This is a genomic window from Flavobacterium sp. WG21, from assembly GCF_000335775.1.
Taxonomy (GTDB): Bacteria; Bacteroidota; Bacteroidia; order Flavobacteriales; family Flavobacteriaceae; genus Flavobacterium; species Flavobacterium tructae.
In genome coordinates, this window is sequence record NZ_AMYW01000014.1 from 315 (window position 1) to 111,414 (window position 111,100).

Here is a 111,100-nt window from a genome sequence, read left to right on the forward strand (position 1 = left end):
TTTTTATGGTACTTGAATATATCTGGTGGAACTATTCTTTATCTAAATCAAAATCAAAGTTAAATAAGTCCTTTGGCGATACTTTTAAACCTTTAGATAATTGAACAATTGAAGACAACTGGATATTTACTTCACCCTTCTCAATTTTACTTATTGTGCTATGATCAAGATCACACCGTTGGGCCAATTGTCTATAGCTCAAATTTTGCCTTAATCGCAACTTTTCTATTTGTTTTCCAAATGATTTCTGAAATTCTGCTTTTATTATACTGTTACTCATTATAAATATTTAATACAGCAATTTCTGATGATTTATAAAAAATAATGTAGGCGAAGTCACCCACGAAACATATTTTTACTATATTTGTTTTATCATTACAATTTGTAATGTATTTTTGCGATTCTTCATATAAAATATTTGAAGCATTCGCTTTGAATCTCGCTCTTGAAAACTGGTAATTTTTGCAACGAGATGATAAGTAAGATGCTCACGCTTTATGGCGTGGGCTCACTTATTGTTGCATGGGTATACCAGTACCTCAAGAGCAATAAGCTGAGTTCCGCGCCTATTTTTTTGCTCTATTCCTAATTTTTCTCAGTTTTTTATTCTTAGCGTACTTCATTATTCGACAGTCTCGCAATCAGATATTGTTTAACTAATAAACCTGCATGCCTATGAATTAAAAAAAAATCAAAACCCTATTATTTAGCCTGCGCTGTCTTATTTTCATTTTGAGTTAGTCATTGTTCAGCTGTAGGCTTTAAAAAAGGCAAAATCAGTTACGGTTTCCACATGCTTCCAAATGGATACCAAACAAAAAAAGGCCCTCTATCTCATGTCGTCAAACTAGCATAGAGGACCAGAATTAATAAAACTAACGCTTCATTAAACTAACCCAATATTATGAAAACTTTTTCATTAAATAAAGGGTTGGCGGCACTTTGGTATCCGTTTATTTTCGGGTTTTACCTCTTTTGCACGCCAGCCTTAGCACGGAATACTTTACAGTTTTCCGTTTCACAACAACAATCTCAAGTCACGGGTACCATTACTGATGGTACAAATCCCCTTCCCGGGGTCAGCATTACAGTCAAAGGCCAACAAAAAACGGTCTTTTCAGATTTCGATGGCAAATTTGCCATAAATGTATCTCATAATGACACCCTTATTTTTACTTACCTTGGTTTTAAGACAGTCACAATTATTGTTGGGGATCGCAAAATAATTAATGTGCAAATGTGGGAAGATGCGACCTCCTTACTGGAAGTCAAGATCAATGCAGGTTACTACTCTGTAAAGAACAATGAGCGCACCGGAAGCATTTCAAAAATCAGTTCAAAGGATATCGAAAAACAGCCTGTCACCAATGTGCTTGCAGCTATGCAGGGACGAATGGCGGGTGTTAATATTACTCAAAACACAGGTGTTGCCGGGGGCGGTTTCGATATACAAATTAGGGGACAGAACAGTTTGCGCTCTGATGGGAACAGACCGTTATATATCATTGATGGGGTTCCTTACTCCTCGGACGCTGTAGGTTCTGACCTGACAGGGATTGTACTCCCCGGACCGACAAATCCGTTAAGCAGTATCAATCCAACAGATATAGAAAGCATTGAAGTTCTTAAAGATGCCGATGCAACCGCTATTTATGGCTCAAGGGGGGCTAACGGAGTGGTACTTATAACCACCAAAAAAGGCAAAGAGGGTAAAACAAGATTTACTGCAAATATATCGGGTGGATTTGGATCAGTGACACGCCTTATGAAACTAATGAATACACACCAGTATCTGCAAATGCGCAGGGAAGCTTTTGTCAATGAAGGCATTCCTTATGGTCCAACCGATTATGATGTCAATGGAACATGGGATCAGAACCGCTATACTGATTGGCAAGAAGTACTCATAGGAGGAACTTCAGAAATTAATGACGTTCAGGCATCGGTATCAGGAGGTTCTTCCCAGACGCAATTTCTTATCAATGGCAATTTTCATAAGGAAACTACGGTTTTTCCCGGCAACTACAATTACCGCAAAGGCAACCTGCATGCAAATCTGAACCATGAATCTGAAAATAAAAAATTCCATATCAATTTTTCTATGGGCTACACGGCACAAGAAAATAACCAGCCAGGGATTGATATAACCCAACAAGTTATTCTCCTACCACCCAATGCTCCTGCATTATATGATGAAAATGGCCATTTAAACTGGGAAAACAGTACATGGAATAATCCCATGAGTAATTTCGAAGGGAAATACATTTCAAGATCCAATGACCTTTTTGCCAATAGCCTTTTATCTTATAATATCCTTCCCAATTTAATTGCTAAAGCAAGCTTTGGTTTTACCGATACGCGTTTTGATGACAGTCGAACTCAGCCCTCCACCATGTATGATCCTGCTTATGGATTAGGCAGTGAATACTCCTCCATTTATGTCAATAACACTACCAGAAAATCATGGATTATGGAACCTCAGATATCATGGTCGAAAAAATTTGGCAAAGGAAAAACCGAAATCCTTCTTGGGAGTACATTTCAGCAACAGACTGCGAACCAATTGGTACAGGAAGCGGACGGATTTAGCAGCAACAGCCTGATTTATAATCTTTCCTCAGCTTTTCATGTATTTGACTTGGTAGATAGTGAATCCGTCTATAAATATCAGGCTTTTTTCGGGAGGGTTAATCTTTCCTGGAATGAGCGGTACATCATAAATCTTACCGGACGTAGGGACGGTTCAAGCAGATTTGGTCCCGGAAGACAGTTCGCGACATTCGGGGCGATCGGAGGTGCATGGCTGTTTTCAAATGAAACATTTATAAAAGAGAATCTTGGCATCTTAAGTTTTGGAAAATTAAGAGCCAGTTATGGTACCACCGGAAATGATCAGATTGGCGACTACCAGTTTTTAGACACTTATGGCTCATCGGGAAACAACTATGGAGGTATAAATGGTCTGGAACCGACACGTTTGTTTAATCCCAATTTTGGTTGGGAAACCAATAAAAAATTCGAATTGGCATTGGAAACAGGTTTTTTAAAAGACCGTATATTTCTAACGGCGGGCTGGTACAGCAATCGCTCTTCAAACCAATTGGTGGGAATTCCTCTTCCTGCGACGACCGGATTTAATTCGATACAGGCAAATTTAGATGCTACAGTTCAAAATAGAGGGCTTGAACTTACCCTTAGAACAGTAAACTTTCAAAAAGAATCTTTTAACTGGACAAGCAGTTTTAATTTGACAATCGCCCACAATAAACTGTTGTCTTTTCCTGATCTGAAAGGATCGACTTATGAGAATCAATATGTAATTGGCCAGCCTTTAAATATTAAGAAATTATACCACTACACCGGAATAGATCCCACAACAGGAATTTACCAGTTTGAGGATTTCAATGCAGACGGTTTAATTACATCGCCACAGGATAAGCAGGCTATCCGTGATTTGAATCCAAAATATTTCGGTGGGTTTCAAAATACCATTACCTACAAAAACTGGCAATTGGATTTTCTTTTTCAGTTTGTCAATCAGCTGAACTATAACGGATCATATAGTACTGGACTACCCGGAGCCATGGCCAATCAGCCTGTGCAGGTCATGAACCACTGGCAAAACCCCGGAGATACGGCCACCTATCAGCAGTACACCACAGGGGTAAATAGTGAAGCTATGGATGCATTTTACAAGTTTTATGCCAGTGATGCCATGATAACGGATGCATCTTACATAAGACTCAAGAATTTGTCATTGTCTTATACGATCCCTGAGCAGTGGCTCAAAGGAGTAAAATGCCGATTGGTATTTCAGGGACAAAATCTTTTCACGATTACTTCCTATAAGGGTGCTGACCCCGAATCCAGATTCACGACAAGCCTTCCTCCACTAAGGGTATTTACAACCGGGCTTCAGCTTACTTTTTAACTTCTTAATTCAAACATTATGAAAAAGAAATCATTTTTACGTTTTATCCAAAACTATAAAATCAAAATAGTAAACCACAGGCTTCTAATAGGATTACTTGTGTCCTGTATGGTACTTCTGGGTGGCTGTGATAATTTTGTTGAGGTTGACCTTCCGTCCTCACAACTAACAGCAAGCGCCGTTTTTCAGGACAGGGCTACTGCCAATGCAGCGATGGTAAGCATTTATGCCAAAATGCGCGACGATGGTATTTTAAGCGGGAGTGTCGCAGGAATCTCCAATCAAATGGGAAACTATGCAGATGAGCTTGTCTATTACGGTGATATTTCGGGCACAACCCGAAACTTTTACAACAATACGCTACTTGCTTCCAATTCGGAGGTCTTTAACTGGTGGAGCAGCAGTTACAACCAAATTTATGCTGCCAATGCCATTATTGAAGGAGCGAATGCTTCTACGGCGCTCAATACTGTAGATAAAAACCAGCTTACAGGAGAGGCTTTGTTTGTACGATCACTGTTGCATTTTTATCTTCTTAATCTCTATGGAGATGTTCCTTATATCACAACAACAGACTATCAGCAAAATAAAGTGGCGCACAGAATGCCTTCTGCTGAGCTGTATTCCCATATCATAAGTGATCTGGAACTGGCCGTTTCATTATTACCGGAAGATTATATTTCCAGTGACAGGGTGCGTCCTAATAAATCCGTAGCGATGGCACTATTGGCAAGGGTTTATCTTTACAAAGGTATGTGGGCAGAAGCAGCAAATGCGGCTTCTTATACCCTAAACAACACCGGGATGTACACTTGGGAGACCAATCTGGACGCTATATTTCTCAGAGAAAGTACCACAACGATTTGGCAATTTATGCCTAGAGCGGGTGGGCAGAATACTCGCGAAGGCGAAACATTCATCTTTACGGCACCACCGCCGTCACTTGTTGCTTTAAGTGCTGAACTTATAAGCGAATTTGAATCGGGTGACCAGCGAAAGGATCATTGGACTCATGCCATTACAAACGGAACAGACACTTGGCATCATGCCAATAAGTACAAACAGAAATCAAATACTCCGAGTTCATTAGAGTATTCCATAGTGTTTCGTTTGGCAGAGCAATACCTGATTCGTTCTGAAGCCCGTGCACAACAAGGTGACCTTATAGGAGCCAAAGAAGATCTGGATAAAATCAGAAACACAGCCGGACTTGCTGGAACCACTGCCGTGAGCCAGCAAGATATACTGAGCGCCATATTACATGAGAGAAGAGTGGAATTTTTCACAGAATTGGGACACCGCTTTTTCGACCTGAAAAGAACGAATCGTTTAGATGATGTATTATCATCTGTAAAAGTAGGATGGAATACTACAGACAGATTATTGCCACTGCCTGAATCAGAACTTGCACTGAATCCGAATCTAAATCCTCAAAATCCAGGCTACTAAAATGAGACCTAATAACATAAAATACAACAGAAAAGCTGGTACTCTCAGAAAGAGAGTGCCAGTTTTTTATATAGTGCTCATCGCTTTGCTGATCTCATTTTTTGGTTTTGCGCAAAACAATCGTAAAAAACAGCTTACAACTGCCGATTACCACTTATGGAGTTATCTTAAAGCTGAGAAACTCTCTGAAAATGCAAAGTGGGTCAGCTTTTCTGTTTCGTATGAAAATGGCAGCGACACTTTATTTGTTAAAAACACTACAGGAACAAGAACCTTTAGTTTTCCCGGAGCAGGCAAAGGAGAATTTGTCGATGACAATTGGTTTTGTATGATGAGTTCAAAGGAAGAATTGAAAATTGTCAACTTGCATACTTCCAAACAAGAAACTCTACAAGAGGTAATCAAGTATGATTTAAGTACGGAGGCTCACGAAATAGTCATCTTAAAAAAAAGTGATGCTGGGAAAAAACAGTTACTAATAAAAGTTTTGGGAACTGATAATTCTATCATTTTAAATGATATTGGTAACTACTGGTACAATCAAAAGACCAGTGCAATAGTATATACTACAATGTCCGGGAATGCAACAACAATTGCCATCATGAATCTACGCGATAAGACAACACGTGTAATAGCCAGTAGTATCAATGCGGTTGAATATTCCGATATCGTTTGGCAGGAAAATGGTAATTCCGTTGCTTTTTTAGAACAGCCTCTGGACAATAAAACAGCTCGTATCTGCGTCGGTTATTACAAAATTTCGGAACATGAATTATCCATTTTCAATCCTGCTTTACAAGAAGATTTTCCAATAGACATGCAAATTATTTCCTCGTCTTTTGCCAATCTACAGATTGCTAAGGATGGACAAAGAATATTTTTCGGATTACAGAAGACTATTATACCACCCGATATTACTCAGGTTCAAATTTGGAGCACGGCAGATAAATTTATTTATCCATCAAAAGTCCAGATTGACGGCTGGGATAAAATAGCCAAAGTAGCAGTATGGTGGCCCCAGCAGAATAGGTTTAGCTGTATTACTAACAATGAACTCCCGCACCTGATGTTAAGCGGAGACCAAAAACAAGCCTTGCTTTACAATCCACAGCAATATGAACCGCAGGCAAATTATGATGGCAATTTGGATTTTTATATTTCGGAACTGGAAACGGGAAATCGGAAATTAGTGGTTCAAAATCAGTCCGGAAATTCCCAGTGGACTTCTGTGTCTCCCGGGGGAAAGTATGTGGTTTATTTTAAAAATAACCATTGGTGGGTTTATGATATACTGACGGGGCTGAACAGGAATCTCACCAAAGAACTTGAAGTGTTTTTTTCAGATAATGAGTCAGACTGTCCTGAAGAAGCAAGCCCTTTTGGTAATCCTGGATGGATAGAAGGAGATAAGACACTTTTTGTTTATGACAAGTATGATATCTGGAGCCTTGCCAGTGACGGTTCAACTGCTTTACGATTGACTAGGGGACGCGAAAATAAAACTACCTATAGGATTGTTTCCCAATCTAAGGAAGAGTCCAATAAAATGAATTATGACGGTACTTATAAAGGACTAATTGGATCTAATGACAGATTACTGATTAAAACCGAAGCACTGGAACATACAGGATATTGTTTTTGGGATAAGGAAAATGGTTTACAGCCTTTATTGGACAAGAAAATGCACACCAGCCAGTTTATAACGTCTGCAAAGAGTGAGGCTTACATTTATGTTGAGGAAAACTTTAATTTGCCACCTAGATTACTCATAAAAGAAAGCCTAAATTCAAAAGAAAAAGTACTGTTTCAAAGCAATCCCCAGCATTTTAAATACAATTGGGGAAATTCCAAACTGATAACTTATACCAACTCCAATGGCACGGTTTTAAATGGTGTTTTATTCTATCCTGCAAATTATAATGCTACTACAAAATATCCTATGGTGGTGCATGTGTACGAAAAGCAATCCAAAGAATTGTATAACTATGTGAATCCATCCAAAAACAACTCAACAGGATTTAATATTGCCAATTTTACTTCAAGAGGATATTTCGTGTTTTTACCCGATATTGTTTATGAAATTGGAAATCCGGGATCTTCGGCAGTAGAGTGTGTTGTTTCCGCTACCAGAAAAGTCATTGCCAGTGAATCATCCATTGACAGTACTCGAGTAGGTCTTACCGGTCATTCTTATGGTGGGTATGAAACGGATTACATTATTACCCAGACCAATATGTTTAAAGCCGCAGTGGCAGGCGCAGCCATTACCGATTATGTAAGCGGTTATCTGTATGTATCGGATATGCAAAAGCCTAATTTTTGGCACTATGAATTCGGTCAATTAAGAATAGGCAAATCTTTGTATGAAGACTATACAGGATACCTGCAAAATTCTCCAATATATCATGCCGGCAAAGTGAACACGCCTCTGTTGTCATGGGCTGGCGAGCAGGACTACCATGTGCATTATTATCAGAGTATTGAGTTTTATTTGGCACTGAGGCGTCTTGGCAAGATAAATACGATGCTGATTTATCCCGGAGAAGAGCATGTACTAATAGAAGAAAAACATCAGCAAGATTTAACTCAAAGAATTGAACAGTGGTTTGACTATTATTTAAAAGGAGAAAAAAAGCCACAATGGTTTTAAAAATATAAAACAGCCAATCATAAAAAAACAATGCAGTTCCCATAAGGAACTGCATTGCCATTTTTACGAGCCATGGAATCAAGGTTTGTAAACCGGAACCTTACATTCGTTAGCCGAATTTTTACCAAATAATTGCGCACCAGTTGGCAGCAAACCAACTCTACAGATGGTTCCATTATTGGTTGTTGAACACATATCATGCTCCTCACAAGAGGTTGCTTCAGCGTTCAATTTGATGTACCCACGAATTGGCGCTGCTGCTTTAGAACGCACATTCATGGCATGGGTTGTATAAGCGCCTGCTATCGCAAGAGCAAATACTGCAACAGGTAAAACCTGTTTTGCAAAATTTGTTTTCATGATTTATAATTTTAATGTTAGCGATCTACTCTTTCACAGGTTTTCGATCTTTTCCCTGACACAGCGCTGTATATTTTCATAGAGTGATTTCAGTTTTATTTTTGATACGAGTTTGTGAGTTTCCTGCTTAATTTATAATGAACCAAATACGGTCCTATAAATCCATAAAAATTGTCATTGAGAATAAAGAAATTTTTTAGCTTTTCATTTTTAATATGGTAGATGTAAAAGCTACCCTGATAAGAATTGGTATTAAGATCGTATATATCAATTACACTGGCATCCTTCCACATTTCAGCGGGTTCATACTTCCCTAACAGTGCTGAATTGACAAACAATAAATTTTTACAAACGGCGCTTGTTTTATTGACAATTAAAGGAGGTGCTGAAAATTTCATTTCCTGCTGGCTTGCCACAGTAGTTACTTTAATTTGGGCTTTACTAATGGTGTCGATGGTCTTGCCACGATAGATTAAATTAAGCGTACTGTCTACTACAATAAACTCATTACGGTAGAGATAAATGTAGACCAGCTTTTGAGTGTCTTGGTCATAATGCAAGGTTCCATCGACATCAAAAATTCCATCAATCTGTTTCTGTAACAGGCTTTTATTGAAACGTGTTTTGGGTTGGTTGCCAAAATGAAGAGACCCCAATACACTCTCCCCATTTATATTACTGTTGGAGCGGAATGCCAATGTGAGCGAATCCATGAGCTGATAATGGGAAAAAGTTGTAGACCCGTTCCATTTTACATAGCCCTTCCAGTTGTTTATATTTCCTTTAAAAATAACAGGAACATATCCGTCAATAAGATAAAAATTCGGAGGTGAAACTCGGATTTGGACAGACTGAAATAAAAAATCTGTCCTATTGGGATGAATCTTAAATTCACTTTTGTTCTGTAAGGCTGTATCGAGCATTGTCACTAATAATGGCGCAGTATGACTGCCCAGGTATATCTTGTCTTTTGAAGCTCCGGCAAAATAATAGGAACTAAACTTTAGATCGATATCATTAACTTTTACAGCATTTCCGGGAAAACGGCGAACAAAATTATTTCGATGGTGAATGATGTCTTCTGATAACATAAATAGCAAGGCAACAATACCAATACTAAAAAGAACAGTTAACGAAAAGGCACTGGCGAGTACAGCAGGCTTTGAAATTAGGTGCACTTTAGGCACCCCTACGGCCAATAGCAGGATGCCTGCTGCTGCCAGCATTATGAAAATTAAATTAAAAAAAGATGTTCTGTCCATCCTAACTTTTCAAGAATTCCTCCACAGGAACAAGGGACAAATGAACTGTAATTTAAAATAATGAAAATGTATGCGGTAAACATAATCATTAGACCCAGCGCACCAAAAAGACCAATAATCCTCCATCTTTTTGAAACGATAAGCAATGCAATGAATAATTCAAGCGCAGGTACAATCCATGCAATTACCCCTGCAAAAGCACTTAATAAAGGGGATTGCCCCAATTGTACGCGGAAGTTCTCGAAGTCAAGCAATTTACTTACCGCCGCATATACAAATAGCACTACATATAGGAAGGAGATTACTTCTATAAAAATATACTTATATCGTAGGTTAAATTTCATTATAATGTAATTGAAAATTTGTGATGTAAAATTGTATAAAATAAATAATTAACTCTTGTCAATTCGGGATAATCGTATGTCAAAAACGGACAGCAACTGCCATCTATGACTTTCGTTGAATAGCAAAATTTTCAAAATCTAATATTTTGCTTATGGATGCATATAAAATATAAAGACGTCAGATTATATTGATTATAGTGTTTTAAAAAAAACACTCCTGTTTTCATGTTTTCACTTTTAAGGTTTTAACGAATCATAGCTGACAATGAGATAAAGGCATACGAAATAAGCCTAACCCATATAGCTTAAGTGCTGCGTAACAATCACATTGTTAGTGTTTTGTTAGGGCTAAATTAGTTCAACCCTTTTGAAGTCCAGTTGCTAAAATCCCGCCAACTTATATCATTTTCAGACATTTTTTCCATTTCGCCAAAAGTGATACCTAAAAAGGCTGGAATATGTCAACATACTGAAAAAAATAACGTGTAACTTATTGGGGATAATGACATATTCGCCTATCAAAATATCCTGATTTATGTAATCTATGAATAACTAATTATCACATTGTAAATATTTTATAGCGCTAAATTAAGTCAATATCTTTGAAGGATTGTTACGAAAAACGATCCAAAATTTGTAAAAAACGATCCATTTTATGGCTTTGTTCAAAAATGTAACACATAAGAAAGCAGACGTATACCAGTCATACTGAAAAGAGTGACTACTTATCCACCTGGGGAAGCGCGAATAGCTTTGGGGAGTATCATGGTTTACAATCGAACATTTGATACTAATTTTGACGTTTTTTTGAAAATATAAAATGGAACATGTGATAACATTCCGCAGCTTGGTTAGATTGAGAACTTCTTAACCGATTCTAATAAGATAAAATTTCTCGAGAAATGCAAGAGTGAGCTTACCACTAGATTCACAATCTCTCCAAACCGCTTTTATTTGCAGTTGCAATTACGCAGATTTTAATTTTTAGTTTTCTCGGCATTATTTCTAAATTCATCGGCTTCAGTTGACATAGATACTGTCTTCGCCTTTCCTTTAACCATTGTCTCAGCTACGAAAACAATTTGCCCTTTTTTATTGGCAAAATAATCTGATTGAAGTAATCTAAAATGCCCTTTTCTAAAATGCGGTATTTTTGATAGTTGCGAATTTTCATTATCTCTGATCTTTTCAGATAACTGGAAGGTAAAGTTTTTCGCCGACTTATCTTCGCTTCTTTCAAATAGGTTGTGTGGCACTCCATCAGTAACGCAGTCGGGGAAGCAATTCATATAGGCAATTGTATTAATCGCAAGCCGAAACATTTTTAAAATGGTTAGTGAAATTTTGTCAACTTTCTTATTGGTGTCTACGTAGAATTTATCCGACATACGACCACCATTTTCGCCTAGTGAAAAGAATAGCTCCACACTACCATCATTCTCGAGGCTTAAAGAAAAGGCATATCCCTCCGATTCATAGGGCAAATGCAGTGCAAACCTATAAACAACATGCTTTCTTTGTTCTTTTGAATACAAATGTAAGACATCATTACTTTGACCATTTTCGTATAGGAATTTTTTAATACCCTCTAAATCCGATAATGGAGTGTTCTCGAGAAAGTCCCGCAATTGTTTATCTAGGAAAAAAATATGCAAAAGCTCTCCTCTATTGTCTTCTCTCCATAATTCTAAACCTGATATGACCAAACCTCTCGACTCGGGAGTTTCAAAGGCTCCTGTCGGAGTCGCTAAAATATTTTGACGAAGTACAGCGAATATCTGATCATCGGTAAAACTTGGTGTAAGTTTTTTTTGAGGCCCATAAAGATAGTGCCAAAAATATTTTAACGGTTTGCTGTAATATACTTTTCTAGCCATGTCAATTTATTTTGAATTTGTTAGGGTGTCGAGCAATTGATATTTACTTGCTACTTTATAGTGCAATTTGCCTTACTATACGTATATACCATATGTAATTAATAACGTTCTTTTACTTAGCCCTGCCAAACAAATGTCGACCTTTTTTATAGAGGATTTAGAAAGGTTATTAAACATTCCTATTGATAGAAATGCATCGTAAACCTATCACCATATGGCAAATTTAACATACTTAGACATATTTGTATCAGAAATTTTAGTTATTCAATTTCAGTTGTTGGAGGAAACTTTTGATTCGTTGTTTCTACAGCCTTCTCTTTAATTTCCTGAAAACGATCTGACTCCATCCATTTTTGCATGTTGGAATGCAACCTTATCTTTTCATCGATTGTAGTGAGATCGATCCGGTGATTCGGAAGTGTTTTAACCTTCCTTAGACTGGGAACCACAGATTGATAAAGTCCATAGTCTTTAATATCATTTTCGAGTTTAAACCTAACTTCTTCAATGGACAAGAATATGTTATGTTCAAATTCCATTCGCTTAATAGGCGGGGGCATACCACCCAGATTATTTTTTTTCATTGTGCTCTTCGTATTTCATGTTTTCAAAGTTTGCTGCTGAGTTTGCACTTAGTCTGGCCATTTCATTGACAGTATGAAAATCAATACGTCCATTTGATAATTTTCTGACTTTTTGCAATCCTTCCACACTTTTTATACTGCCTTCTGTAAACGACATCCTTCCGTTCCGTAGAAGTTCTTCTAAAATGTAAAAATGTCTTTCGAAACCCTCACGGGAAGATAAAAATTCTTGTCTGCTTTTTTCCATGTTAAATATCAATTTCGTCAAAAATTTCGTCAATATTGGCAAGGGAAGCCCTGTGATTAATTGCGATATTTAAGGCATGTTTTACAATGTATTCAAATCTGGTAGGCCCATTAGTACCTTCATAGAAGCTTCGATAAACATATCCGTCGGATTTAATAAATTCAGTTATAGATAATGGAGCAATGCATTTGTTGATAGTCTCCAGAAGCCTTTCACAAAAGGTCCTGTCCAATAAATGTTTTTCATTAAGCCTGCTGATATTCCACTCGACGGATTCCAGAAATTCTTCATCAAGATCAACTTCCGCAGTACGAGCAACTGCATCAGGAATGCCAGCAATTATTTCATTATAGAGCTGGCTGTTCCCCAAATCTTTGAGGATTATACCAATCCTGAAAAAATTGTACCGAATAGTGAAATGGTCAATCGTTTTAAACTCGGCTATTCCTATTTTTGCAATCGCATCAGTTATCATAACGTGCTGCGAAGTCGTTGCCTCGTAAAGGATAAATGATGATCGTTCCGTAGAATATAATGGTTTACCACTTAAGGATTGTCTTATCAGAACGGGGATAATCATCTCGGGATCAATCTGGCAAAGTAAGGTTATACTCCTATAGGCGCTCTCAGATATTCGATCGGCTGGATGATTAAGTAGCCAAATAAGGAAAGAAGCTATTTGCCCATCTGTATCTTCTGTGGCATTAGACGGGTCTTCAATCCATGAGTATTTTTGCATCCTTTCTGGGTGCGGTTGTATTAGCTCAGTAAAATGTCCTGAAACTAAGCCGTAAAGTCTTTGGGTTTGCTCAGGTGAAAATTTGTGCTGTAAGAACCATAAAAGTTGGCTCACAACAATCCACGGAACCTCATCAAATTCCTCGATAAACGGTTGCAGGCTGGAAATAGCCTCATCTGCGGAATTGAAAAGGCTTTTAATTATTCCACGAGCATCAGTATTTTCCCCGGAATAGTTTCCATGCCAAATCATGTATTTTTTGTCCATGAATGCATTTGTCCCCTGCTGCAATAACTGAATTCTTTGTCCCGGTTGATCTTTAAGCCTCACGGCTTCCGTCACAAATTGTTTGATGAGATTTTCAGATTCGTCCCGATAATCAGACTTCTCAGATTTTTCTTCTTTTTGGACCTCAATGTTATATTCTATTTCTTTTGCTCGCAATAGAGCTTGCAATTCCAACTTATTCAAATGATCCAGTGCATCAAAAATTGTTGTGAGATAGTAATTTGCATGACCTTCTGCATGAAGTTTCGCTCCAGTATTAGCAGTATAAGGGAGTAATAATTTAATGGAATCTGGATCTTTCTCAACCAGCCGTTTCAAAGCTTCTGCTTGTAACGTCGTATACCGTTCAATATACCTGTCGGTATCTGTATTGAGAATAAAAACTTGGGCTAAGGTCCACACTAATTGCGGTGATTCGATTTGGCTATTTTCAAGGATTTCCAAAATTGCTCTTTCTTCTGTTAAATTTCCGGCACCCAGAATATATCCATTTCCAACGATGGGTGCATCTATTGTGTCATATTCAGCATTTTCAATTACTTGTTTAGCATCAGCTAAGACTTCGAATCTGTAATAATCAAGCGCATTTTTCAGACGCGCATTTTTTATTAAGCCTCCTATGAAATGTTCTTTTTCCTGTCGTACGTATCGCTGGAAGGTCATTTCGCCCGAAGCGAAATCCAGAAGACCAGCCATCGTCTTCAGATCTGCCGCAAGAACACTACCTTGATTTGGAAGAGACATGACGCGGCTGATTAGTGCAAGCTGATCTTCCTTGTACCAACTTGGACCCATGGATGTTTTAAGCATTTCGGCAAAAACTTCATTAGCTTTATCATTTTTTCCTGCTAAACCATAAATTTCCATGATTTTAAGTAATTCAGGTGTTCTTTCCCACCTGTTATAAACGCTTCCAATAACGTGTGATTCCCAGATTTTCATCAGTTCTTCCAGCTCCACAGTATATTTTTCCTTGATGAGGATTTTACATATCCCATAGAGCACTTTTCTAAATCCCTCTGAGTACAGACCAAGCTGCGTATCCATCCGTGACATAAAAATGGGAAATAATTGCTCAAAAATCTCCGGAGCCAACTTGATGGCAATTTCAACGCTTTTGCGATAAATGATAGGAAAAAGATTCTCAGGCAGGTGATATGCACGGTCCCAATAACTTCTCTCATCCAATGAAAAATTTATTGTGGTGAACACCTTTAAAAGTTCTTGGTTGGCAGCAGTAGAAGATGTACCAGTTGCACGGCACCATAAGAGCCTACCTTCTATATACCCCAAGCTTTTCAATAGTGATGTAGCATAATCCTCCCAATTTTTATGCCTATAAGCTCCATTACTTAATTGCGGGAAATTTTCAGTCTCATCATTGTAGCCAGTGCAAAGTGATCGAAAAAGAAGACCATGTATTTCTGCATATTGCAGATCCACTCCATTTGATGCCCGAAGATTAAAATACTCACCGTCCACACTCGATTGTTTTGAAAGAATGTTCTTCACCAGTGTAGTATTTGTACTATTATGAAATAATGCCATTAAAATAGTATTCACATGATCTTCCACGTATCCATAATCAGTTACTAGGCTTTCTAAATCTTCAACCAGCAGCCTAAATTGATCGTTTTTGTCTTTTGTTTTGGTATTATAATCATTGAATTCATCAAAAAATAATATGCTTAGCGCACGAATATTCGCCCAGCCATCGTCAATATCCAGTTTCATTTTTTCTTTTGCCAGTTTTGACGGAGCGAAAAAATCAAAACTACGCAGCGCATAGGCATTAATCCAGCTGGCCCCATGTTCACGTATTGTATATATAGCCTTGGCAGCATCATTGTCATTAGCATCGCTGGCGCCATTTTCTATTTTTTTTAACATGGACAATAATCCCATACATCTCTGAAAAGCCTCGTTAGGATCCTCACTCATAGATAAGGCATTTGCCTTGATAATGATCCCAAACATGTCCAAGCTCATCCCTTCTTTAGAACGTATTCCTTCTTCAATAAATTTTCGGTATCTTTTTTCCAATGAATCATATAACACATTGGCCTCGTCAAATGCATTGTTTTCATAAAATAATTGCAGAAAATAAATAGCGTCATCATTCCCGATTAGTAGGTCTGCATCCCGAACTAGATATTTAATGGCCGCTTCGTATTTTCCAATCGAGATAAGGGCATGAGCCATTAGGTTGGCATGTTCGGTAAAAACACTGTCGTAACGGAAATCAATCCGCTGCAATAGTAACAAGAGACGGATTGTATCGATTGTCAGCTTTAGATTTATTGACAAGCTGATGATTTGTCTGATATCATTTAGCACAAGGTCAGGTGCAACATCATTCATCGCGCACCGGTCTGCCCATATTTGGTTGCACTGCTCAACAGCAAATGATTTCTTAGAACTTTTTGAATAATGGTAAAGCAGATTATTCAGCGACAGATCTAGTTCCGGATTCGCTGCAAGAAATCCAGAGATATAATCATTTGCAAGTGGTTCTTCCTTTTTCGTTTTTGACGCTACATATATTTTGAAAGAGTTGTGGTAAATTTCGAGGTAATTTTCCCCGGAAAACAGATATTTTATCGATTCAAAATTAGAGGTAAAGGTAAGTTGCAAGGTTTGAGGCATTATCTGGTATGCCTCCTCCTGAGAGATTGGTTGGCGGATCTGGGAGAAGATTATGATAATCCATAATTTGGACGGATCTTCATAAAACCGGTCCCATATAGAATTGTAGTAATTGGTAATGTCTCCATGAATTACTGGTATCTTTGTGAGCCATTCATCAAATTGGTCACCAAAAAAAGCAGAATCAGAATTCTTTAAAAAATTTATTAGATAGCGTAGATAAAGCGGATGTCCTTCCGATTTTTGAGAAACGCTCTGGACTGCGCCAACCGACAAAAGTTCCTCACCCAGTTCTTCAATTATCAATCCTTCACATTGCGACATTGTAAGCGGCGTAACTAGTATCTGCTGCTCATCATCTATTAGGTTTCTGTAGGATGAGGGTAAAATTTGCGGAGAGGTTGATGACAATATTATTTTAATTCCTATGGGAATAGTCTGAGGGAGTACACCAAGGAATTCTTCCAGAGAGGGAACTTCATCAAGTCCATCGATAATTATGCAGACGGTCTGGCCTTTTGCCAAATGATAGGCTGCAAACTGCTCCAAAAGATCACCCATCCTCGCAAGGCGCTGTTCGAAAGAAAGTTCTTCTTTGGGTAGCCGCTGACCTGTTATGGTTGTCGCAATCATATTTTCAAGATATTCTAAAAAATATATCTTGGATCTGCGTAATGCTAAAGGTTCACTGTCGTTCGGAATTTTAAGAAAATACCTGCAGGCAACTACCATAGTTTTCAGACTCGGAGAAAAGGATGCCGAAAATGTTGATTTTCCTGATCCGGGCGATCCGTGTATCAAAAACCAACTGTTGTCACTTTTAAGGGCTTCTTCCAGATTGGCAATCACGGCACGATTTGGTCGCGAGGCTGCGACTTGTTCCTCAAACCCATGTGGAATGTCATATGCTGGAAGACTCTCGTCAATTTCAATACCGTTATTTGCCAAAAATTGGGAGGCTTTTAAAACACTTACCATCGACAGTCGATCGTCCAGTTGCCTACGTACTATTCCGGCAACCTTACCATCTATAATCACTGGTGCGCCCGAAAGCCCGTCGTGGTCATAATTTGGATCGATGTCAAGCTCATTGATTATAAAGTCACTGGCATCATCCTTCAAAGGTTGACTGATTTTTCCATTCAGACTAAGGATGGATGTGGAAGATCTGTAAGGAAAACCATGTATCTGGCACGGTTCCCACAAACGAAGCATGCTGGCCTCAAGAGGTAAAAAAGCAAAATTCAACCCATCGCACGTTAACAAGCACAGATCCAGTTCAATGGAAATATTCATGACATTGCAATCAATGGGGCCTTCAGCAGTTTTTATAAATATTTTTTGATCCTCACTGTGATCTGCAATGACGTGGTAGGCTGTGAGAATTGTATTTTCGGATATTAAAAACCCAGTTCCTTGGTCGGCGCCACAATGAATTTCAAAACAGGATTCCAGAGCTTGTGAAGGATTAATTAGTGGTTTCATGCAGGGTAATTTTTATTGCTGTACCATCAGATACAACGCATTGGTAATTGTATTTTTCTTTCAATTTTTGATTGTTAATCTGACTGACAATTTCCAGCGGGTAATTGAAATATAGGGTTCTTTGATAATCTGTCTTTCTTGTGACAATCCGGGCGATGGTTTCAGTATCGGGATGTCCAAATGATTTTCCATTGGTGGAGATCAGAAATTTTTCGGAATCAATCAATTCCAGTAATTCGGGGCTGGTATTGAGTGCGCTACCATGGTGGGAAACTTTAATCGCATCAAAATACAGCGGAAATTCATCATCTGTATACAGAAGGTTTAAGCTTTCTATAATCACTGAAGGATGTGAATCACCCAAGAAGAGGATTTTAGCTTTTCCGCATTGGAGTATAAAAGATATGGAGCTTCCATTAGCGGGGGCATTGTCCTCTGTGAACTCGGCTAAAACTAATGCTTCAAAATCCAAATTACTGCTTGCCGAAATATTCTTTTCCCGTAACACTTTCGTTTCTTTGGCGCCAGTGATTACAAATTCAAAAGCATCATCAATAAACTCAGAGGCAGTTTTATCGTCCACATATCCCAACTTATAAAGCTCTTTTAGCCAGTAGTCCTTTAGTCTGTCTAATTTTTCTTTATTAGGAGATAAAATCTGGAAAGAAAAGTTACCTTCAATAATAGGCTCGTTATGAAAAACAGCTTCCGAACCCGCAAAATGAGCATTCCATGGATATCCTCCATCACGAATAAGTTTTGAAAGGGCTGATCCTTTTTTTGCACTTATATCCTTATCCAAAACCGGCGGATCTTCTTTTAGTATAGGGGCAATTTTCATTTCATTTAAGCTCTTCAGTGTACTTGATTCGAATTTTTTGCCGTCATTCTCTTGAAATTGTAGATGCCGATAAGAGTTATGCCAGATGTTTCTGATGTCAATAATTTTTGTTTTGTTGTTTTCTTCCAACAGCTTACAGATCCCAGATATGTGGTCACCGTCAATATGGCTGACAATGACTAAGTCCAAAGCTTCCTGTTTTTGTTTTAATTCGAAAAGCTTAGGCTTTATGTAATTTTGGTAGGTATTGACGTAGCCACCATCAATCAATATATTTATACCTTCGCTTGAAATCAAAAAACTGTCTCCATTAAGAGCAGGAAAAAAAATATATCAAGTGTTTCTTTCATATTTTTATGTTGTGTTTTTTTTAGCCTAATTAATTTAACGTTGTATGTTTACTTGGTGAACCAGCTCGACATTATTGTTTTTTTAGTGAGTAGTAGATGTTTAGAAAATATTAAGTCAAAAGTTTTCTATGAATTTTTTATTTTACCATTTAGATAGACCGCTTGAAGAATGTACATTTATGAGTGAGGTTAATGTGTTTTATTAAATAAAATATATTTATTTTTTATAAATTGTTATCTCATTCTCATTAAACCAACCATAATCAATAGCGTTCTTTTTTACAATTTCGGGAAAATCGGTATAAGCGACTATCGCTAAACTTTTTTCTGCTCTACTACAAGCAACATAAAAAAGCCTTCTTGTTTTATCAGTGTTTGTTTCTTTACCGTCCTTAATATTTTTTTTATCTGCATCAGTAGGCTCTTTTGAGCCAAAGAGTTTATCATAGCTAAATGAGTTTCCTCTAGACTCTTCATCATCTAAAATGACCATAACTCTCGGGAATTCTAGTCCTTTTACGCCTTGATGAGTTCCGAATTTAGATTCATCTGATAAATAAATTGCATATTGTTTAATTTGGGAAAATGGGCTTGATAAAGCTAAATCCCAAGCATCAATTACACTGTCAGATAAATCTTCTTCTTCATTTTCTTGGTAATCAGTTTTATTTACTATTTTTTGTTCATCAATAGTTCTTGATGCAATAGGAATTAAATTATCAGGTATTGGAAATAATTTTGATAGATATATATTCTGAATAATATCAATTAATAACGGGTCATTATTTTTATCCCAAAGGGCAAAAAGATTATTCAATGCTTTTTTTGCCTTTTTGATGTTAATTGTTTGATCAGTGTTTTTAAGTAATTCTTCTTTTTTAAAAAAGAGAGATTCATTTTTAACAATTGCAGCTATAGTGAAATCATCATTATTTAATTTTGCTTCAACTAATGGTAGAATAAATTTTAAAAAAAATTAGAACCTGATAATGTTCCATCTAATATCCCTGTTTTTAGTTTTTCCTCCTTATACAATGGTTCAAAAAAATCTGTAAAGCCCATTCTTTTTGCTGCCATATGATGTTCTAAAATTAGTGTCATAACATCTTTTTCTTCCCCATCTTTGGCCCATTTACTATCATCTGTTATGTTTGCCATTTCATTACATATATACTTCTCAGTTTTTGACTTTTCAGTTCTGTTTGAACAAATAAATAATTTAGCAAAACCATCTTCTTTATCTGTCCTTGGTAATTGTTTTTGACCATCTTCATGCTCTCTAATCTTATTAATTAGAGTTATGATTCGTTTATTAGAACGGTGATTCATTTTTTTTACTGGTTTGGACCAGTCATCAGGCAATCCTTTTTCTAATTTCTCTTTACCATCAAAATAAATACGTTGCATAGTGTCTCCAAAAAGACCAAGCGAAAAAACGTCTTTTTTAATTTTTTGTAATTCAAAAAAAGCATCTATTAATTCTTTTTTAGTATCCTGACTTTCATCAATTAACAAAATTGGAAATTTACAAACTACTAGTTCTTGCATTAAGGGTTTAGTCTGAATGAAATGAGCCGCAATACTTATTACTTCAGAATGGTTTAATGAGTCTTTAGTCGTATTGTCTCCATTAGGGTTATAAATGAATTTTACAATATTATTTAAGTTCAATCTTCTTTTGTTTTTCGATTCAATTTTTTTTGCTCTATCAATTGAAGCTTTATTTTTTGGATCTCGACTTCGACTTTGTTCATCTTCTAATTTTAGAATATCGATAGCTAAATTATTAATTAACCAAGATTTAATATCTTGAACAAAAGGTTCAATTAATTCCCATGCAAAACTGTGGATTGTACTTACTGAAAATATTGAGTCAAATTCTAATCTATCTTTTATTTCATTACTTGCCGCATTGGTATATGTTATAATCGCTATTTTTTTTCTATTTAATCTAAATTGTTTTCCATGATTTTTTTTGAATTCTTTCAAGACATTAACTAATGTTCTTGTTTTACCTGAACCAGCTCCTGCAAAAAGAAAAAAACTTTTTGGGTTATCTAAATTTAAACAATTATAGACCTCATCATCAACATGTTTGTCTATGTCATTATGGTGGTTTTGTAAACTCATTATGATTTTATTAATTATTTAAACCTTCTTTTTTATTAACTAATTTGCTCTCAAGCCAATCAAGTCCTTCTTTAATGTATTGTGGAATTGTGATAGTGTCAGGATCTTGAAAGTATAATAATTCTAAAGCAAATTCTGCTTTTTTAGCACCATCTGTAGTAATGGCGTTATACATTTCTTTAGCAGATTTTTTTACATCTGTTTCCGATGCAGCTTCTACCATTTTTTTTAAAAGACCTTTAGCCTTTTTAATATTTTTAAAAATTGATATGTTTTCCATAACAAGAGAGTCTTCAAATGTATAAGGATAAACTTCAATACTATCACTAATTTTTATGGGAATTTGATAAGCTACTTGAATTGGATAATCCTTATGTTCCTTTGATTTGAGAGAAAGTTCTAATAATTTATCTAATTCAGATATTTTAGGAATCCAAGATTTTAAAACATCATTTCCTGTTTTATATTTTTTTAATTTTTCAGGCTGAACTTTGGTTTTTTCTGCGACAGAATCTAAATCGGTTATTATTAATGTTACAACTCCCAATTTTTCAATTAGTGGTTTTAAAGTTTGCGCATGACTTCCTCCAATTTCTAAAATTGAAATATAGCAAGAAGATAGTTTTTCATAATGTTTCTTTATGAAATGAGGAATTAACATTCTTTCTACAGGTCCTTCCACTAGTATAACGGCATCAGCAAAGAACAAATCACAGTGGGTGGTCTTTAAATATCTGATTGCAAATTTTGTGGAATCGTCATTTGTTCCAAATGTTTTAGATAAGCTTTCTACAGTTGTTGTGTTAATTTGTTTCTTTTGTCCAATTATTCTTTTAAAATATCTCAAAGAAATAAAATCAATTTCATGGGCTATATGGTTAGAATGTGTACTGATTAGAAGTTGAGTAGAAAAATTATTTTTGTTATTCAAGTCTCTATGGCTCCTAAGAACGGTATAAGCTTTTTTTATAAATACTTGCTGCACTTGTGCATGTAAATGCGCTTCAGGCTCTTCAATTAAAACTAAATGTAAAGGTTCAAATTCATGTTTATTCTCTTCTTTTGATTCAATTTTGTATTTTTTCCCAACTTGCATCCATTCATCTCTAAAACTGATTAGTTTAAAAATCATTGAGATTAAGTTTTGATAACCTAATCCATTATATTTTTCAGGCAAAGTTAATTCAGGGTTTAAATCTGATAAATCATAGCGGACTGAAGAATTATGATTTAGACTGTCTACAGTACTTAATTTACTTTCCAATTTTATTTTAGGATTTCCAAATCCAGGATAATTTAGATCTTCAAGTTCTTTTAAAGAAGGACCAAAAGTACTATTGAGGTCAACATCAAATATTTTTTTAGCATTTTGAATTGCACTTAATGCTACTACATCTTGTTCTGTGGGATTCTCCGAAGGATTAAGATGTTTTTCATAATATCCTTTTAATTGACTTGATAAATTTTTTAAATTAGAATTTTCGCTACTTTCTGAATTTTCATTAGAAAAACCTCTTTGAGCATTTATGATATCTACTTTTATTATTCCTTTAAATACATCTGAATCTATTGGACTGCTGCTTTCAGAAAGTTTTTGTGTTTCATCTTTCATTAAAGGATTTAATAAATGCGTTTTAATACTGAAAAATTTATTTAAGTTATCTTTATTATCTAAAAAGTGCCATAAATGATTAGGCCATAACTTTAAACCTTTATTCTTTCCAACTATCGCTTTTGAGTTTTCATAAATAGACTTAAATTGTTTAAATAATTCTTCAATATTATCTGGTTCAAAACGTAACCGAACTCCAAGTAAACCTCCATCCCAATCAAGTGTTGGTATCAAATTATTTACATAATGTATTTCATTTTTTTTAACATTTAGCCAAATATCCAATGAGGGAAGATAATCTACCCAAGCATCAATTTTAAAATCTTGTTTATTGAAATCAGTTTCTTTTAACCATGATTCACCAATTTTATTTAATTCTATCCAATTACTCAATGTAAAATCTCTAGTAGAAAATTTATTTTTCTTGAGAAATTTTATTAATGCATCCATAGCAGAAGTTTTTCCGCTATTATTTGCGCCAACAAATACAGTTTCTTTTTCAGAAATATCAATTCTGCATTTTTTGAGTTTTCTAAAATTTTGTATGTCGATAAATTCAATATTCATTTAGATAAATTTTAATTATTAGATAAAGTTAATGCACATTTATAAATACTAATTAAAAATAAGTATAGGGATTTTATTACTAATGAAATAACCAGTTACGATTTTTATTTTTGATATTTCAAGTTACCTCCGTATTATTCCATTAAGAGGATGCTTTATACAATCTTCTTCTAATAATAATTGAAGATTATAGTAATATTTAAATGCGTTTTGGGGAGAGAATATATTCTTTAAAAGATAAATCGAAAAATAGCTATTCATTGCCATATTGAATTTTTATATTTTATCTGCATTTGATCAATAGAACAAATGTTACTATTTAATTCATAGCTTTTTTACGGAAAACCATAAGCCTCAAATTGAGTATTTCCAAAAGTATCAATTTAGTGATATAAAACAGTACGTATAAATACCTAATTTACAAGTATGAATCTGTTATCCAGTAAGATAAATATAGTTTACTTTTACTAAAATTGGAGGTCTTATATATTACAAATATTCTGATACTGAAAAAGTCCTAAACGGTAAATAGTAACTAATTAAAAAACGACTTTGGAGTTTTTTTTAGCCCCCTGCAAGGGCAAGTGGTTTTGAGCTGCGTAAAGTATTTCAAGCAGCTCAAAACACAACTTGCCGTTGTCCCGCGACAACTTTTTAGGAATGGTTTTTTAATTAAAAGGGTTGACACCCTTTTTTCTTTTGGATTGGTAGAAATAATGTTATTGAAACCAATCTTAAGGGTAGGAATTATCGGAATTCGCTTCGATAATTAAGAGCGGGAATAAATTTCGGCAGCCATGAAGGCTGCCCGCCGATGTCCTTTAAGACTGAAAGGATTTCTATTGTAGATGAGATGGAGATTAAATAGATGTATTTCGGTGATATTATAGATTGCTGGAATGGTAGCTTACGTATTTATGTACCTATGTATTTACGTATTCATGTATTCATGTATTCATGCTTTTACGTATTCATGCATTCATGCTTTTACGCTTTCATGCTTTCATGCTTTCATGCTTTTACGTTTGCATGTATTCACATATGCACGCTTGCATGTTTTCTTGTATGCTAATCTGCAAGCCTGTAGTTAAATAGATATGCACTACTGTATAAAAGTAAATTTTTAAGAGCAATTGCACAGGTATAATTAAATCTGTACAAACACCCAGAAAAATATATTATTCCAAAAGAAAATAGAAAAACCGGAAAAAAGAAAAAGAAAGCAATTCTACAGGACGGGTTGTGGGCAGGCCAAAAGGAAACGGAATAAGTCCCGTAAGGGTGGATTGCGAGTATGCGAGCAAGACATTATGCCGTAGTCTTTTGGTTAGCCAAACAACCCGACCTACCTTCGTTTTCTTTTTATTATTTCTCTTTTATTGTTTTAGAAAAACAGAAAACCAATCTGTTCATAACCTTATACAATCCTGTCAAATAAAGCCATAAAATTCTATAACTTATAATGCTTGTCGCGCTAATGGGTGTTCTCTATGCGGACACTAAAAGCCAAACATTTCCTTTGGGTTCTACGAATGCTACCTGAAGAAGACCAGGAAGTAAATTTGTATCTATTATACGAATTGATTTAAGTATGGAAGAAAACTGTAATAGCTCTCGTCAAAAAAAAGGCGGAAGGCATCTAAAGAAAGATCCTGCCGTTTTTCGATATTCCATTAGCTTGAACGCTGAAGAAAATGCCCGATTTCTTTCCTTGTTTGAACAATCAGGAATGAATGTAATGGCACATTTTATAACTGCTTGTATCTTTCAAAAAACTATTAAAACAATAAAAATAGACAAGGCTACAATGGATTATTATATGCGACTGACTACATTATACGGTCAGTTCAGGGCTATTGGCGTTAATTACAATCAAGTTGTTAAGCTATTGTATCGCAATTTTTCCGAAAAGAAAGCCGCAGCCTCTTTATACAAGCTGGAAAAAGAAACAATAGAATTAGCCGTTTTGTCCCAAAAGATGATACAGCTTACAGGTGAATTCGAAACAAACTACCTTAAAAAATAGCATCAGAAATGATAGAAATTATTAAACGGTAGAATTATTTATAGAAGAGGATAATTTAATAGGTATGCTTTATTATAATCATCACTATTTAATAAGCTTAAGAGGGTTATTTTCTCCTTTCCGCTTCTAACAAACGCTCATAAAGCTTTCTGTTTTCTTCGTATGCCTCGATCAATTTATCTAAAGGATTAAATGTACAATTTGTATTAAACCCAGAACTCTGATCATTAAATGTATTAAAATAATTAATAACACCTTCCTCAGAAAAATTCTTTATAGCCTCAGTACTAACCCCCAGAGCCTTTGCCACTTCAATTAGTTTTTCTTCATCAATTGTCTCACTGTTTTCCATAATAGATATTGCCTGTTGGGTGGTTCCCAGTGCCTGTGCCAACGCATCTTGCTTAATATCGCGTAGTTCACGGATACGGCTGATTTTGCGTCCTATATGATTTGATTTTGTTGTCGTACTCATAAATTCAAAGGTAATCGTTAGTTATGATAATCTATGCAATGTAAAAAACATGATTTTCAATGTATCGTATATAAAAAAAGGATATGATACATCTGTGCGTTTTTTTTACTTGCCGGTCATTACAAAAATACAATTTTTCATTTATGTTCTACCGCAAATATTTAATTTATCCCATAAGGTCTCCGCCTCTCAATTCGTTTTACTCATGGATTAATAAAAATTGTTGCTCCTGTGCATTTTAATTTTGCTAGATAGCTGTCTTCAAGTTTTATTGAATTGTATTTCCCTTCTAAAAACATATTGTCTTATACATTACGCCATTAATAGACAAACTACGCCAACAATATCACTGTCGGGATCACTTCAAAGATGCATTTTTATATTTGTTAGAAGACAAATAAACGGATTGAAAAAAGACCATCCAAAATGGCTTTTTATTTTTAGCGGGCTGGTGAAGAAAGAAAAATGATTTCCCTTGTATTAGGCAATTACTATTTGTATTAATCAAAGGTTTTATCCAAAGTATTCCCATTCTCCTTTCCCTAAAACAACACAGTCCTGTAACGGCTACGGGTCACCTTACGGCCTGAAAATAATGGAAAACCATTAAATATTTATGGAAAATTTAGAAAGCCTTTTCCGCTCATTTGAAACAGGAATCCGAAGTGTCAAAGCCCTAAAGCCCAATGCATACCTCAAGGGTATCGGGTTGGATTATTCCCAGCTTAGGATTGGCTTTAACTCCGGACAGTTCCACCACCGTAAGCCGCAAGAGGTAAAAGATAACTTTGAAAGCTTGGGACTTCTTACCAAAAGTTATGCTCCGATTAGATGGGATACAGATATGACCTCCTATACTGTTTTCGGACGTTATGGTCTTATTTTTCCACTGCTGGACAAAGATAATGTGATTGTCAATTTTTTTGCCCTGCGGTTTGACCTTGACTCATCAAAAGAAGAATTCCTAAATGATAAAGGCATTTATCCTGCCTATCCGCATCCTCTGACCAAACGATTATTTATCGTGGGATCAATTATTGATTGTGCCACCCTTCTTCAAAGCAAGGCACTTAACCAAAGAGAGGCGGTTATAGCACTACATGACGGAGAATTATTGCCACAACATCAACAAGCTATCAAAGCATTACATGAATTAGAAGCAATAATAATCATAAAGCGGTAAAACTATGGAAAAGATCAGATTACAAATGCAGCAGCTAAAACCCGATGTGCCCTTGTCAATGGTGGAATTGCCAGAAGGACACAGTCTCAATGACATTTGGGTCAATTATGGAACGGACGGAATACTGAAGCTTTTTAAAAATGCAGAAACTGAAAAATCAGGAGTCGCCTTGCAGGTACACAACGATTATAAAATTAGTTATAAGGGAACTACTGGAACATTTTATGTCGTAGGTAATCTACCGATGGACTTGGGAAATCTGAGGGTTTCACTCCAAATTGTAGAGACGGACACCCAAAAGAAACACCGGTTGAAAGTAGACTTATTTGACTTTTCAAATGTACAGAACCAGTGTACGGAACTTTCCGAAAAACAGGGATTTGATTATCAGGAATTGGAAACGGATTTGGTACAACTTACGGATCTCTTGGAACAGCATAGGGATTTACTTTTTGAGGCAGAGATCAACCCTGTAACGGATAAGTATTCAGAAAAGGAACTTACACCACAGGCGCATGAAAAAGCCATTGCTTTTCTCTCCAAACCCAATCTATTAGAGAATATCAATACACTTTTGGAACAAAACGGTATTGTCGGGGAAGAAGAAAACAGGCTGCTACTTTTTGTATTGGCTTCAAGCTATAAAATGCCGTACCTCATGCATGGACTTGTACAAGGTTCTAGCGGTGAGGGAAAAAGTCATCTTATAAATGGAATTGCCCAGTGCATGCCTCAGGAAGATGTCATGAACATGACCCGTATTACCAGTAAATCATTATACCATTATAAGGACAAGGAACTTATTAATAAACTAATCGTGATTCAGGATTTTGACGGACTGGACGAAGAGGCACAGTATGCTTTTCGGGAAATGCAGTCCGCCAAATTCTTAACCAGTTCTACTGTGGTCAAAGATATTTTTGGTAATAACAGGGGTAGGATGAAACAGGTGCAGGCGCACTTTGCCAGTTTGACCACAACCACCAAAGCGGAAGTATATTATGATAATATGAGCCGTTCAGTCATTTTAGGTGTGGATGAAAGCCAGGCACAGACGATGCGGATTATTGAAATTCAAAACAGGAAAATCGCAGGAAAAAGCAATAATGAAAATGAGCAGCAGGCAACCCAGTTACTCAGAAATGCCATGCGAGTTCTGAAGTCCTATGAAGTGATAAATCCTTTTGCGGATAAACTCATGCTTCCTCTTGAAGCCAAGATGCTCAGAAGGCTCAACAGTCAGTTCCAAAACTTTGTTTCACAGATTACCATCCTGCACCAATACCAGCGAAAAACTGATGCACAAGGCAGATTGATTGCCACCAAAGAGGATATAAAATTTGCTGTGGATATATTCTTCAATTCCATCATCATCAAAGTCGATGAACTCGACAAAAGTACAAGACAGTTTTTTGAAAACCTCAAAGGCTATGTAAAGGGCCAAAAAAACGGCTCAATACACCGTTTTACTATTAGAGAGATTCGCCATAAGCTTAATATCAGCAAGACATCGGCATTTCGATATATGCAGCTGTTACAGGAACTCGAATACATTCAGGCAATTGAAGGTTCAGTAAACAGGGGTTTTAAATATGTGATTGTCCACTGGGACAATATGGAAAAACTAAAGGACAGAATAAAGAAAGATTTGCACAAACAACTAGAAGCCTTTTAAAAAAATAAAAATGGAACGCCCCGGAACGCCAGCGGAACACCACAGCCCCAGTAAATACTGCCAATACGATACTGGTGTTCCGTGTTCCACGCAGTGCGCAAGCGACCACTTAAAAACACCATCATTTAAGAACACTAAAAACAATGAAAAAGACCATACAAACCAAAGATTTTCAAAAACTTGCCCAAAGCTTTGACAGCTTTGTAAAAGTCCGGAATTACAAATCAGGAAAAGGACGCATGTATCAAAATACCCTGACGGAATTTCTCACATGGCTGGAAGAAATAGGAATCACTAAAATTAAAGATGTGACTACCAAAGAAAGTGTGAAATATTATGAGTATCTCATTGCAAGACCCAAACTGCGGGGCGAAGGAACGCTGTCACAGCAAAGCATCAAGTTTCATCTTTTTGTACAGGGTTTGTTCCTTGTGAACCTTATGGAAAACAAGGAAATTGAAAACGGCTATTATATCCCTGCTTATAGCGGAGGTATTCAAAAACCCAGAAATATCCTGAGCGTAGAAGAAATTAAAATTGTTTATCAAAACTGTGAAAATCAAATGGAGAAAGCGTTGTTGTCTGTAGCTTATGGCTGCGGACTTCGCCGATCAGAAATAAATACACTGGATTTAAGGGATATACAACTCAACAGCGGAATGCTCATTGTCCGAAGCGGAAAAGGAAGTAAAAGGCGCGAAGTCCCTATGAGCGATACAGTTATGAAATACCTGAAAAAATACATACTGGAAGAGCGTAATCAAAAGCTTGTTGGGAAAAGCCAAATGGAAGAGGCTTTTTTTATAAACAGCAAAGGCAAACGAGCTACTGGCGAGAACCTGAACGACATACTAAAAAAAATGATTGAGCAGACCCAAAAATATGAACTGATTCAAAAAGATATTACCCTGCATTGCCTGCGTCACAGTATTGCGTATCATCTGGCGGAGAATAATGCAGGGATTGATTTTATACGCAGTTTCCTCGGGCATTCCGATATAAATACAACGTATATCTATGCTATCAAAAACAAGAAACGAAAACCGATAGTAACCTTTTAAGTAATTGTTATGACAAAACAAACACTGGAACAATTCCTACTCCAAAATTACAGCAAACAGACAGTATCAAGCTATTTGTTTGCCATCAACCACTTTTTAAAATTAAACCCTAAAGCCAAGCGATACAAATACGACAATATTGTAAAGTATATGGACGAAATCAGTCTGAAGCAACCCAACAGTAAATATAGGGTTGTGATTTTATCAGCGATCAAAAAATATTATGATTATTTGGTAATGACTGGATACAGGGCTGAACATCCATGCAAACGCCTGAACATTAAGGTGAACAGCAATCAAGCAATACAGGTACAGGATTTGTTCAGCAGCCCGGAATTGCAACTGCTCTTGGAAAGGGAAAACCGGTACAAACACTTGGACATCAGAAACAATGTATTGTTGTCTCTTCTGATTTATCAGGGGCTCACCAGCGATGAAATTATTCGATTAACCGTTAAAGACATTGATTTGGACAACGGGACCATTTACATACAGGCTTCGAATATGCTCAATAAGCGAACGCTAGAATTAGTGTCCAAACAAATGATTCTATTTTCCAATTATATAAATGAAACACGAACAGAAATGCTTCGTTGTAAAACGGAAAAGCTTATTATTACCAAGCTAGGCAAGCCTATTACGGTAGATAGTGTTCACGCTATGATTGCGCCGCTTAGGGTATTGTTTCCGGATAGGAAACTTAACCCGCAAACTATCCGAATGAGTGTGATATGTAACTGGCTAAATGAGAAAAAGATTCCTTTGGAGCGGGCTCAGGAACTCGCAGGACATAAGTGGCCAGGAACTACGGAAAAATACATTAAAGCGAATAGTTCTCAGCAAAGAGAAATGATTAATCGGTATTTTCCAAATATTTAATAATATTACATGGAGTGTTAAAAGTTAGTGCACTTTGATTCTTATTTGTATATTTGTAAAATATTTACAAATTTTAAAATAAGAGTTATGATTGAAGAATTTAGCTTTGGAAACATGTGTTCCTTTAAAGACATTCAAACTTTAAACATGAAAGCGGCTAAAATTAGATCTAATAATTCAGTTTTAGATAAACAAAATGTAATTCCTATTAAGGAGGATTTGTCTTTGTTAAAATCAAAAGCTATTTATGGTGCTAATGCAAGTGGGAAGAGTAATGTTATTCGTGGTTTAGTATCATTCATAAAGATTATTAAGGAATCTGTGAAGGATGAGAGTGCATTAAGATTTATTGCTCCGTATGAGCTATCAACCGAAACGATTGATCAACCTACTTTTTTTCAATTAATTTTCAGGGTTGATGATGTAAGATATAGATACGGCTTTGAAGCTGATGAAAAGTCAATTAAAAGTGAGTGGCTTTTTTCAACACCAAGTGTTCGTGAGCAGACTCTATTTATCAGAGAAAATAATAAGATTCTGGAAATAAGTAAAAAGTATTTTGCAGAGGGAATTAAGTTTGTTTCTTTAATGGAGGATTTTAGTGAAGAAGCTGAAGGTGAAGGTGGAATCTTTAGAGATAATTCCTTGTTCTTATCTTCTTTATCTTCATTTGGATTTGGGAAGATCTCCAAAAAAATTATTAAAGAGATTGGTTCTATTTCTATTATAAGCGGATTAGGGCATAAAGGAATGTTTGCTCTTGCCGGTGATTCCTTGCAAGATCCAGATCAAAAGAAATTTGTTTTAAATTTTTTAAAAAATGCTGATATAGGAATTCAAGATTTAGAAACAATTGATTTTTCAAATGACAACTTGCCTGAAAACATTGAAGAGGATGTTGCAAAGACTTTAAAAGATAGAAAATTTCTTTTATCTCACAGAACCGTTTATGACAAGAATTTGAAGAAAGATGGCAATGCAACCTTTTCATTTCTTTCGCAAGAATCAGAAGGTACTAGAAAAATGTTTGAAATAAGTCCTTTTATTTATAATTCATTGAAAAATGGAACTACATTAATTATTGATGAATTTGATTCTAGATTTCATCCATTATTGACCAAGAAAATTGTTGAATTGTTTAATTCAAATCAAAATTCAAGGTCACAACTCATTTTTACAACCCATGATACTAATTTGTTGTCATCTGAATTATTGAGAAGAGATCAAATTGATTTTGTTGAAAAAGATAAATATGGAGCAAGTCATTTATATACTCTGGTTGAGATTAAGGGCATTAGAAATAATGCTTCATTTGAAAAAGATTATATTCAAGGAAAATATGGTGCTATCCCTTTTTTAGGTAATTTTTCTAACATCTTAAATTTTGAATAATGCCTAAAAGTACGAAAGCTATAAAAGTAACAGATAAGGCAAAAGCATGGAACAAAAAGGCTAAATCTTCTAATTATAAAATAGATACTATTCCTGTAAACAAGATAATATTAATTGTTTGTGAGGGACAAACAGAGAAATTATATTTTGAGTCATTTCCTGTATTAGGAATGAAAGTGGAAGCTATAGATCTTCGTGGGCAGTCAAAATTGAAACTCATTGAATCTACACAAAAAATAATTGAAATATCTGATTCTGAATATGACGGTGTTTGGTGTGTTTTTGATATGGATGTTAAACGCGGAGCTGAAGAATTCTCTGATTTTGATAATTCTATTGAGAAAGGAATAGAACTTGGTTACAATATAGCTTACTCTAATGACTCATTTGAATTATGGTTTTACTTGCATTTTGAATATACTGACGCCGAACATTTAAGAGGATTTTACTATGACGAGTTGGGGAAGAAGTTTGGTATTAATTATTTAAGAGATGGTAAGAAATATGCTTTTTGTTTACAACTTTACAATACATTGATGGAGGATGAAAATTCTTCGCAGGAAAAGGCAATAGACAGGGCTGAAAAATTATTTAAAAAAGTTAAAGATTTGCCTTTTCATCAGCAAAATCCAGTTAGTAAAGTATTTGAATTAGTTAAAGAACTTAATAAAAATTTAAGACGATAATAAATGAATGATGTATACCATTATCCACCGGATCTTTTTGATTTAATAGTTCAAACAATCCCGTTATTGAATAAATCCAAAAAAGCTGTTTTAACTTTTTTTAATGGTGCGGGAGTAGAAGTTGGACTATATAATGATGTTGTAAAAACGTTGCAGACAAATCCCGATTCACTGTCTAAGTATGATATTTGCAGAACGATACTTGAACGTATAAATCAAAATTCTGAAAAATATTTACGACAGAGAAGAGAACTTTTAAAAAGAATTACAGAGTTTGAAGCATTTTCTACTTGTTGGGAAAATGATCAGTTTAAGGCAAAAGGATTAGTTGCAGAAATCCAAAAAGTAATTAATGTTAAAGATTCTTTTACAAGAATGAAACAGGAAAGGGAGAATGAACAAAGTCTTAGAAAACAAGAATATCAAAATAAAATTAATCAAATACAAAAAAGGAAAGTAAAATTAGAGGATATTAAGAAAGAACTATTTTCTTTATTTTCTGAAACGAATCCACAAAAAAGAGGCAAGCTGTTAGAATCAGTTCTGGGGAATTATTTTAAAACTTATGAAATTTTAGTTAAAGAAGATTTTAAGAGAAATGGTGAAGCCGGAGATGGTATAATTGAACAAATAGATGGAATCATTGAAATAGATAATCAAGTCTACTTTGTTGAAATGAAATGGAAAAAAGATGCAATAGGTAGCGATGATATATACCAGCATTTAGGAAGAATTTATCATCGAGCGAACGCTCATGGAATATTTATATCTGCTTCCGGATATACTCCTTCTGGAATAACTGCAGGGAAAGAAGCTCTTATTAAGAATGCGTTACTGGTTATGTTTGATTTAGAGGAATTCGTAAAAATAATCGAGTCTGAAAGTGACTTTCCTAATTATTTACGTTCTAAAATACAGAGCGCAATAATAGAAAAGAACCCATATAAAAGAGGTTGAAGATTTAAAAGTTAAAAAGCCCTCATTTCTGAGGGCTTTTTTTATGGGCATAAATAAGCGGATTATTTTATTAGGAAAATAATCAAAGTAAATCTACTTTCGTATTACAGTAAAATGTAACCGGACGTTCTTTATATTGAGATTTTTTTGCAAAGGGTTATTTTATATAAAAAAGGTTTGCAGAACCTTATAAGTATAAGTACAACGGAAAGGAATTACAAGACGAGCTATCACTGAATTTGTACGACTATGGGATGAGGAATTATGACCCAGCATTAGGACGTTGGATGAACGTTGACCCGTTGGCAGAATTGTCAAGAAAATTTAGTCCTTATACATATGCTCTTAATAATCCTGTTTACTTTATTGACCCAGATGGAATGAAAGCTGAAGCTGGGCAATCAGGTAATTATTATGATTGGGATGAAAAAACATATAAAAATAAAGATTCAGGAGAAACGGTAGACGCAGAAACAGCTATTGCTAGTCATATGGATGACAATGGTGAACCTCCTGTTAATTTTTTCAAAGTTGAGAATTCAAAATTTTATAACGTTTTTAAACAGAAAAACAATGGAAATTATCAAACAGGTGATGGTATTTTTGATGTTTATGGACACGGAGGGATAAATGAATTAGGAAATAGTTTTTTTGCTGATTCTAAAAATAAAGATATTCCTAAATGGTTAGATAATGCTGAACAATTTGACGAACGTATGTCACAAGTTAGTCCAGCGTACAAGAAAAAGATGGAGATGGGTAAGTTAGCTATTTTTACATTAAATCTTTTTATATGTCAATCTGCGGGAGGAAATCTATCGATGGCACAGAGATTATCAGAGGCTCATCCTTTAGCTACTATCGTTGGTTTTGATGGATGGGTAATGTATGGACAAGATAACTATGCAAAAGATGCAAAAAATGTAAATTATTTTATAAAAGGAGTAAGTTCGGATATTAAAGTAAATCTAGCAGACAGAAATAGAGTTGTTTATCAAAATGGTAAAGAAGTAAGCAGAATGCTTTACAGTGAATACTTAAAATTAAATCCAATAATAAGATGAAAATAAAAGAATTTGTAGTTGTGGTGTTTTTTATAATTTGTGCAAGTTGTAATGATAAAAAAACAAATCAAGCAGAAATTAAAAAGGATGATGATGTTTCAACTGGTAGCGTTTACAGCGATGAGTATAATAATAAAGAAAAGACAGATAAATTACTTAATAAAATAGTGCATGAAGGAGACACAACGGCATATAATAACTTAGCTGAAATATATTTTTTAAGTGGACATAGATTGAGTTTTTTATATGTATCAATTTTAATGGCAAATAAACATAAGTATAGTCAAGCATATTATGATGTTTACAATTGTTTGTATAATCTAAATTCTAAAAATGATAATAATGAAGAATGGATATTCAATGAAAATACTGATACAGAAACAATCAAATATGCTCTCGATTGTTTAAAAAAAGCTGAAAAAGGCGGAGTTCCCGAAGCAAAAAAAATTTTGAAATTTTATAGAGATAAAGAACTATATAAAATAAAATAAGATGGGAATTTATCTGATGTGCTGATAAAAAAGAATATTAAATTTCATTTATAACAAATAAGCGTCGATCCTGCGGAGCAGGATTAACGCTTATTTTTCTTTATTAAGGTTTTATCAAAATTTTTAGTTTCGAAATCATTGAAGCTGTTATCTCCACTCCATCATAATCATTGTACTTCTGCTGAGCAGCCTGCTGTGCAAAGTATAGCTGCTGTGCGAATGTCTTTGACTTCGCACCGACAAAGCTAATCGTCAAAGAACAAAAAGAAAGCCTCGCTACCAGCGAGGTTTTTTGTGTTTAAAAGCTTTGCTAAGTGTGCTTGTTTTTTCTGCATAAATACTCCCCGCTCTCCGAAGAGTTCCTTATGAACCGCTGAGCGAACGTCTCCTGACTTCGCACCCGCAATCTAAGTCAATCAAAAAGGGTAATGTTACAAATTAGGTGTTTTTAGAATATAACCCCTTAACGAACTGTAAAAGAATATAAAATTTTAATTTTTGAATAGAAAAAGAGACGATCGGTTGGTCGTCTCTTTCGTTTTTTGTCTTTTAATAAGCCTTAAAATGCTTTTATCTTACCTTAAACAAAAATCAACCGTCTGATTCTCTCTGCATAACTTTTTGATGCATGCTTAATTGAAATTTAGTGGTAAATTTGTAAGTACATATAAAATCAAAAATCAGATCAAATAAGGATATGAGTACATTATTCGTTAAAAATATGGTTTGCAACCGCTGTATTATGGTGGTTCAGAACGAACTTGAAAAACTTGGCCTGGAGTTTACCAATATAAAGCTTGGGGAGGTTACGTTGACAAAAGAACTGACTGCCACAGAAAGAACTTTACTGGAACAAGAACTGGTTGCTCTTGGATTTGAAGTGATCGACGATAAAAAGAGTAGAATTATCGAAAAAATAAAAAATATCATTATTGATTTGGTACACCATCAGGATAATGATACAAAAAATAACCTGTCGGATATCCTGAGCGAAAAGATCAACCATGACTATAATTATCTTTCCAATTTGTTTTCGGAGGTGGAGGGCACTACTATTGAAAAGTATTTTATTGCCCAAAAAATTGAAAAAATAAAGGAGCTTCTAGTTTATGATGAGTTATCGCTTAGCGAGATAGCTTTACGCCTGAATTATTCAAGTGTGGCCTATCTGAGCAATCAGTTCAAAAAAGTAACCGGCCTCACTCCAAGTTATTTCAAGCAAATTCGGGCTGAGAAAAGAAAACCTCTGGATGAGGTGAAGTAAATATTACAAATCAAATCCATAATTCCACAATACAATTCAGCGCTATTCTTGCCAACTTTGCAGGTATAAAAGAACAACTGAATTATGGCAACAACTGATAATAATAAGGAAACAATTTACATTCCGTTAGAAGATGTAAACAGTGAGCACTGTGCATTAATCGTAGAGAAAGGTTTGGCAGAGGTTAAAGGAATTGAAACTCACAAAGTGGAAGTTAACAACCGCAGAGCCGCTATAACGGTTAAAGGTAATGAAACTGTTGGTAATGCTGTGAAGGCTATTAAAGACCTTGGATATGGTGTACCAACCGTAAAAAACACCTTCCCGGTTCTGGGAATGACCTGCGCCTCTTGTGCCAGCAGTGCAGAAAGTATTGTAACCTATGAATTGGGAGTAGTAGATGCTTCGGTAAACTTTGCAACAGGAAACCTTACTGTTGAATATCTTCCCAACCTTACAGATGCTTCTAAATTGCAAAAAGCAGTTCAGGGCGTTGGCTACGACTTGCTTATTTTAGAAGAAGCGGAACAACAAGAGTCTTTGGAGACTATTCATGCGGAAAATTTCAAAAAATTAAAAAACAAAACTATTTGGGCTGTGCTATTGTCATTGCCTGTAGTGGTGATAGGGATGTTCTTCATGAATATTCCTTATGCCAATGAGATCATGTGGCTTTTTTCAACGCCTGTAATTCTTTGGCTGGGGAAAGATTTCTTTGTAAATGCTTGGAAGCAGGCCAAACATCGCTCGGCCAATATGGATACGCTGGTAGCTCTGAGCACCGGAATTGCTTACTTGTTTAGCATTTTTAATATGTTATTCATAGATTTCTGGCACCAACGCGGATTGCACGCACACGTTTACTTTGAAGCGGCGGCAGTTGTTATTGCGTTTATTCTCCTGGGTAAATTATTAGAAGAAAAAGCAAAAGGAAATACGTCATCGGCTATTAAAAAACTAATGGGACTGCAGCCTAAAACCGTGATCGTTATTCAACCCGACGGGACAGAAAAACAAGTAGCTATTGAGGAAGTAAATGCAGGAGCTGTTATTTTGGTAAAGCCGGGTGAAAAAATTGCGGTAGACGGTATGGTGATCTCGGGTCATTCTTATGTAGACGAAAGTATGTTAAGCGGTGAACCGGTTCCTGTACTGAAAAAAGAAGATGAAAAAGTGTTTGCCGGAACCATTAATCAAAAAGGAAGCTTTCAATTTAAAGCCGTTAAAGTAGGTAAAGAAACTATGCTTGCTCAGATTATTAAAATGGTCCAGGATGCTCAGGGAAGTAAAGCTCCGGTGCAGAAATTGGTCGATAAAATTGCAGGTATATTTGTTCCGATTGTGATGGGTATTGCACTTCTTACTTTTATGGCCTGGATGTTTTTGGGTGGAGACAACGCTGTAGTGCAAGGGTTGATGGCAGCAGTTACCGTATTGGTTATTGCCTGTCCTTGTGCTTTAGGTCTGGCCACACCAACTGCGATTATGGTAGGTGTAGGTAAAGGTGCCGAAAACGGAATATTAATCAAAGATGCCGAGAGTTTAGAATTGGCCAGAAAAGTAACGGCTATTGTACTCGATAAAACGGGAACGATTACCGAAGGAAGACCACAAGTGACCGGTATAAAGTGGCTAAAAGACGTGGATACTACCAAAGATATTCTGCTAAGTATTGAAAAACAATCAGAACATCCGTTAGCAGAAGCGGTAGTGAAAAGTCTGGAAGGAGTGTCAGGTGTGGTTTTATCCAATTTTGACAGTATTACCGGTAAAGGCGCGAAAGCGGTTTATGCCGATGAAACGTATTATGTGGGGAACAAAAAACTGCTGGCAGAAAATAGCATTGTCATCGCAGAATCACTATTGATTCAGGCAGAAGAATGGGGGAAGGAGTCTAAGACTGTGATTTGGTTTACCAATAGCAAACAGGCACTTTCGGTTATTGCGATATCCGACAAAATCAAAGAAACCTCTGTTCAGGCGATCAAAGAATTGCAGGAGATGAATATTGAATTGTACATGCTCACAGGAGATAATGAAGCGACTGCAAAAGCGATTGCTGCACAAACGGGAATCAAACATTATAAAGCAGAGGTGCTGCCACAGCACAAAGCTGATTTTATAAAAGAATTACAACAGCAAGGTAAAACAGTGGCAATGGTAGGTGATGGTATCAACGACAGTACAGCTCTGGCAACTGCCGATGTCAGTATCGCGATGGGCAAGGGAAGCGATATCGCAATGGATGTAGCAAAAATGACGATTATCTCCTCTGATCTGACTAAAATACCTCAGGCGATTCGTCTGTCTAAACAAACGGTTGCGACAATCAAACAGAACTTGTTTTGGGCGTTTATTTACAACCTAATCGGTATTCCACTTGCTGCGGGGGTACTTTATCCGATAAATGGATTTTTACTAAACCCAATGATTGCAGGAGCTGCCATGGCTTTGAGCAGCGTGAGCGTAGTGAGCAACAGCTTACGTCTGAAATGGAAAAAATAAACTCTTGATGCGTTTGTCAAACGGCGGTTCCAAAGATTATGGGCCGCCGTTTTTATAGGTACATCATTTAACTGAAACCATTTTAATCCGTGGAAACATCGTACTTGTATACCTGGAAAGGTCGTTAGACTAATAAATTCAGGTTTCTGGTTAATTACTATGGCGTTCCCCTCCGGGTCGGGCTGTCCGCTAAATCTTTTGTGATAGCCATTTTTTGTCTGGCATAAAAATAACAGGAATCACAAAAGGATACGCTTTCATCCCTAACGCAGTCTGTAATAAAGAGAATATTTAAAGAATGAAACCTTCTTATTTATAATTAATAGAGTATTATGAGGAAGAGTATTGCTCTGAAAGAGCAAAAGCATCAGCATGGTGCTTTCATTCCTAACGCAGTCTGTGATAAAGAGAATATCTAAAGAAAGGAACCTTCTTATCTATAATTTATTAGAGTAATATGAGTAATATGGCTCTGAAAGAGCAAAAGCATAAGCATGGTGCGAAGCACTATGTCTTAAATTAAAGTAAACATTGCCCTGAAAGGGCAATAGCAATTTCCACGCCTGTAAATAAAAAAATCTGTTCTGATCCGTGTTTTCGTCTGACGAATCGGTTTAATCCGCGTGCTTTTTTTTATACCTGCCAACTGACAATTTGAATGAATTAATGGATGAAGTAAAACAAGATGCCGCAATCAGTAAATTTCATAAATCTAACACAGAATAGTGTATAAGGATTACGGTTTAATTGACGGAAATTTGTAATATAAAATAACAATTAAAAACATCAATATAATGGAAAAGAAAGATTTTCAATTTAAAACAAACCTGAACTGCGGTGGATGTGTTTCTAAAGTACAAGCAGACCTGGACAATGCAGCAGGAATATGTGAATGGAATGTAGACACAACTAATGCAGATAAAATACTTACCGTTCAATCTAATGGTGCTACTGCCGAAGAGATCATTGCCATTGTTAAAGCGAAAGGTTTTAAAGCAGAACCTTTAGAAATTTAATTTGTTAAGACGTCTGTTTGATTACATATTTTAAACAAAAATTAATGTTTATCGTTACCGAATTGAAAGTAAGCCCGATGTTTTATCGGGCTTATTTTTTTAAAAGTAATACTTTAAGTAAAAGGTAGTAATGATTATCGTATAGATGGTTGATTACTAATGAAAACAGGATGATTTTGAATTAAATTAATTATTAAAATAAAGTACTTTAAAAACTTGCTTTTTATTATTTTATGTTCTGTGTTAATTGAATAGATATTAATTTTTAATATTAGATTTTAGAAAAAGCAATTTTTTAGTCTTAAGAAAAATAGTAAAGTAATTTTTATCTTAAAAAAGTAAGGGCTGTCCGGTGGTAATTCGGACAGCCCTTTTGGTATGCTCACTCGAAAAGTGAATCTGTTTTTTCAGGTATTATTTTTTCAATTCTTTGTTGGCCTGAATGAAATTCTGATAACTCTTTTCGGATTCAAAGTAAGTTACATTTCCCTGTTTGTTCAACGAAACGATATATGCCGAAGCTTTGTCAACTTTTGCTCCGGTATGTGGGTCTGTTGCTTTTCGAACGTTTTCATCGTTTGGGATACGTTCTACGCACATGTTGCAGCAGCCATAATACATTTTTCCGTCAAACGGAACTTCAATTTGTTTTTTCCCCATGTGAAGATCATTTACCATACAAACTTCATCATTGGGCACAGGAGTTCCTTCTGAAACTGCAGTACTGTCTTTTACGGTTAACTCTTGTTGGTCTGAAACCTGATTCTGTGGTTTGTTTTCCTGATCTTTACACGAGATCATTACTACAGCCAGTGCGGCAATAAGGAAATAGCGGCCAAGTATTTTCATTGTTTTATTTTTTAATTTTTGTTCCTTCTGTTATTTCTTCGGTGGCTTTCATTAAAATGTTATCGCCTTCCTTTAGCGTACCAAACACTTCAATCTGATCCATCAGTGCACGTCCTTTCGCAACGGGAATGTTTTTGGTTTTTCCCTCAATCACCTGAATAACGTACATTCCCATATTACTTTCTACTAAGGCAGTTTTGGGAATAAAAAAAGTAGCTTCATTGGCTTGTAACGAAAGCATCGCTTCTACCACCATCAGAGGCTTCAGTTCGGGATGTATTTTCATAATGTCAGCTTCTATGCGTTCTGAGCGTAATTTGAAATCTAATACTCCCGATTTACGCGAAATTTTAGCCCTATATTTTTTCTGCGGAAGCGAGCTTACCTTAAAATGTATAGAATCACCCAAATTTAAATAGGGAGTATTGGCCTCCGGAATAGAAAGTGAAACGCGCAGTTTTTTATTGTCCTGAAGTACCAGTAAAGGTTTGTCGGAACCTTTGCCCATAGGACCTACATAAGAACCGGGATCTACATTTCTTTCAGCAACAATTCCGTTAAAAGGTGCCCGGATGATCAGATAATCATTCATGGCCTGTATTTCCTGATAAGCAGATTTTGCAGCTTCTAGTTGTGACTGGTCGGATAGTTTTCTGGCGGTAATCTGGTCTAAGGCATCTTTTGCAATAGCGCCTTTGGTTTCATTGGCTTTAAACATTCGGTCATAATTCGATTTGGTAGCAATGTAAATGGCTTCCTGTGCTTTCCATTTGGATTTTGCCGCTGCCAGCTGCGCCTGAATCTCGGGTGCTTCCAAAACCATGATGATTTGTCCGACAGTTACCGGAGAACCTATGTCGACATACAGTTTTTTTACGTAGCTGTTTACTTTGGCATAGATGGCCGTTTCTTTGTCGGAAACCAATTCTCCGGCAAGTTTCAGAGGAACCAGCGGATTACTCTTTTTCAGAGAAACCGTTTCAAAATTCTGCATCATCATCATGGGCATGGCTGCCGGTTTCTCTTCTTTTTTGTTTTCTGAATTACAAGATGCAAATGCAATTCCGATAAGGATATAATAGATTAATTTCATGGTTTATTTTTCTAACGTTATAAAATGAATACTGTTTTCGTCTTCAGGATCTAAGGATGGTGATTGGGTTGTGGTTTTATTTTGTATCCACACAAATACCAATGGCAATAGGATCAATACACTGAAGGAAGACGCAATTAGCCCACCAATTACAGCTCTTCCTAATGGAGCGACCTGATCACCGCCTTCGCCGTGTCCGATAGCCATTGGAAGCATACCTGCAATCATAGCCAGTGTGGTCATAATGATAGGACGAATACGCAATGCAGCCGCGTGAACAGCCGAACTAAGGGCATCACCATTTTCTAAACGGAGCGACTCAGCATTACTAATCAGCAAAACGGCATTCGCAATAGAAACTCCGACAGACATAATAATTCCCATGTAAGATTGTAAATTCAAGGTAGAACCCGTTAGTTTCATTAAAATCAATGAACCCAGAATTACAAAAGGAACAGTGGTCAGAATCACTAAGGACACTTTAAACGATTGGAAATTTGCCGTCAGCATTAAGAAAATGACAATAACTGCAATCAGTAAACCTGTTGCCAGACTATTCATGGTTTCTTCGAGTACCGGGACCATTCCGGATACCTGAATATTGACTCCTTTAGGTAATTCACCGAGCGAATCGATAGCAGCCTGTACGTCTTTCTGTGCTTTTCCTAAATCGGTATTATGAATGTTTGCCGTTACCGGTGTGTACCCCATGGTTCCCAGATTATAACTTTCACCCAATACTTTTGTGGGAGTAATTGTCGCCACATCACCCAGAACAGGTCGGTCTGAGTTTTTTCCTAACGGAACATTCATCAACTCATCTTTGCTGTTTAAAATGTTTTGTGGTGTTTGTACCTGTACATCGTAGGCAATTCCCATCATTCCGCCAACCCACATGTTTTTACTGGTATAACGTGAAGAGGCCGTTATAGGAACCAAAGAGCGAGCGATATCCTGTGCGTCGATACCCAGTTGAGCCGCTCTTATTCGGTCGATATTGATTTCGTATGCCGGATAGTTTAAGGATTGTGGAATTTGCTGATCTCTTAGATAGTCAATTTCTTTTAGCTTGGCCAAAAGTTTATTGGCATACATCACATTCATTTTTTTCATCATTCCCGAAAAGCGAACCTCAATCGGAGTATTGGTTCCCTGACTCAGAATCTTTTCCGTAAGTTCGATAGGCTCGAAAGAGAAATGCAGTTCGGGCATCTTTTCCTTCATGTCCTTGCGGATGATTTCTTTCAGCTCATTGGTATTTCCGTGAAAATCTTTCAGTGCTATTTGCATTAAGGCTTCATGCGGACCTGCATTGTACAAATAAATTGGACTCACTGCAAAAGAGGAGGGATGCTGACCAATAAATACCGACGATATGGCAATATGATCTTTACCAATAATCGTTTCCAGTTCGCCTAAAACCTGCTTTATTTTTAGTTCTGTTTTTTCGATACGGGTACCTTCCGGAGCTTTAATACGTACCTGAAACTGACTTGAATTTACAGTCGGCAATACGTCTTTACCGGTATTGCTGTACATTAAAAACGCACCTGCGGCAACCAGAATAAAGCTTATAATTAAAATTGGTTTACGTTTACTCATTATCGATTCTAAAAACTGTACAAAACGATTTTTGAATCCGTCGAATTTATCTTCGGTATGCGCATGGTTTTCTTTGTCCTTCATTAACCAGTTGGCCATTACGGGCACAAATGTTTGTGACAGAATAAAAGACAGCAACATAGAAAAACCAATAGCCAGAGCCAAAGGCATAAACAATGAACCAGGTATACCAGTCATCATGAAGGCAGGTGCAAAAACCGCAAGAATACAAAGGAGAATTAGTAGTTTAGGAAATGCAATTTCACGACAGGCATCTAAAATGGCTTTGGCTTTCGTTTTGCCCATGGCTAAATGCTGGTGGATATTTTCGATTGTAACGGTACTCTCATCCACTAAAATCCCAATAGCCAATGCCAGTCCGGATAAAGACATGATGTTGATACTTTGTCCAAACAATTTAAGGAACAATACTCCCGAAATAATAGAGATCGGAATGGTGAGCACTACGATTAGGGCTGCTCTTCGGTCACGTAAAAATAAAAGCACCATTAACCCCGTTAACATCGCTCCCAAAACACCTTCTGTAATTAAACTTTTGACAGCATTGATTACATAAACAGACTGATCGAATTCGTATGAAATTGCAACATCATCCGGTAGATTATTCTGAATGGCAGGAATCGCTTTTTTAAGATTCTTTACCACATCCCAGGTAGAAGCATTACCCGATTTTGCAATGTTAATGTATACTGATCTCGTACCATTAATAAGGGCGTAACCGGTAGTAATATCGGCACCGTCTTTTACGGTTGCTACATCACGGATGTAGACGTTGTCGACCCCGTTTTTAAAAATTGGAATGTTGCCGAAATCGGCTACCTCTTTAATAGTATTGTTTGTGGGCGTCAGATAGTTGATATCATTCACATAAATGTTACCTGAAGGCGATGTAATGTTATTTCGGCTAATCGATTCCACAATCTGCTCCGGCGTTAACTGATGCGTTCGCAGTTTATTCGGATCGATGTTGATTTCGATGGTTCTCGGACTTCCTCCAAATGGGGGAGCTGTCGTTAAACCCGGTATTTTAATTAGGAACGGACGTGCCGTAAAGTTGGCGATATCCTGTAGCTCATTGTTGGTTTTGGTTTTACTTTTAAAGACCAGCTGACCAACAGGCTGAGAGGACGCATCAAAACGTATGATAAACGGAGGTGGAGCTCCCGGTGGTAAAAATACCTGCGAACGATTCGAAAGCGCATTGATTTCGGCAATAGCCTGCCCCATATCGGTACCTTCATAAAAATTAATTTTCATTAAGGTAAGTCCTTGAGTATTTTTGGTTTCAATGCTTTCAATACCGCTCGTAAACAGCATCATATTGACATACATTTTGGTAAAATAACCTTCCATTTGCTGAGGGGTATAACCATTAAAGGAATGGGCAATGTATACCACAGGAAGATTCATATCAGGTAAGATGTCGACCTTTATTTCTTTTGAAGCTTTAATCCCGAAGAATAAAAGCCCCAGCACCATCACCATAATAGAGATGGGCTTGCGCAAGGCAAAACGTATTAAATTCATAATTTCGGGTTTAGTGTATCGCGTTGAGTAAAATGTTCAGATTGCCTGTGGCAGCAGCTTTAATCCATAAGGCCTGCCAAATGTTGTTTTGGGCAATTTCGTAGTCTATTTCTGCACGGTTAAGGGTGTAGAAAGATTGTGTTAAATCAACAATGGTAGTAAGTCCATTATCATACAAAGCAGTGTGTTGACGATAAGCGTCCGTAGCAGCGATTACCTGTGTTTTGGTTTCTTCAAAATTTTCAAGGGCATTTTTCAGTTTGTCATTCGCAAGTTTTTGCTGAGTAATCAATTCCTGATTCATGTATTCATATTCGTTTTGAAGCGATTGGGTGATAAATTTTTGCTCGCGCTTTTTAGAAGACTGACGGTAGATATTGGTTAGATTCCAACTTAAATTGATTCCAACAATATAATTGCTGCGATCGATTCCAACACCATCGGCATATGATTTCGAGAAAGCAGTATTGTCCTGTACATAATTCCAGTCAAAACCCGAACCGCGTCCCTGCAGGACTCCAAAAGCAGATAGGTTTGGTAAAGCCAGTGCAGACTGTAATTTTTCCTGCTGTTCACTTCTCAGAATATCACTTTTTCGCCATTCCAGTATAGGATGTTGACTTGTTTCTGTTACAGCTTCCGAAAGAATAGCGGGTGTTTTAGTAGTAAACACGCTATCGAGTTGATACACCTGATATTCTTCACCCAACATTACCGCAAGTGATTTAGAATGATCCAGTTCCATATCGTAGGCCTTTATCACAGCCGATTTAGCATTGGCCACTTCAGCTTTTGCCAAAGAATAATCGACCTCCGGAATTAGACCGCTCTCTGCACGGCTTTTGGTTGTAGTTTCAACCACCTGAGCGCGCTCGAGATTTTTGTCCTGCACAAATTTAATGCGCTGAGCAGCAAGTAAGTTCAGATACGCAGCACCTACTTTTATCTGATGTTGAAATTTTACCTGTTCCAGATCTTTTTGGGCTACATTTTCGTCGGCTTTGGCAATGGCTACTTGCGTTTTAATTTTACCAAAAGTGAAAAGGTTCCAGTTGATATTAGCCAGGTACAAGGATCCAAAAGTGGCATTCCAGTTTTGGTCCTGTAGGGGCATTGAGGTTGCAGCACTACCCAGCCCGCCATAACTGTACAAAGGACCGTTTTGCGCATTGATCGTACCATAACTTTGTTGCGCCATTAAGGTGAAGTCAGGTAGGTACTGGCTTTTTTGATAGTTAGTGTTCTCTTTTGAAGCGTTAACGATGGCTTCTTTGGCTTTTATTTTTTCAAAATTTTGAATAGAGCGTTCAAGAGCATTGGGGAATGTTACCGTTTGTGCCCAGAGATTTCCGGAAACCATACAGAACATAGCCAACGCAAAATATTGCATTTTCATAGTATGTATTTAAAATTAAACAATAGAAATCGCATAGCATCTTTAAATGCTACAGTTCGATCAATTGTCTAAAATCAAATACGGTAAACGCAGTAGAAAATATAAAGGGGATTATTCCGAATAGGAATAAAGGGGAAGAAAGAATATTCCGTTTTCTTTTCCTTAGAGGAATAAGAGCTGAAAATAGTTTCGTAAAAATGAAAAGGAACTGCAATTCCAAAGAATTTAGGAACTAAGTCACCGGGAGCAGTTTGCTGTACCTTTTCAGTAGCTTTATGAAACTGTGCTTTATGTTTACAACAGTCTTTACTTTTTTGTTGTTTTTTCGCGACACATTTTGGACAAACTTTACCAACCGGAATATCACCAAACAGATTGGTTTCCTGTGGTACACCTTTGCAAAAATGAGTTATCGTGGTAAAGCCTGACGACAGTACCAGATAAAAAACAGAAAGAAGTAGTAGAAGTGCTTTTCTCATAATCAATTGCAAAGGTGGCCTTATTTTGTTACATACCTGTTGCAAAATTTTGAATGAAATTTGTAAAATTTATAAATCTTCCCTTGATTTTTTTTTAGGCTAATTGCTTAAGAGTTTTCACCACTCAAGATGTTTTTTATTCTTTAAACTCCAGTATATCCCCCGGCTGGCAATCCAGTACTTTACAAATGGCTTCTAAGGTGCTGAATCTTATGGCTTTTGCTTTTCCGGTTTTCAATATCGAAAGATTGGATAAGGTTAGGTCTACTTTTTCGGAAAGTTCATTCAATGACATTTTTCGTTTTGCCATCATCACATCAAGGTTTACAATGATTGCCATATTTTATATTGTTAATTCGTTTTCTTCTTGTAATTCGATTCCTTTTTTGAAAATATAAGCAACAACAAGCAATATTACCCCCATAAATAGCCAGACATCTGCACCGGCAATTTGCAATTGTTGAATGTCCTGCAGCTTAAGACCGCTATCGGACAAAACCTTTACCAATTCTATTCCCCAGGAAGAAAAGAAACCAATACCAAAGGATAAATAAGCCAGTGTAAGTATAAAATTTCTGAACAGGTTATTGAAGGGTGCCGAAATGTTGAGGTTCTTGTTCATGAAAACTTTTATAATGCAATAAAACAATATCGCTTTTAAGAGAGCAACAATAATGATAACACTGCTAAGGGTGATGTATCGGCTCTGATTAAACTGATACACTTCGGTTAAATCAATCGATCTCCAAAATTTGGCGGCATCAGCAGGATCGAGAGCTAATGTAGCAATTGTTTTGGTAAGTATTCCTCCGGCTTCGATACATAATCCAACAAAAATAATCCACGAAAGCACGTGTAATACTTTCAGAATGGTTGTGGTACTAATTTTAATTTCCATGGTGCTAAGTTTAAAAATTTCAATGCTAAAATAATAAATATTTATTTATAAACAATAAATTAATATTGAGAAATAATTAATTCTAAGAGAAATATTTCTAAAGAGTAATCAAATCAATGCTTTTAGAATAAAAAAAATCCCCAACTATTTTACGGTTGAGGATACTGTATTTATAAAAAAAAATTTCTAACAATGTTTGCTTTATTTCATCTGCCGGATTGTTTCTGTTTTATACCGAAAATTAATAGCCACAAACAAATTCCAATTTCTCCAAATGTGGCAGGCATGCTGATGTATTTAGAAACCCCAAGAGTTGAATAATCTGCAATTAAAGTGTTACCTGAAAAATTGATCAGATACCCAAAGCATCCCATCATCAGTAAAATGCCGAAAAATTTGGGCAAAAAACGGGACTTGTAAACCAGATAACCAAAAGGAAATAGCCAAAGTCCTGAAAAGATATGCACTATTCGCATGCCGTTATCGTATTGATTGAGATTTAGCATCAGCTGTAATTGAACTTGCTCCAATGATAAACCAAGACTGTTATCTGTTAGTAGAGAAAGCACATTAAATTGATTTTGAGCATTCAAAAAATAAATAGGTACGCTTAGAATAGCTAATAGTGCCATCACTTTTGCCCAACCATTGTCGACAGGTTCGAATAGTTTGTAAAGTTGCAGTACTAAGAAAAGGAAGAAAAGATAGCAGGATAATCCGGCTACAATTCCAAGTCTGAAAAGCGATTCTGATGCCTTGATGTTATGGTATGTTGCAGCTAAGTTATCCCATACAATCAATTTTGAAGGAACATAGGCTAAACTAAATATTCCGGTCAGGACTACTGCTAAATAGAGTAAACCTGCAATTCGGGCTGTTTTTTGGTTTGTCGTCATTTTGGTTTTGGGTTTAAAATAAGACGACAATTAATTGATTCTGTTACAATTGGTATTAATTAATGATCGACATAGAGACTTTATTTCATCGCAATAAAAAATTGATTCATGTACTTTCAGTTTGTATTTTTGCCCTTATGAATGATAATTTTACAAACGAATATTTTGGCATAGGGATACAAAATGGTAAAACGCCTGAGAATTTGGGTGTACTGTGGCGATCAGCTCAAAATTTGGGCGCTACTTTTATATTTACTATCGGCAATCGATATGCCAAACAAGCCTGTGATACCCACGATGCGGTAAAAGCAATCCCGTATTTTCATTACGATACTTTCGAAGCATTTCTTGAAAACTTACCTAAAGGAGCGCGTTTAGTGGGTGTTGAACTAAACGAAAATGCTTCCGACTTAGAGACCTACGAACATCCGAGACGCTGTGTTTATTTATTAGGCGCAGAAGATCATGGACTGTCAAAAAAAGTAATGGAGAAATGCCATCATTTAGTAAAATTTAAATCGGTGAAGAGTTTAAATGTTGCAGTGGCAGGAACCATCATTATGTACGACAGAAATTTACCGAAACCACGATCTTAAATCGCAAATAGCTTGTTTTACGACACGATTCTTCAGTTTGATTTACTAAAAGACAAAGGTTATCTTTAGCAGTTTAAAACGTTATCCTCTTTAAAATAAATAAAGAATGAGAATACTAAAACCAGTTGTTATTGTGTTTTTTTTGACCCTTTTAAGCAATGCTTACAGTCAAAAAGCAAATAGAGAAAAAGGGATTCAAATCATTCCGAAACCAAAACAATTGGTTCTTAAACAAGGTAATTTTCAGTTTTCTGCAGCGACTAAATTTGTGGTAAGTGATGACGCTCAAAAAGAAATCGCTACGGTTTTAATAAACAAATTAGGAAGTGCAGCAGGATTCCGTCCTGAAATTTCAAATGAAAATCCCAAAAGTAATTACGTTCAGTTTAAAGTCGATGCAACTTTAAAGAATGAGGCTTACTTGTTGGAGGTTAATAAAGAAAACATCACGATTACGGCAAAAGGGAATGCAGGTTTTATTTATGGATTAGAAAGCATCCGACAATTACTACCCGAAAGTATTGAAAGTAAAAGCAGAATTAAAGCGGTTAAATGGGAGATTCCAACTCTTACCATTACGGATGAACCTCGTTTTCAATGGAGAGGATTGATGCTGGACTTATCGCGTCATTTTTTTGATAAAAACTATATACTCGAGACTATCGACCGATTGGTAATGCTCAAAATGAATGTCCTGCATTTGCATTTGGTTGACGATCAGGGTTGGAGAATCGAAATTAAAAAATACCCAAAACTGACCGAAGTGGGTTCGTGGAGAGTCGATCAGGAAAATGCACCCTGGAATGCAAGACAGCTAACTAATTCGGACGAAAAAGGAACGTATGGCGGCTTTCTGACTCAGGAAGAGCTAAAGGAAATTGTAAAATATGCCGCCGCAAAAAATATAGAAATCATTCCCGAAATCGAAATGCCGGCACACGTGAGTTCTGCCATTGCTGCTTATCCTGAATTGGCTTGTTTCAATCAGAGAATCGGAGTTCCATCAGGTGGATTATGGCCTATTACGGATATTTATTGTGCCGGGAAAGAAACTACTTTTGAGTTTTTGCAAAATGTAATAGAGGAGGTTATTGAAATTTTCCCTTCAAAATACATTCACATTGGCGGTGATGAAGCTACCAAAACCAATTGGGAGAAATGTCCGAATTGCCAGAAGCGAATGAAAGACAATGGATTGAAAGACGCTCACGAACTGCAAAGTTATTTTGTAAAAAGAATGGAGCAATACATCAATTCTAAAGGCAAAAAGATAATTGGTTGGGACGAAATACTTGAAGGCGGTTTAGCTCCCGAGGCTACTGTAATGAGCTGGAGAGGAACAATAGGAGGGACCGAAGCCGCAAAACAAGGTCATGACGTCATCATGTCGCCCGAATCACCTTGTTATTTTAATTTTTATCAGGGACCTCAAAACGAAGAGCCTCTGGCATTTGATGCCTTTAATCCTTTAAATAAAGTGTACGCGTTTGACCCTGTTGTCGATAGCATGACTCCACAAGAAGCCAGTCATGTTTTAGGTGGCCAAGCCAATTTATGGGCAGAATACATCACCAATCCAAAAGCTTCTGAGTATATGATCTTTCCGAGATTGGCCGCCTTGTCTGAAGTGTTGTGGAGTACAAAAGAAAACCGCAATTGGAATAATTTTACGTCCAGATTGCCTTCTTTGTTGCAACGCTACGATTATTTAGGGATTAATTATGCCAAAAGCGCTTATTTGGTTACTTCTACAGCTTCGGCTGATTTAAATAATAAAGTAATTAATGTTGCCCTTAAAAATGAATTCCCAAATTCCGACATTCGTTATGTTTTAGGAGATAAAAACATAGACGATAAGACCATAAAATATGTAAATCCTATTCCGGTTCACCAAACTACAGTTCTAAAAGCGTCTTTGTTTCAGGATAATAAACCGGCTGGAAGAGTATATACCGATACGATTGTATTCCATAAAGCAGTAGGGCATAAGGTCAATTATGCAACACCTTATAATGACAGTTACAAAGGTGACGGACCTCTCGGAATGGTCAATACCATCAGAGGGTCTAAAAACTTTCATGACGGTCAATGGCAGGCATGGTTGATCAAGGACATGGAAATTGTGATCGATCTTGAAAAAGAACAAAACATCGAAAAAGTAGCCGTTGGAACTTTAGAAAGTCAGGGCGCCGGAATTTATTTTCCAATACAAGTAACTGTTTTAGTATCTAAGGACGGAACGAATTACAAAGAAGCCGGAAAGATACTACGCCCGTTTGCTGTGAATGTGAATTCGGAGCTGAAAGACTTTAAATTCAATTTTGAAAAACAAGAGGTTAGGTTTGTAAAAGTAATCGCTACGAATTTAAAAAAGAGCCCAACAGGTTCAAGTTCGTGGTTGTTTGTAGACGAAATTGTGGTGGATTAAACCATTTTTTCTATTGAACTACAGAATAATTATAGCATTAAGTTAAAGAAAGCAATCGTTAAGCTTCAGTCTAAAATCTCTGCTTTTTGAAGTCTCTCGACTTTGTATAGTAGAGTGGTGGCGATTGTTATTTAATTTCTTTTAATTCAGCCGTAACTTTTGTAATTCTGATCGCTATGGCCAGTGCAAAAAGATACGGTGAGATAAACAATAACATCCAACTAAAGGTCCCTCTCCTGGATTGCTCTTTAGCCGCCGATATTTCATTGGATTCTTCCACTATTTGATCTACTATCCAGTTTGATAAGTCATGATTTCTTTTTATATATCCATCATCATCAGAGATATTGGCAAAGGCATTATTGTGCTTTCTGGAAAGAGAATCAACATAAGCAAACTCTTCTTCAACCAGTATTTTGTCTCGATAATTCTGAGACATTTTTAAAAGACTGTCATAAATTTTTCCTGCCTGAATAAATCTTTTCGCTTGTTTTTGATCGTTAAATTCCTCATAGTCAAAGCCATTTTTGTTTAAGAAATAGTCTCTCTGATTTTCTAGCCTTTCCATATATTCGGTATATACAAATTCCAGTGATTTTTTATGCCAGGGAGTAAGTGCGGTAAAGTATTCTTTATTTAAAGAAAAAGTGGCACCAAATATTCCAATTACTCCTAAAGAAACCCAGGCATAATCAACTTTTTTCCAAAATCGCTTTCCTTGAGGAGAATATTTGATGAATACAAAATGGAAAGTAAATAGTGCAATTAGTAAAGTTAGAAATGGTGCGTAATAGTTCATAGTTTGGTTAAAAAGTTTTATTATAAATTTACCAGTTCAAAATCCTTGGTATAGCCTTTAAAAATTTCCTTAGAAGCAATATCTATACCGTAGAGATACCTATAATTTGGAATAATTTTTTGATTTGGGACATTTAGAGACTGACGCAAAACAGGACTTACTTGTGTAGCATATCGCTGTAATTGTATGACTCTACCAGTGTTGTGTTTTAAAAAATTTCCTATGGCGAATGGTGCTTGATTCATCGTATAAAATAGTTAATTACGTTATAAAGTACTTTTTTATATTCACTTATTATGGATTATTGGATAGTCTGTTTAACTAAACTCATAATGTACTCGAGGTTATGAGTATCACTTACGATAATCTCGTAATCTCCGTTCCCCCAATGGCCTTTTTCAGAAACGTCTTTCATCAAACCTTTAGAATCGTCTAGTTCTCCCTTTTTCAGATTAATGAAAATTTTGATTCCTTTTTTTAGAATAACCATATCCGCTATATTTTTATTCTTTTTAAAAGCGATGTACAGCTTTTTAGGAACAATTTCAATGTCATCGGTTAAGTTTAAAATGGCATTTTTAAAATTTTCATACAATTCTTTGATTTCTTCCGATGCACCATTGAGATGATCTTCTTCCGTATAAACTTTAATTTCATCGGTAACCGATTTAATAACGGTACTTTGTTTAGTTAGAGGTTTTATACTCTCGGCCGATTTGGTTTTCTTGATCGGATTAATGCTAATCAAATCATTCTCATAGCGTTTCACTTCCCATAATTCTATAGCAATATCTTTAAAATTGGTAGCCAAACGCTGGTTTTCGGTAAAACCAGGAGACACAAAAGCAACCCGGGTTTGCGACCAGTCTATTGAAGTGCTGTGAATGGCTTTTTTTAAGGTTTCGTTATAAGTTAAAACAAAATCGGCCTTGTTTTCCAGCATCAGACTTAAATAAGTAAAGCCCTGATCGACAACACTTATGTTTTTATCTCTTTTGTACTCAATAATAACAAAAGCTTTCGATTGTGGGTCATATCCTAACGTATCAATGCGTTTCCCTTTGATTACAAATTCTGATTTGACCATTTCTAAACCCATAAACTCAAAAAGATTGGCTTCAAACAACGTTTGAATTTCTTTTTCCAGTTTAAAAGGTTTTTCTTTTAATACGCTAAGACTATTGGTGCTTTTAGTGTGATAAAGATTCATATTACGTTTTTAATATTTTCCAATTATTGGTTTTAATTCTCTAGCCAGTTCCATTTCCAGAATCGTTATCAAATCACCCATTTCTTCATTAAACACCATATAGTTAAGCGTAAGATTTCCAAATACCTCAGGATTGTACCAATGAAACAATTGCATGCCAGCAGTGTTTGGATTTTTAGAATATCCTAAATGAGTTACCAATCTTAAATGAAATCCTTCTTTTACTTTTCCAACATACAATGTTTTAGAATTTGCATCGAAGTAGGTTTTATAGGATGCAGTACTTCTGGGCTGTCCGGAGTTTCTAAATGCTGTATATTTTTCCCTTAAATGTTTGGCATTACTAATAGTGTCGTCAATTGAAAACCAATAAAGAATTGGTCTTTTTTTAAATTTTTTTAAATCGCTAAAGATATGCTGTTGTTCCGCACAACGTGTAACATTTGATTCTTTACAATACATTTTATTAAAAACAGTAGAACTAATTATAAGGGGTTGATTTTCGTGAAATGCATCAGAGTTCCTTTCGGCAACTTCGGCTATTTTTTTGAAAATCGAATTTATTTTTTGCTTCATCTTAAGTTATTAACCTGTTTTTAATTTCTGTAAACAAATATATTTTTACTATAAATTATAGGGATTATTTGATAGAATATGTTGGTGTAAGAGCAATAAGGTGTCCCCGTACCATTTATGGGAAGCACGAGACCTGTCTTTATCTTTTCGGTTAATTTTGCCTAGAGGCGATTCCAGAAAAAAAGTAGCATAAGCTTTTATATGAGTGGTAAAATACTTCCTTTCCTCATCGATATCTCTACAAGAAGTTATCACAACCTCTGTATCTGGATTTTTTTTCAGTTTCTCTATTAAATCATCCATACAATTCTCATTGTCTGTTGCGGAGTGAATGATAATCTTTCTTCCATGTCGATTAATGACAATAGAAAAATCGTTGTATTTTCCTTCGGCATTTATTAAAAAAGAAGGTAATGATTTTCCATTTATATCCGCTGTAAGACCAATGGTAAGCCATTCGGCTATTTTATTAATAGCTGTAGTTTTACCTGTTTGCGGAGCACCTGAAATGACTAAAAATTTCATAAGTAGTGTTTTATATTTTATAATTTGTTTTATTTCTAAGCCATCATACCCTTAACAAAAACCTCTACATACTCCTTCATTTTAGTAATAATTCGATCACCTATTGTGCGGGCTTGTAAAATGCTTGGTCTATTGTCTAAACATTGAAATACTTCATCTTTTATAGGTTCCCGACCGCTGTAGAGGTAAGTGTCAATTAAAGCTTTGAATTGTGCTTTATCAAGATGCTCTTCTTCACAGAGCTTGCCCAATGCTAAAACTTTTTGATCTTGCCAGAATTTTTCAAATTCATCTCCAATTGAATCTCCATCTTTTACGCGTGGCATATTTTCATCAATAAATTTCTGAATTAATTCCCTTTTGCTTCTTAATTGAATGTCACCACCCATCAAGTCAATTATTACTTTTCTTTGGGCAGTTGCTGCATCATTCGTTTTAGCATTTTTTAATTGTGCTAGTAATTTTAAGATGTAAGCGACATTGATTTGATCTCTGTGAATTAATTCCAATTCAAAATCAATATCATCCAATATAGAAGTTTTTTGTTTCTGATTGTCTTGTTTTACCTTTTCGTATAAATCAAGATATTTACTTTTATAATCTTCAAATTCCTGTTCGTCAATTGGTAAATCATCCCAGTCAAAATCAGTGTAAGATTGCAATATGTTCATTGCCCGCATTAATTTTCTGAAAGCTTGGACAAATTGCGCCTCATCTTCTTCGCTTTCTAAATTATCTACACTTTGATAAGTTGGGGTTATTTCTCTTAATGCTTTTAATGCTTCATCAAACTTTTCTGCTACTTTTTCGTAATCGGGCATTGTTATCACTTCAATTGCCTCTTTGTTTGAAAACAAAGTAATAGCATCGTCGGTCGCTTTTTTGAGATTTCTAAAAGCCAAAATATTTCCTTGAGACTTCTGTTCTCCTAAAATCCTGTTTGTTCGTGAGTAAGCTTGAATTAAACCATGTTGCTTCAGGTTTTTATCTACATAAAGTGTATTCACTTTTTTGGCGTCAAATCCGGTTAACATCATATTGACAACAATTACAATATCCAGACGATCTTGCTCATTGTTGAAATTTTCTTTTTCACGATTTTTCAATCGTTTGCTGATGTTTTGAAAATACTTTTCAAATGATGAACTGTCTTTGTTGGTAAAACTGGTGCCAAAGATAACATTATAATGTCCAATGTATTTTTCGAGTTTATCTCTCGAGTGACTAGACTCATACAGAGTTGCGGGTTCCGCTGCCATATCAAGATCATGATCCGGAATATAATCCTGTGCTTCATCTGAATCTTCATTAGTGCCATAGGTAAAAATAGTTGCGATACGCAAATCATGTTCTCCAGCCTCTTTTTTTTGCTGAAAAAGATCATAATACTGAATCACATTATCGATACTACTTACAGCCAGAAGGGCAGAGTAATCTCTGTTAAACGTTTTTTGATTGTGATAAGCAATAATATAATCAACAATTTTATTGATTCTCTTTTTAGAGTCCAGTACTTCTTGTCTATCAATATCTTCGACTTCGATATCGATAAAAGAATTGCTTTTGTTTTTATATTTCCCGACATACTCAATTCCAAATCGCAAAACGTTTTGATCCCGAATAGCATCGGTAATCACATATTTGTGCAGGCAATTGCCAAATAAATCTTTGGTGGTACGTTTTCCTAAATCATTTTTAGAAGCGTTTTCAGCAAATATAGGTGTTCCTGTAAAACCGATTAATTGACTTTTGTCAAAGAATTTTGTGATGCGTTCGTGAGTTTCTCCAAATTGAGAACGGTGGCATTCATCAAAGATAAAAACGATTTTCTTATGTCGTAAAGGCTCAATAGCTCCTTTGAAGCGTTCTGAAACTGCATTGTTTAATTTCTGAATGGTAGTTAAAACAAGCTTCGTATTATCCGTTAATTGTTTAATCAGGGATTGTGTATTATCGGTAACATCAACACTGTCTTTTTTGAAAGCATTGAACTCATTCATGGTCTGGTAATCCAGATCTTTTCTGTCCACTACAAAAACGACTTTGTATACCTCTGGAAGTTCCATTACAATTTGGCTTGCTTTAAAGGAGGTCAACGTTTTACCAGAACCCGTAGTATGCCAAATGTACGCATTGTCGTTAGAGTTTTTGACTTGGTGAATGATTGCTTCTGTGGCAAAAAACTGATACGGTCGCAATATCATCATTACCTTATGCGTCTCGTTTATCACGATGTAATGAGATATCATTTTGCCCAAATGATCACGGTTTAAAAAACTGGCAGTAAATGCAGTTAAGTCGGTGATGTTTTTATTGTTGGCATCTGCCCAATAGAACGTTTGTTTGACTGATTGTAATTTGTTGTTGGCTAAATATTTGGTATTAACACCATTGCTTATTACAAAGATCTGTATGTATTGAAACAAACCATGATTGCTCCAAAAGGAATGCATTTGGTAGCGATTGATTTGATTGAACGCTTCTTTGATTTCAATTCCGGAACGTTTCAATTCAATTTGCACCAAGGGTAAACCGTTTACCAATAGCGTTACATCAAAGCGGTTTTTGTAACTTCCTTCCAGACTTATCTGATTGCTAACCTGATATAAATTCTGTCGACTATCCTCCGTATTAAAAAAACGAACATAAAAAGAAGTACCGTCTTCTTTATCTAGTTGAAAACGATCCCGAAGTGTTTTGGCTTTTTCAAAAACATTACCTTTTGCCAGGTGATTCAAAATGGCATCAAACTCTTTGACTGTAAAAGTGGTTTGGTTAAAAATCTCGAGTTGGCTTTTTAGGTTAGCAACCAAAGATTCTCCATCTTGTATTTTTACAGATGTAAAACCTAAACCAACCAATTGCTTGATTAAGTTATTTTCTAATGCGGCTTCAGATTGATGACTCATTTGTGGTGTTTTTAGGATACAGCTTTTTCTTTGTATTTAAAATCTACTTCCAAACTTTTGCAATAATTTTCAAAGTCTCTTAAATTTTCAATGGCGTTGTCTTCGTCAAAAAAATCTTCTAAGGGATAGCTTTTGAAAAGCATTATTTTGTCCTCTGTTTTTTTGTGACCTTCTTTGTCTAAAATAAAATGGTCATCATCCCAGTCTTTTCCCCATCCATTCCAAATATTTTTTCCAACTACAAAAATCAATTTTGTTTTAGAATTTTCAACTGCGTCAAAAGAACTAACTTTTGTTTTAAAAACGTTACCCTTTTTTCTTGTTTGAAAGAATCCGGTATCATTTACTATAAATACGGCAAAAGTCTTTTCATCTTTTCTTCCAAAGTTAAATTCGTAAAAATACATGCTAAGCCAATCCCAAGCCCATTGGGTTAATTTTCCCGTACCATTATTTGGACTTCCATTACTGAATTTGGAGTAACCTCCATTATAACTATAACCGTAAGAACTTCCAATGAAATCAACTAAATCTAAAATTCTTGTTTGATATTCAAATAAAAGACGATAAGCTTTGCGTACTTCTAATAAGGTATCAGTATTATTTTCTGACATAAGGGAATAGATTTTCTGAAGATTGATTGTGATTTGACTTTTGAACATTTAAGTTTTTGAGCCACCTTTTTTTGTAGTATTGATGAAGTGCAAAACCATTGATTGAATCTTCAAGAATACGGCTGTAGGCGGTAAAAATACTACTATCGCTATTTTTAACCCGATTGTTTTCTGAAACTATTTGTTCTAATAATTTTGACCAGTTGGTTTTACAAATCACAACCTTTTTGTCGTGTATGCAATAATCAGGCTCGTCGTTTATATGGTGTAAACCTCCTAATTGAATAAAATATAAGGGCTTGCCCTCATGATCATATTCATTGTAATAAGCCTGAATTTCATTTTCCATTTGAGCGCTGCTTTGTTGCTTTTCATTGCGTCTTTTTGCTTCAATAATGACATCAAATTCATTGAATCGCAAAAAAAGATCAGGTTCAACAAAATTAGAATTAGAGGTGCTTTTAGATTTCCATTTGTCCCAGAATGAAATAGACAACGCATTACCTGAATCTGCAGGTAATTTATCGTGGTACAGTGAACCCTTAAGAATCGACCAAAACATTTCTACAGGTAAATATTTTAGTGTATCAAAAACTACCGCTGTTAAGCTATCTTCACATGGGCCCAAAGTACCCTTTCTTTTGTGGAAGTATGAAATCATATAATATTATTTTACGCAAGCATTACCCCAAACAAGCCTTTCTTAAAGCTTTGTATTTCGTTCATTTGATGTTTGTACTTTTCCTCAGTACCTTATCGGCTAAATTGATTATTCATATTTAACCATTGCCTGACCATAAACCAGATAATTAGAATCGTTTTTTGAAATTGACACCCCGCCTTGAGGCTCATATCCTTTTTCTAAATAGTATAGTACACTTTTTTCAAAGTCAGTACGGAAATTTTCAAAATCAAGACTTTTATTATTTTCTACTATGACACTTTCTTTAATTTTTAGCTTCTGCAATTCATTTTTGATAATTGCAATTTTTTTATCAAGCGCGGCAATTTCTTTTTCTTTTATTTGAACTTCTTTTTTAAGTTCTGTTCTATAATATTCATCCTCATTTTCATTTAAATAATCATAATAGGTTATTCGTTTTAACGGATGTGAATCATTGTGCTTCTCTTGATAGAATACAATATCATCCCCGGATACTTTATAGTTTGAAAAATCTCCAATTGTATTCAAAAGGTGATTGATATAATTAATTACTTCCTGAAGAAGCATTTTTTTGTGTTCAAGAATTAAAATTTCATTATCTAGATTTTTAATATGTAAGGCCACTTTAAGCTCCTCTCCTTTATGTGTTATAGAATAATACGGAGGATCTTCGTGTCTAACTTTCACAAACTCTACAACAATATAATCTATAATTTTTCTATTCATAATTACACAAACATTTGCTGCAACAACCCTTTTTTAAACGTTTGCGTTTGGGCTATTTGTTGGTTTACACTTTCTATTTTGGTATCGATACTTGATAAAAAGGCGGCTATTTTTTGTTGCTCTGAAATGCAAGGAAAATCAAATTTTAATTTTTCAATTGTTGATTTTGATAAGCTAGGCACTCCTGAAGCTTCATTGTGTAATTTCCAATTTATTTGTTGAAATACACAGTAAATAAATTTAGGAGTAGTATTTTTAAAACTATGTGTATAAAACAAAGTATCTACAGTCCAAAATTTACCATCGAAATAAAATGGTTTGTCTATTGTCCCTTTTCGTCCAATAAATACGGTCTCCCCATTATGAAGATATTTGTTTACAGAAAGCATATAACCACCAGTTCCAAAAACTGGAATAGTTCCATTTTCTAAATGCTTATAATCTTTACCACTTCCAATTTTAAGAACATCCCCCAACTTCTTCTCCTCCCAATCCGGATAATCCTCTCCATTCTCATTTTTAAACCGCAGCTTACCAGAAAACAATTGCTGCATGATACCTTTTTTGTATTGCTCTAATATTATTTTTTTACGAGAAAGTTGCTGAATTTTTTCATCGACCGCACTTAAAAAAGAAGCTATTTTTTGTTGTTCTGGAAGTGTTGGAATACTTATTTTAAAAAGATTAATTTCTTTAACTGTTAATTGCGGTTGAGCACTACCGAAAGCAATTGTATCAATTATTTTATTTAATTTTGGGGTAACAAAACTGATATAAAGAAAGTTTGAATCAATTAAAGAATTTTCATTTCTAATTAAAACCATTCCCGAATTAATTCTTAAATGATCATATTTTATAGAATTATTATAATAAGCAATATTTCCAACTGAACCTCTTGTTGTTAAAACTAAATCATTCCTTTTGAGTTTTCCTTTTCTTAATTTTTCATCTTTCTCTTTTGTTATAAACATTTTGGTTTCAAAAGAAAATCCATTTTTTGTTACATTTTTTGCATTCATAAAAAGACAGTATCCCTCAAAAGAAAAATCATTTCCATTTGGATAATTTGCTCCTCTATCTCCATCAATAACTTTTAAGTTCCAATTTTCTAATTTTTTGGATTTCCATTCATTAGTAAATTCCTGAAACCTTAATTTTGGCACCAAAGTCTTTTTCTTTTCGTTATGTAAAGTCATTGTACTCATTAAAATGGTGTTTCAATTCCTAGTTCTTTACAAAAGGCAGCTATAGTTGCATCGGTAGTTTTACCAAGCGTTTCCAATTCTCGCAATTCGGTGGTTATAGCTTTTAAATCTACAGCATCTTCTTCTTCAAAAGTATCTACATAACGAGGAATGTTTAAGTTGTAATCATTAGTTTCAACTTCGCTTAAAAGAGCGACATGACTGTATTTGTTTTCAGGTTTACGGTTTTTGTAAGCGTTGATGATTTTGTCAATATCCTCGGTACGCAATACATTTTGGTTTTTTACCTTTTCGTACTGCTGGCTGGCATCAATAAACAAAATGTCTTCGGCATGGGGTCTTTTTTTCTTCAAAACTAAAATACAAGTCGGGATACTTGTTCCGTAAAATATATTAGCGGGTAAACCTATTACGGCATCCAGATAATTTTTTTCTTTGATCAAATATTGGCGAATGTGTCCTTCGGCAGCACCGCGAAACAAAACACCGTGCGGCAAAACCACCGCCATCGTTCCGTTATCGTCTAACTGGTGCACCATGTGTTGTACAAAAGCAAAATCGGCTTTGCTGCTAGGGGCAAGTTTTCCATAGTCGGAGAAACGCTCGTCGTTCATGTGTAAAGGACTGGCGCTCCAATTGGCCGAAAAAGGTGGATTGGCCACAATGGCTTCAAAACGCTGGTCGTAATGCTGTGGGCGTTCTAAAGTATCTTCATTTTTAATATCAAAACGTTTGTAATGCACGTCGTGCATAATCATGTTCATACGACATAAGTTGTAGGTGGTAGGATTCATTTCCTGGCCGTAAAATTCACACTTACTTTTTACTTCTTTGGCTACACGCAATAACAAGGAACCGGAACCACAAGTGGGGTCGTAAACATTTTTCAGTTGATCTTTACCTACTGTAACCAATTGTGCCAGAATACTGCTCACTTGTTGCGGTGTATAAAATTCTCCTGCTTTTTTTCCCGCTCCGCTGGCAAATTGTCCTATCAAATATTCGTAAGCATCGCCCAGTACATCGCTGTCGGTATTTTCCAGATCAAAATCGATCTCGTCAAGATGAACCAATACTTTTACGATCAATTCGTTTTTATCGGCCTCAGATTTTCCTAGTTTGTGAGACGTTAAGTCCAGGTCAGAGAAAAGGTTTCCAAAATCTTCTTCGCTTTCAGAACCCATTGTACTTTGCTCAATATGCGTGAGTACTTTGGTTAAATCACCCAGGATAAAATTGTTTTTTCCGCCTGAGTTTCCTCTTTTGGCCAATTCCGAAAACAATTCTGATGGTTCTAAGAAAAAGCCCAATTTATCAATCGCCAATTGTTTTAACTCTTCCATCAGCAAAGCTTCATCGGTATGCCCGGGAACTTCCTGAAAAGTTAATCCGTCTGGTTGTAGTATTTCGTTGGCGTACAAATCCATTTTTGTACTCAGGTATTTGTAGAAAATAAAACCTAATATGTAATCTCTAAAATCATCGGCATCCATTTTCCCACGTAGGGTGTTTGCGATATTCCAAAGTTGTTGTTCTAATTTTTGTTTTTGTTCGGCTGCCATGAAGCAATTATTATGGTATTAAATCTAAAATCGTAAAGAGTGCTAAAATATCGAATATATATGGAAGCTAAAAGAGGAAAAGCGTAAAAAAATAAAGAATTCTCTTTCTTCTGAGTTATTGTGGTAAAGTTGTAGTTTATGGTAATTATTTTAAAAGTACTGAGACTTTAAAGCATTGTTTTAACAAAGAGAGAAAACAAAAAAAAAGACCGCAATAGCGGTCTCTCGTAATCATAACAAAAATGGTTTTCTATTTCTTCAATAGCTTTTCCAAATATTCGATTTTATCTTTTCAGCTTGTAGTAAGCGTTCGTAAAGCTTTTTATTCTCGTCTACGGATTCAATTAATTTATCAAGTGGGTTGAAAGTACATGTATTATTGTTTCCAAAATTAGAACCTTAACGAATACTAAAAATCTCTTAAGTTTGTTTATAACTGTATAGATGTGTCAGTTACTAGTTAATTCTTTTTTCTTAATCCAATTTACATCATTGGGAGTAATAGATAGAATATCAACTGGTCCACCTACTGTTTTTATTCTTTGTTGAAATCTGAATGTTTCAATCGTTGTATTAACAGCATAATTTGAAAAATCAATTGCATCTTGTAATGTAAAAAAATTGAATGGAATTCCCGATGACTTTAGATCAGTGAATATTCCATTTTGTTGTATTTTGATGTCAGTTAAAAGTCTTGTCATTACTTCGCTTTCTCCTCCCCAATTTGCACCAAATTGTATTTTCCCATCAGTTTCATTAATTCTTGCAGTTGTTGAGTTATTAATATCTAATAGATAAAGATATGGAATAGATATTCTATTTTCAATTTTATATCCGGCTAGATAAAAATACGTTTTTGGTTTTCCAAGGGGATCTCCAAAAAACTCGTGAAGAAATTTTGGTATATCATCTATTTCTGTTGTGTCGTTAATTTTTTCTTCTATGAATTGATTTATATATCCAGAAATCGGAATACCATTAACATCTGCGGCACCGAACGTAGCAAGTCCAAATTTATCTTTAATTGAGAATACTTTTGTATTAGTGTCTGTTGCAATAATAGAAAAGTTTTTTTCAACATTTGAACTGTCTTCTTTTTCATTCCAACTTAATGTTAGTCTGCTATCTCCCGCAATTATAATTCCCTCTGGTACATATGTTGATATGATTAATGACATATTTGATTAATTTAATTTTTCGTGAATAAAATTATAAATAATTAAGGAATATCTGTCTTTTGAGTTTTAAATATGGCTTCGGTTTTTATTAAAACAATAAGGCTTAGATAATGATAACATTTTAAAAAAAAACACACAATCAGCAGTCTCTATTCGTTATAATAAAAAATAGAATTCTATTTCTTCAATAGCTTTTCCAAATATTCGATTTTATCTTTTTCAGCTTGCAGCAAGCGTTCGTAAAGCTTTCTGTTTTCTTCAACAACTTCCATCATTTTATCTAGAGGATTGAATGTACAATGATTTGATTGTGGTGCATTAAGAATAGTACCACTAATATCATTATCATATATGTTATTGAAATAATTAAACACCCCTTCTTCCGAAAAATTTTTAATGGCTTCCACAGTTACACCCAAAGCTTTTGCAATCTGACTTAGTTTTTCTTCATCAACGGTTTCACTGTTTTCTATAATAGAAATCGCCTGTTGGTTGGTTCCTAAAGCCTGTGCCAAAGCTTCTTGTTTCATGTCTTTCAGTTCACGAATACGGCTAATTTTTCGGCCTATATGGTTGGGTTTCGTTTGTGTGCTCATAATTCAAAGATAATAATTAAGTATAATAAGAGGCAAGATGTATGAAACATATTTGGTTGTGTAGCATACAGCAAAAAATAATTGGCGTTTCTGTAATCTATTCTTTTCTTGCGACTTGTTAAACAAAAATACACTTTTTCTTATATTTAAAAAATAACAGCCACAGATTATCAGATTCTCATAGATTTTTTAATCATTTTAATCCTTTAATCTGTGGCAAGAATAAAAATAAAAAAACTATTATGGAGCGAAATGAAATGGAGAATCTGGAGAAATTTAAAAAGTTAACGGCGCGTTATTTCCACACCTTAAAGCCGGGGGAAGATCAAACACAAAGCAATACGGCTCAACTGAAGTTTGTCAATTATTATGAGCTGGGTTGTGTGATTACCAATATGCTCAGGTTGTGTATAGTGGCGTTGGATGAACATGCACCTAAGTTTCAGGAGACAGAAAAAAATGAAACGATTAATGTGGGGCTTATTCTCGAAACCGTTTTGCAGCTGTTTCCTATGGATGAACTTGAATTTTTGAGCGAACTGAGTCAGTTGCTGGCTACCGAGTCGTAGAACGGTATTGAAAAAGACATGGCGAGTATTTTTGTGACAAAATAATAAAATAAATGATTTTGTCACAGAAGTTGTGACAAAACAAAAAATAAAATTAAATTTGTCACAGTTTTTGTGACAAATTTAAACAAAAAATAAAATTTGTCACAGGAATAAAGTGTACTAACCAAATTAAAGTGGGAGTGATGAAAAAAGAGAAGCAAATTGTAGAACTTTTAGGGATCAAACAAGAAAATATGGCCATGTTGTTGCAAGTTACACGCAGCAATTGGGCGATGTATGTATCAGGTAAACGTGATTTATCTGTAGCAGCTAAACTAAAACTGAGTGAAATGCTTGCTTTTGTGAAGCAATTGGACGGGCAGGATCAGCATAATTTTGAGCATATCGAAACTCAGAGAGCAAAAACAAAAAAGTTTTTAGAAAAACAACTAATAACCAATAAACACAAACAGCTGGTTACATTCAAAAAACTCGAGAGTCATCAAAAAAAATACGAGGCTACACTCATCGCTTTGCAGCTCTCCGATTTCTTAGCAGCCAAAGAGGAGCAGACAGTTTTGCAGGTTATTAGAAACAATGCCAAAAAAGATATTACCAAAAATGGCTTAGATGTGCAGGAGCCCTACGTACTTAAACTCTGGGTACTGCAACAAGAGGAACTAAAGCTGAATGAGCGGCTGTTGAGTTATTAGTTGTGAGTTGTGAGTTGTGTAGGTTAGCCGAATGTCCGGCTGAGCGAAGTCGAAGCTGGAGTTTCCGATTAATAATTGATAATTCATAGTGGATAATCTACTTTTTTTGGATAAAAAAGTTAATCTTTTTATAAAATATTTCTTACAGATAAAAGGTGTTTTGATTTTTAATACTATTGTAGTATAAATCTTAAAATATTAAAGACATGGCTTATTCTATCAAAAGAATTACAACAGCAGCAGACTGCGACGCTTTATTGATGTGGGCAGAGAAAGAGAAGGCAGAATTAACTTTTAAAAAGCTTTCTGAAGATTATCAGACCACTCGGTTTGAAACTTCGTCTTTAGAAATAGAAGCAATATTAAAGGGGGTGCTCGCCGAACTAAAGGCTGCAGATGTTGTACTTGATGCACTACCGGATGGTCCAACTAAGGAAGACGAGCTTAAAAAGAAGGTAAAGTTAGAGTATAAAAAATTCTTACTCGAAAATCGAAAAGTAAGTTACGGAGTAGTGGCCTTGCTGCAAAAAGAACTGGACTTGCAACGCGTAAACAATGAATTGGAGGAAGTAGAAGAGTTTTTAAGTACTATTACCGCTCATAAAACTACCTTGTAACAGTTTGTAAGTATTAAAAAGAGGGTTGTCTGATAAAGACAACCCTTTTTTATTGAACACTTGTACTAAATAGATTCTCTTCTTTATAAATAAAAACGCGTATAAGTACGTATTGGTTCTATATGTTTTTGATCGTACCTTAGTTTAAGATAGTTTAAACTCATCCAATACTTATAAATTATAGTATACCGGGGTAAGTTCTGTTTTTTATTAATATTATCTTCACTACACACGCCTATAAAAAAGCAAATAGTAATGACCTCTTAATAAGTCATAGTTTGCAATAGTATTATTATTCTGGATATATATTTGAGTTACATTTTCCTTATACTTTGCACATAACAAAGATGGAAATTGGTAAAGTTATAATAGTTTTAGTCTCACTTTAGAAAACCTTTTCTTTATAAAATATAGCCGAAATTAAAAAGAGTTTATTACTCTTTCTTTTTAATTCATGTTTCCAAAATATCCTCGGAAGCCGAAAAGAGGGCATCGAGTAGGCGAAATTAAATTATTGAAATTTATGGGAAGTGTTCGTATTAAATTAAGTATTAAGGGAGGTAAAGCACCTGTTCCTGTTTTGGTTTTTATTGACAAAGTTAATAGTAGTCATGACACAAGTATCAAAAGAGATGTTTCTTTTGATGAAACCTTTGTAATTGGAGAAGGGGAATACAATGTGATTGTTTCCGGTGAAAATCCGAAGAAAGGTCAGACCGATGTAGAGGTAAGTTATACAGATAATTTAGGGAAAAACAGTAAGAAATCTTACAATATAACTAGTCCTATTTATTCGAAGATTTTTAAAGTTTTTATATAACCGTAAGCCTATGAAGAGAATATTACTTATTATATCGCTATTACTTAATGTAAATATGCTTTGTCAAGAGCAAATAATTGAAGAAATTGATAATAGTAGAACCGGTAACTTTAAAGATGCGCTTTACAACGTTATTCAGTTGACCACAAAAAATTTTTCTAAAGATGAAAAATCATTAGAATTGAATACTACATTGTTTAAAATCATGTATAATGCTGATATATCAAAATTATCAGATCTCACAATTGAAAAATCTTATTTTTTACGAAATTTTCAAATAAATGCAAAAGTCAATTTAGATGAAAAGTATAAATACACTGGATTTTCGGGAGGTTTTACTTATGCCATTGTCAATGGGAGGGATAGCTTAACAATCAATTTGGCTAAAACTAAATATGGCAAGTATAGAGAACTTTTTATAAGAAGGTTTCAAATTATTCAATCCAAATTAGCGGTCGGTTTAAACGATAAAGAATTAGAAGAATTGAATAAAGCCAGTGAAGATTTGCTAAACGGAATTGAATACAATCCTGCTGACAATACTTATTATGAAAAAATAATAAAGGAATTTGAGAAGGATAAAACATCACTTAAAAATATAGATGAAACGGGCCCTAATAATCAGGACATTTCAAATTATATCAAATCTTTAAGTCAGCTTCGGACTTCAGAGATCGACAAGGCTAAAACTAAACTTCTTTGGACTATTGCTGCCGATGGCTCTACTAATACAGAGGGTAAATTTAATAAATATTCTCTGAGTACAATTCTACTCAAGGGAATTGCAAAATCTAATGAAGAAATTGATGTAAGGTGCACATTTACTTATGCTGATACAAGTTTGGTCAGTATGCCGAGAACGTCTTTAAACGGAAAGGCTGGTTTGAATTTTGTGCTATTGAGAAAGCATCCCGAAAAAATAAGCTGTTTTGAAATTAAAGCTTTGGGGGAGTATAATAAGATTTTTAAAAATGTATTGCCTGATGAGGACCATGAAACTATTACTGCCAATGTAGAATTAAGGATACGATTGGCTAAAGATTTTTGGATTCCAATTACGGTAAAATATGATGTTGAAAATTCCAATGTTCTTGGTTTTCTTAACGTTACATACAATTTTGGGAGTTAACCACAGTTAAATTTAACTATTAAATAGAAACATAATGGAAAATAAAGATATCTGGGATAAATTAAGTACGATAGGTACTTTTTTATCCACTACGGTATTGGTAGTATTTACGTCTCTGGTAGGTTATCAAACTTCAATAATGTCTGATAAGGTTGCCACTTTTGAAAAAAAAATCGATGAAAATAAAATGATTGGAGATCTTATTGAAAAATTTACGCAAGATACTTCTATGAAAAGTAGCATTAGATCAGATTTGGCTTTATTGACGCTGGAAAGGTATTTGAGAAACAATACCGAAGGAGGAGTTTTGAGAGCTCAAGATAAGGAAATGTTAGTTGGTTTTGCAGAATCACTTATTTTAAACACAAAAAAGACAGGTGTAAACAAAGAAGAATTGTCATATAAAGTTCCAAGAGATTTTTTAATGAAGTATGATACTATAAAATGGAACAATATTGTCAGTTTGTATGGGGTGGACAAAACTAGTTCTATTTACCCAACTAATGTAGTATATGACTCAACTATTAAGAACCAACAGCCCGTTTCTCAAGTAGCTGATACCTTGAAATCTACACTCATCACTTCGATACTCAAAAAGATAGTATATATTCAGTATGCCTCAGGTATTAATATTAAAAATGTAGAAAGCATACAGCAAAAATTTAAGGAGAATGAATGGGCCGCACCAAGAATTGACAAGGTTAACGGAAAGTTTAGCAATATTATTAAATACTTTCATGCAGAAGATGAGAGGCTTGCTAAAGAGGCAAACAAATTATTGAATGATGAATATAAGATTGTTAATTCAATTACTCCGAAATATCAAAAATTAGTTCCCATAGGACAAATTGAAGTGTGGACTTCTAAGTAATAAAAGAAACATTGTGTTTTCCCTACTAATAACGTTAAGAAATGATTGGTGACGCACTTTGCGATTAGGCTTTTGCCCTTTTAGGGCGTAAACAATACGAATCACTATTGATAGTGCGTTGCACTCTGCTATTGCTAAAGCTCTTTCATAGCAATTAGCCGAGTAAATCGCAATTTAATACTAGTATGTACTTACTTCAAAGTAATACCAGATTACAACTAAAACTCTAAAACCAAGCAGGCTGAAAGCCTAAAAGCTATAGCATAGTGCAACGTACTATAATCTAAATTTATGACAAATATCGCCCTGAAAGGGCAAAAGCCCAACCGCAAAGAATTGAATTACGAATGAATTACCTGAACAATAAAATCAGAACGCGAATTAGTTCAGCGGTAAATACTTTCCTTAAATCACGTATAAACACTTGCTTGTAAAATATTGATTGTCAGTATATTTGGTAGATTTTAATGCTTTAAATGATGTTGCTTATAAAACGATAAGTAACGAGCGCTACTACTCATTTTTAATCCTAAACAATGACTTCGACATATTGATTTTACGCATAAAGAGGTTCGTATTTGTGGTTTTATCATCCATAAATGCAAAATGAAGATATTGTTTAAAAACTATCCTATTTCAAACTCTAAAAAACAAATCCTTATGAAAATTGACAAAAACTGGCTTGTTCAGGAAAGCCAAGCAGAAAAAATAGTAAAAGACCCCACCTCGAATTTCCAATATCAAATTTCGCCTAAATATTTAATCATACATTACACGGCAGGCGATAAAGCATCGGGGGCGATAACCTGGTTCAAACAGACTCCCGCACAAGGAAATACAGACCGGATTTGTGCTCACATTGTAGTTGACCTTGACGGAACCATTACGCAGCTTGCTCCGTTTAACACCAGATGCAACCATGCCGGTTACAGCAGTTGGGATGGACGAACCGGAATGAATGAGTATGCTATTGGTATTGAAATTGTAAATCCCGGATTCTGTGAAAAATTGACAGATGGCAGTTTCAGAAGAAGAGTAGGCGAGAACAAAGACGGAACACCCAGTTATAAAACATATCCTGCGTCTGAAAAAGACAGAATTGTAAAATTGAAACACAAACATAAATTTTGGGACAGTAAAGAAAATCAGTATTGGTTTAAATATACAGATGCTCAGATAGCAGCGGTCTCCAAATTAAGTAAACTCCTGATTGATACCTACCAATTATCTTTTGTAGTGGGACACGACGATATCTCACCGGCAAGAAAACCGGATCCGGGACCTGCTTTCCCCTGGGATGATTTTAAAACAAATGTTTTTGGAAAAACAGACAATATCGGAAAGATTTTTTTGGTAAACTCAGCCTCTGATGGCGTTGCGGAGTTTAGAACAAAACCCGACAAAACGTCAAGCTCAATCCGAACGTTAAAAAATGGCTATGAAGTAGGATTAATTGAAACTTTCGGACAATGGTCGAAAGTTTACTTAGTGAATGATATTAAAGATATCAAGGATTGGAAACATAGTATTAAAATAGAGGGATGGATACATTCAAGTTTACTAACAAAAAAAGAATAGTATGGAAGATGTTTTAAGTTTTATCAGAGAGTATTCTCAAATTTACAAAATCGAACGATATGTTGCTTTGGCAGTGAGCATCATTACCTTACTGGTGTTACTGGCATTTTTTGGCTACCAGATATTCAGCCACAAAGATGCACCGATTGAAAAGTCAACAGAAATTGTAAATGCATTTGTAGGTTTGGGGTCAACAGGTATTATTTCAGTTTCAATTGGATATATCTTTAAGTTTATGGATAAAGCAATGGAAGCTGCCAGAGAATTTATTAGTAATCGTCAAAATAACTAACGAAAATGGAAAGTAAAAGTAAAAGCGAGAAACTTATTTTTTGGGGCTTTGTTTTTTTGGCTATAAGTTTCATAGGTATGGTCTATTATTTTAGTCATCAGAACGACCTATTGGAAGAAAGAAGAAAAGAAATTGCAATACAGAAAAGTGAACTGAAACTAGAAAGAATTGCAGCAGCAGAAACGAGTAAGAAAAACATGGAGGTTCTAACTAAAATTAAATCACTTAATCCGGAATTGAGCAATAAGATTGATACCCTTGCTATAAAAGCAAGTCAGTCGGTAAAGACGGACATTACCAAAATTGCAATAGAACAAGGTTTTGCGAAATCGGTTGTTTATGTTCAGGTGGGAAGTAATGCTACAAAATTAGATTTAAAGAATAAGGACTTTATCTCTAAGTTAAATGCGAATGGATTTAACGTAATAAATGCCTACGATTTAGAAGAAGGTAAGGCAGACAACAGCATCCGTTATTTTAATAAAGGAGATGAAAATTTAGCAGACAATTTAAAAAAGGCTATTGAAAAAGAATTTCCGGAGATCGTTTTAGAACCAAAGTTTGTTCGGTTAAAAACAAAAGTACCTAACGGGCAAATTGAAATATGGGTAAAATGATGTTTAAGTGAAACTACCATAAATACGTTGAATAATAAGCCTCAATAGAATAATTTCTGTTGGGGTTTTGTGTAAAATATATTTGTGTAATTCGTTTTCAATTATCTTTTGCTTATAATTTTTTAGGAGAAATGATCGACACAGTAAAGAGGGAATTAATTAGCCGTTTATTATTCTAATCGCAATTTCAAGGTTCTAATTTAGGATAATAGAATATTATTAAGAGATAATAAAATACTCTTGTTGTAGATTTAAATTCCTTTTTTTTGTGCAGATAAGTCGGCGATATTTTCATAAATTTTTAATGGATTGAACCTAATTCGTAAAGTTGTTCTAAAAAGAAATGATTAGCGGTTAAGGATCTGAGTATTTATGTAAAAAACGTAGACCTTAAAATTGTTGAGCTAATCATTTAAAGATGCGTCGAATATTTAATTTTTTATATAAAAATAGTAATGGTGTATTATTTTTACTCCTCTTAGGACTTTCCTTGGGATTGACAATTCAATCGCATTCTTTTCATAAAAGTAAGTTCATTGGTGCTACAGATTTGTTGTCCGGAGGAATTTATAAAGAAGTTGATGAAATAAGGGAATACATTAATTTAGTGAATAAGAATGATTCACTAGTGCAAGAGAATGCTAAGTTATTAGAAATGTTATTTCGTAAACAAAAAGAAGGTAACGCCCCTGAGATTGATAGTATTTTTGGTATAGGATCTGATGATATAATTGTATCAAAACTTATTCGTAATTCCTATACACTCCAACAGAATTACCTTACTATTAATTCTGGACTAAAAGACGGTATCAAGAGCGACATGGGAGTAATTAATAATCGTGGTATTGTTGGAGTGGTAGATAAAGTTTCACAAAACTTTGCACTTGTTACAAGTGTCTTAAATACAAAATCTCTTATAAATGCCAGAATTAAAAATAGTAACTATTTTGGGACTCTGAGTTGGAATGGAAAAAATGCTGGCTTTGTTCAGTTAATTGATGTTCCCAAAACAACGTCTGTGAAGAAAGGAGATACTATTGTGACAGGTGGAATCTCAGAAATTTTTCCCGAAAATGTAGATATAGGAATCGTTGATAAGACATTGCATGAAAACAATTCTTTTGTTATTAATATTAAGTTGTTTAGTGATATGACGAATCTTGAATATATGTACGTGTTAAAAAGCAGACCGATTAAAAATGCTAAAAAAAGGTAATCCTGTTCCAGACCTTCTTACATTTTTTATAATTTAGGCGATTGTAAATCTGGGTCTATATCAGATAAAAAATAAGGATGACAACACATAAATATTGGGGAAAAATAGAACAAGATTGGGCAGGATTTTCTTCGGACGTAACTTTTACGGATCCCTTTTTTGACCAGCAAGATGTCGAAATTTTTCTGGGGGAAGAATTTGACGAAGAGGGAGAAGAAATAGAAGAACCGCCAACAGAAAATCAACTGACACAATTTGCAGAAACGTATCAAAATTTTATAACGAATATTGAAACTAATTTGAAGAGTATTCAAAAGAAAGCGTATGAGAGATATTTAAAACTATACGCTCATTTTTATGAAGATTCTGAAAAATCAGGAGAACCGGCGTTAAATATTGACAACCTCGATAAACATAACGAATACATAAAAGAGATTATGTACCTGAGAGTTTTAGACGAGAAGACCATTAAAGTATCAATCCGCTATAAACTGGATACAGAACATGGGCTTGAATTCAAGTTTGTAGAGGGACAAATAAAGAATGTGGGTGGAATTGCAGAGACATAATAGAAAACTATTAAGATGCTCTGGAAAAGTTCTAATAAAAAGACTGCCCGAATCAGGCCTGCTTTCCGATGCAATTTTGTTCTATGTGCTGTTTATTTTTTTAGTTTATATCGATTTATTTAGGTCATCATACAATTTATGAACTACTTTTTCCAAAATTTCTCCTGTTTCATTAAAGCTAGTATTTGTCAATATAGATATTCCTATATTTTGTTTAGGATAAATCACAAACCAATTCTGCATTCCGTATATACCTCCGTGGTGTCTGTAAATTAATTCACTATCATCTTCTAATATATACCAATGATAGCCTTCCCAAAAATCAGAACCTTCTTTATATAGTTTTTTATGAGATTCATTTACAATATGATTTGACTCGTCAAGTTGTAATTTCATATATTTTACCAAATCTGTAGTGGTAGAATGCAATCCTGAAATTCCGCCCCATAAAGTTCTATTGAAGTTTGGCATTAATTCGTTTTTATCGTTGTAACCTTTTACCAATCTTAGTCTTTCATTATCATTTAGTGTAAATTTGGTTTGGTTCATTTTATTAGGTTTTAAAACAAATTCGGTTACCAATTCCTCATAAGGTTTTTGATACACTTTTTCAAGTATATAGGCTGTTAACTCTGGAGCCGTGTTGGAATAAAAATAGGTTTCTCCAGGTATCGTTTCAATTTTGATTAATTTCAATCCCTCCAAAAAAGCCGTTTTATTTTCACCTTTTATGGGGAAATTGGGAAACCCGCTTGTATGGGTGAGAAGATGTTTAATTTTTATAGGCTCACCTTTAAACTCTAAATTGGGATAAGGTTCGTTAAGATAGATTCTGACGTCGTCGTCTAAATTTATTTTTTTATCAAGTACGGCTTTGGCAGCTACATAACCTGTAAAAGTTTTAGTTACAGAAGCTAATTCATAAAGTGTAGAATCGTTTGGTTTATTTCCTTTTCCAATAGATAACTCTCCAAAATGTTTTATTGTAGATTCCCCATCTTTAAGCACTGCTATCGAAACAGAATGAAATCTTTTGTCTTCTAACAACTGATGAGCATTTTTTGTAATCGAATTTTCAATATTTTGCTTATCGTTTTGCTGTTTACTTTTGCACCCAATTAAGGCAAAAATCAAAAATGGCATTAAGTGTTTTAGGGTCATAATTTTTAGTTTAATTACTGGAACCTTACCTCATGTTTAGCTCTAAAAAAGATTAAATAATTGTTGTTTTATTTAATTCATTAAGTTTTATCGAGAGTAATAATTTTTGCTAAGATATTGAAAAAGGGATTTTTAACATTACGGGAAAGCGTAAACAGCAAAGAAATAATTTAGCTCTGATTTTTTCTAATGCAAAAGCCTAAATTCGATTTAGTTTAAGTTTTTAGCCTTCATACGTAAACAATGCTTAGTTCCTAAATAGAGCGGGTTTCCGTGTTTTTCAGACCAAAAACCTTCCAGTACATCTGCAGTGATGCATTTATAAACCGCAACGTGAGTATTTGCCGCATTCTTTTTTTTTAACTTGTGTTGCCATGAAACTGAAATTATAAATTTCTGAGAATAAGCTCTTGTTTTTAAATGAGTAATAGAATTCTGGTTTTATCAAAAGCAATGAATTCTTTTTGATAAATACGGAATTAATAACTTTAGTTTTTTTGTGGCAGAGTAGGAAGTAACTTCAGTCTATCAAAGTTTAGTGAAAAACATCTATTTTTTATTATATTAGTGGTGTTTTGATGCGAATATAAATAAGTAACCAATATTTTTAAAAATAAATTTTAATGATAAAACATAAATTTGTAGTTCTTTTAGGATTCTTAATTTTCATTTCGTGTGAACAGAGTAAAAACAAAATTGATTGGGTTTATGTAGAAGGCGGTAATTTTGAGGAAGGAAAAAATCAAATAATTGTTAGTCCTAAAGGCGACACATTAAACAATTTTACAAGCCCAAATCGTATAGTTGAGCTTGATGGCTTTTACATTAGTAAATTTGAGATAACGGTTAAGCAGTTTAAGGAATTTTGCAAAAGTACTGGTAGAGAAATGCCTGCCCCACCAATTGAAAGTGCGTACGGAAAAAAAGTGTATTATAAATGGATAGACGAAAATCCTATGCTTGTAACTTGGGATGAAGCAAATAATTTTGCAAAATGGGCTGGTGGAAGATTGCCAACTGAAGCAGAATGGGAATATGCTGCCAAAGGTGGAAAGCAAACAAAAGGTTACAAATATAGCGGAAGCAATAATCCTGTTGAAGTGGGATGGGTAAAGGAAAATTCAGATAGTATTTTTCATAAAGTTGGACTTCTTAGGCCTAATGAACTCGGAATATATGATATGACCGGAAATGTTAGTGAATGGGTTTTTGATTGGTACAATCCTGAAAAGGATAGTCTGGTAAATAAAAAAAATCCAAGAGGACCAGGAGATGGAGCGTATAAAATATCAAAAGGTGCGAGTTGGTTTTACGAATCACAAAGTGCAGACGGTAAACCATTAGAATATGGAATTCATATGCCAGAAGTGAGATACCAGTCACCTCGTGACACACGCAATGACGGATTTGGATTTAGAATAGTAAAAAATAAATAAAATTAGTGTTAGGTGTGGTCCGGTAATATGGATGTTGAAGTAAATCCAGTACAAATTTTAGAGGTTCACTTTAGGAGCTTTATTAATTTTTAGTTTACAAAAAAATATGGATAGATCTAAAAGCTATTTTTTTTGAAATTCCCTCCTAATCATAAAAATGAATATTTCCTCTTATAAATCTAAAAATTTGAAATCGAAGTATATCGAAAATATTAAAACGCATTATAAAACATCCGGTAAGAAACTTATTCTACTTGATTATGATGGCACGCTTGTAGGTTTTAGAAGCCTGCCTTCTGAGGCTATTCCGGATAAAGAATTATTTGAACTTTTAGACAATTTAGCAGAAGATAACGATACAGAGCTGGTAATTATTAGCGGTAGAGACCGTATTACTCTGGAAGAATGGTTTGGTACTAAAGAGTATACCTTAATTACCGATCACGGAATGTGGTTACGGAGAAAAGGAAATGATTGGGTATGTTTGCAACGTATAGAAACTGATTGGAAGGAAGATATTCGTCCTGTATTGAAAGACTTTGCACAAATCACTCCTGGTTCATTCTTAGAAGAAAAAGAGTATTCTCTTGCTTGGCATTATCGTTGTGCAGATGTAGATTTAGCAAATTTGAGAATTACTGAATTAAAAGAACGATTAAATAGTCTACTAGCTAAAAAATCGCTGTGTATTCTGGAAGGGAAGAAAGTCCTTGAAGTAAAAGATGGCCGGGTGAATAAAGGTCGTGCAGCATCTGTTCTTGTTACTGACGGATATGATTTTATTATGGCGATTGGGGACGACTGGACAGATGAGTTTATGTTTAGGGAATTGCCTAAAAGTGCTTATACTATAAAAGTAGGCAAGGAAGAAACAGCTGCTCGCTATAGTATTAATGATACTTCTAAGGTGCGTGAAATTTTAGAATTCATTGCTGGCTAAAATCAAGGGGTGACTTTTTACCACCTTTATTAAACAAGATTTTTACTTTTCTGGGACTAACTAATTTTTAGTAAACTTATCAAATATTAGGATGAATTTTGTTTCTATAAAGGGCTTTGAAAAAATTTCAAGAGTTCCGCCGTGTAATTGCAGTATTTGTTTAGAAAGACTTAAACCAACTCCCGAGCCTTTTTCTTTGGTAGTAAAAAAGGGTATAAAAATATCTTCAATGTTTTCGGCGGGGATGCCTGGTCCATTATCAATAATCTCGATGTATTTATTACCTTGAGAGTTAATTTTAGCAGAAATTATTAGCTTTCCATTATTACAATTTTGAAGTGAATATAAGGCATTTTTAATAAGGTTAATAAATACCAGAGATAGTTGTTTTTCATCCATAAAAAAATCCAGGTCCGAAGGTTCAATGAAAATTTCATATGGCACAAGACTTTTTTTTATCTCAGGTTCCATTAGGACCAATATTTTATCAATAAATCGTTTAAAAGGGACTATACTTCGATCCGGTTTTGGGAGGTTAAGTAAACTGCGGTAGGAATGCACGAATTCCATTAAATCATTCCCCTGTTCCTTTATTACCTCAAGACCTCTTATAGTATTTTTTATAGTGTTATTGTCCAGTTGGTCTGTATTGATTGCTATGCCATTTTCCTTGTAATATTTTATGATAGAATCGGATATAGATGTAATGGGAGCAATACTATTCATTATTTCATGTGCAAGTACACGTATTAATCTCATCCAAGATTCAGTTTCTTTTTCATCTAATTCTTTAAGAATATCCTGAGCGACCACCAGCAATAGTTCATTATCGTCAGAAATTAATGCAGTTGATTTAATGGAAATTTGCTTTTTTTCGCGTTCATTCGTTAAAACAACAAGTTTTCGTTCAAAAGGTTTTAGTGTTGCGAAAAGATTGTAAAGATTAGTGTCTAATTGATTTAACTGTTTAATATGATTTAAAGATTTATGATCAAAAAGTTTTTCCATCTGAGGATTTACAAAAACGATATGTCCTTTAGCATTGATTGTCATGATACCAATGTCGCTTTGTTTTAGAATTTCCTGATAGTACTTTTCCTGGGCTTCATTTTTAAGATAAGATTGTTGAATCTTTTCATTGAGTAAGTTCAGACTCTGGTGTAAATTATTGAAGGAACTAATACCAGATTGCTCAGGATAACGCAGCGCAAAATCATCATTTTTAATTGATTGGAAAAAGTAGGCGATTTTTCTATTAATATTATTAACTAATTTGGTTAAAAATACGGATTGAATTAGTATTAGTAAACCTATTGGAAAACTCCATAAATATTGTTTTGTAAGCAATAAGAATGAAAAACCAATAGATGTGAGTGTAATTAATGTTATGCGAAGGATAACCTGAAAATAAAAGTTCCTACTTATCATTATTGATTTTTTTTATCATATTGTAAAGGGTTTGTCTTGTAATTCCTAATTGTTCAGCTGCTGCGGAATGATTCCCTTTATTATGTTGTAAAGCACTATCGATCATTATTTTTTCCATTTCTTTAAATGTATTGACCTTTGGGGTAGTTGAAGCACGACTACTATCGTTTAATACAAAATCTTCAGGCTTAAGTGTATAATCTTCGCATAGAATTACGGCTCGTTCTATAGTGTGTTGCAATTGCCGAACATTTCCCGGCCAATAATATTCCTGAAGTTTAGTCTGAGCAGCATTGCTAATTTTTAGTCCTTGTTTTTTGTATTTGTCTATAAACTTTTTTAAGAAAAAATCTGCTAAAACTAATATATCTTCCTCTCGTTCGCGCAAAGGAGGTAAATCTATTTTAATAGTGTTAATTCGATAAAGTAAATCCTCTCTAAACAAACCATCAGTGACCATTTGATCTAAATTCGAATTGGTTGCGCAAATTAAGCGCAAATCCAGTGGGATTTGCATATTTGAGCCTAGTTTTACAATCGTTTTATTTTGAATTGCTGACAATAATTTTGATTGTGTATGGAGAGAAATATTTCCAATTTCATCAAGAAAAAGAGTTCCACCATTAGCGGCTTCAAATTTTCCGATGCGGTCTTCTTTTGCATCAGTAAACGATCCTTTAGTATGGCCGAAAAGTTCACTTTCAATAAGTGTTTCAGGGATGGATCCTGTATCTACAAATACAAAAGCATTGTTTTTTCGTTCAGACAGCTTGAGCAATTCTCTGGCAATAAGTTCTTTGCCTGTTCCGTTTTCTCCAGTTATTAATACGTTAGCATCTGTTTTGGCTACTTTTTTAACAAGATTTAAAATTTGGTTAATAGCTGGAGAGTTGCCAAAAATATTATTAGTGTCTTGATTAGTAATTTGGTTTGAGCTATTTTTTTGCGTAGCTAGGAGTTTTTTTTTGATTTAGTTGTTAAATTGGCCGATTTTAAAGTTAAAAGCAGTTTTTCATTTTCCCAAGGTTTTAATATGAAATCTGAAGCGCCTTCTTTTAAAGCAGTTACTGCCAATTCAATATCTCCATATGCCGTCATCATTATGATTAAGGTATCTTGCGATTTTTTTTTAATTTCCTTTAGCCAAAAAAGACCTTCATTACCATTATTTATACCAGCTGAAAAATTCATGTCAAGTAATACAACATCAATGTCATTTAAATTTTGAAATGAAGATAATTGATTTGGATTGCTTATCGTTTTTACTTCTTGGTATTCGGACTGAAGAAGAATCTCAAGAGCATTTAATACATTTTTATTATCATCAATGATAAGGATACTTCCTTCCTTCATCTGAAATAGCTTTAGCGTTAAGAATTACAAATAACTTCTTTTTAATATTAAATTTCAAAAAAACGACTAATTTTTTCTCGTATTTATCAAGCTTAATTGATCTTAAAAAAGTAGGTAACAGGTTTTAAAATTACAATATAATTTCTTGGTTTATAGTTTTGTGTAAATAAAATTGACATGTTGTGTAAAATTTATTTACACCAATAAGGGTTTTGTGTTTTATATTTTGATTTAAGTGATTGATAGTTAGTGTTTTGTTTTTTTTGGCATGTAAATAGTAAGTATGGCTGTAGTTAATTAATGATAATATGAATGTCAGGTGTTTTAAGATTTGTCTTTTTTTTATATTTATAAGTTTTGAATTTTATGGACAAAAGAGTTGGACATTGGACGACTGTGTATCTTATGCATTGACTAACAATTTAATGTTAAAGGATTTGAATTACATGGCTGATTCCAGAAATGAAAGCTATAAACAATCCTATCGTGAATTGCTTCCAACCATTGGCGGTAATGCAAGTTATAATACTTTATACGGACGTTCTATTAATCCTGATACAAATTCAATTTTACGATCTAGTTTTTACTCAAATAATTATAGCATTGGAGCTGAGATTGATATTTTTAATGGATTTAAGAAAATGAATACTATAATAGCCAGCCGGTATTTACATGAAGCCGCCAAAGAAGACATTTCGCAAGAAAAGTACTTATTGGCATTTCGTGTAATGATGGCATTTTATGATGTGAAATTTAACGAAGAACAACTAAAAATAGCACAAGAGCAACTTGAAATTTCTACAGCGAATGTTAACTTAGTAAAAAAACAGATTGAAGTAGGGATTAAAGCAGGTTCAGACTTGTACGAATCTCAATCTGTTTTAGAAACAGATAAGCTGGTAGTCGTAAAGAGTGTAAATAATATTGAAGCGGCTAAACTTGTCTTATTACAGGAAATGAATCTTAATAATTCAGATTCTTTTGAAATAAATAGTTTAGATAATGATCTTGTTCTTGAAGATGGAATCTCGAATGAATTGGATAGTGATTCTATTTATAATAAAGCATTAGGTTTTATTCCTGCTATAAAAGCACAAGAGTTTAAAGTAGAGGCTGCAGAAAAAGACATATCAATTGCTCGAGGTAATCTTTATCCCTCGCTTAAATTTTCATATGGATATGCAACAGGTTTTTTTGAGACTACAGTAGATGCAAATAAAAGAACAATTCCTTTCAGCAATCAAATAAAAGATAATGCATCACAATTCGTAGCTTTTAGTTTGATAGTGCCTATTAGTGACAGATGGAGTAAGCGATCATGGATAAAACAGCAGAAAATAACACTGCTCAAGCAGAATAATAGTCTGGATTTGAAAAAACAAGAACTCAATAAAATAATTCAAAAGTTAGTTCAGGATTATAAGGCAACATTGGCTGAGTATTCACAAACAAAACAGAATGTTGCGTCGCTGACGTTAGCATTCACTATAACTCAAAAAAAATATGCTAATGGTCTGATTAGTGTTTTAGAGATGAACCAGACTAAGACGAGATTAGCTTGGGGACAGAATGAAAATTTGCAAGTAATGTCGAAAATGAAGGTGCTAAAAAAGACCATCAATTTTTACATGGGATTGCCGATATTTAATATTTTAAATTCAAATTAGTTAAGATTTTATGGATATACGAGTAGAAAAGAAGAAAGGTTTTAAATTTAAGTTTTATGTTTATATTGCATTTGGTATATTGATTTTGTTGCTAGGATGGAAAGTTTTTTTCGATAATACAGGTTCTACATTTATAACCCAGAAAGATAAGTTAGTAATAAAAATAGCGGAGCAGGGTAAGTTTGATGATTACATTCCTATTAATGGTAATGTCGCTCCTATTACAACGATTTACATAGATGCATATGAAGGAGGTCGTGTAGTTGAGAAACTGGTGGAAGAAGGTGCAATGGTAAAGAAGGATCAGGTTATTTTAAAGCTGGAAAACCAAAATTTGTATGAGGAGATTTTAGCGAGCGAAAGTAACTTGGCACTCAAGCAGAATGATCTGCGTTCTACCAAGCTTACTTTTGATTCACGTTTAGTAGAAGGTAAAAAGTCATTAGTTGTTGCTGAATATGAATTGCAACGCAGAAAACGAAATTTTGCGCAAAATCAGGAACTTTATAAGGATGAGCTTATTTCAAAAGAAGAATATTTAAAATCAAAAGAAGATTATGAATTATCTCAAAAGCAATATAAAATTATAAAACTCCAGACAGAGCAAGATGACAGATTGCGAACAACATCCTTAACTGGATTAGATTCCGACCTGGAACGTATGAAAAAAACCTTATCTATGGTTTATCAACGTTTAGAACATTTAAAAATTAAGGCTCCTGCTGATGGACAATTAGGATTGCTTAATGCTGAAATTGGACAAAGTATTGTTCAGGGTGCACGAATAGGACAGATTAATGTTTTAAGTCAATATAAAATTGAAGCTAAGATTGATGAACATTATATCGATCGTGTTACAATTGACCTTGTAGGCAGTTTTGAAAAAAATAATAAAAAATACCCGCTACGTCTCCGTAAAGTTTACCCGGAAGTTAAAGATGGAAAATTTAAAGTTGATTTAGTTTTTACTCAAGGCCATCCTGAAACTATTAGAAATGGTCAAAGCTATAATATTAAATTACAATTGGGAGAGTCAAGGGAGGTGCTGCTTTTACCAAAAGGGAACTTTTTTCAAAATACAGGAGGAAGATGGGTTTATGTTTTGAATAGTACCGGTAATGAGGCTTTTAAAAGAATGATTAGTATAGGTGAGCAAAATTCGGATTACTATGAAATGCTCGATGGATTGAAAGCAGGTGAAAAAGTTATTGTTTCGGGGTATGAGAACTTCGGAGATGCAGAACGTATAATTATAAAATAAATTAAAGAGAAAAAATGATAGTAGTTAAAGATCTTAAAAAGAGTTTTAAAACGGAAGAAATTGAAACTTTAGCATTGCAGAAGGTTAATATTACAGTTTCAGAAGGTGATTTTGTATCTATTATGGGACCATCAGGCTGTGGAAAATCTACTTTGCTGAATATTATTGGACTGCTGGATAGTTCTGATGGTGGTAGTTATCAATTTGACGAAAGAGAAGTAAATGGCTTAAATGAAAGACAACTTTCGCAGATTAGAAAGGGAAAAATTGGATTTATATTTCAGAGTTTTAATCTTATTGATGAACTTACTGTATTTGAGAATGTTGAGATGCCATTGGTTTATCTTAAAATGAAAAAAAGTGAGCGTCAGGAAAAAGTTAAAAAGGTTCTGGAACGTATGAAAATTGCACACAGAGCAGGACATTTTCCACACCAGTTATCGGGAGGTCAACAACAACGTGTCGCAATTGCCCGCGCAGTGGTAATTAATCCAAAATTAATTTTAGCCGATGAACCAACAGGTAATCTTGACTCTAAAAATGGAGTAGAAGTAATGAATTTACTAACAGAACTTAATAAGGAGGGAACAACAATTATAATGGTAACCCACTCTGAAAGGGACTCACATTATACACATCGGATAGTTAATTTATTTGACGGAAAAATTGTAAACGAACAGTACAATTCTATTGCAAAAATTAATGGCTCACAATCTTAGTTTAAATAAATACGAGGATTAAATTTTATTTATTGTAGTTTTTAATTAAAAGTATTTTAAGGTTTATCGGTAGTTGCTGTGTTAATAAATTTAATATTCAATACGAAATATAAAATATAATGTAGCAATATTAATCGTTCTAAACTTTCAATCTGGTTCTAAAATACAAAACTGTTGCACAATCATTGTGCATATTTGGTAGTGTATTATGTTGTTAATTTTTTAATATATAATTCCATGTTTAAACATTTTCTGGTAATTTTTTATCGTAGTTTACTAAAAAATAAGCAAATAAGTATTGTTTCATTTTTTAGTTTATCCATTTCATTTGCAATTTCATTATTACTTCTAAATTATTACAATTATCAAACAACTTTTGATGCTGTGGGTAATGGAGAAAATATTGTCCTTAGAGCTTACAAATCAAAAGAAATTAATAAAATTTCAGAAGCAAAATCATTATTAACGTATGCTCCTCTGGGACCGGTTATAAAGGAGAAGGTTCCTAGTGTGTCAGAGTTTGCGAGATTGTATGAATGGAGAGAAGGAGTTTTAAACAATGGGGCAAATAAGTTTGCACAGTCTGTATTTTATGGAGATAAATCTTTGTCCAAAATTTTTCCTTTTAGATTCATCAATGGAAATATGGATAACTTTGATCAACCTAACAAAATTGTTATAGCAAAAAGTTTATCGCTAAAATATTTCGGTGATGTTAATTCTGTTGGGAAGACGTTAAATTTTCACGATTGGTTTCAAGAAGTGGTCTTTGAAGTAGTTGGTGTTTATGAAGATATGCCGCAAAAACTTCATCTTAATATTGATATTTTAGTATCATTCAGTAGTTTGAATGTAAATCCGATATGGAAAGGAACTGTAAACAATAATTGGGAGTCGGATAGTTTTTATACTTATTTGATAGCAAACAAGAATGTCAATGTTGATAATCTTTCAAAGCAAATAAATGTTGTTACACAGGGTTTAATTGCAAATAATGATGGTTCTAATATTTCATTTGGTCTACAGCCAGTTGAAGACGCTTACTTAGATTCGGATTTGAAGAATGAGATTGGAAAAAGCGGAGATGGAAAGACTATTGTTTTTTTAATGCTGATTGGAATTTTGATAGTTGTAATAGCATTAACCAACTTAGTTAATTTTTTTATTTCCAGTGTTGCTGATCGAAATATTGAGGTAAGTGTTAAAAAGGCTTTTGGCGTTAGTGAAAAAGAACTGCGATTACAGTTTCTGGTTCAGTTTGTAATCTTTAATTCAGCTGCTTTATTGGCTGGTAGCGTGATCTTTTTAATTTTAGTTCAATCTAATTATTCAGGCATTTTAAAGACGCCGGGCCAAAATTTCGACTTTTCTTTTTGGTTAGTTGCATTAGTGCTTTTTCTTGTTAGTATGTTGCTTGTTGGAATCTATCCGGCGAAAGTCTTGTCTTCATTTAAGTTAAATGAAAAGAAAAGTATAAGTTCAGATGATATTATTAAAAAATCATTGATGGTTTTTCAATATTTTGTCTCTGTTGGATTATTGTATGGTATTGTGATTGTTTATTCGCAGTTTAATTATTTAGCGGATAAAAATCCAGGTTTTGAAAACAAGAATGTACTAGTACTTAAAGCTCCTTCTGTTATACGCAATGATTCCTTGTTTAGTTCCTCAATAAATTTGGTGAAGGACAGATTGTCTAAACTCCCTTCGGTTAAATCAGTTTCAATGTCGAGCGCTATACCGGGTGCTAAGTTCGATGGAGAGTTTGATATGTCAACTGTTAATTCTCCTAAGAATATTGTGAAGATCAGAACTTTTATTTTTGCGGACTATTATTTTAATGATATTTATAAAGTTAAGCTTTTAGCAGGTAGATTTTTTAATGAAATTTATCCATCTGATAAAGAGAATTCAGTTGTTATAAATAAAAAACTATCCGATCAGCTTGGGTTTGCAAATCCAAGTGAAGCTATTGGTCAAAAAGTAAATTTTACAAATTCTGTAAAAACGATAGTTGGTATTACTTCAGATTTTGACATAGAAAATCTTAAAGAACAACATGGACCAGTAGTTTTTGGTTTTGCCAATCACCCGTCATTGGTTTCTTTTTTTTCATTGAAAATTGAAAAAGGATTAGCTGAGCAAGCTAAAGCAAATATAGAGAAGTTGTATAGAAAAGAATTTAATATAGATGCTGAATACTTTTATATTGATGATCAGTTTAATGAACAGTATGGTGAAGAATTAGGATTTTATCAACTTTTTCAAATATTAACCTTTATTGCGATTACGCTGACGGTTTTTGGATTAATGGGGCTTTCCTTTTTTTATGCTTCTAAGAAAAGTAAAGAAATTGCAATAAGAAAAACTTTCGGAGCTAGTGAATGGGATATATTCTTTATTTTGTTTAAATACTTTTTTTATCAAATGTTGATTGGATCTGTCATTGCTCTTCCTGTTTTTTATCTTTTGGTTAACAATTGGTTGGAGAGATTCGCTTTTAGAATTGGTCTGTCACCTTTATTTTTTGTAATCCCAATTATAATTATTGCAATTATAACTATTATCACTACAGGATATACTTTATTTCGTGCATCAACTAAGAATCCAATTATTGCTTTAAAAGAAAATTAAAAAATTAAAAAAATTAAATTTATGAAAGTATTATACAGTTTCATTATTGTTTGTTTGTTCTGCGTAAATATGTACTCACAAGTTCCTGTTGATAATCCGTATAGAACTGCTTATGGTTCTGTAGATCATTGGACAAATGAAATTAAATGGGGAAATGTTGTTGAAGCTTCAAAAATTAAGGGATTGATAAAAAATGATAATCAAATAAATTCTGAAGTTTTAGAGGAATCAATGAAAAAGTTATCACAAGAAGGCGGTGGTGTGCTTTATTTTCCAGCTGGAGTTTTTCAAATGGGATTTGATTTAAAGATGTATTCTAATGTGGTACTTAGAGGTGCAAATCCGATCGAAAAAAAGAAAGCCATAGAAGAAGGATATAAGCCTTTAACCAGATTTGAATTTCCAAAATTTATTCCAAGTTTTGACGGAGCCGGACAGTCTCATTCAACTTTAAAAAAGATCTACACAGATACTATTGCACTTAAAAATTTCGGTATTGTTAACTTGGATTTAGATCGAACTACAATTGAATTTCATTCTAGCGGTTACGAGAAAGTGATTACAATTCAGGGGAGTACGATGTCTCCAAAAAACTTACATTCTAATGTGATAATATATGGAGTCAGAATTAATAACTCAGTTGCTTTGTCTCCGGAAATTCCAACAAAAAACCAAAAAGATTCTGGTTTTGGATGGCAGCGTTGGCCATTAAGTTATATTTCTAATATAAATGTTAATGTGAGTTCCAATTGTGTCATTGCTAATAACAGGATAAATGATAATGTTACCGATAATTTTAATTATCCTACCTATATTACTGATCTTGGCAGGAAAATAGGTGAAAATAAAGTGATTTTTTCTTATCGGGATAAACCGGGTATTAGTGTAAATAAATATAAGGTTTCAGCAATAGTTAATCAGATGGATAGTGCAGATGGGAAATTAAAACCTTACCAATTATATCCACATGCTAATGAAGGTAATGATCCGGATTTAACAGATTTGACTTCAGAGATTGAGCCATACTTGTTTCCGAGCGGTAAAATAGAAATAATTGAGAATTATGTAGTTACAAATACTAGAAGTTTTGGTATAGTAAGTAATGCAAAAAACAACATATCATATACAGATAACAAGTACCAACAAGTTGAAGAAAGTTACTTTATCGAAAAAGACGGTAAGAAATGGTTAAATAATTATTTATCACCTAAAGTAGATGCTATGTTTACAAAGCATCACGCAGTATTAAGCAATAAGGATACAATTAATTACAGACTTCTTACGCCTCGAAAAAAAGGGAATACTAAATTCCCAATAATTCTGTATTTACATGCTGAAGATATGGCAGGTCATGATAATAGAAGTCAGCTCAATTTATTTATTCCGTATTTATGTGAAAAACAAGTTGTATCAAAGTATCCTGCCTATATTCTGGCTCCTCAAGATACAAATGGTGATATATCTTGGAACGCGTATGAAAAAGCAGTGACTCATGGCAAAGTCGAAAGTGCTTTGCAACTTCTGGATAGTATTGTAAAAAGCAATAAAAATATTGATGTAAACAGAATATATATTGTAGGGCTGTCAAATGGAGCAACTGTGGCGCTACGTTTGGGGTTTGAAAATAAAAATAAGTTTGCGGCAATTGTTTCATTGGATGGAGTGGAGTTAAATATAGCTAAAGAAAAGTATGAAGACAAGCATTTTAGTTTAATGTCAGAAACTCCGTTCTGGACATCTTACCCACTAGGATTAAAACATCTATCTCTTTTTCAAGGAACAAGAACAACTGCTTTGAGAATAAAAAGTGCAGGTGGTAAAGTTGTTTGCAAAGCTTATCCGGGGGAAACAAGAGATGATATTTTGTACAGTTATATTAATGATAATCAGTTTTTACCATGGTTGTTTTCTCAATCTCGTGGTAAAAAGTAAATTTTATAATTGTTATATCTAATTTAAAAGTGTTAAATTTTTAAATTATTTTCTTATATTCTAAGAGTATATTTTTGTCTAATTAATAAGGATTTTTCGTAGTATTTTGATATTTTTATATATATTTGTAAGGGTAGTCTCTTAAAACAAAGGCAATGTTTATTGGTAACGGGAATTAATAATAGTGTTAAAAAAAATAACAATAAAAAGCTTTTTGCAACTTATTTAATATTTTATTGAGAAACTATTTTAAGGACGTTTTTAGCATTGGTACATTTTTTTTTGTACTACTCATGTTGATTGTAATATTTATAACCTCTTATTAAAGACTCTTAGATGGGATCATATAAACCCCTTAAAATAATACTTACGGTATTAGCTCCTGTTGTAATTTTTTCTAATTTATCTTTTGATGAAAATATTGATAGCGTAAAACTGGGGAAGAAATTATTTTTCGACCCCATGTTATCTAGTGACAACTCTATTAGTTGCGCTTCGTGTCATAAACCTGAATTTGCTTTTGCTGATAACGTTTCTTTGAGTAAGGGTGTAAATTCACGGATGGGAGAAAGGAACACTCCATCAGTGATGTATTCGGATGAAAGATTAAGTTTCTTTTGGGATGGGCGTTCAAAATCATTAGAGCATCAGGCTTTTTTTCCTATAACACACCCTAATGAAATGAATTTGTCAGAAGAGGAAGCGATACGAAGAATAAATCAAAGCGAAAGTTATATTAAAGACTTTATAAAAGTGTTTAATGCTAAACCAAATAAAGTATTGATATCAAAGGCTTTGGCGGATTATCAACGTAGTCTGAAATATTATAATTCTCCATACGATAGGTTCTCAGCCGGTGATGATCAGGCTCTTAGTGATTCTGCTTTACGAGGATTGATTTTATTTAATGGCAAAGGTAATTGTACATCATGTCATGAAGGAAAAGATCAAACAAGTGACGGTTTTTTTAACATCGGACTGTATAATGAATTAGAATATAGAGATAAAGGACGATTTGATTTAGTTAAAGACTCTACTAATTTAGGGAGGTTTAAAACTCCAACATTGAGAAATATTGAGTTAACCGCTCCTTATATGCATAATGGTTCAATGGCGACATTAGAGCAGGTAATAGAATATTATAATAATCCGGATTTGCATATCAAGAATAGTATAGGACGAGACAAGCTAATAACAAAGTCGTTAGGCCTTTCGAAGAAGGAAATGATTGACTTGAAAGCTTTCTTACTTTCTCTTACTGACGATAATCTCAAATAAACCTAAATCTCATGCATTTCAAAAAAAGTATATTTATTTTTTATTTTCTTCTTTTTAAATTTTCAAGTGTTTTAGCGCAAAATGTTTCGCCTACTTTCAGTAACATTAAGATAGTTAATGATAAGGCAAAAAAAACATTAGTGATAGAATATGACGTTATGGATCCCGATGATCAATATTTAACTGTAAATGTTGATTTAATCAGTAAAAAGGGTTTAGTAATAAGTGGAATTGAAATGACGAACGATTATGGAGCTTCCGTTGCTGTCGGACAGAAAAAAAAGATTTATTGTGACTATTCAAAAAGTGTCACAACCACTCAACCGGTCTCCGTTCGACTTACTGCAAACGATCATCATGAAATAGATGTAAAAAAATTGATTGAGCAGGTTAATGTAGAAAATCTAAAAAAAGATTTAATTTTTATTGAAGGAAAAAGATTTCCAATTGATGAAAAGGGTGCTAAGCACCATGTGGAAGTTAGGGAGCTTATTAAGAACAGATTTGTAGAGCACGAATTATTTGTGTCTTTACAGGATTCAGCAATAAATTCATTTAAAATACAGAATATAATCGGAGATAAAATTGGCAGCAATAAATTAGACCAACATTATATTTTATGTGCTCATTATGACGCATATTACGGAAGCCCGGGAGCTGATGATAATGCTTCGGGCGTTGCAGGATTATTGGAAGTGATAAGAATTTTAAAGCCATATAATTTCGAGAACTCAGTTAAGTTTATTGGCTTTGATTTGGAAGAAGATAATTCATTAGGAAGTAGAGCATATACTTTAGGAAAGAGTAATGAAATTTCTAAAACTCTTGGAGTGATCAATTTTGATATGATCGGTTACTTTAGTGAAAAATCTAATTCACAATTAGTTCCTGAAGGGTTTGATAAGTTGTTTCCTGAAGCTTATCAGAAAGTTGCATCAAATAATTTTAAAGGTGATTTTGCCGTAATTAATTATAATCCATTGTCTGTTTCTCTTAAAGATGTCTTTCAGAAGTCAGCCTCATTATACGTTCCTGGTTTCAGTACCATAGCTTTAGATGCAAGTGTTACCGAAAATATAAATCCTGATTTATCAGCCAGTGATCATCTTAGTTTTTGGAATGTTGGAGTAAAGGCGATCCACGTCGGTGACGGAGGAGCTTCTCGAAATGTTCACATTAATAAAAAAGGAGATAAATCAAATCTAATAAATTATGACTATATGGCTAAGGTAGTACAAGCCACGATAGCTACAATTGCCAAATTGGCTGTAATAAATAGTACTGTTATTTATCAGGAACCCGTTACTATTGAAGTTAATTAAATTAATTTTTTAGATTTTATTCATTGAAAGATATCAATACTTATTCACCGTTGGTTTTGCCTTACTATCTCAGTAATTGTACCAATGATGCAGGAATTAATTTTATTAATAGTAGTACTTTAGAGGAATTTACCAGTTACAAAGAGTTACGGGAGATGGCACTCCTTTTTCTTAAAAATTTACAAGATTTAAAACTGTCGGAAGGTGATGAAGTAGTTTTTCAAATTCAGGATAGAAAGCTTTTTTTAATTGTTTTTTGGGCTTGTATTATTGGGAAATTTATTCCAATTCCGTTATCTGTTTCAAATGCCAATAGTCGTGATCAGCGTCTTAAATCTATTTGGGATATATTACGTAATCCTTATTTAATTACTGATGTAGATAGGGAATTCCTTGATCTGATGAATACATTGGAGGATAGAATAATTAATGTAAATCAGCTTAATATCAATAATGGATTTGGTGAGTTAAAAGATATCAAACCAGATGATATTGCCTATGTACAATTTTCCTCAGGATCATCTGGAAATCCTAAAGGAGTTAGTCTAACTCATAGAAATTTATGTTTTAATGCATTAGATATTGCATCACGTTCCCAAATAACAGTGAAGGATTCAAGTTTATGTTGGATGCCTTTAACTCATGATATGGGAATGATAGGCTTTCATATTACTTCTTTGATTAGCGAAATCAATCAGCATATTATTCCAACAGAGGTATTCATAAGAAGGCCTGATTTATGGATTTTAAAAGCTTCAGAACATAAAGCTTCAATTTTATACTCGCCAAATTTTGGACTAAAATATTTTTTATCAGCACTAACTGAAGAAAAGGCCAAAGATTGGAATTTGTCAGAAGTTCGAATAATTTATAATGGAGCTGAGCCTATTTTACATTCTTTATGTGAGACCTTCGTGCAAAAACTTGAGGATTACGGATTGAGAAAAAATTCTATTCTTACGGTGTATGGACTGGCAGAGGCTTCTGTGGCAGTAACTATTCCTGACGTAGGTAAATCTATTACTTCTTTCAATATTGATCGCAGTTGTTTGAATGAAGGAGAAAAAGTAAAGTTTTTATCATCAGCGACTGATTTGAATGCTGTTAATTTTGTTTCAGTTGGTTATGCTATTACTCATTGTGAGGTTAGAATTAAATTTAAAAATTCTGTATTAGTTGAGGATTATTTAGGAGAGATTCAAATTAAAGGAGAGAATGTTACTGTCGGATATTACAATGATGATATAGAAACTTCGGGTTTATTTACTAAAGATAAATGGTTAAAAACTGGTGATATAGGTTTTCTCCATAATGGGGAATTAGTAATAGTTGGAAGATCTAAAAATGTTATAATTGTCAATGGGCAAAACTATTATCCACATGACTTGGAGAGTGCTGTTTATTCAATTGAAGGTGTAGAACTGGGGAAAGTTGCATTTTGTGGCGTATGGGATTCTGTAACACAGCAAGATAAAATTATTGGATTTGTTCTTTTTAAAAAGAATCTGGAATTATTTGTTCCAATTATAAGATTAATAAAAGAGGAATTATTTAAAAGAACCGGTCTAATTGTCGATGACGTAGTACCCGTAAAAAAAATCCCAAAAACAACAAGCGGTAAAGTTCAATACTTTAAGTTGAAAAAGGACTATCAAGAAGGTGTGTTTAACGATGTGATAATCGTTCTTAATAATTTACTTCAAAATGATGTTCCTAAAGATGTTAATGTAAAAGAGCAGCTGTCTAATTTGATAAAATCTATTATTGATATTCCGGAAGTTAATTTCGAGAATAATATATTTAATCTGGGTCTGAGTAGCCTTCAAGCTTTAGAATTTTGTTCAAGAGTAAATGCTACATTGAAGATAAATATTAGCATGACTGACCTTTTTAGATATAAGACACTTAATGAGTTGCTGAAGGAGATCAGTGAGCATCATCTGAAAGTTTTTAATAAAATAGAAAGGGTTGAAGACTATAATAATCTGCTGCCTATTCAACGCAGATTTTGGTTTTTGCATCAATTAGATGAATCAAATTCGATGCTTAATATTACGACTTCTATTCAAATATCGGGTAATGTAGATAGGTTTTTCTTTAAGCAAGCATTTCAGGCTGTTGTTGAAAGACATGAGTCCTTAAGATACAATCTGAAGATGGAGGAAGGAACTCTTTATTTAGCATTAGATGATTTTAGATCCAGCCCTGAAATTTTATTTATCGATGAGGCTGATGATGCAGAAAATATAAAAGCAATACTTGGATCAAAATTTGATATTGCCAGAGGACCTCTTTATCGAGCTATTTTGCATAAAACCGGAAGTAACAAGTATGAATTTATTTTTCAGATCCATCATGTCATCGCAGATGGTTGGTCAGTGAAAGTGGTATTATGTGATCTTATAAAATTTTATAATGGCATTAGTAAAGGAAAACTTCTTCACGAAATTATGCCTCCATTAACATTTCATTTTTTAGATTATGTATCCTGGGTCGAAAATAGTTTAAAGAAAGAATTCATACATAAGCAATATTGGGAAAATGAGTTTAAACTTATTCAGGAAGCAACCGAACTACCTTTTATTAAAAAAACATCGATAAGTACTGAATTGCACTCAAATTTTGAACAGATACAGTTAGATAATGATTTTTATAATGATCTTAAATTATTTGCTGAGAATCATAATACTACCGTATATATTGTTTTAGTTGCATGTCTAAATGTTTTATTATATAAGTATTCAGGTCAGTCTACCAATGTAATTTCAATTCTGTCATCAGGAAGAGGAAATATGGAATTGTCAGATCAGGTAGGATGTTATATAAAACTATTACCACTTATTATAAATGTTGATTCGTCGGAAAACTTTATAACTATATTGGATCAGACAAAAAGCAAAGTAATAAACGGCGTTGATCATGAACTGTATTCTTATGACAGACTAATAGAAGAACAAGTTAGAAATAACGGAAATGTTATCAAGTTGTCTGACATAACAGTTGTGATGCAGGATTTTGATAGTATTTTAGATTTTCAAACTTACAAGGGTGATTTAAAAATTACAGGCGCTGAGCAAATTAATGAAGGTACGGCTTCAAAAATGCAGTTTGATTTCGTTTTAAAAAACAGTGAATTTTTCATTAAAATTAATTTTAATGAAGAGTTGTTTAATAGAAGTGATATGCAAGGTGTATTGCATAATTTTGAGACACTACTAGCTTCAGTTTTGAAAAAATCTGATTTCCCGATAGCTTCACTGGATTACTTAGATAAAAAGGAAGAGAATAAACTATTGACTTTTTCCAGACCTGTTCCGTTTATTGAACGTAAAGAATCTGTTATCGAGTTGTTCGATGATCAGGTAAAGAAAACACCTAATAAGATAGCGCTTGTTTGCAACAATGTTAACCTGACCTATCAAGAATTACAAAAAAAAACGATTAGAGTATCTAATTACCTTAATAATGAATGGAGGATTAAACAAGGAGATGTAGTTTCGTTGGTAATGGACCGATCTGAAAATTTAATCATATCTATGTTAGGTGTTCTAAGAAGTAAGGCCACTTACTTAGCTATCGATATCAGCTATCCAATAGAAAGGGTTACTAATATGATTCATCAATCAGAATCAAACTCTTTACTCTTTGATACCTATTCAAGTTTTGATGTAAATGAATTATTTCCTGATAAAAAAACAGCTGTTTTAGACGATATTATTTGTGATAACGAGAAGTTAGATACCGCTATGACTCAACTTCAAAATGAGTATCCATCGCTAAATGACTCAGCCTATATAATTTTTTCATCTGGAACTACGGGACTCCCTAAAGGAATGTCAATTGATCATAGAGCATTGGTCGACTATGTAATAACTTTTTCTCAATATTTTAATATTTCAGATCAGGATATAGTAGTACACCAGGCTTCTATAACATTTGACACTATCATAGAGGAAATTTTCCCGATATTAATTACAGGGGGGAAATTAATTGTATCCAAACAAGGCGGTAAATATCTGGATGATTTGGTAGAAATGATGGAATTGGAAAATGTATCTATTCTTAGTACAACTCCAATAGTCATTAACGAGTTAAATAAACGTGACAAAATTCCCAGACTAAGATTGCTTATTAGTGGAGGAGATGAATTAAAACCTTTTCAAGTAGACAGACTATTACCTAAAATTGAGATTTATAATACATATGGACCAAGTGAAAGCACGGTATGTGCTACATACAATAAGTTAACTAAAGCAGATGATACTCATATAATTGGCGCTCCTATAACAAACCGTATTTTGCTCCTGCTTAATAATGATATGCAACTTGTACCGGTAGGGTGTTTAGGTAACATATACATAGGCGGAGTTGGACTTACAAAGGGTTATTTAGATACAAGAGAAGATGTTGCTTTTAAGCACAGTTCTTATTTTAATGGTCAAAAAATTTACAAATCCGGCGATTTGGGAATGTGGATGCCAGATGGCAGAATCTCATTTTATGGTAGAAAAGATAATCAGATAAAAATTAACGGATATAGAGTAGAGACTGAAGATGTAGAGAATAATTTGAGAAAATTAGTTGGTATAGATGATGTAGTAGTAATAGGAAAACAGAATTTAAATGGTGGAAAATCATTAATTGCTTTTTATGTCTCCGAGGTCGAGTTCAAAAATAAAGAGCTTGTAAGCTCACTTAATTCAAAAATTCCTTTTTATATGATACCTTCTCATTTTGTAAAATTAGATGAGATGCCCATTACTATTAATGGGAAAATGGATAGAAAAGCTCTGGAAGTAATTTCAACTTCCCTTAGTAAATCTGAATTGCAGGAACCTTGTAGTAAAATTGAAGAAAAGCTACTGGTATTATGGAAAAAAGAATTTGGTTTTAACGAAATAGGGGTTCATTCAAACTTTTTTGCACTGGGTGGTCACTCTCTAATGGCGGTCAACCTGATAAATCAAATTAATAAGGTTTTTAATGTACAGGTAAGTATCAAAGAATTTTTTGAACAGGCCAATATTCATGCACTATCAAATAGTATTGAGACCAATGCAGGAACAAAGTATGCAGATATTAAGCAAGCCACTTATAAAGATAGCTATGACTTAAGTCCCTCACAAAACGGACTTTGGTTATTGAATGAATTTGAAGGAAATACAATAGGTTATAATATATTTGGAGCATTTGAGTTAGTTGGTAAACTGAATATAAAGAGTGTTCAAAAGACCTTCAAAACGATTATTGGTAGACACGAAAGTCTAAGGACAAATTTTGTAAAAACAGATAATTATCCCCAGCAAATAATTAATAGTACTGATGATTTTTTATTTGAAATAGAGGTTTTTAATTTAGAAAATAATTTTGAATCAGATAAAAATATTGTTGTTCATTTAGAAAACTTAAGGTCTTATAAATTTAATCTGGAGAAGTCCCCCCTAATTAAGGTAGCGTTGTTGTTGGTTGCCGATGAAACCGCAATTTTGACAGTTACTTTGCATCATCTTGTGGCAGATGGTATTTCAGCAAGCATATTAATTGATGAATTTTTGTCAATATATAAAGCAATTAGTAACGGAGAGGATATAATAATGATACCTTCTCCGATACAGTTTAAAGATTATTCCGAATGGCTCTCTAAACTTGTAGATACAGATAAAATGACCTCGATGAGAGTTTTTTGGTGTTCTAAATTGAAAGAGCCACGTCAAGTGTTAAATCTACCCTTAGACTATCCCAGAACAGAATTTAAATCTTACGAAGGGAATCAGGTAGAATGGATGATAGATTCTGAAAGAACAACTAAACTTGGAGAACTGTTTAATAAATATAATGCGACATATTATTCAGGGTTTCTTTCGGTGATTAAAATTCTACTCTTTAAATATTCCGGTAATGAAGATATTATAGTTGGAGGTCCAAGTATTGGAAGACATCATCCGGATTTAACTACGCTTATAGGGTGTTTCGTAAATACTTTAGTGGTTCGTAGTCATATAAAAGGGAGTTATAGTTTTGGACAAGTTTTGTCGGAGATTAAGAAAAACGTCGCAGAAAGTTATGATAATAGCGAATATCCGTTTGAAAGTATGTTACTTGATTTAGATGTGGCTCGAGATTATAAAAGAAGTCCATTATTTGACGTAAGATTTATTTATGATGATGGTGAGCTGAAGACAAGAAGTTTTGAAAAATTGGTTCCCATCACTGAAGAATTAAAAATCAAAAAAATCGCCATTCCTGTAAGCAGGAGTATTTATGACATTACATTTAGTTTTGCCAGAATGGATGATGTTAGAGTCATTATTGAATATAATAATCAGTTATTTGATAAAGAAACAATTGAACTTTTATCTATAAGATTAAATAAAATAATAGATGAAATTCTCAATAATGAATTGATAATAGTTGATGAACTTAATTGGCAGACAACTTTTAAAGATCAATCATTTTCAGAAAAAAGAAATCATGAAAAAGAGTCATTTTGACCTTAATAAATGAATAATTAATTTAAATATAACTATGCTGTCGGATTTAGAAAAAATAAAATATTTACTTGAAAATTCAGCTGTTGTTAAGCTGAATGTTCCTGCGATAAATGTTTATGCAAAATTAGAGTATAATAATTTTTCAGGAAGCATAAAAGACAGGGCAGCATTTAACATTCTTAGAGAAGCCATTAAGGATGGTTTGGTTAATAATGATAGTCACATAATAGAATCCAGTTCCGGTAACTTTGCTATTGCTTTAATGAGTATATGTCAAAAATTGGGACTTAAGTTTACTGCTGTTGTAGACCCCAATATTAATAAAGGATATGAATCTTTATTAAGACTAGGCTGTAATGTTGAAATGGTAGATGAAATTGATGCAACAGGAGGTTACTTATTGACCAGAATAAGTAAAGTGGAAGATTTATGTCGAAAAAATCCTAATTTCTTTTGGACAAATCAATACGATAATCCCAATAATTACCTGGGTTATTATGACAGTTTAGGTAAAGAAATCTGTGATCATTTTGAGAAACTCGATTATATTTTTATTGCAGTTAGCTCGGGAGGAACTATTACAGGAATAGCTAAACGACTAAAGGAAAATTTTCCAAATATCAAAGTAATTGGTGTTGATATTGAAGGTTCAGTGGTGTTTGGAGCAAAGCCCGGTAAACGATATGTATCGGGACTTGGAGCCAGTAAAGTTCCCAGTATTCTCGATTTATCATTGATAGATGATGTTGTGCATGTAAGTCATATGGAGTTAATTCAGGGGTGTAACATGTTACTCAATGAGCAGTCAATTTTTGCAGGAGGCTCTTCTGGAGCTGCCTATTTTGCACTTAAGAATTATGAAGGATATAGTACAAAAGATAAACCAAATGTTCTTTTTATCTGTGCAGATAAAGGATATACTTATTTAGATACCATTTACAATAAGGATTGGATTACCAGATTACAGAACATATTTAATGAAAAAAATAAAGTTACAGCTAATCAATAAAATAAAATAAATAAAATGTTATACCTTAATACTGATGATATTAATCATATTGGAATAGATTGGAAAAATCTTGTTCAGCAAATTAAAACAACAGTTGAGATCATGTATGATTCAGACTTTCATCAACCCATTAAGCCTTACCTAAGATTTAAGAAGCCACACAATAGAATTATAGCGATGCCAGCATATGTTGGTGGAGATATTAATTGTGCAGGAATAAAATGGATCGCTAGTTTTCCGGATAATATTAAATCCAATATGCAACGTGCACATTCTGTAACTCTAATTAATGATCTTGATAATGGTATGCCTTTGTGTATTATTAATTCAGCAGCAGTTAGTGGCATTAGGACAGCCAGTGTTTCTGGTTTAGTAATTCAGGAATTTTTAAATACTAGATCAGATTTTGAAGATTTATCTGTTGGTCTTATTGGTTTAGGACCTATAGGTAAAATGCACTTACGAATGATCGACTCGATGTATGGATCTGCGGTAAAAAACTATAAGGTATATGATTTACGACCTATCGACACTAGTGACCTCCCGGATTCTATTAGAAAAAAAATAGTTAGATGTGACAATTGGCAACAAGCTTATAGAGATTCTGATATTTTTATTACCTGTACGGTAACAAAAGAAAGATATATTGATGAAAGACCAAAAGTAGGATCGCTACAACTTAATGTGTCACTTAGAGATTATCATGCATTTTATAAAGACTATGTTGATTGTATAATGGTAGATGATTGGGATGAAGTATGCCGAGAAAATACTGATATTGAGAGAATGAGCATTGAACACGGATTGAATAAAAACGATACTATTTCGATGATAGATATGGTTTGTAAAAATGCATTTGGGAAACTTGATGATAAAAGTGTAGTTATGTTTAATCCAATGGGTATGGCAGTATTCGATCTGGCTATAGGAGCATATTATTATCAAAAAGGAATTGAAACGAAAGTAGGAACTGTAGTTAACGACTAATACCTAATAGCATGAATATAAGCGAGGGAGTAAAGAGAAAAATAACAAAAGAATTTTGGAAAAAGAAAATAGGATCATGTGCAACTTCAGATTTGTTGAGTTTTTCGCAAACAGTTGAGATAGAGGATAAGCAAAATGATCTATTTGCCGTAATTCCAAATGATTTAGTGAAGAAAATCAATTCGTTATGTAACGATTCTGACTTTTTAGAACATACCTTTTATCTCTCCATTTTACATATTCTTCTCCACCGTTATAATAAAACAGAGCAAATTATAACGGGGGGATATCTTATGGGACATGAGGATATAAGCACAATCCAAGAACAGATTGTGCTTTATACTTCAAAAATTAATCTGACAAACAACTTCAAAGAAATTTTTACCGACTTAAAGAAGGAAGTAAGTGAAGTTTCAGAACAATTTGGAATCTCATATGATAGTTATAAAAAGTTATTTCCTGAAATAGTTAATGATTTATTTAAGATAGGTTTCGCTATAACTGAGAATAATAACGTTTTTGAATCTTCAGATTTCGATCTATTTATACGCATTGACAAGAAACAAGAGACGAGATTAATTTTTGAATTGCATAAAGAAGAATATAGCAGTATCCTTCTAAAAAATTTAGCACAGAATTATGTTTACTTATTAGAAGAGGTTATTAATAATATTTATATTCCTATTGAAAAACTAAATTATATTAGCCCGCAAGAGATTTTAGAAATTGACTCTTTTTGTTCGGGAGTTTCGGTCGAAAGATTTGAAACGATATACTCCCTTTTCGAAAAACAGGTAATTCAAAGTTGCAATAAGAGAGCTGTAAGTTTTAATGGTGATCATTGGACCTATAATGATTTAAATAATTATTCAAATCGCCTTGCCCGTTATTTAGTAGAGGAGTATCAAGTTGTTCCGAACAAGCTTGTCGGGGTAATGATTTCCAAATCTAATTGGACTATTGCCACATTTTTAGCAATTCTCAAAGCAGGTGGAGCTTACGTTCCCATTGATTCTCAATATCCAACAAAAAGAATAAATTATATAATTGAAAACTCAGGAATTGATCTTTTAATTACAGAATCAGATTTGTTTTTTAACCTTGATTTTTATAAAGGTTCTTTTCTTGTATTAGATATACAATTTGATTTGCTGCCTGTTAATGACTCAAATCTTTCTGGTTATAGTACACCGGACGATTTGGCTTATATGATTTACACATCTGGTTCCACCGGTCAACCTAAAGGAGTAATGATACAACATAAAAGTATTTGCAATACCTTATTATGGAGAAAGACCTTTTATGAGTTGGATAGTGATGTCATTAATTTACAATTTCCCTCTTACTCTTTTGATAGTTCTGTTGAGGATATTTTTAGTATATTAATTTCCGGAGGTACTATTGTAATTCCAAACGAGGAACTTAAAACAATTCCACATTACATAAAAGATTTAATAATTGAACATCAAATTAGCAACTTCTTAGTTACACCATCTTTTTATCGTTTTTTATTGGAAGAAATTCCGGAAACTTTAGAACAGTTAAAAGTGGTTACAGTTGCTGGTGAAGCTATTCAATCAGGCTTGGTAGATAAACATTTTAAGTTGCTGCCTGCGGTAGGATTAATTAATGAATATGGGCCTACTGAAAATGCAGTATGCTCGACAGCAACCTATTTAAAACCATTTGAAAAAGTACATATCGGACGACCTATTGATAACGTGGTGGTACATATTTTGGATGATCAGCTCAGATCTGTGCCTATTGGAGTTAAGGGAGAATTGTGTGTGTCAGGAATTGGATTAGCGGTTGGATATTTTAAAGAAGAGGAACTTACAGCCCAAAAATTTGTTACAATCGATATCAATGGTAAGTCTAGATTACTATATCGTACAGGGGATGTGGCTTGTTGGCAGTCTAATGGAACAATTGAATATTTCGGCAGGAACGATAGACAGGTAAAAATAAGGGGATATAGGATTGAGATTGGCGAGGTCGAAATTCTGATTTCAAATTTGCCAAATGTTGAGCAAGGCGTTGTAATTGATTTAAATAAAGGTGAAGACGGTACTGAGCTGGCGGCTTTCGTAGTTACAAATAAAAAAAGTGATAAGGATTCTATCATGACGGATGTTCGAGAACAACTTCCTCATTTTATGGTTCCCAGTATTTTAATACTAGTAGATAAAATCCCTTTAACTGTACATGGTAAAGTAGATTATGAAAAACTTTTGATACTGACAGAAGAACAGTTACACACGGATGATGATGCAAAATATGTTGCGCCGGAAACTTATCTGGAGCGGAAATTAGCAGAAATATGGGAAGAAACGCTGGCAAAGAAAAATATTGGATTATTTGATGATTTTTTTGTCTTAGGCGGACACTCATTAAAGGCAATTCAGATTATTTCAAGGATTCAAAAACAATTTAATTTAAAAGTTGAGATAAAGACTCTTTTTTCCAATCCTACTATTAAAGCCCTTTCTCAGGTGCTTGAAGAGGAAACGAATTCTTTCCAATTCAGTCCTATTGAAGTTTATAGTAGTGAAAATAACTACTACGAGTTATCAAATGCGCAGAAAAGACTATGGTTTTTGTGTCAGTTTGAGTCAGGATCAAGTGCTTATAATAGTACATCAGCATTTGAAATAGATGGAGTTCTTAAAATTGATTTTCTTGCGGAGGCCTTTAACCAGTTGATTAAGCGACATGAAAGTTTAAGGACTAACTTTATTATTATAGATGAGGAACCTAAACAGTTTATACAAGATCCTCAATTGATTGATTTTGAATTACGAACGATTGATTTAAAAAATGACGAATTCGCCGAAGAAACAAGTAAAAAAATTGCGAGGGGCGAAGCAACGACACCTTTTGATCTTGAAAAAGGATCGCTTTTAAGGGCTACTATTATTAACTTATCCGACCAAAAAAATATTTTATTACTATCGAGTCACCATATTATTTCAGATGGATGGTCAATTACAGTTATGTTTAATGATATTATTAAAGTTTATAATAAATTATATCATGACAATGGAGTAGAGTTACCTAAACCTAAAATTCAGTATAAAGATTATACCTTATGGGTAAAACAGCTTCTGAATTCTCCGGAATTTGAAGAGCATAGAAATTTTTGGGTAAATAAATTTCAAGGAGATATACCCGTTCTCGAGCTACTTACCGATTACCCAAGACCGGAAGTCAAATCATATAATGGTCGATTTCAATCTTACCAATTAAATAGTGAGCATATAAGGATTATCAATAATCTTGCTCTGAAATTTGATACCAGTAAGTTTGTAATACTTCAATCTATCATAAAAGTATTATTATATAAATATACAGGGCAAACTGATATAATTATTGGTAGTCTTATGGCTGGGCGAGATCATATAGATTTAGAAGACCAGATAGGATTTTACGTAAATACGATTCCTCTACGAACAAAATTTAATGAGGATGACACTTACAATGATTTGGTTTTAAATATAAAAGAGAATACACTCAATGTTTTTAAACATAATCAGTATCCGTTTGATGTTCTTATTGACAAACTTGATGTAAAGCGTAGCTTAAACAGGACACCTTTATTTGATGTGTTGTTGGTATTGCAAAATTTAGAATTTAATACAACAGAACAGTTAGCTGAAGTATCAATTAAACCATTTGACTTTGAGTTTAATAGAAGTAAATTCGACCTCTCATTTTATTTTACTGAAAAAGATATAGATGCTATAGATTTAAAAATAGAGTACGATACAGATTTATTTCATTGTGAACGTATTGACAATATCTTTGAGCATTTAAAAGCGCTAATTGAATCAATTTCTAAAAACGACAGCGAAAAGTTAAAATTACTGAGTTGTGTTACTGATAATGAAAGAGATGTTCAGCTCAATAAATTTAATAATGCGCAAATTCCTTTTAATAAGGATATAACGATTCATCAGTTATTTGAGCAACAATTGCAATTAAATAAGAATAAGACAGCTCTAGTATACGGAGATAACAATTTCTCTTATCTTGCTCTTGAAGAAAAAGCGAATAAGCTTGCTAACTGTTTAGTTAATAATGGTGTGCTAGTTGGCGATTCGATTGCTTTAATGTTGCAGAGGTCTGAAGAAGTTGTTGTTGCGATGTTAGCGATACTTAAGGTCGGTGCAGCTTATGTTCCTATAGATCCACTTTTCCCCACGGACAGGATTGAATATATGATTAGAGATACATCTTCTAAGATCATCATTTCTGAAAGTAAGTTTATAGACTTGTGTGATAAGTTACAATGGGATATTGATATTTTGAAATCTTACATTTGTGTAAATGCCTTAGAAGTTAGTCCAATTGAAAATTACGAACGAGAAACAAGAGAGCTTTGGGACTATGTAGCAAATAGTTCCGACAATCTTGTACAAGCATCTGGTTGGATAAACAGTTATTCAGGAGCGGTTTTTCAGAATGCTGAAATTAAGGAAATGGTCGATAATATATCCTTTAAAGTAGAGCCATTTCTAAACCAAAACGCTGTCGTGCTCGAAATAGGGTGCGGAACAGGTATGATAATCTCCGAGCTTGCGCCTAAAGTAAAAAAGTATATTGGAACTGATATTTCTAACGAAACACTAAAAATTTGCAAAGATAATGTTGCTAATAAGGGTATTTCTAATGTTTTATTGCAAAATTTATCTGCTTTAGAAATAGGCTTATTAAAAGATACAAAGTTTGATTTGATCATTGTAAACAGTGTTATTCAATATTTCCCTTCTCATCAATATTTAAGAGATTTTTTGTCTACCGCATCAGAATTACTTAGTGACAACGGAGTACTATTTCTAGGTGATATAAGGGACAAAAATTTGCAGGAAAATTATTATCAATCACTTTTAAAAAATGATAAAACAAAGAGTTTAGATTTGAATAAAATGAGGGATACTGAGAGCGAATTATTTCTTTCGGATAAGTTTTTTGAAGACTTTTTTGGAAAAATTGGTTATCAGTCACTTATAAAATCAAGTGAGAAAATAGGAAGTATAAAGAATGAATTGTCAATGTTCCGCTTTGATATGACAATTGAGCTGGATAAAAAAAATAAAAGTACCAGCGGCTTTACACCTGACAAATATCAAATTTGGAAAAGCGGGATTTTAGAATATTCAGATAAATTCAGTTTGCAGACTGTAAAAGGGAATAATCTGGCATATATCATTTACACTTCTGGTTCTTCGGGTAAACCGAAGGGGGTACAAATTTCACACAGTGCTGTGGTGAATTTTCTATTAAGTATGACACGTCTCTTGGAATTTACCAGTAGAGATAGTTTGTTAGCAATCACGACATTTACCTTCGATATATCTATTCTAGAGTTGTTTATGCCCTTGACAACAGGTGGATTAGTATACATTGCTCCAAGCGAGGCAATTCAGGACGGGCTTAAATTTCAGGAATTATTGCAACAAACATCACCTTCCTTTTTACAAGGTACCCCTAGTTTTTGGAAAATGCTGATTGATAGCGGATGGAATGGTGATTTATCAATGAATCTGTTAACAGGCGGGGAAAATTTAGAACAGGAATTAGGAAAACAAATGTTGGATCTCGGGGCTAATGTTTACAATCTCTACGGTCCCACAGAAACCACTATTTGGTCGACCTTACAACCAATAAAAGAGGTAAATGATTTGTACTCAATTGGTAAACCTATTGATAACACTTCAGTTTATATATTAGATCCGCAAGGCGCGATTCTTCCTGTTGGGATACAGGGGGAAATACATATAGGAGGTTTAGGATTGGCGCATGGTTACATAAATAACCTTGAATTAACAGAGAATAAGTTTCTAAGGTTCCCAAAAGCTAATAATGAATTGCTATACAAAACGGGTGATATGGGACGTTGGTTTATAGATGGCCGACTTGAATATAGAGGAAGAGTAGACAATCAAATTAAGATTAGGGGATATCGCATAGAACCTGGAGAAGTGGAGTCTGCTATTTTAAGTTTTGGAACGATAAAAGACACAGTAGTTTGCAGTCAGCTGGACCACACAAATAGTAAGATTCTTGTAACATATCTGATTTCAGAAAATGAAATAGATGTAGCGTTGCTGCGAAAACATCTCGCAAAATTAGTACCTGATTATATGATTCCTACCTATTTTTATGTAATTGAGACTATTCCTCTTACATCAAATGGAAAGACAGATTATAAACAACTTGGCTTGCTTGGCAATAAGTATGTTAATAAGCAAACTAAGGATTTTATGGCACCAACTAATGAAATTGAGAAAGAATTATCGCTAATATGGGAAAATATTATTGGAGTTGAAAATCCGAGTGTGAAAGATAACTTTTTTGAAATCGGAGGACATTCCATTACCGCAACAAAACTGGTATCCAGAATATATGAACAATTAAAGGTTAAGATAGAAATAAAAGATATTTTTTTGTATCCAACTATAGCCAAACTAGCTCATTATGTTCAACATTTAGAGAAGAAATTTAATATAGATATTCCAATCGTTCAAAAAAGTGAAAGCTATAGTATTTCTAATGCTCAGAAAAGACTTTGGATTTTTTCGCAGTTAAATAAAAAAAGTACGGCATATAATATGTCTGGAGTATATTCCGTTCGAGGGAAATTAAGTATAAGTGCTTTGCGTGAGTCTCTGGGCTACCTGATGGAAAGAAATGAAATATTACGAACAAGTTTTCGAATGCATAAGGGAGAGCCTCGTCAATTTGTTCACGAGTATGATTATGAGAATATTCCATTTAAATTTTTAGACAAATCGGTACACCAAAATGATTCAGAAGCCCTTAAGCAGCTTATAGATGATGAAAATAGTATTTTATTTGAAATGAATAAACTGCCACTTTTTAAAGCGAGTTGTATAAGAACGGGAGAAGAAGAATATATATTTGTGTTTGTAATTCATCATATTATTGCAGATGCTTGGTCTGTTCAGATTATTATAAACGAATTTTTTCAAGTTTATAAAACCATAATTGCTGATAAACTTCCTGATGTTACACCACTAAGAATACAATATAAGGATTATTGTGAATGGCAACTCAAAACACTCCAACTTGATAAAATGAGAAACAGTGGTAAATTTTGGGGGAATCAATTTAGTACATTTCCACCCCCTTTAAATCTGCCAGTTGATTTTGATAGAAACAATAGTAAGTCTTATAATGGTAAGATATTAACTCGAAAAATTAATGATGAATTTCTGGAAAAGATTAAAGCATTTAACAGAGATAATAAAACAACAATATTTACAATATTACTAACCAGTGTAAAAATTTTGTTATTTAAATATACAGGTAATTGTGATATAACAATTGGTGTACCTGTGGCAGGTAGAGACCATTTGGATCTTGAAAAACAAATAGGTTTCTACGTAAATACATTGCCTATTCGTACCACTTTTGAAGCTTCTGATAATTTTTTGCAAGTATTTAATAAAGTTAAAAATAAGTGGATCGAGTCTGCAGAACATCAAAACTACCCTTTTGATAGTATTATTGATGATTTAACAGAAAATGTAAAAAACTTTAATACTCCATTGTTCGACGTATTAGTTGAATTATTACAGGAAGAGGAAAATCAGTTTGAACAATTTAATAAAATTGGATTAGAAATACATCCTATCGAATTAGAAAATACTACAAGTAAATTTGATTTATCTTTTAAGTTTAGATTTAATGGTAGTCTTGATTTGAATATCGAATATAACACTGATATTTTTTTGGAGGAAACAATAGAAAGAATATACGGTCATTGGTTAAGCATTATTTATGCTCTTACCCAAGGCGAAGACAATGAGATCGGAAAATGGAATTTAGTTGATTTAACACATGACCGAAAAAATTAAAATGGATGCAGATTATAATATGGTAAATAATAAACACATAATTGATTTAATTGAAGAGAAGGTAAATACTTCTCCAGATGCTACTGCGTTGGTAGTTGATTGTATTATATGTAGTTATAAGGAGCTCGATGAAAGAGCAAATACTTTGGCTAATTATCTTGTATCTGATTTACAAATTAAATCTGGGGAAAATGTTGGTTTAATGATGGAACATTCAGTTGATATGATTGTTTCAATTTTAGCTATTTGGAAAGCTGGTGCAGTATTGCTTCCTCTGGATTTAAATTGGCCCGCAGACCGAAAAAAATTCGTATTGGAAGATGCAGAAGTCAATCTGGTTTTATTACAGTCTTCACATATTTTTGATTTAGATTTTTTCGACAAAATGATAGTTGCCCTAGATCTTCAAATGCCACTACTCCCAATAGTTGAGAATAAAATTAATATACATAAAGATTTTCAAAGCTTAGCTTATATACTATATACCTCAGGATCTACCGGCAAACCAAAAGGTGTTAAGGTAGGTTCCGAAAGTTTAGTGAATTATTTAAAGTGGTCCAATGAATTCTATTTTAATAATAATGAGGGGTATACTTTTGGAACTTTAACGCCACTTACTTTTGATCTTACTTTTACGAGTATTTTTACAACAATGCTACGGGGTGATAAGCAGGTTTTATACGGTAGCAATGTTTCAATAAATAAAGTGCTTTTTGATGTCTTTAATCCGGAAACAGTTGTTAACACGGTAAAGCTGACTCCTTCGCATGTTGATGTATTAGAACAATTAGATCTTGAAAGTACAAATGTAAATACAGTAATATTAGGTGGTGAAATACTGAAGCAGCAACACTGGGAAACTCTAAAGAAACTAAATTCAGATATTAGAATATTCAATGAATACGGACCTACAGAAGCAACTATAGGTTGTATTGTTAAGGAAGTAAAAAATATAGAAGACCTTAAAAGTATTGGTAAAGCAATAAACAATACAGAAGTATTTATATTGAATGATTATTTAGGAATGCAACCCATAGGAGTTCCTGGCGAAATTTATCTGTCAGGTATTTGTTTATCAAAAGGATATCTGAATGATGATAAACAAACAAAAGAAAAGTTTATTGAAAATCCATTCGATAATTTCTCTGCAAGTGCTTTATACAAAACTGGAGACTCGGGAAAATGGCTTCCTAATGGCGATATCGAATTTCTGGGAAGAAATGATGATCAGGTAAAAATAAGAGGCTATAGAATTGAATTAGGAGAAATAGAACATCATTTAGTGCAACATCCCGTAATTACAAATGCGGTTGTTCTTGCAATTAAAAATAAAGAAGAAGAGTGTTTAGTTGCTTATTTTATTGCAAAACGCAAACTAGAAAATTCATATCTGGTGGAATGGTTGAATCGTTGGGTTCCAAACTACATGATACCTGTAACTTTCATCCAATTAGAAGAATTACCATTAACACTTAATGGGAAAATTGACAAAAAGTATCTTGAAAAAATTAAAAATCATTTTGAGCAAAGTAATTATATTGAAGCCGGAAATGAAATAGAGAATAAATTAGTTCAAATATGGAAAAGTGTATTAGGACTCGAAAAGGTTGGTGTAAGAGATAATTTCTTTGACTTAGGAGGTCAGTCAATAAAAGCGATTTCTATCTTATCTAAAATTTATGAAAAATTCGAGATAGAATTGGAACTATCTGATATATTTGATCATCCTACTATTTTCTCTACTGCAGAATTGATTGAAAAAGCAATTGGAAGTAATGAAAATAATAGTATTAGTAAAGCAAATAGTCAACCTCACTATTCTCTGTCTCATGGACAAAGACGATTGTGGATGCTGAATCAATTTGAGGATGTAAAAAACACTTATACCTTAGTAAGTGTTTATCGTATAGTTGGTAAGTTAGATATAGCAGCCTTAAATGAAAGTTTTAAATGTCTTATTGAACGACATGAAATATTAAGAACGACATTTTCAAGTATCGATGGTATTCCTCATCAAATAATTAATACTAGTGATGAATCTGGTTTTGATATAAATTATGTAAATATAAGCGATCAGATTGAACAGTCTGCTGGAATTAATGAACACCTGAAAAAAGTGTTAAATACCCAATTGAATCTGGAACAGGGACCACTATTTTTAGTTGATCTTTTAGATTTAGGAAACGATACTTTTTTACTAACAATTGCTTTACATCATATTATATCTGATGGACGCTCAGCTGATATACTTACTTACGAACTAAGTAAGTATTACAATTCTACTCTGTTAGACAAATCTGAAGAATTGCCTGTATTGTCTCTGCAATATAAGGATTATGCAGAATGGCAGCACGGAGATGGATTCGTTAATCTATTGAATAAAAGTAAAGAATATTGGTTAGATAAACTTTCAGGAGAGCTACCTGTTTTAAATATTCCGTGCGATTTTAAGCGCCCTGCTTCTAAGAGTTATGAAGGGAATACTGTAAATTTTTCTTTAAATAATGTCACACATAATTATCTTATGAATGTGGGAAAGAAAAACGATAGCAGTTTATTTATTGTATTATTGGGATTAGTAAAAGCATTTTTATATAAATATACAGGCCAAAACGATATTATTATAGGCATCCCAATTACTGGAAGAAGTAACCAGGAATTAGCAGATCAGATAGGCTTTTATCTTAATATGCTTCCAATAAGATCAAAAGTTAGTGGTAGCGAGTCGTTTAATCAGGTGCTTGAACATGTTAGAAAAAATACTTTAGAAGCATATGATCATCAAATATATCCTTTTGATCAATTGGTTGAGGATCTGGATGTTGATCGGGATTTAAGCCGATCACCGGTTTTTGATGTCTTAGTGACTTTAAATGATTCTGCTGATAAATGTTTACTTCAATTCGATAGTCTTGATATTACAGAAGAAATAGTTAATGTTAACATAAGCAAATACGACTTAAGTTTTTATTTTGTTGAAAGTTCCGAGGGTGTTAATGTTACTCTTGAATACAGTAGTGATCTTTTTACAGCTTCTACTATTGAGCGCATAAAGGGTTATTTTATGAACCTTGCTGATACATTAGTTTCAGGACATGCTGATATTTGTCTGGATGATCTGGAATATCTTCCTGTTACAGAGAAAGAACGTCTAGTTGATGTTTTTAACAGGACAGAAATGCCTTTTAACAGAGAAACGTCTCTTAGTGATTTATTTGCTATACAGGCAGATCGTTATGGTTCCCGACCGGCTATTAGTTACAAAGACACTTTAGTTAGTTATGCTTCTTTGAAACAAGGAGCAGACAGTGTGAGCTATCAGTTGCAACGAGATTATGGGGTTCGTGAAGGAACATTCGTAGGGGTTGTTATGCAGAGAAGCCCTGAATTATTAATGTGTCTTTTAGGGATTATGCAATTAGGGGCATGTTATGTTCCTATTGATTCTGATTTTCCTTCAGATCGAATATCCTATATTCTTGCGGATAGTGAAGTTTCATGTGTATTAGTAAGCGATTTGTACGAATCAATTTTAAAGGAGGTTGATGCTAAGAAAATAGTTTCTTCTACGCTTTTTGATAAGAAAGTTGATTTTCCTTCGGATTATGTCTTACCAACGCTTTATTCAGATGCGCTGATGTATATGATTTATACTTCGGGTTCTACAGGATTGCCTAAAGGAGTTGAAGTATCTCATGTTTCAGTAGTCAATTTGCTGGAAAGCATGAAAAACATTTTGAGCGTAGCTAATGAAACGCGATTTTTGGCTCATACGACCATTTCTTTTGATATATCAGTTCTGGAACTGTTTTTACCACTATATGTTGGAGGCTGTGTTGTTTTAGCCTGCGACGAATCAGTCAAGAGCCCTGTAATGCTTATTGATTTGATAGGTAAGGAAAATATAACGGTATTACAGGCCACACCCAATATGTGGCGATTGCTATTAGATTGTGGATGGTCAGGGCAATCAGGTTTAAAGATGTTAAGCGGAGGAGAAGAATTGGATTATGCTTTAGGAGTTCGATTACTGAATTTAGAAGGGGAACTATGGAATGTTTATGGCCCTACAGAGACAACCATTTGGTCAACAGCAAAGCGGGTTGATACAGCATCTGATCTAGGTTCAATAGGAGTTCCTTTAGGAAATACCGAGGTATATGTTTTAGATCAGTCTTTTCATTTAGTTGGAATAGGAGTACCTGGAGAACTTTATATAGGAGGCTTAGGAGTATCCAGATACC

The 111,100-nt window shown here is 34.0% G+C and carries 80 protein-coding genes and 2 pseudogenes; 43 read left to right on the forward strand and 39 right to left on the reverse strand.

Annotation, left to right across the window (positions count from 1 at the left end; translation table 11 throughout):
• Positions 1-31: 31 nt before the first annotated feature.
• Positions 32-280: a helix-turn-helix domain-containing protein gene (locus C245_RS0111605; RefSeq protein WP_017496764.1), complete on the reverse strand. Its 249-nt coding sequence runs from the start codon at positions 278-280 to the stop codon at positions 32-34.
• Between the two features lie 624 nt (positions 281-904).
• Here C245_RS0111605 and C245_RS0111610 point away from each other — a divergent pair.
• The 3 genes from C245_RS0111610 to C245_RS0111620 are packed head-to-tail and all read left to right on the forward strand — an operon-like array spanning position 905 to position 8,030.
• Positions 905-3,931, forward strand: coding sequence for a SusC/RagA family TonB-linked outer membrane protein (locus C245_RS0111610; protein WP_017496765.1), 3,027 nt, complete (start codon positions 905-907; stop codon positions 3,929-3,931).
• Between the two features lie 18 nt (positions 3,932-3,949).
• Entirely contained in the window at positions 3,950-5,380 is a 1,431-nt protein-coding gene (locus C245_RS0111615) for a RagB/SusD family nutrient uptake outer membrane protein (RefSeq protein ID WP_035746574.1), read from the forward strand.
• A 1-nt stretch (position 5,381) separates the two neighbouring features.
• Positions 5,382-8,030, forward strand: coding sequence for a prolyl oligopeptidase family serine peptidase (locus C245_RS0111620; RefSeq protein ID WP_017496767.1), 2,649 nt, complete (start codon positions 5,382-5,384; stop codon positions 8,028-8,030).
• A 78-nt stretch (positions 8,031-8,108) separates the two neighbouring features.
• Here C245_RS0111620 and C245_RS0111625 read toward each other — a convergent pair whose 3' ends face one another.
• The 11 genes from C245_RS0111625 to C245_RS0111665 form a co-directional block, all read right to left on the reverse strand.
• Positions 8,109-8,390: a DUF6520 family protein gene (locus C245_RS0111625; protein WP_017496768.1), complete on the reverse strand. Its 282-nt coding sequence runs from the start codon at positions 8,388-8,390 to the stop codon at positions 8,109-8,111.
• A 95-nt stretch (positions 8,391-8,485) separates the two neighbouring features.
• Complete coding sequence (locus C245_RS22960) at positions 8,486-9,652, reverse strand: hypothetical protein (RefSeq protein WP_232424355.1); 1,167 nt, start codon at positions 9,650-9,652, stop codon at positions 8,486-8,488.
• Positions 9,625-9,996 carry a MauE/DoxX family redox-associated membrane protein gene (locus C245_RS24610; protein WP_232424356.1) on the reverse strand — a complete coding sequence of 124 codons (372 nt, stop codon included), beginning with the start codon at positions 9,994-9,996 and terminating at the stop codon, positions 9,625-9,627. The genes C245_RS22960 and C245_RS24610 overlap by 28 nt, the downstream gene beginning before the upstream one ends.
• A 977-nt stretch (positions 9,997-10,973) precedes the next feature.
• A complete protein-coding gene (locus tag C245_RS0111635; protein ID WP_017496769.1) occupies positions 10,974-11,873 on the reverse strand; it encodes a hypothetical protein in 900 nt (299 codons plus the stop codon).
• Between the two features lie 260 nt (positions 11,874-12,133).
• On the reverse strand, positions 12,134-12,412 hold the full coding sequence (locus C245_RS22965) for a hypothetical protein (RefSeq protein ID WP_157495839.1): 279 nt from the start codon (positions 12,410-12,412) through the stop codon (positions 12,134-12,136).
• A 31-nt stretch (positions 12,413-12,443) separates the two neighbouring features.
• Positions 12,444-12,704: an AVAST type 1 anti-phage system protein Avs1c gene (avs1c, locus tag C245_RS0111645; protein ID WP_017496771.1), complete on the reverse strand. Its 261-nt coding sequence runs from the start codon at positions 12,702-12,704 to the stop codon at positions 12,444-12,446.
• A 1-nt stretch (position 12,705) separates the two neighbouring features.
• On the reverse strand, positions 12,706-17,862 hold the full coding sequence (locus C245_RS0111650; RefSeq protein ID WP_017496772.1) for a serine protease: 5,157 nt from the start codon (positions 17,860-17,862) through the stop codon (positions 12,706-12,708).
• Positions 17,846-19,033, reverse strand: coding sequence for an AVAST type 1 anti-phage system MBL fold metallo-hydrolase Avs1a (avs1a, locus tag C245_RS0111655; RefSeq protein WP_026110023.1), 1,188 nt, complete (start codon positions 19,031-19,033; stop codon positions 17,846-17,848). Before avs1a ends, C245_RS0111650 begins: the two co-directional genes overlap by 17 nt.
• A gap of 237 nt (positions 19,034-19,270) precedes the next feature.
• The gene (locus C245_RS24395) at positions 19,271-19,870 is read right to left on the reverse strand and encodes a 3'-5' exonuclease (RefSeq protein WP_198288049.1); all 600 of its coding nucleotides are present in this window, start codon (positions 19,868-19,870) and stop codon (positions 19,271-19,273) included.
• A gap of 149 nt (positions 19,871-20,019) precedes the next feature.
• On the reverse strand, positions 20,020-21,183 hold the full coding sequence (locus C245_RS24400) for a UvrD-helicase domain-containing protein (protein ID WP_198288050.1): 1,164 nt from the start codon (positions 21,181-21,183) through the stop codon (positions 20,020-20,022).
• A 10-nt stretch (positions 21,184-21,193) separates the two neighbouring features.
• Positions 21,194-23,362: an ATP-dependent endonuclease gene (locus tag C245_RS0111665; protein ID WP_017496775.1), complete on the reverse strand. Its 2,169-nt coding sequence runs from the start codon at positions 23,360-23,362 to the stop codon at positions 21,194-21,196.
• Positions 23,363-24,953: 1,591 nt separating this feature from the next.
• Between C245_RS0111665 and mobA the strand changes: the two genes are divergently transcribed.
• On the forward strand, positions 24,954-25,388 hold the full coding sequence (gene mobA / locus C245_RS0111670; protein ID WP_017496776.1) for a conjugal transfer protein MobA: 435 nt from the start codon (positions 24,954-24,956) through the stop codon (positions 25,386-25,388).
• A gap of 106 nt (positions 25,389-25,494) precedes the next feature.
• Here mobA and C245_RS0111675 read toward each other — a convergent pair whose 3' ends face one another.
• Entirely contained in the window at positions 25,495-25,863 is a 369-nt protein-coding gene (locus C245_RS0111675) for a helix-turn-helix domain-containing protein (protein WP_017496777.1), read from the reverse strand.
• Between the two features lie 616 nt (positions 25,864-26,479).
• On the opposite strand from C245_RS0111675, the gene C245_RS0111685 reads away from it, so the two are divergent.
• The 12 genes and pseudogenes from C245_RS0111685 (at position 26,480) to C245_RS0111745 (ending at position 40,036) form a co-directional block, all read left to right on the forward strand.
• Positions 26,480-27,046, forward strand: coding sequence for a hypothetical protein (locus C245_RS0111685; protein ID WP_017496779.1), 567 nt, complete (start codon positions 26,480-26,482; stop codon positions 27,044-27,046).
• A 4-nt stretch (positions 27,047-27,050) separates the two neighbouring features.
• On the forward strand, positions 27,051-28,721 hold the full coding sequence (locus C245_RS0111690) for a hypothetical protein (protein ID WP_017496780.1): 1,671 nt from the start codon (positions 27,051-27,053) through the stop codon (positions 28,719-28,721).
• Positions 28,722-28,864: 143 nt separating this feature from the next.
• Positions 28,865-29,782, forward strand: a complete 918-nt coding sequence (locus tag C245_RS0111695) for a tyrosine-type recombinase/integrase (protein ID WP_017496781.1) — start codon at positions 28,865-28,867, stop codon at positions 29,780-29,782.
• A gap of 9 nt (positions 29,783-29,791) precedes the next feature.
• A complete protein-coding gene (locus C245_RS0111700) occupies positions 29,792-30,661 on the forward strand; it encodes a tyrosine-type recombinase/integrase (RefSeq protein ID WP_017496782.1) in 870 nt (289 codons plus the stop codon).
• Between the two features lie 87 nt (positions 30,662-30,748).
• Positions 30,749-32,053 (forward strand): ATP/GTP-binding protein, encoded by a 1,305-nt coding sequence (locus C245_RS0111705; RefSeq protein WP_017496783.1) that lies wholly within the window; start codon positions 30,749-30,751, stop codon positions 32,051-32,053.
• Positions 32,053-32,739, forward strand: coding sequence for an RloB family protein (locus C245_RS0111710; RefSeq protein WP_017496784.1), 687 nt, complete (start codon positions 32,053-32,055; stop codon positions 32,737-32,739). The genes C245_RS0111705 and C245_RS0111710 overlap by 1 nt, the downstream gene beginning before the upstream one ends.
• Positions 32,740-32,742: 3 nt before the next feature.
• Positions 32,743-33,696, forward strand: coding sequence for a restriction endonuclease (locus tag C245_RS0111715; protein WP_017496785.1), 954 nt, complete (start codon positions 32,743-32,745; stop codon positions 33,694-33,696).
• 200 nt (positions 33,697-33,896) lie between these two features.
• A pseudogene (locus C245_RS24775) lies at positions 33,897-34,760 on the forward strand (RHS repeat domain-containing protein); the annotation flags it as partial.
• Positions 34,757-35,251 carry a hypothetical protein gene (locus C245_RS0111725; RefSeq protein ID WP_017496787.1) on the forward strand — a complete coding sequence of 165 codons (495 nt, stop codon included), beginning with the start codon at positions 34,757-34,759 and terminating at the stop codon, positions 35,249-35,251. The pseudogene C245_RS24775 and the gene C245_RS0111725, both read left to right, overlap by 4 nt.
• Before the next feature lie 697 nt (positions 35,252-35,948).
• On the forward strand, positions 35,949-36,515 hold the full coding sequence (locus C245_RS0111735; protein ID WP_026110024.1) for an AraC family transcriptional regulator: 567 nt from the start codon (positions 35,949-35,951) through the stop codon (positions 36,513-36,515).
• An 84-nt stretch (positions 36,516-36,599) separates the two neighbouring features.
• Positions 36,600-39,020, forward strand: coding sequence for a heavy metal translocating P-type ATPase (locus C245_RS0111740; RefSeq protein ID WP_017496790.1), 2,421 nt, complete (start codon positions 36,600-36,602; stop codon positions 39,018-39,020).
• Between the two features lie 794 nt (positions 39,021-39,814).
• Positions 39,815-40,036: a heavy-metal-associated domain-containing protein gene (locus C245_RS0111745; protein ID WP_017496791.1), complete on the forward strand. Its 222-nt coding sequence runs from the start codon at positions 39,815-39,817 to the stop codon at positions 40,034-40,036.
• A gap of 414 nt (positions 40,037-40,450) precedes the next feature.
• Here the strand turns inward: C245_RS0111745 and C245_RS0111750 are convergent, their stop codons facing one another.
• The 8 genes from C245_RS0111750 to C245_RS0111785 all read right to left on the reverse strand — a co-directional run bounded on the left by C245_RS0111750 (position 40,451) and on the right by C245_RS0111785 (position 48,797).
• The gene (locus C245_RS0111750) at positions 40,451-40,885 is read right to left on the reverse strand and encodes a hypothetical protein (protein WP_017496792.1); all 435 of its coding nucleotides are present in this window, start codon (positions 40,883-40,885) and stop codon (positions 40,451-40,453) included.
• Between the two features lie 4 nt (positions 40,886-40,889).
• Positions 40,890-41,978 carry an efflux RND transporter periplasmic adaptor subunit gene (locus C245_RS0111755; RefSeq protein ID WP_017496793.1) on the reverse strand — a complete coding sequence of 363 codons (1,089 nt, stop codon included), beginning with the start codon at positions 41,976-41,978 and terminating at the stop codon, positions 40,890-40,892.
• Positions 41,979-41,981: 3 nt separating this feature from the next.
• On the reverse strand, positions 41,982-45,128 hold the full coding sequence (locus C245_RS0111760) for an efflux RND transporter permease subunit (RefSeq protein ID WP_026110025.1): 3,147 nt from the start codon (positions 45,126-45,128) through the stop codon (positions 41,982-41,984).
• 10 nt (positions 45,129-45,138) lie between these two features.
• The gene (locus C245_RS0111765) at positions 45,139-46,524 is read right to left on the reverse strand and encodes a TolC family protein (protein ID WP_026110026.1); all 1,386 of its coding nucleotides are present in this window, start codon (positions 46,522-46,524) and stop codon (positions 45,139-45,141) included.
• Between the two features lie 74 nt (positions 46,525-46,598).
• On the reverse strand, positions 46,599-47,003 hold the full coding sequence (locus C245_RS0111770) for a hypothetical protein (protein WP_017496796.1): 405 nt from the start codon (positions 47,001-47,003) through the stop codon (positions 46,599-46,601).
• Between the two features lie 136 nt (positions 47,004-47,139).
• Positions 47,140-47,343 carry a helix-turn-helix transcriptional regulator gene (locus C245_RS0111775; protein ID WP_017496797.1) on the reverse strand — a complete coding sequence of 68 codons (204 nt, stop codon included), beginning with the start codon at positions 47,341-47,343 and terminating at the stop codon, positions 47,140-47,142.
• 3 nt (positions 47,344-47,346) lie between these two features.
• Positions 47,347-47,901: a DUF2975 domain-containing protein gene (locus C245_RS0111780; protein ID WP_017496798.1), complete on the reverse strand. Its 555-nt coding sequence runs from the start codon at positions 47,899-47,901 to the stop codon at positions 47,347-47,349.
• Positions 47,902-48,107: 206 nt separating this feature from the next.
• Positions 48,108-48,797, reverse strand: coding sequence for a DUF4386 domain-containing protein (locus C245_RS0111785; protein ID WP_017496799.1), 690 nt, complete (start codon positions 48,795-48,797; stop codon positions 48,108-48,110).
• Between the two features lie 137 nt (positions 48,798-48,934).
• Here C245_RS0111785 and C245_RS0111790 point away from each other — a divergent pair, with 137 nt between their 5' ends.
• Both C245_RS0111790 and C245_RS0111795 read left to right on the forward strand, forming a co-directional pair.
• Positions 48,935-49,393, forward strand: coding sequence for an RNA methyltransferase (locus tag C245_RS0111790; protein ID WP_017496800.1), 459 nt, complete (start codon positions 48,935-48,937; stop codon positions 49,391-49,393).
• Positions 49,394-49,499: 106 nt separating this feature from the next.
• Positions 49,500-51,821 carry a family 20 glycosylhydrolase gene (locus tag C245_RS0111795; RefSeq protein ID WP_017496801.1) on the forward strand — a complete coding sequence of 774 codons (2,322 nt, stop codon included), beginning with the start codon at positions 49,500-49,502 and terminating at the stop codon, positions 51,819-51,821.
• Positions 51,822-51,948: 127 nt separating this feature from the next.
• Here C245_RS0111795 and C245_RS0111800 read toward each other — a convergent pair whose 3' ends face one another.
• The 14 genes and pseudogenes from C245_RS0111800 to C245_RS0111860 all read right to left on the reverse strand — a co-directional run bounded on the left by C245_RS0111800 (position 51,949) and on the right by C245_RS0111860 (position 64,385).
• The gene (locus C245_RS0111800) at positions 51,949-52,620 is read right to left on the reverse strand and encodes a hypothetical protein (protein WP_017496802.1); all 672 of its coding nucleotides are present in this window, start codon (positions 52,618-52,620) and stop codon (positions 51,949-51,951) included.
• Between the two features lie 20 nt (positions 52,621-52,640).
• The gene (locus tag C245_RS0111805; RefSeq protein WP_017496803.1) at positions 52,641-52,865 is read right to left on the reverse strand and encodes a hypothetical protein; all 225 of its coding nucleotides are present in this window, start codon (positions 52,863-52,865) and stop codon (positions 52,641-52,643) included.
• Between the two features lie 56 nt (positions 52,866-52,921).
• Positions 52,922-53,830: a DUF5655 domain-containing protein gene (locus C245_RS0111810; protein ID WP_017496804.1), complete on the reverse strand. Its 909-nt coding sequence runs from the start codon at positions 53,828-53,830 to the stop codon at positions 52,922-52,924.
• Positions 53,831-53,839: 9 nt separating this feature from the next.
• Entirely contained in the window at positions 53,840-54,406 is a 567-nt protein-coding gene (locus C245_RS23695) for a hypothetical protein (RefSeq protein ID WP_017496805.1), read from the reverse strand.
• 48 nt (positions 54,407-54,454) lie between these two features.
• The gene (locus tag C245_RS0111820) at positions 54,455-54,931 is read right to left on the reverse strand and encodes a hypothetical protein (protein ID WP_017496806.1); all 477 of its coding nucleotides are present in this window, start codon (positions 54,929-54,931) and stop codon (positions 54,455-54,457) included.
• A 35-nt stretch (positions 54,932-54,966) separates the two neighbouring features.
• Positions 54,967-57,840: a type I restriction endonuclease subunit R gene (locus C245_RS0111825; protein WP_017496807.1), complete on the reverse strand. Its 2,874-nt coding sequence runs from the start codon at positions 57,838-57,840 to the stop codon at positions 54,967-54,969.
• 11 nt (positions 57,841-57,851) lie between these two features.
• A complete protein-coding gene (locus C245_RS0111830; protein ID WP_017496808.1) occupies positions 57,852-58,454 on the reverse strand; it encodes a hypothetical protein in 603 nt (200 codons plus the stop codon).
• The gene (locus tag C245_RS0111835) at positions 58,441-59,115 is read right to left on the reverse strand and encodes a hypothetical protein (RefSeq protein WP_017496809.1); all 675 of its coding nucleotides are present in this window, start codon (positions 59,113-59,115) and stop codon (positions 58,441-58,443) included. The genes C245_RS0111830 and C245_RS0111835 overlap by 14 nt, the downstream gene beginning before the upstream one ends.
• Before the next feature lie 108 nt (positions 59,116-59,223).
• Positions 59,224-59,844, reverse strand: coding sequence for a DUF1737 domain-containing protein (locus C245_RS0111840; protein ID WP_017496810.1), 621 nt, complete (start codon positions 59,842-59,844; stop codon positions 59,224-59,226).
• Between the two features lie 2 nt (positions 59,845-59,846).
• Positions 59,847-61,049, reverse strand: a complete 1,203-nt coding sequence (locus tag C245_RS22980) for a restriction endonuclease subunit S (protein WP_017496811.1) — start codon at positions 61,047-61,049, stop codon at positions 59,847-59,849.
• A complete protein-coding gene (locus C245_RS0111850; RefSeq protein WP_017496812.1) occupies positions 61,049-62,611 on the reverse strand; it encodes a type I restriction-modification system subunit M in 1,563 nt (520 codons plus the stop codon). Before C245_RS0111850 ends, C245_RS22980 begins: the two co-directional genes overlap by 1 nt.
• Positions 62,612-62,861: 250 nt before the next feature.
• A pseudogene (locus C245_RS24620) lies at positions 62,862-63,004 on the reverse strand (transcriptional regulator); the annotation flags it as partial.
• 56 nt (positions 63,005-63,060) lie between these two features.
• Positions 63,061-63,789 carry a hypothetical protein gene (locus C245_RS0111855; RefSeq protein ID WP_017496813.1) on the reverse strand — a complete coding sequence of 243 codons (729 nt, stop codon included), beginning with the start codon at positions 63,787-63,789 and terminating at the stop codon, positions 63,061-63,063.
• A gap of 176 nt (positions 63,790-63,965) precedes the next feature.
• Positions 63,966-64,385 (reverse strand): helix-turn-helix domain-containing protein, encoded by a 420-nt coding sequence (locus C245_RS0111860; RefSeq protein ID WP_017496814.1) that lies wholly within the window; start codon positions 64,383-64,385, stop codon positions 63,966-63,968.
• A 242-nt stretch (positions 64,386-64,627) separates the two neighbouring features.
• Between C245_RS0111860 and C245_RS0111865 the strand changes: the two genes are divergently transcribed.
• The 11 genes from C245_RS0111865 (at position 64,628) to C245_RS0111915 (ending at position 73,358) form a co-directional block, all read left to right on the forward strand.
• The gene (locus C245_RS0111865; RefSeq protein ID WP_017496815.1) at positions 64,628-64,954 is read left to right on the forward strand and encodes a hypothetical protein; all 327 of its coding nucleotides are present in this window, start codon (positions 64,628-64,630) and stop codon (positions 64,952-64,954) included.
• A 185-nt stretch (positions 64,955-65,139) separates the two neighbouring features.
• Entirely contained in the window at positions 65,140-65,649 is a 510-nt protein-coding gene (locus C245_RS0111870) for a hypothetical protein (RefSeq protein ID WP_157495841.1), read from the forward strand.
• A gap of 206 nt (positions 65,650-65,855) precedes the next feature.
• Positions 65,856-66,266, forward strand: coding sequence for a hypothetical protein (locus C245_RS0111875; RefSeq protein ID WP_017496817.1), 411 nt, complete (start codon positions 65,856-65,858; stop codon positions 66,264-66,266).
• A 523-nt stretch (positions 66,267-66,789) separates the two neighbouring features.
• Complete coding sequence (locus C245_RS0111880) at positions 66,790-67,086, forward strand: hypothetical protein (protein WP_157495843.1); 297 nt, start codon at positions 66,790-66,792, stop codon at positions 67,084-67,086.
• A gap of 10 nt (positions 67,087-67,096) precedes the next feature.
• Positions 67,097-68,215, forward strand: coding sequence for a hypothetical protein (locus C245_RS0111885; protein ID WP_157495845.1), 1,119 nt, complete (start codon positions 67,097-67,099; stop codon positions 68,213-68,215).
• A 34-nt stretch (positions 68,216-68,249) separates the two neighbouring features.
• Positions 68,250-69,086: a hypothetical protein gene (locus C245_RS0111890; RefSeq protein ID WP_017496820.1), complete on the forward strand. Its 837-nt coding sequence runs from the start codon at positions 68,250-68,252 to the stop codon at positions 69,084-69,086.
• Between the two features lie 660 nt (positions 69,087-69,746).
• Positions 69,747-70,664, forward strand: coding sequence for an N-acetylmuramoyl-L-alanine amidase (locus C245_RS23700; RefSeq protein WP_157495847.1), 918 nt, complete (start codon positions 69,747-69,749; stop codon positions 70,662-70,664).
• A gap of 1 nt (position 70,665) precedes the next feature.
• Positions 70,666-70,956, forward strand: a complete 291-nt coding sequence (locus C245_RS0111900) for a hypothetical protein (protein ID WP_017496822.1) — start codon at positions 70,666-70,668, stop codon at positions 70,954-70,956.
• Positions 70,957-70,961: 5 nt separating this feature from the next.
• Entirely contained in the window at positions 70,962-71,573 is a 612-nt protein-coding gene (locus C245_RS0111905; protein WP_017496823.1) for a hypothetical protein, read from the forward strand.
• Between the two features lie 418 nt (positions 71,574-71,991).
• Positions 71,992-72,789: a rod shape-determining protein MreC gene (gene mreC / locus C245_RS0111910; RefSeq protein ID WP_017496824.1), complete on the forward strand. Its 798-nt coding sequence runs from the start codon at positions 71,992-71,994 to the stop codon at positions 72,787-72,789.
• 77 nt (positions 72,790-72,866) lie between these two features.
• Positions 72,867-73,358, forward strand: coding sequence for a hypothetical protein (locus C245_RS0111915; RefSeq protein WP_017496825.1), 492 nt, complete (start codon positions 72,867-72,869; stop codon positions 73,356-73,358).
• 105 nt (positions 73,359-73,463) lie between these two features.
• On the opposite strand, the gene C245_RS0111920 is transcribed toward C245_RS0111915, so the two are convergent.
• Entirely contained in the window at positions 73,464-74,519 is a 1,056-nt protein-coding gene (locus C245_RS0111920; RefSeq protein ID WP_157495849.1) for a serine hydrolase, read from the reverse strand.
• A 623-nt stretch (positions 74,520-75,142) separates the two neighbouring features.
• Between C245_RS0111920 and C245_RS22990 the strand changes: the two genes are divergently transcribed.
• Positions 75,143-75,955 carry an SUMF1/EgtB/PvdO family nonheme iron enzyme gene (locus tag C245_RS22990; RefSeq protein ID WP_017496827.1) on the forward strand — a complete coding sequence of 271 codons (813 nt, stop codon included), beginning with the start codon at positions 75,143-75,145 and terminating at the stop codon, positions 75,953-75,955.
• A gap of 157 nt (positions 75,956-76,112) precedes the next feature.
• Complete coding sequence (otsB, locus tag C245_RS0111930; protein ID WP_017496828.1) at positions 76,113-76,895, forward strand: trehalose-phosphatase; 783 nt, start codon at positions 76,113-76,115, stop codon at positions 76,893-76,895.
• Positions 76,896-76,955: 60 nt separating this feature from the next.
• Here the strand turns inward: otsB and C245_RS0111935 are convergent, their stop codons facing one another.
• The 3 genes from C245_RS0111935 to C245_RS24630 are packed head-to-tail and all read right to left on the reverse strand — an operon-like array spanning position 76,956 to position 79,676.
• Complete coding sequence (locus tag C245_RS0111935) at positions 76,956-78,323, reverse strand: PAS domain-containing sensor histidine kinase (protein WP_017496829.1); 1,368 nt, start codon at positions 78,321-78,323, stop codon at positions 76,956-76,958.
• Positions 78,313-79,293 (reverse strand): sigma-54 interaction domain-containing protein, encoded by a 981-nt coding sequence (locus C245_RS24625; RefSeq protein WP_369770055.1) that lies wholly within the window; start codon positions 79,291-79,293, stop codon positions 78,313-78,315. Before C245_RS24625 ends, C245_RS0111935 begins: the two co-directional genes overlap by 11 nt.
• Complete coding sequence (locus tag C245_RS24630; RefSeq protein ID WP_232424357.1) at positions 79,275-79,676, reverse strand: response regulator; 402 nt, start codon at positions 79,674-79,676, stop codon at positions 79,275-79,277. Before C245_RS24630 ends, C245_RS24625 begins: the two co-directional genes overlap by 19 nt.
• A gap of 308 nt (positions 79,677-79,984) precedes the next feature.
• Here C245_RS24630 and C245_RS0111945 point away from each other — a divergent pair, with 308 nt between their 5' ends.
• The 12 genes from C245_RS0111945 to C245_RS0112000 all read left to right on the forward strand — a co-directional run.
• On the forward strand, positions 79,985-81,343 hold the full coding sequence (locus C245_RS0111945) for a TolC family protein (RefSeq protein ID WP_026110027.1): 1,359 nt from the start codon (positions 79,985-79,987) through the stop codon (positions 81,341-81,343).
• A 10-nt stretch (positions 81,344-81,353) separates the two neighbouring features.
• Positions 81,354-82,604: an efflux RND transporter periplasmic adaptor subunit gene (locus tag C245_RS0111950; RefSeq protein WP_017496831.1), complete on the forward strand. Its 1,251-nt coding sequence runs from the start codon at positions 81,354-81,356 to the stop codon at positions 82,602-82,604.
• A 14-nt stretch (positions 82,605-82,618) separates the two neighbouring features.
• A complete protein-coding gene (locus tag C245_RS0111955; RefSeq protein WP_017496832.1) occupies positions 82,619-83,323 on the forward strand; it encodes an ABC transporter ATP-binding protein in 705 nt (234 codons plus the stop codon).
• A 237-nt stretch (positions 83,324-83,560) separates the two neighbouring features.
• Positions 83,561-85,957 carry an FtsX-like permease family protein gene (locus tag C245_RS0111960; RefSeq protein ID WP_017496833.1) on the forward strand — a complete coding sequence of 799 codons (2,397 nt, stop codon included), beginning with the start codon at positions 83,561-83,563 and terminating at the stop codon, positions 85,955-85,957.
• 21 nt (positions 85,958-85,978) lie between these two features.
• Positions 85,979-87,889, forward strand: a complete 1,911-nt coding sequence (locus C245_RS0111965) for a PHB depolymerase family esterase (RefSeq protein ID WP_081603537.1) — start codon at positions 85,979-85,981, stop codon at positions 87,887-87,889.
• Positions 87,890-88,225: 336 nt separating this feature from the next.
• Positions 88,226-89,167 (forward strand): cytochrome-c peroxidase, encoded by a 942-nt coding sequence (locus C245_RS0111970; RefSeq protein ID WP_017496835.1) that lies wholly within the window; start codon positions 88,226-88,228, stop codon positions 89,165-89,167.
• Positions 89,168-89,307: 140 nt separating this feature from the next.
• Positions 89,308-90,489, forward strand: a complete 1,182-nt coding sequence (locus C245_RS0111975) for a M28 family metallopeptidase (protein ID WP_157495851.1) — start codon at positions 89,308-89,310, stop codon at positions 90,487-90,489.
• Between the two features lie 23 nt (positions 90,490-90,512).
• Entirely contained in the window at positions 90,513-96,980 is a 6,468-nt protein-coding gene (locus C245_RS0111980; RefSeq protein WP_017496837.1) for a non-ribosomal peptide synthetase, read from the forward strand.
• Between the two features lie 34 nt (positions 96,981-97,014).
• The gene (gene sbnA / locus C245_RS0111985) at positions 97,015-97,989 is read left to right on the forward strand and encodes a 2,3-diaminopropionate biosynthesis protein SbnA (RefSeq protein WP_017496838.1); all 975 of its coding nucleotides are present in this window, start codon (positions 97,015-97,017) and stop codon (positions 97,987-97,989) included.
• 15 nt (positions 97,990-98,004) lie between these two features.
• On the forward strand, positions 98,005-98,976 hold the full coding sequence (locus tag C245_RS0111990) for a hypothetical protein (protein WP_017496839.1): 972 nt from the start codon (positions 98,005-98,007) through the stop codon (positions 98,974-98,976).
• A gap of 11 nt (positions 98,977-98,987) precedes the next feature.
• Positions 98,988-106,856, forward strand: a complete 7,869-nt coding sequence (locus C245_RS0111995; RefSeq protein WP_017496840.1) for a non-ribosomal peptide synthetase — start codon at positions 98,988-98,990, stop codon at positions 106,854-106,856.
• Positions 106,840-111,100: non-ribosomal peptide synthetase (locus C245_RS0112000; RefSeq protein ID WP_017496841.1), on the forward strand; the 4,261-nt coding region annotated here is incomplete at its 3' end. The genes C245_RS0111995 and C245_RS0112000, both read left to right, overlap by 17 nt.

Coding starts and splice junctions, on each gene's coding strand:
- C245_RS0111605 (WP_017496764.1), bottom strand. CDS start 280: ATGAGTAACAGTATAATAAAAGCAGAATTTCAGAAATCATTTGGAAAA.
- C245_RS0111610 (WP_017496765.1), top strand. CDS start 905: ATGAAAACTTTTTCATTAAATAAAGGGTTGGCGGCACTTTGGTATCCG.
- C245_RS0111615 (WP_035746574.1), top strand. CDS start 3,950: ATGAAAAAGAAATCATTTTTACGTTTTATCCAAAACTATAAAATCAAA.
- C245_RS0111620 (WP_017496767.1), top strand. CDS start 5,382: ATGAGACCTAATAACATAAAATACAACAGAAAAGCTGGTACTCTCAGA.
- C245_RS0111625 (WP_017496768.1), bottom strand. CDS start 8,390: ATGAAAACAAATTTTGCAAAACAGGTTTTACCTGTTGCAGTATTTGCT.
- C245_RS22960 (WP_232424355.1), bottom strand. CDS start 9,652: ATGGACAGAACATCTTTTTTTAATTTAATTTTCATAATGCTGGCAGCA.
- C245_RS24610 (WP_232424356.1), bottom strand. CDS start 9,996: ATGAAATTTAACCTACGATATAAGTATATTTTTATAGAAGTAATCTCC.
- C245_RS0111635 (WP_017496769.1), bottom strand. CDS start 11,873: ATGGCTAGAAAAGTATATTACAGCAAACCGTTAAAATATTTTTGGCAC.
- C245_RS22965 (WP_157495839.1), bottom strand. CDS start 12,412: ATGGAATTTGAACATAACATATTCTTGTCCATTGAAGAAGTTAGGTTT.
- avs1c (WP_017496771.1), bottom strand. CDS start 12,704: ATGGAAAAAAGCAGACAAGAATTTTTATCTTCCCGTGAGGGTTTCGAA.
- C245_RS0111650 (WP_017496772.1), bottom strand. CDS start 17,862: ATGAAACCACTAATTAATCCTTCACAAGCTCTGGAATCCTGTTTTGAA.
- C245_RS24400 (WP_198288050.1), bottom strand. CDS start 21,183: ATGAGTTTACAAAACCACCATAATGACATAGACAAACATGTTGATGAT.
- C245_RS0111665 (WP_017496775.1), bottom strand. CDS start 23,362: ATGAATATTGAATTTATCGACATACAAAATTTTAGAAAACTCAAAAAA.
- mobA (WP_017496776.1), top strand. CDS start 24,954: ATGGAAGAAAACTGTAATAGCTCTCGTCAAAAAAAAGGCGGAAGGCAT.
- C245_RS0111675 (WP_017496777.1), bottom strand. CDS start 25,863: ATGAGTACGACAACAAAATCAAATCATATAGGACGCAAAATCAGCCGT.
- C245_RS0111685 (WP_017496779.1), top strand. CDS start 26,480: ATGGAAAATTTAGAAAGCCTTTTCCGCTCATTTGAAACAGGAATCCGA.
- C245_RS0111690 (WP_017496780.1), top strand. CDS start 27,051: ATGGAAAAGATCAGATTACAAATGCAGCAGCTAAAACCCGATGTGCCC.
- C245_RS0111695 (WP_017496781.1), top strand. CDS start 28,865: ATGAAAAAGACCATACAAACCAAAGATTTTCAAAAACTTGCCCAAAGC.
- C245_RS0111700 (WP_017496782.1), top strand. CDS start 29,792: ATGACAAAACAAACACTGGAACAATTCCTACTCCAAAATTACAGCAAA.
- C245_RS0111705 (WP_017496783.1), top strand. CDS start 30,749: ATGATTGAAGAATTTAGCTTTGGAAACATGTGTTCCTTTAAAGACATT.
- C245_RS0111710 (WP_017496784.1), top strand. CDS start 32,053: ATGCCTAAAAGTACGAAAGCTATAAAAGTAACAGATAAGGCAAAAGCA.
- C245_RS0111715 (WP_017496785.1), top strand. CDS start 32,743: ATGAATGATGTATACCATTATCCACCGGATCTTTTTGATTTAATAGTT.
- C245_RS0111725 (WP_017496787.1), top strand. CDS start 34,757: ATGAAAATAAAAGAATTTGTAGTTGTGGTGTTTTTTATAATTTGTGCA.
- C245_RS0111735 (WP_026110024.1), top strand. CDS start 35,949: ATGAGTACATTATTCGTTAAAAATATGGTTTGCAACCGCTGTATTATG.
- C245_RS0111740 (WP_017496790.1), top strand. CDS start 36,600: ATGGCAACAACTGATAATAATAAGGAAACAATTTACATTCCGTTAGAA.
- C245_RS0111745 (WP_017496791.1), top strand. CDS start 39,815: ATGGAAAAGAAAGATTTTCAATTTAAAACAAACCTGAACTGCGGTGGA.
- C245_RS0111750 (WP_017496792.1), bottom strand. CDS start 40,885: ATGAAAATACTTGGCCGCTATTTCCTTATTGCCGCACTGGCTGTAGTA.
- C245_RS0111755 (WP_017496793.1), bottom strand. CDS start 41,978: ATGAAATTAATCTATTATATCCTTATCGGAATTGCATTTGCATCTTGT.
- C245_RS0111760 (WP_026110025.1), bottom strand. CDS start 45,128: ATGAATTTAATACGTTTTGCCTTGCGCAAGCCCATCTCTATTATGGTG.
- C245_RS0111765 (WP_026110026.1), bottom strand. CDS start 46,524: ATGAAAATGCAATATTTTGCGTTGGCTATGTTCTGTATGGTTTCCGGA.
- C245_RS0111770 (WP_017496796.1), bottom strand. CDS start 47,003: ATGAGAAAAGCACTTCTACTACTTCTTTCTGTTTTTTATCTGGTACTG.
- C245_RS0111775 (WP_017496797.1), bottom strand. CDS start 47,343: ATGGCAATCATTGTAAACCTTGATGTGATGATGGCAAAACGAAAAATG.
- C245_RS0111780 (WP_017496798.1), bottom strand. CDS start 47,901: ATGGAAATTAAAATTAGTACCACAACCATTCTGAAAGTATTACACGTG.
- C245_RS0111785 (WP_017496799.1), bottom strand. CDS start 48,797: ATGACGACAAACCAAAAAACAGCCCGAATTGCAGGTTTACTCTATTTA.
- C245_RS0111790 (WP_017496800.1), top strand. CDS start 48,935: ATGAATGATAATTTTACAAACGAATATTTTGGCATAGGGATACAAAAT.
- C245_RS0111795 (WP_017496801.1), top strand. CDS start 49,500: ATGAGAATACTAAAACCAGTTGTTATTGTGTTTTTTTTGACCCTTTTA.
- C245_RS0111800 (WP_017496802.1), bottom strand. CDS start 52,620: ATGAACTATTACGCACCATTTCTAACTTTACTAATTGCACTATTTACT.
- C245_RS0111805 (WP_017496803.1), bottom strand. CDS start 52,865: ATGAATCAAGCACCATTCGCCATAGGAAATTTTTTAAAACACAACACT.
- C245_RS0111810 (WP_017496804.1), bottom strand. CDS start 53,830: ATGAATCTTTATCACACTAAAAGCACCAATAGTCTTAGCGTATTAAAA.
- C245_RS23695 (WP_017496805.1), bottom strand. CDS start 54,406: ATGAAGCAAAAAATAAATTCGATTTTCAAAAAAATAGCCGAAGTTGCC.
- C245_RS0111820 (WP_017496806.1), bottom strand. CDS start 54,931: ATGAAATTTTTAGTCATTTCAGGTGCTCCGCAAACAGGTAAAACTACA.
- C245_RS0111825 (WP_017496807.1), bottom strand. CDS start 57,840: ATGAGTCATCAATCTGAAGCCGCATTAGAAAATAACTTAATCAAGCAA.
- C245_RS0111830 (WP_017496808.1), bottom strand. CDS start 58,454: ATGTCAGAAAATAATACTGATACCTTATTAGAAGTACGCAAAGCTTAT.
- C245_RS0111835 (WP_017496809.1), bottom strand. CDS start 59,115: ATGATTTCATACTTCCACAAAAGAAAGGGTACTTTGGGCCCATGTGAA.
- C245_RS0111840 (WP_017496810.1), bottom strand. CDS start 59,844: ATGAATAGAAAAATTATAGATTATATTGTTGTAGAGTTTGTGAAAGTT.
- C245_RS22980 (WP_017496811.1), bottom strand. CDS start 61,049: ATGAGTACAATGACTTTACATAACGAAAAGAAAAAGACTTTGGTGCCA.
- C245_RS0111850 (WP_017496812.1), bottom strand. CDS start 62,611: ATGGCAGCCGAACAAAAACAAAAATTAGAACAACAACTTTGGAATATC.
- C245_RS0111855 (WP_017496813.1), bottom strand. CDS start 63,789: ATGTCATTAATCATATCAACATATGTACCAGAGGGAATTATAATTGCG.
- C245_RS0111860 (WP_017496814.1), bottom strand. CDS start 64,385: ATGAGCACACAAACGAAACCCAACCATATAGGCCGAAAAATTAGCCGT.
- C245_RS0111865 (WP_017496815.1), top strand. CDS start 64,628: ATGGAGCGAAATGAAATGGAGAATCTGGAGAAATTTAAAAAGTTAACG.
- C245_RS0111870 (WP_157495841.1), top strand. CDS start 65,140: ATGAAAAAAGAGAAGCAAATTGTAGAACTTTTAGGGATCAAACAAGAA.
- C245_RS0111875 (WP_017496817.1), top strand. CDS start 65,856: ATGGCTTATTCTATCAAAAGAATTACAACAGCAGCAGACTGCGACGCT.
- C245_RS0111880 (WP_157495843.1), top strand. CDS start 66,790: ATGGGAAGTGTTCGTATTAAATTAAGTATTAAGGGAGGTAAAGCACCT.
- C245_RS0111885 (WP_157495845.1), top strand. CDS start 67,097: ATGAAGAGAATATTACTTATTATATCGCTATTACTTAATGTAAATATG.
- C245_RS0111890 (WP_017496820.1), top strand. CDS start 68,250: ATGGAAAATAAAGATATCTGGGATAAATTAAGTACGATAGGTACTTTT.
- C245_RS23700 (WP_157495847.1), top strand. CDS start 69,747: ATGAAAATTGACAAAAACTGGCTTGTTCAGGAAAGCCAAGCAGAAAAA.
- C245_RS0111900 (WP_017496822.1), top strand. CDS start 70,666: ATGGAAGATGTTTTAAGTTTTATCAGAGAGTATTCTCAAATTTACAAA.
- C245_RS0111905 (WP_017496823.1), top strand. CDS start 70,962: ATGGAAAGTAAAAGTAAAAGCGAGAAACTTATTTTTTGGGGCTTTGTT.
- mreC (WP_017496824.1), top strand. CDS start 71,992: ATGCGTCGAATATTTAATTTTTTATATAAAAATAGTAATGGTGTATTA.
- C245_RS0111915 (WP_017496825.1), top strand. CDS start 72,867: ATGACAACACATAAATATTGGGGAAAAATAGAACAAGATTGGGCAGGA.
- C245_RS0111920 (WP_157495849.1), bottom strand. CDS start 74,519: ATGACCCTAAAACACTTAATGCCATTTTTGATTTTTGCCTTAATTGGG.
- C245_RS22990 (WP_017496827.1), top strand. CDS start 75,143: ATGATAAAACATAAATTTGTAGTTCTTTTAGGATTCTTAATTTTCATT.
- otsB (WP_017496828.1), top strand. CDS start 76,113: ATGAATATTTCCTCTTATAAATCTAAAAATTTGAAATCGAAGTATATC.
- C245_RS0111935 (WP_017496829.1), bottom strand. CDS start 78,323: ATGATAAGTAGGAACTTTTATTTTCAGGTTATCCTTCGCATAACATTA.
- C245_RS24630 (WP_232424357.1), bottom strand. CDS start 79,676: ATGAAGGAAGGAAGTATCCTTATCATTGATGATAATAAAAATGTATTA.
- C245_RS0111945 (WP_026110027.1), top strand. CDS start 79,985: ATGAATGTCAGGTGTTTTAAGATTTGTCTTTTTTTTATATTTATAAGT.
- C245_RS0111950 (WP_017496831.1), top strand. CDS start 81,354: ATGGATATACGAGTAGAAAAGAAGAAAGGTTTTAAATTTAAGTTTTAT.
- C245_RS0111955 (WP_017496832.1), top strand. CDS start 82,619: ATGATAGTAGTTAAAGATCTTAAAAAGAGTTTTAAAACGGAAGAAATT.
- C245_RS0111960 (WP_017496833.1), top strand. CDS start 83,561: ATGTTTAAACATTTTCTGGTAATTTTTTATCGTAGTTTACTAAAAAAT.
- C245_RS0111965 (WP_081603537.1), top strand. CDS start 85,979: ATGAAAGTATTATACAGTTTCATTATTGTTTGTTTGTTCTGCGTAAAT.
- C245_RS0111970 (WP_017496835.1), top strand. CDS start 88,226: ATGGGATCATATAAACCCCTTAAAATAATACTTACGGTATTAGCTCCT.
- sbnA (WP_017496838.1), top strand. CDS start 97,015: ATGCTGTCGGATTTAGAAAAAATAAAATATTTACTTGAAAATTCAGCT.
- C245_RS0111990 (WP_017496839.1), top strand. CDS start 98,005: ATGTTATACCTTAATACTGATGATATTAATCATATTGGAATAGATTGG.
- C245_RS0111995 (WP_017496840.1), top strand. CDS start 98,988: ATGAATATAAGCGAGGGAGTAAAGAGAAAAATAACAAAAGAATTTTGG.